The sequence below is a fragment of the Pseudomonas sp. EL_65y_Pfl2_R96 genome, assembly GCF_963970905.1.
In the GTDB taxonomy this organism is placed as follows: Bacteria; Pseudomonadota; Gammaproteobacteria; order Pseudomonadales; family Pseudomonadaceae; genus Aquipseudomonas.
This window is the reverse complement of record NZ_CAXAQH010000017.1, coordinates 1-114,862: the sequence shown is the minus strand read 5'-3', so window position 1 is coordinate 114,862 and position 114,862 is coordinate 1. Positions and strand designations below refer to the sequence as shown.

The following is a 114,862-nucleotide window of genomic DNA, read 5'->3' as shown; positions in this document are numbered from 1 at the left end:
TGGACGCTCTGCGTCCGCTGCTGGGACGCGGAGCGTCCCGGGCTGCATTCCCACGCAGAGCGTGGGAACGATCAATGACACGCCACTCCCACCAGGAAAATCAGCGTTGTTTCAATCGGTCGATCACCACCGCCAGCAACAGGATCGAACCGCGAATCACGTACTGATAAAACGTATCGATGTTCTTCAGGTTCATCGCATTCTCGATGATCGCCAGAATCAGCACCCCGGCAATCACATGCCGAATCATCCCGATCCCACCACTCAGCGATACCCCACCCAGCACGCAAGCGGAGATCACCGTCAGCTCGAAACCCTGGCCAATCATCGGCTGACCGGACGTCATCCGCGACGCCAGAATCACCCCGGCCAACGCACCGATCACACCGTGCACGGCGAAGATGATGATCTTGGTCCGGTCAACATTGACCCCGGCCAGCAACGCCGCTTCCTGGTTGCCGCCGATGGCCATGGTGTTGCGCCCGTAGGTGGTGTAATTCAGCAACCAACCGAAAAACAGGAAGCAGACGATGGTGATCAGAATCGGCACCGGCACCCCAAACAACTGGCCGTTACCGAACACGAAAAACTGCTCCTGGGACACGCCCACCGCTTTGCCATTAGCAAAAATGTAAGCCAGGCCACGAACGATCTGCATCGTCGCCAGCGTGGTGATCAACGCATTGACCCGTAGCTTGGCGATCACGATCCCGTTGATCAGCCCGACAATCAGCCCCATCACCAGCGCAGCGCTCACGCCAAGGAACACGCTGTCGGTGTCACGCATCACCACCGCCGCGACCACGCCGGCGCAAGCAATCACCGAGCCCACCGACAAGTCGAAATGCCCGGACGCCAGGCAATACAACATGGTGCACGCGGCAATCCCGGTGGTGGAAATCGCCAGGCCCAGGCCACGCATGTTCAGCGGCGAAAGGAAGTTATCGATCAGCAAGGTGCAGAGCACGAAGATCCCGATGGCCGCCAGCAGCATCACCCAATCATCGAGAAAGCGCCGCAAGTCCAGAGGTTTGCGCGGGGTTGGCAGAGCGTTGTTTTGGATGGTCATAGTCACCTCTCAGTTCGCCACGTCGGTAGCGCGTTGGCGTGGCAACGCCAATTGCAGCAGGTTGGATTCATTGGCTTGTTCGCGGGTCAGTTCGCCGCGCATGGCGCCTTCGCAAAGCACCAGGATGCGGTCGGAAATGCCCATGACTTCCATCAGGTCGCTGGACACCACAATCACCGCGATGCCGCTGGCGGCCAGGTTATGGATGATCTGGTAGATCTCCGCTTTTGCGCCGATGTCGATGCCCCGGGTCGGCTCGTCGAGCAGCAGGACTTTCATCGGCATCGACAGCCAGCGACCGAGAATCGCCTTCTGCTGATTGCCACCAGACAGGTACATGATTTTCTGCGCCGCGTTGGGCGTCTTCACCTTCAGCGCCTTGATCTGCTTGTCGGCGTTGCCCTTTTCCCACAACCCACGTAACAGGCAACCGAAGGTGGAATGAGCGCCGCGTGCGCTGATATTGATGTTCTCGGCGACGCTGGCGAGCGGCAGGATGCCCTCCTTCTTGCGGTCCTCGGGGCACAGCAGAATCCCCGCCGCGATGGCATCGCGTGGTGAGTGCAATTTCAGTTCATGACCGCGCAGTTCCAGGCGCCCCGCCGTGTTGCGCGTAAGCCCGCTGAGCATCCGGAACAGCTCGGTGCGCCCGGCCCCGACCAGGCCAAACAGCCCGAGGATTTCACCCTTGTGCACCTCGAAACTCACCGGCTCACGCAAGCCCGGCCCCAGTAAACCGTCGACCTTGAGCGCCACCGCGCCACGGGGACGACTGCGGTAATCGTAGATGTCCTGAATGTCGCGACCGACCATGCACGTCACCAACTGGTCATGGCTCAGCGCGCTCATGTCCTCGAAGGTGCGCACGAAGCGGCCGTCCTTGAATACCGTCACCGCGTTGCAGATGCGGAACACTTCTTCCATGCGATGAGAGACGTAAAGCACCACTTTGCCTTCGTCCCGCAGGCGACCGATGATCGCCATCAAGCGATCGATCTCCCGCGCCGACAGGCTGCTGGTGGGTTCGTCGAACGCGATCACATGCGCGCCACGGGACAGTGCCTTGGCGATTTCCACCAGTTGCCGCTGGCCGAGGGACAAGCGCCCGACCTTCTCTTGCGGATCGATTTCATCGGCCAGGCCTTTGAGGCAGGCCAGCGCTTGCTGACGCAAAGCGCCGCGATTGATCAGGCCGAAACTCGCCGGCAAATGGCCGAGAAACAGGTTCTCGGCCACGGTCATTTCCGGCACCAGGTGCAGCTCCTGATGAATCACCGCGACCCCGCTGCCAATGCTGTCGGCAGTGGACTTGAAGACCCTCGTCTGCTCGCCGATCCGCAGGTCACCACTGCTCGGCGTGTAAGCACCGCCAAGGATTTTCAGCAACGTCGATTTACCGGCGCCGTTCTCACCCATCAAGGCGTGAACCTGCCCCGGATGGGCGACGAAGCTGATGCCGTCCAGCGCCTTCACCCCGGGAAAGGTTTTGCCGATCCCGTTGAAGCGCAAGCTGCCGCCAACGCTGTGTCCGTGTGTCTGTACTTGTGCGTGCATAACCCACCTCTTCACACCGATCAGGCAGCCCCGTTGCCAGGGCCACCGATGAAATCAACCGACCCTCAATTCCACAGGCCGATCTTTTCCAGTTCCTGCTTGAAGTTGTCACGCGTGATCAGTGTCACGTCGTCCATGGCGGTGTATTTAGGCGGTTCTTTGCCGGTGGTGACCCACTCATGCATCATGCTGGCGGTGTTGTAGCCCTCGATGTGCGGGCTCGGCAGCATCGAGCCGAAGAAGCCGCTGTTGGCTTTTTTCAATTCGCCGATGGCATCGGTGCCGTTGATGCCGATGCCAATCACGTTGGCGGCGGCAAAACCGGCGCTTTCGGTGGCGCGCACGCCACCCAGCACGGTGTTGTCGTTCATGCCGCCGATGATCAGGTTTTTCGCCGCGCCCGGCAGTTTCACCAGCGCCGAGTTGGTGGCGTCCATGCTGCCCGGTACGTCGAGGGTTTTGAGGGCCGAGAACAGGATGTGGTCTTTCGGCATCCCGGCGTCTTCCAGGGCTTTAACCGAACCGTCGGTGCGTTTCTTGCCGGTGTCGAGTTCGTTGAAGGTGTTGATCACCGCATAGGTTTCTTTCCAGTCCCAGCCGCGTTTTTTCGCTTCGGCAGCCATGGCGGCGCCCTGCTTCTGGCCGACTTCGAAGGCGGCCATGCCGAGGTACGGCACATCTTCCATGAACTTGCCGCCGGCATCGACAAAGCGGTCATCGACGGCGATCACTTTCAAACCGTTGAGCTTGGCCTTGGCCATGATCGCAGGCCCCAGGGATACGTCCGGCGGGCAGATCACGAAGCCCTTGGCGCCGTTGGCCGCCAGGCTGTCGATGGCCGAGAGGGTTTTCTCGCCGTCAGGCACGGCGATCTTGATGACGGTGAAGCCCTTGTCTTTGCCGGCCTTTTCGGCGAAAGCCCATTCGGTCTGGAACCAGGGCTCTTCGGCTTGCTTGACCAGAAAACCGATCTTCACTTCCTCGGCCGCCAGCAACGTACTGCTCAGGCTGACCGCGGTGACCGCCAAAGCGGCACAGCACAGGGAACGGATCCCACGACGACGTTTCATAAGCTGACTCCTTGTTATTTTTTTTGAGCGTTATTTGAAAGCCAATACAGCGGTCGAAGCATGCAGCCAATAGTCATATCGTATGATGATTGAATTTCAGACGTAGTTTCGCGCCTGAAACCCGCGTTATTCAGTCGTGGTACATCACCGAACGCCCACCATCGATGGTGATGCACGAGGCGTTGATGAACGGTGCTTCATCGCTGGCCAGAAACACAGCCGTCATCGCCACTTCAATCGGCTGGCCGATGCGTCGTGGTGGATGTAGGTCGAAGGCGCGCTGACGTTCGGCATGGGGGTCGGCAAAACCGTTCCAGTAATCGACGTTCAGTTGGGTTTCGATGTAGCCCGGCGCGATGGCGTTAACGCGAATGCCCTTGGGTGCGTATTCGATGCCCAAGGCACGGGTCAGCCCGAGCAAGCCATGCTTGGCCACCGGATAAGGGAAGCAACCTGGAATAATGTGGGTGGAATGGGTCGAGGCGATGTTGATGATGCTGCCGATGCCCTGCTCGATCATTTGCGGCAGCACAGCTTTGCAGCCATACCAGGCGCCGTCCAGGTCGATGGCGAAGCAGCGACGCCAGTCTTCCTCGGTCATTTGCAGCGGATCGCGGAACACATTGACCCCGGCGCAGTTGACCAGCACGTCGATCCGGCCATGAAGCTCAATGGCCAGTTTGGCCATGGCGTGCAGGTCTTGCTGGCGCGAGACGTCGGCCTTGATCGCCACGACATCCGCACCTTGTTCGCGCCAGTGCGCCGCGACTTTTTCGACTTTTTCGGCCTGGATATCGCTGATGATCAGCCTGGCCTGCTGGGAGGCGAAGGTCGCGACAATCGCTTCGCCAATGCCCTGAGCCGCGCCGGTCAGCAGCACGACCTTGTTTTTCAGGCGCTCACCCTTGGGCGGTTCGGGTACCGGTGGCAAGGAAAGAGGTTCAGCCATGGATCAACACTCCTGTTTGAAGGCACGACGAAAACCGGACATCTGTCGATGTCCGGTCAAAAGGCTTTTGAGAATAGGCAGACAGACGTGAAAACGCCCGGGCGTCGAGGCGGCCTGAAGCGCTGACTCCGTAAGGGAGTGCGGTGGAATATCGCTGCATCACTTCACCTGTTTTGTTTTTTTAAGTGTGAGTGCGTGTAACTGATGGAGCCGACTATAAACCCGGCTGCCGAACAATCTCAATATATAATTTTACATCCCATATTTAGGGATTTAACCGGCGAATCGCTGACAGCGTTTTCCAGGCACATCGACTCGAACCGACAGCAACGCGCCATCCAGCGGGTGGTTGAGCGGGCTCGCAGCACTGGTGATGTACAGGGTTTTGAAGTCTTCGCCACCGAACACGCAACTGGTGGGACGGCTGACCGGCAGTTCGATCACCCGATCAACATGCCCGTCCGGGCTCAGCCTGAGCAGACAACTGCCATCCCAACGGGCATTCCATATATAGCCCTCGGCATCCATCGCGGAACCGTCGGGGCCACCACGTTCATGGGGGCCAAACCAGACATGGGCGGTGTCGAGGTTGCCGTCGGTATGGATGAAATGCCGGTAAAGCGTGCTGTCGAGACTGTCGGCGAAATACAGGGTTGTGCCGTCGTCGCTCCACAGCAATGTATTAGGGATGCCCAACCCTCGAAGCAGCGGCGTGACCCGGGCATCGCGGTCAATGCGAAACAGGCCACCGGAGCGGCGCACGATGGGTAGATCCTCGCCCTGTTCACCGATGTTGTTTTGCATGGTGCCCAGCCAGAGCTGGCCCTGGGCATCACAGCGGGCTTCGTTGGCGCGATTGCCGGGTTGCGGATCGGCCACGCAGAGCAAGGTCAGCCGAGGTTCCAGGCCAGGGGAATCCAGGTCCAACCGGTAAACCCCGCTGCTCAATGTCACCAGGGCATCGCCGCTTTCGCAGGGGATGAACGCGGACACGTGCTCCGGCATCTGCCAGATTTCCACATTGGCGCCGATCAGCCTCAGCGCTTGTTTACCCGCGATGTCTACCCAATACAGCGCCTGGGTCGGTGCATCCCAGAACGGGCCTTCGCCGAGTCGCGCACGGTGTCCGGTAACCGCTGTCCACGTCATGAAGCCTCCTTTTTGCTTTGTGTGGGAGCGAGCCTGCTCGCGATGACTGAGTCACATTCGGCATAGATGTCGACTGAACAACCGCTTTCGCGAGCAGGCTCGCTCCCACAAGGGGTTCTTTATTGTTAGCTGGCCTTCTTGTCGGCCATGACTTGGGGGTAGAAGCGCTTGATGGCCAGGTCCGCGTTATCGATCAGAGTCATGCAAGCCCACACACCCCGCGCGGCATCCCGGGCGGCGATGGCGTTGGCCATGTCTTTGTGAATCGGCAACGTTCGACGCAGTTCATCCGGGTCGGCGGCAGAGACTTCGAAAGACACTGCCAGCAGTGCGCCGAGGGCCGGGACCATTTGTTCGATGAATTGATTGTGGCTGGCGGCGAGGATGCATTCGTGGAAGAACTGGTCGGCGCGGTTGTAATCGATGCCGCTGTCCACGGCTCGTTCCAGCGCGTTGTAGGCCTGGAGTACGGCCTGAACCTGCTCGACGGTCGCACGTTCGCAGGCCCAGCGCACCGCCATGGGTTCGATGGTGCGACGCAGGTCGAGCAGGTCGTCGACAAAATTTTCCGGCAATCCGCTACGCGACAGCCAGCCGACGACTTGCGGGTCGAAAAGGTTCCAGCGCCGCACCGGCAACACCCGCGTACCGACCTTCGGCCCGACTTCGAGCATGCCTTTGGCCACCAGGGTTTTGATGGCTTCACGGATAACCGTACGGCTGACCCCGAGCTGCTCGCCCAGGTCGGCTTCAACCTTGATGGTTTCGCCGGGCTTCACCTGGCCAGCGGCAATCCAGCACCCCAGCCAATCAACCGTCGACGCATGGAAGCTGCTGGACATGGGTACCTCATCGCCCCGGTGACAAAAAACGAAACGACACAAAAGCCGTTCGCGATGGATGTCACGCTAATCATCATATGATTGGCTGTCAATTGGATTTTCAGGGGGCCCGCCGACAGGGGCGTGACTGTTCGTCCGAATACCGCCTGAGCGCTTTGAACCTACCCGTTTTGTAAACTACGGTAAGCCCGCAACAGATCAAGCAGTCAGCAGTCTCTGTTTCACTAAATTCCGCTATCGATAGGTATGAACATGGACATGGATGCGTCTACGAAATACCCCATTGTGTTGGTTCACGGTCTTTTCGGCTTCGATAGAATCGCCGGTTATCCCTACTTCTTCGAAATCGAGGAAGTCCTGGAACGCGCGGGCGCTCAGGTGTTTGCCGTGAATATTCCAACCGTCAACGGCAATGAAGAACGCGGTGAAAAACTGCTCGAACACGTCAACCGAATTTTGCGCGAAACGGGAGCCGCCAAGGTCAATCTGATCGGTCATAGCCAAGGCCCGCTGGCCGCGCGCTACGTAGCGGCCCTGCACCCGGAAAAGGTCGCGTCGGTCACCTCGGTCAGCTGCCCCAATCACGGCTCCGAGATTGCCGACCAACTGCACAAAGCGCTGACACCCGGAGAGTTGCCCGAAGCGTTTGTACTGGCCCTGCTAAGCGCCGTCGGCACCTTCATTTCGTTGATCAGCGGCCACCCGGAAAACCCCGTGGATCCTCAAGCAGCTTTCGAATCGCTGACCAGCGCAGGCTTGGCCGCCTTCAACCGCAAGTACCCGCAAGGGGTGCCGAAGGTTTGGGGTGGTGAAGGCAACGAAATTGAAAACGGCGTGTATTACTACTCCTGGAGCGGGATCGTGCAGAACTTTCAAAGCCTGCAGCTACTCGACCCAACCCATTTGAACTGTAAAGTGCTGTCGCAGTTATTTTATAAAGAGAAGCACGCCAACGATGGGCTGGTTGGCCGCTACAGCTCGCACCTGGGGAAAGTGATTCGCTCGGATTACCCGATGGACCACTTTGACGCCGTCAATCAGATGGCCGGGATCACCAGCTGGAATGTGAGCCCGGTCAGGCTCTACCTTGAACATGCCGCCCGGCTCAAGAGCAAGGGTTTGTAAGCCCATAAAAAACGGCCCGTTGAAATAACGGGCCGTTTTTCACAGCACAGACGCTCAGCGCCTTACGGCTCAAGCCCGACAGGGAAGAATTCACCACCGCTCCAGACACCTAGCCAACGCTGCCCGTCGATTTCCCGGGTCACCGCCAGCTCCACCAGTTGGTAGAACACATTACGGTGAATCAGTGCTTCAAGGTTGGTGCGTACATGCACGTACGGCGCGGGCTCCTGAGTCACCGGATCGATCACTACCCGCATGGGGTGCTCAGCGCCGACATCGGCCGTTTCGTCGACGTTGGTGGTAAAGCGCAAGACCTGGCCCTCGCCCTCGCCTTCAACCTCCACGGCAATCGCCACGAACGGCGCGTCGTCGACCTTGATGCCCACCTTTTCGACCGGGGTAATCAGAAAGTAATCATCGCCGTCACGGCGAATGATGGTGGAGAACAGCTTGACCATCGGCTTGCGCCCGATCGGCGTGCCCAGGTAATACCAGGTGCCGTCGCGGGCGATGCGCATGTCGATGTCGCCGCAGAAGTCGGGGTTCCACAAGTGGACCGGCGGCAAGCCTTTGGTTTTGGGGATTTGCCCCAACAAGTCGTTGGCTTTTTGCGGGCCACTCATGGCGTTCTCCTTTGAATTACTGGTCGCGGAGCCCCAACAGGCTACGAGCGTATTGCTCCAGCGGGGGGCCCAGCAGGTCTTCTGGCCTGTTGTCGTAGAACGTCAGTAAACCGCCACGACTCTTGATACGTGCAGTATCGATCAAATACTGGGTGCTGGTCTCGATCAACATGATCTGAATTACGCCACTGTCGATTCCGAAGCGATCCGCGCGCTCCTGGTCTATCAAATCGTCTGAGTTGCCGATGCGGTCGTCGGCCTTGGCAAAACGCGTATAGAGCAGATAGTGAGCACCGGCGGCACGGGCTTCACCCATGGCAGCGTCGAGGCCTTCCGGCACGCGGGCGCGGCGAACCATCGGGAAATATTCGATAAAGCCGTTGAAGGCTTCTTCGGCCACCACGTTAGGTCGCGGGTAGGCACTGCCCGGCGGTGCAAAAGAACCCTGAGCGATGTAGATGAACGAGTCGGGCTGAATGCGGAAGTTATTCACGCGACGGCTGTCGCTGTGGTCCAGCAGCCCCACGTCGCTCATGTGGTAGCGAGTCTCTTCGGCCATATCGCTGACATTCATGCAGCCACCAAGCGCCAAAACGGCCAGCAGCAAAACCAGGCTACGCATCCTACCCTCCAGAAGCCGGTGACGGAAAACCGGCGAATGGCCATTGGATGCAGCTTCCGCGCCAGCTCAGACCATGTGCATTTTCAGGCTGAGAATACAGACCTGTGGCGAGGGAGCTTGCTCCCGCTCGGCTGCGTAGCAGTCGTAAGTTCCAAGGAATACGATGCGCTTGATAATTTCAGGGCCGCTTCGCGCCCCAGCGGGAGCAAGCTCCCTCGCCACAGCAAGCTCCCCTCACCACAGGGCCCGATCAGCCGCCGATGATTTTCATGACGGTCGCGCCACCGGAGAACGCCACTTCCTGCTTGTCCCCCAGCGCTTTGACCAGCAGTCGCTGCAACGCCGGCAATGCCTGATGACGGGGCTTGTCCAACAGGTCGCCGACGTAGTGGCGATTGCTCGACGAAAGGCAGCCATGCAGCCAGCCAGTGGACGACAAGCGTAGACGCGAGCAGGTGCGACAGAACGGAACGCTTTCGTTGGCAATCACGCCGAAGTGGCCCAGCCCCGGAATCTCGTAACGCACTGCCGTGGCATCGACCGGCGCATCGGCCTGAAGGTACTCGTAGCGCTCGCCGATCAGGCTCAGCAACTGCTGAAGGCTGACGAACTGTTGCAGGAAAGAGTTGGAATCGCTGGCCAGGTGGCCCATGCGCATCAACTCGATGAAGCGCAACTCGTAACCGCGCTCCAGGCAATAGTCGAGCAACGGCATCACCTGATCGAGGTTCTGCCCACGCAGCGGCACCATATTGACTTTGATCTTCATGCCGGCCGCCGCAGCCTGGTCCATACCGTCGAGGACGGTCGCCAGATCACCGCCCCGCGCAATGCTGCGGAAAGCACCGGCATCCAGGGTATCGAGGGAAACGTTGATGCGCCGAATACCGGCATCCACCAGCAGCGGCAGCTTCTTCGCCAACAACTGGCCATTGGTGGTCAAGCTGATGTCCGCCAGGCCCATTTGCCCGACAGCGGTCATGAAGGCTTCGAGTTTGGGGCTGACCAGTGGCTCGCCACCGGTTATGCGCAAGCGCTCGATCCCCGCCGCTTCGATCAGATAGGCCACGCCGCGTGCCATCGCCTCGGCCGACAACTCATCCTGCGCAGCCACCAGCCGCTTGCCGTTGGGCACGCAGTAGGTACAAGCGTAGTTGCAGGCGGAGGTCAGACTGATCCGCAAATTGCGAAAACGCCTGCCTTGACGGTCAACGATCATGGATCACTCCGGCGAAAGAAGATTCGAACGCGCAAAACTTGACTCACAAATCAAGTTTTAGCAAGCCCTATGCCTGAGTATATTCCTGCGGTACTGCGCCATGTAGCTAAATCATGGCGCAATAAGGCAACTGAATGGTTCAGCTGCTTGGCGTGTCGGTATCGCGTTTGCGCTTGTTGCCCATGCGCACGCCGATGTCCATCAGGAACTGGAAGAAACCTTCCTGATCTTCCAGCACATTGCTCCAGAACGGCGAGTGGTACAGCGCCACGGCGCCGTGTACCAGCGCCCAGGCCGCGCAGTAATGGAAATAAGGCGGCACGTCTTCGAGCTTGCCTTCGCTGATCCGGCCCTTGATCAGCAGGGTCAGGCGTTCAAAGTTCGAGGCGCGGATCTTGTGCAGTTCCTCGACCATCTCCGGCACCTGATTACCCTTGACCACCTTCTCTTCCAGGCGATCGAACAACCGATAGCGTTGCGGATCGCGCATGCGAAATTCGAAGTAGGCCCGGGACAGGGCTTCCTTGTCCTTATCGACATCGGCGGAATGCAACAGCTCGTTCAAATCGCGCTCGTAATCAAGCATCAGGCGCAGATAGATCTCCGCCTTGGATTTGAAGTGCTTGTAGATCGTGCCTTTGCCGATACCTACGGCATCAGCAATCATCTCGACGGTGACACTGTCTTCACCTTGTTCGAGGAACAGCTTGAGCGCGGTATCGAGAATTTCTTGCTCGCGGCGACGAAACTCACGGACCTTACGAGGTTCTTTATGCATAAGAAAAGGTCTGTAGGGGTCAAAATTCGAAGCCGCGTATTATGCCTAACTTGCGCAAAAATGCACGGATCATCCGACCATATATGTGTTTCTTGATGAATTCGCGCAGCCTCGCCGGTTGATGAGAACTCAACCGAAGCGCCCGTATTCCAAATTTGTTTAAAAACCCGACCAGCTAAACTGGACTCGGCGCGATACTGATCAATACTTCAACTGTCGGCGAGACATCTCCCCCAAGTGTCGCGCCGATGAAGGTACCAAAGGACCGCGTACCTTTCGTTTTACTCCTAATGGTCTTAACCCGGATTCACCCCCCAGAACCCGGGTTTTTTTTGCCTGCGATTCAAGGACCAAAGCCCGTAGGAGCTGCCGCAGGCTGCGATCTTTCCCAACGTTACGCCGATGTCCTGACATGCGCCAACGGAAATAACCGCTTGAAATTCTCGGTAGTCTGCTCGGCAAATCGCTCGTAGGACTCTCCTCGCAACATTGCCAGAAATTCCGCTACCTCACGCACGTATTGCGGCAGGTTCGGTTTGCCGCGATGAGGGATCGGCGCCAGGTAAGGTGAGTCGGTTTCTACCAGCAACCGGTCAGCCGGCACCCTGCTGGCCACATCACGCAGGGCATCGGCATTGCGAAAAGTGACAATACCGGACAAGGAAATGTAATACCCCATGTCCAGCGCAGCCTTGGCCATCTCCCAGTCTTCGGTGAAGCAATGCAGCACCCCCGCCTGAGGCAGTGCCGCCTCGCGTAACAGTTGAAGGGTGTCGGCCCGGGCGCCACGGGTATGGATGATCACCGGTTTTCCGGTCTGCCCGGCCGCTTGCAGGTGCAGACGGAACGATTCCTGCTGCAACTCTGCCGCTTCTGGCTCGTAGTGGTAATCCAGGCCGGTTTCACCGATCGCCACCACCCGCGGATGATTGAGTTCGCGCAACAGCCAGTCCAGCGCCGGAGCGGCACCCGGCTGTACATCGAGTGGATGCACACCGACCGAACAATCGACATCGTCATAACGTTCGGCCAGGGCTTTGACGTCGGCGGCGTTCTCGACGCTGACGCCAATGCACAGAAAGTGCCCTACCCCACGCTCGCGAGCCGCATCGAGCGCGGCATCCAGGGAGCCGTCGTGGGCGGTGAGGTCGAGGCGGTCAAGGTGGCAATGGGAATCTACGAGCATAAAAGGGCTGCAACTTACATCGTATGAGTGGGACGGTCGGACTTCAGGGCTCCGGCCAAATGGGTTTCGATTCGACTGCGCGCGGTGTTGTCGCCTTCGTTGAACTGCACGCCGACCCCGGCGGCCCGGTTGCCCTGGGCACCTTTCGGGGTGATCCAGGTCACCTTGCCGGCGACCGGGATCTTTTCCGGTTCGTCCATCAGGTGCAGCAACATGAAGACCTCATCGCCCAACTTGTAGCTCTTGTTGGTCGGGATAAACAGGCCGCCGTTCTTGATGAATGGCATGTAGGCCGCGTAGAGCACGGACCTGTCCTTGATGGTCAAGGACAAAATACCATTGCGCGGCCCTGGCCCCGGACTGACGGGTTCGTTCATGCTGACCTCCACTGTCTGATGATCGGAGTCTAGGTCACTTCTGGGTAGGCAAGGATACCCATTGCACCAACAGCGCCTCCAGCAACAGCGCCGGATTGAGGTTGGCTTTGCTCATGACTTTCTGGCGCTGGGCGAGAATCCAGTCCTGGATATTCAGGACTTTATCCTGAGCGGCTTTTTGCGCCAGGTATTGAATCACCTTGCGCATGTCCGCCAGCCCCAGCCCTGCTTCATCCTGAGTCAACTGATAACGCAGAATCAGGCTCGACCAGTCACAGAACCAGTCGAACAGCAGCAACATGGGAATGGTTTTCCACTCCTCGGCCAACTGGGTCGGCGATTGCTGTTGCTTGAGCAACTTCTTCACGCCCTCGACCACCAGCGCCCGCTGTTCACGCACGCCCTGTGCCTGCAATTTGACTGCGGCCAGTGGCGAACCGGCGGCGAGGGTCAGCAGTTCAATGCGTTCCTCTTCCGAGCAGTCCGGCAACGCCTTGGCCAGCCACGCCAGGCTCATGGCTTCGCTCGGCAATGGACAGGCCTGCTGCACGCAACGACTCTTGATGGTCGGCAGCAGACGGCTGGTCTGGTGGCTGACCAACAGCAGTACGGTGTCGCCGGACGGCTCTTCAAGGCTTTTGAGCAAGGCGTTGGCGGCGTTGATGTTCATCGACTCGACCGGCTCGATCAGCACCACTTTGCGACCGCCCATCTGCGAGGTCTGAACCACGAAGCTGACCAGATCGCGCACCTGATCGACCTTGATCGCCTTGTCCGCCTCTTCCGGCTCCAGAATGTAGTTGTCGGGGTGGCTGCCAGCCTTCAACAGCAGGCAGGACTTGCACTCGCCGCAAGCATCCTGGGCGGTCGGACGCTGGCACAACAAACTGGCCATCAAGCGCTCGGCCAGCGCACGCTTGCCGATCCCGGCCGGGCCATGCAGCAAATAGGCGTGGGCGTGCTGGGCACGGCCGGCCAATTGCTGCCAGAGACTGTCCTGCCACGGATAGGCTTCAGCCACGGGTCAACTCCAGCAGGCGTGGCAGCAAGGCATCCAGAGACTGCTGAACCTGCGCCAGCGGCTGAGCGGCATCCACCAAGACATAACGCGCAGGATCCGCTTTGGCGCGCTCGAGGAAGGCAGTGCGCACCGCATCAAAAAAACCTCGGCCTTCGAGCTCGAAGCGGTCCAGCCGACCGCGGGCGCTGGCGCGGGCCAACCCTACTTCTACCGGCAGATCGAAAATCAGCGTCAAGTCCGGGCGCAGATCACCCTGGACGAACGTTTCGAGGGTCGCAATGCGCTCCAGTGACAATCCACGACCACCGCCCTGATAAGCGTAGGTCGAATCGGTAAAGCGATCGCACAGGACCACCGCGCCACGGGTCAGCGCCGGACGGATCACCTCGGCCAGATGCTGGGCTCGCGCGGCGAACACCAACAGCAGCTCGGTGTCGGGGTTCATGACCTCATCGACCGGTGCCAACAGCACGTCACGGATCCGTTCGGCCAGAGGTGTGCCGCCGGGCTCCCGGGTCAACACCACCTCGATCCCGGCAGCGCGCAGACGCTCGGCCAGGTATTCGCGGTTGGTGCTCTTGCCGGCACCTTCCGGGCCTTCCAGGGTAACAAACAAGCCAGTCACAGGCAGTCCTTAGTCAGAGTCATTGCGGGCTTTGCGGCACGGGCGCATCCGCTTCGGGTGCTGGCGCAGGTTCTTGTGCAGGCTCTTCTACAGAGTCTTGCACGGGATCTTGCGGCGCTACGGGCGGCATGTCTTCAGGCGCCGTATCTGGTGAAGCCGCCGGGATAGGCGCCTGAGCGTCCTCCGTTTGCGGCGTAACAGTCGGCGCAGGGCTGGAACGGTAATCGGCACGTCGGTTGATCTGAAACTCGCGCACCGCATTATTGTGGGCGTCCAGATCATCGGAGAACACGTGGCTGCCATCACCGCGCGCGACAAAATACAGGCTGTTGCCGTCCGCCGGATTCAATGCCGCATGGATCGCTTCGCGGCCCACCATCGCGATGGGTGTGGGCGGCAGGCCAGCAATCATGTAAGTGTTATACGGCGTCGGCTCCTTGAGATGAGCGCGGGTCAACTTGCCGTTGTAACGATCACCCAGTCCATAAATCACAGTCGGATCGGTCTGCAACAGCATGCCCATCTCCATGCGCCGCACGAACACACCGGCAATCTGCCGACGCTCCTGCGGTACACCGGTTTCCTTTTCCACCAACGAGGCCATGATCAGTGCCTGATAGGGCTCGGTGTAGGGAACATCGGCAGCGCGCTGGTTCCATTCCTTGGCGAGGACCTCGTCGAGGCGGTCGTAGGCTTTCTTGAGCAGATCGACGTCGGTCATGCCCCGCACAAAACGATACGTGTCGGGGAAGAATCGCCCTTCGGGGAAAATCCCTCTGTGCCCGAGCTTGTCCATCACTTGGCTGTCGCTCAGCCCGTTGAGGGTCTGCTCGAGTTTTTCATCCTTGGCCAGGGCCGCGCGAACCTGATGGAAATTCCAGCCTTCGACCAACGTCAGGCTGTATTGCACCATTTCCCCGCGCTTCCACAGGTCGATCAGCCCGTTGACGGTCATGCCGGGAACCATGCGGTATTCGCCACTGTGCAGCGGTTGACCCGCCAGGTTGAAGCGCCAGTACACGCGCAGCCAGAAAGCGTCCTTGATGACGCCATCGGCTTCAAGTCGAATGAAAGTGCGGTTCGGTGTAGTGCCCCTGGGCACTTCCAGCAGCTCTCCCTGGGTGATGTTCAGCGGCTGTTCCAGCGCCGAATGAATTTTCCAGGCACTAGCGCCCGCCAACAGCCCCGCCAGAACCAGTCCGGTTTCCAGCAGCAGCAAGAATTTACGTCTCACGAATCAAGCATCCAGTAGCGCACGGGCAATGGTTTGGAGTTTACGGGTGAGCGGGCCAACCGGCCAGCTCAGCGCGGCATAGGCGCGCACCGGCCAAACGCCATACACGCTATTGCAGACAAAGACCTCATCAGCCCATTGCATCTGATCGAGGGTGATATCGGTGACTTGCGTGGGAATTCCCAATGACTCGGCTTGAAACAATAATTCTGCGCGCATCACGCCCGCCACGCCACAGCGTTTGAGATCAGCCGTAACCAGCACACCATCGCGCACCAGGAACAGATTGCTGAACACGCCTTCGATCACCCGCCCGGCCTGATCCAGCATCAAGCCTTCGGCATGCTCGGTATCCTGCCATTCGGAACGGGCGATGACCTGCTCCAGACGATTCAAATGCTTGAGACCGGCGAGCAATGGCTGTTTGGAAAGCCGTGTCGCACAAGGAAACAGACGAACGCCCTGCTTCGCATGAACCACCGGATAGGCAGCGGGAGGATTGCCTTGCAGAATGCGTCGAGCCTGAGCCGAGGGGTCGGGGGCGTAACCACGCAGGCCGTCGCCGCGGGTGAGGATGAGTTTGAGCACGCCCTCACCCAATGCGGCAGCATAGGCCAGCAGTTCCGCGCGGATCAGTTCACGATCGATGGTAATCGCCAGGCGCGAACAACCTTCGGCCAGACGCGACAGATGTCGATCCAGCAGCAACGGTTGCCCGCCCTTGACTAAGAGGGTCTCGAACAGACCATCGCCATAAGCCAGGCCGCGATCCTTCAGCGACAAAGCGTCAGCCGGTTGACCGTCGACCCAGCTGTCCATCAGTCAGCGAACCGACGGAACACCAGCGAACCGTTGGTACCACCAAACCCGAAGGAGTTGGACAGCACCACGTCGATATCCATGCCGCGCGCGGTGTGGGGTACGAAGTCGAGGTCGCAGCCTTCGTCCGGCTCATCGAGGTTGATGGTCGGCGGAGCTACCTGGCTGTTGATGGCCAGTACGCTGAAAATCGCCTCGACTGCGCCCGCCGCACCCAGCAAGTGACCGGTCATGGACTTGGTCGAACTGACTGCCAGCTTGTAGGCGTGATCGCCGAACACGGATTTGATCGCACAGGCTTCGGCGAGGTCACCGGCCGAGGTCGAGGTACCGTGAGCGTTGATGTACTGAACCTGATCGCTATTGATCTTCGCATCGCGCAAGGCATTGGTGATACAACGCGCAGCACCCGCGCCATCGGCCGGTGGCGAGGTCATGTGGTAGGCGTCGCCACTGGTGCCGAAACCGATCAGTTCGGCGTAGATGGTCGCGCCACGGGCCTTGGCGTGCTCCAGTTCTTCGAGAACCAGCGCGCCGGCACCGTCGGACAGCACGAAGCCATCACGGCCCTTGTCCCATGGACGGCTCGCACGGGTCGGCTCGTCGTTGCGGGTCGACAGTGCGCGGGAGGCACCAAAGCCGCCCATGCCCAGGCCGCAAGCCGCCATTTCGGCACCACCGGCAATCATCACGTCGGCTTCGTCGTACATGATATTGCGTGCCGCCATGCCGATGCAGTGCGTACCGGTGGTACACGCCGTGGCGATGGCGTAGTTAGGCCCCTGTGCACCCAGGTGGATGGACAGGAAACCGGAAATCATATTGATGATCGAGCCAGGCACGAAAAACGGAGAAATCCGTCGTGGGCCAGAATCATGCAGCGTGCGGCTGGTGTCTTCGATATTGGTCAGACCGCCGATACCCGAACCCATGGCCACGCCGATACGCTCGCGATTGGCGTCGGTCACTTCAAGACCTGCGTTACGCACAGCCTGAAAACCTGCAGCCAGACCGTATTGAATAAACAGGTCGAGCTTGCGAGCTTCCTTGACCGACAGGTATTCCTCGACATTGAAGCCCTTTACCGAGCCGCCAAAACGGGTGGAATAGGCAGAAAGGTCGGTGTGTTCGATCAGACCAATGCCACTGCGGCCAGCCAGAATACCCTGCCAGCTGCTCGGCACATCCGTGCCCAGTGGCGACAACATACCCATACCGGTGACTACGACGCGTCTACGCGACACAGCACTCTCCTTTTTTCAAATGACGACTTTGCATCAGGCCTAAAGAAAAAACCGCACGCCATGATGGCAGTGCGGTTTTTCCATGACAGCGAGCGACGACTAAAAACTATTACGCCTGGTGGCTGGTAACGTAGTCGATTGCTGCTTGTACAGTAGTGATCTTCTCAGCTTCTTCGTCAGGGATTTCGGTCTCGAATTCCTCTTCCAGAGCCATCACCAGCTCAACGGTGTCAAGGGAGTCGGCACCCAGGTCTTCAACGAAGGAAGCAGTGTTGACCACTTCTTCTTCTTTAACGCCCAGTTGCTCAGCAACGATTTTCTTGACGCGCTCTTCGATGGTGCTCATACCTTGTTTTCACTCCTAATGGACAAATTCAGGCAGCTGGCCAGTGGGTAAGTGTATAGAAAGACTTTTCAGTTTTTCAACTGAAAGCTTCACTCCTCAAACCCCGCGGCCCTCTGCCTATAAATAGATTGCAGCTTTATAACGGATTTTAGACAGCTCGTATGACATTTTTTTGAAGCAATCCGTCACATTTAACTCATGTACATCCCGCCGTTCACCGGGATTGTAGCCCCAGTAACGTAAGCCGCACCGTCGGATGCAAGAAAAGCGACCACAGACGCGATCTCTTGAGCTTGCCCCAGACGACCCAGCGGAATCTGCGACTGCAAGGCTTCACGCTGCGCCTCGGGCAGTTCGCGGGTCATATCGGTGTCGATGAACCCTGGGGCCACCGAGTTTACCGTAATCGAACGCGAACCGACTTCACGCGCCAGTGCACGGCTGAAACCTTCCAGACCGGCCTTGGCGGCAGCGTAGTTTACTTGGCCTGCGTTGCCCATGGCACCCACAACCGAGCCAATACTGATAATTCGTCCCCAACGGGCTTTGGTCATACCGCGCAAGACGCCCTTGGACAGGCGGAACAGACTGTTCAGGTTGGTATCGACGACGTCATGCCATTCGTCATCTTTCATCCGCATCATCAGGTTATCGCGGGTGATGCCGGCATTATTGACCAGGATCGCCGGCGCACCGAATTGCTCCTGAATGCTCGCCAGTACGGCCGCCACGGACTCGTCGCTGGTGACATTGAGTTCCAGGCCAGTGCCCTGAATACCGTTTTCTTTCAGGGTAGCGGCGATACGCTCGGCACCCGAAGCGGAGGTCGCGGTGCCGACAACGATGGCACCCTGACGACCCAGCTCCAGGGCGATAGCCTGGCCGATACCACGACTGGCACCAGTGACCAGTGCAACTTTACCTTGCAGACTCATGCAAGCTTCTCCTTGTTCAGGCCAGCGCTGCACGGGCGGCAGCGAAAGCGTCTGGGGTATTGAGGTTAGAGGTCGACACGCCTTCGGCGCAACGCTTGTTCAGACCGGCAAGTACTTTGCCAGGGCCGCACTCGACCAGTTCGGTCGCACCCTTGGCAGCCAGCGCCTGGACCGACTCGACCCAGCGTACAGGCTTGTAGAGCTGTTCAAGCAAATCGCGCTTGAGGGTTTCCAGATCAGCCGGCACGTCAGCACTGACGTTCTGTACCACAGGGATCTGCGGCGCTTGCCAGTCGATCGCTGCGATCGACTCGGCGAACCGCTCGGCGGCCGGGCGCATCAGCTCGCAGTGGGACGGCACGCTGACCGGCAACGGCATGGCGCGCTTGGCACCACGAGCCTTGCAGCCTTCGATGGCGCGCTCGACCGCAGCCTTGGCACCGGCGATCACTACCTGACCCGGGGAGTTGAAGTTGACCGCGCTGACCACTTCGCCCTGCGCCGCTTCGGCACAGGCTGCCAGCACGTCAGCATCGTCCAGACCGAGGATCGCGGCCATGCCACCCTGCCCGGCCGGAACGGCTTCCTGCATCAATTGACCGCGACGCTCTACCAGTTTCACTGCGTCGCCCAGGCTCAGGCTGCCCGCAGCCACCAGGGCGCTGTACTCGCCCAGGCTGTGACCGGCAACGTAAGCCGGGCGCGCGCCGCCTTCAGCCAGCCACAGACGCCACAAGGCGATCGAGGCGGTCAGAATGGCCGGCTGGGTTTTATCGGTTTGATTGAGTTGCTCTTCCGGCCCTTGCTGGGTCAGTGCCCACAGGTCGTAACCCAGAGCATCGGAAGCTTCTTTGAATGTTTCGAGGACCACCGGATGTTGCGCGCCCAACTCGGCCAGCATGCCGAGGGACTGCGAACCCTGTCCTGGAAAGACGAATGCGAGGGAAGCAGACATGTAACAAGCCCCTAATGATCTTGTCGTCGGAAAATTGACGTCCCGCTTGAGGAACGCAAGAAACTGACAGTTGGATGGCCAATTGAACTGAGCGGTCACATTTAAGCATTGTCCGACGAAAACGCCTAAGGCAACAAATCCTCCAGGCGCCCATGAAGCCGTTCCGGCAAGTTTTCCTGGATCTCGATCAAGGCGCGCTGAATTGCACTCTGGAAGCCTTGAACCCCCGCCGAACCGTGACTTTTCACGACAATTCCCTGCAAACCGAGGAAACTTGCACCGTTGTGCCGCGCCGGTGCCAGCTCGGCCTGCAAGCGCTTCATCAACGGCAACGCCAAAGCACCAACCACTTTCGAGGCGAAATTTTTCTTGAACAAGGCCTCGATGCGCCCGGCAATCATGGTCGCCAGACCTTCGCTGGACTTGAGCAGTATATTGCCGACAAAGCCATCACACACCACCACATCCGCCTCGCCACGGTACAAACCGTCGCCTTCGACAAAACCGATGTAGTTGAGCCCGCGCGCGCCTTGCAGCAAGGTTGCCGCCAACTTGACCTGTTGATTGCCTTTGATGTCTTCGGTGCCGATATTCAGCAGCGCGACCCGCGGGCGAACGACGCCCAGGGTTTCTGCCGCGACCGACCCCATCACCGCAAACTGCAACAGATGCTCGGCACTGCAATCAACGTTGGCACCCAGATCGAGCAATTGGCAGTAACCTTTCTGCGTCGGTATGGCCGCGATCATCGCCGGCCTATCGATGCCCGGCAAGGTCTTGAGCACGAACCGTGACAACGCCATCAGCGCACCTGTATTGCCGGCACTGACGCAGGCCTGGACCTTGCCATCGCGCAGCAACTCCAGCGCCACGCGCATTGACGAGTCGGGCTTGCCACGCAAGGCCTGGGCTGGCTTTTCGTCCATGGTGATGACTTCGGACGCCGGCGCTATCGACAGGCGCGCGCGATCCACCGCCGAATGGCTGGCAATCAATTCTTCAAGAAGGGAGGGTTGACCGACAAGGGTCAGGTGCAGCGAGGGCGTAGCAGACAGACAAGCAAGGCTGGCCTGAACAATGCTGCGGGGACCGAAGTCCCCGCCCATTGCGTCAATCGCGATGATTTGAGCGGACAAGGATTACTCGTCAGCGCCCTTGTCGATCACTTTACGGCCACGGTATACGCCTTCTGGCGATACGTGGTGACGCAGGTGAACTTCACCGGTGGTTTTTTCTACAGACAGGGTGCTAGCCTCGAGAGCGTCGTGCGAACGACGCATGTCACGGGCAGAGCGGGATTTTTTGTTCTGCTGAACAGCCATAATTGATTAACTCCTAAACGTTTGGGTCACGCTTTAACTGCGCCAATACACTGAACGGGTTGGACCGCGTTACCTCGTCCTCGCTCGGTTCGGGCTCATCTGCTCCCGCCGGCTGCTGGCATTCTTCCGGATGATGAGCAGGCACAATGGGCAAGGCGAGCAGAAGCTCCTCCTCGATCAGTGACTGCAGATCCAAAGGATCTTCGCCCAGTTCCAGCACGTCATAACCTTTCGGCAACGACTGGGTATTCGCACCCTCCTTCACCACAGCATAACTGCATTCGCTATGGATCGGCAGGGTGACCAGCTCAAGACAACGCTGGCAAACCATTTTGACTTCGGTGTCGATAAAGCTGTGGATTACCACAGACTTACGTTCATCTCGTTCAAAAACGAATTTAGCCTGCACCGTACCGACATTGTCGGAAAGCGGGTCGCAGAGTCTCTCCAAATCGGCCAGCAGCATTTCACCTTGAAGGGTGGTGCCACGGTCAGCCAATTTGCGCGGGTCAACGTGAGGTGGAATCGGGTCATTCAACATAGGCGCAGCATTATAGGGATGCCCCCGGCCATGTCAAAGGAAATTCAGCCCTGTCCGTCACTTGGAAGCCTCGCTAGAATTCGCCCCTGCCCTTTGGAGATGCGCATGCTGCCTTTATTACTCGCTTCAAGCTCGGTTTATCGCCGGGAATTGCTGGCCCGCTTGCAGCTGCCGTTTACTTGCAGCTCGCCGGATATCGACGAAAGCCATCGCCCCGACGAGTCAGCCATCGAACTGGTAAAACGCCTCGCCGAAGAAAAAGCCCGCGCACTGGCAGCCAGCCATCCCGCCCATCTGATCATCGGCTCGGACCAGGTCGCAGTACTTGGCGAGCGGATCATCGGCAAACCTCACACCTTCGAAAAGGCCCGCGAACAGCTGCTGGCATCCAGTGGCGCCAGCGTGACCTTCCTGACCGGCCTGGCACTGCTCAACAGCCAGACAGGCGACTGCCAGGTCGATTGCGTACCCTTTACCGTGCACATGCGCGCGCTCGACCCGGCACGCATCGAACGCTACCTGCGCGCCGAACAGCCCTACGACTGCGCTGGCAGCTTCAAGGCCGAAGGTTTGGGGGTGAGCCTGTTTCAAAGCACCGAAGGCCCTGACGCCACGAGCCTGATCGGCCTGCCGCTGATTCGCCTGGTCGACATGTTGTTGGCCGAAGGCGTGCAGATTCCCTGAACCGTATCCGTGTAGCAGCTGGCGCTCGCACAAAAAACCGGCCACGAGGGCCGGTTTCGATATGCAGCCAAGCGATCAACGCAACGACGGCCCCTGGAAGCCCATCCACATCGCCAAATGCTCAGCCACGCTGGCACCGAGCTTTTTCGAGAAGCGATCAAACGGCGACTCCTCGATAGTAAAGTCCACCATCTCTTTCTCACCAATCACGTCACGCGCCACCGAACTGGCATTCCCCAGACCATCGATCAAGCCAAGCGGCAATGCCTGCTCACCCGACCAGACCAGCCCGGAGAACAACTCCGGATGCTCTTTGTCCTTGAGACGATCGCCACGCCCCTTCTTGACGCTACTGATGAACTGCTGATGAGTGGTATCGAGCACGCCCTGCCAGAATTCGGTTTCCGCAGGTTTCTGAGGCTGGAACGGATCGAGGAACGATTTGTGCTCACCGGAGGTGTAGGTACGACGCTCGACACCCAACTTCTCCATGGTGCCGACAAAACCGTAACCCGCCGCCGTCACACCAATGGAACCCACCAGACTCGCCTTGTCGGCGTAGATCTGATCCGCCGCGCTGGCGATGTAATAGGCACCGGAAGCCCCCAGATCCGAGATCACCGCGTAAACCTTGGTATCCGGATGCAGGCCGCGCAAACGACGGATCTCGTCGTAGACATAACCCGACTGCACCGGACTGCCGCCCGGGCTGTTGATCCGCAGGATCACACCCTTGACCTTCTTGTCCTCGAAGGCCGCACGCAGACTGCCGACGATATTGTCAGCACTGGCCGGCTCTTTCTCGGCAATCATGCCGGTTATATCGATCAGCGCCGTGTAACCAGAACCGCGAGTAGCGCTTTTTTCCACATCCATCAGCGGCGTGAACAAGAACAACGCAACCAACACATATGCAAAGGTCAGCAGCTTGAAGAAAATCCCCCAGCGACGGGACCGGCGATGCTCCTGCACACTGGCCAGCAGAGCCTTTTCCAGCAGCTTCCAGCTTTTCTCGTCACCGCTCTCTGCGCTCGCTTTGGCGGGCGCTTTCCATTCGTCGGTCATGACATTTACCCCAGCAAAAAACCGTTAAGCCCGCTGACTCAGCCAGGCATGCAATTCTGAAAAACGATCAATGGTCAGTCGCGGCTCGAACAGCTTCAACGCGTCAATCGATTGCGCGCCATAGCTGACCGCCACCGAATCCATGCCGGCATTGCGCGCCATCTGCAGATCGAAGGACGAATCCCCGACCATCAGCGCCTGCTCCGGGCGAACCTCGCAATGGGCGAGGATTTGCTCAAGCATCAACGGATGGGGCTTGCTGGCCGTTTCATCGGCCGCACGGGTGACATCAAAATAATCTTCCCAGCCATGGGCTTTCAGCACCCGGTCCAGCCCACGCCGTGCCTTGCCGGTGGCAACCGCCAGGTGATAGCCGTCAGCACGAAACGCTTCCATCGACTCGAGCACGCCCTCGAACAACGGCGAAGGAACAGCCTCCGCCGCAATGTAGTGTTCCGCATAATAATCACGGAACGCCATCAGCTCGCCATCGCCGATCTCGGGATACAAGGTGCGAATCGCTTCCGGCAATCCGAGTCCGATAATGCCTTTGACGGCAAAATCATCGCGCAACGGGAAGCCGGAGCGCTCGGACGCCACGTGCATTGCCTCGACAATCCGACCAATGGAGTCTGCGAGCGTACCGTCCCAATCGAAAATCAGCAGTTTGTAATCAGATGGGTGCACTCAATCGCTCCACGGTCCTGGCCCACATCTCGTCGACAGGGGCCTGCAATTTCAGCTCTCCGCCGTCCGGCAGCGGTACAGTCAGCATGTAGGCGTGCAGGAACAGGCGCTTGCCACCCAGATCGCGAATCTCCTTGCTGAAGCCCTCATCGCCGTACTTGGTATCACCGGCAATGCAATGCCCGGCATGTAGAGTATGGACGCGGATCTGGTGAGTCCGGCCGGTAATCGGCTTGGCCTCGACCATGGTGGCAAAGTCGCCGAAGCGGCGCAGGACCTTGAACACGGTCACGGACTCCTTCCCCTCCTCCTCGTCGACCTCGACCATGCGCTCGCCGGAGCGCAGATTACTCTTGCCCAGCGACGCACGGACCTGCTTGATCGAGGCCGCCCAGTTACCACGGACTAACGCCATATAGCGCTTATCGACGCCATCGCCGCGCAATGCCGTGTGCAAGTGGCGCAACATGCTGCGCTTCTTGGCGATCATCAACAGCCCGGACGTATCACGGTCGAGACGGTGAACCAGTTCGAGCTCCTTGCAATCGGGACGCAGCTGACGAAAGGCTTCGATCACCCCGTAAGTCAGGCCGCTACCACCATGAACCGCGATGCCGCAAGGCTTGTTGATCACGATCAGCGCCTTGTCTTCGTACACAATCGAAGCCTCGAGCCGCTGCAGCAACCCCTGGGCCAGCGGCACAGGCTCGTCGCGCTCAGGCACGCGAACCGGCGGCACGCGCACGATATCGCCCGCCTGCAGCTTGTATTCGGGCTTGATCCGACCTTTGTTCACCCGCACTTCGCCTTTGCGCAAAATGCGGTAAATCAAGGTCTTGGGCACGCCTTTGAGCCGAGCGAGAAGGAAATTATCAATACGTTGGCCGGCATATTCCGGCGAGACCTCAAGCAGTTGTACGCCTGGGGTCGAAGGGGCAGTAGTCGTCATGGCGCGGATGATAACAATTTTTTATGGAATTGAAGCACTTAATCATTGCTGCTATAGTCGCGAACGCCGCCAAAAGTGGCCTGGACAGCGGACTAACGGTCAAAAACCGGCCCTGACCAACGCAATTCACGAGGACGAGAGGCCGTCCTACGGGGCTTTCGCTACGTAACGGCAGAGTTTTCAGTTGTAACAAGCGCAGGTGACATAAGGCCTGAATCATGCCGCAAAGCAGAGTTTTCACTCGCCTTCCGAGCAAATATTCACGGCCAGTTCACAAAGTGCAGTCAGCTGCGAACGACCCCGAGCGAAGGCTTCGGAAACAACGCCTAAATTAGCCATGATGCGTGACCTCCCCTTTCGGAGCTCACGGTAAATGCCAACCCGCTGCGGATTCTGCGCGCGGCAGCACCCGAATTATCAGGGATACGTGTAGGGTGGAGATGCACAACCGCTGGACTGTGTAGCAATAGGCTTTATCAAGACGCTTCATCTCGTCCACAGCCGCCGGTTGATTCCTCCTCCTGACTGAGTGCTTAAGTAGCCACAGCAAGCAGGACGCGTACGTCGCGACACCGGCCCAATTGGCCGGGGTTCGCTAGACACTGGAGTGGCCAACCACTCCTGACGCACCTGACACCGACCGTGAGAAGTCGTGTGTGCCGAACGCCGTTTCCGGCAGCCCGGAAACCGACGGTACTACATGAAAAGAATGCTGATTAACGCAACTCAACCCGAAGAGTTGCGTGTTGCACTGGTAGATGGCCAGCGCCTCTACGACCTGGACATCGAATCCGGTGCACGCGAGCAGAAGAAGGCCAATATCTATAAAGGCCGGATTACTCGCATCGAACCAAGCCTCGAGGCTGCCTTTGTCGATTTCGGCTCTGAGCGCCACGGCTTCCTGCCCCTCAAAGAAATCTCCCGCGAATACTTCAAGAAAGCCCCCGAAGGCCGCGTCAACATCAAGGACGTCCTGAGCGAAGGCCAGGAAGTCATCGTTCAGGTCGAAAAAGAAGAACGTGGCAACAAGGGCGCCGCCCTGACCACCTTCATCAGCCTGGCCGGTCGTTACCTGGTGCTGATGCCGAACAACCCGCGTGCCGGCGGTATCTCCCGTCGCATCGAAGGTGAAGAGCGCAACGAACTGCGTGAAGCCCTGAACGGCCTGGTTGCCCCGGCCGACATGGGTCTGATCGTTCGCACTGCCGGCCTTGGCCGCAGCAGCGAAGAAATGCAGTGGGACCTCGACTACCTGCTGCAACTGTGGACCGCCATCAAAGAAGCTTCGCTGGATCGTTCCGCGCCATTCCTGATCTACCAGGAAAGCAACGTGATCATCCGCGCCATCCGCGATTACCTGCGCCAGGACATCGGCGAAGTGCTGATCGACAGCGTTGAAGCCCAGGACGAAGCCCTGACCTTCATTCGCCAGGTGATGCCGCAGTACGCCAGCAAGATCAAGCTGTACGAAGACAGCGTTCCGCTGTTCAACCGTTTCCAGATCGAAAGCCAGATCGAAACCGCCTTCCAGCGTGTCGTCGAACTGCCTTCCGGCGGCTCCATCGTCATCGATCCGACCGAAGCCCTGGTGTCCATCGACATCAACTCGGCGCGCGCCACCAAAGGCAGCGACATCGAAGAAACCGCCCTGCAGACCAACCTTGAAGCCGCCGAAGAAATCGCCCGTCAGTTGCGCCTGCGCGACATCGGCGGCCTGATCGTCATCGACTTCATCGACATGACCCCTGCCAAGAACCAGCGCGCCGTGGAAGAGAAAGTCCGCGAATGCCTGGAAGCCGACCGCGCTCGCGTGCAAGTCGGTCGCATCTCGCGCTTCGGCCTGCTGGAAATGTCCCGTCAGCGCCTGCGTCCATCGCTGGGCGAAAGCAGTGGCATCGTCTGCCCGCGTTGCAACGGCACCGGCATCATCCGTGACGTTGAATCGCTGTCGCTGGCGATTCTGCGCCTGATCGAAGAAGAAGCTCTGAAAGACCGTACCGCCGAAGTTCGCGCACAAGTGCCAATCCCGGTGGCTGCGTTCCTGCTCAACGAAAAACGCAACTCGATCACCAAGATCGAACTGCGCACCCGTGCCCGCATCGTCATTCTGCCGAACGATCACCTCGAAACGCCGCACTTCGAAGTTCAGCGTCTGCGCGATGACAGCCCGGAAGCCAGCATCAACCAGTCCAGCTACGAAATCGCTGCCGCCGCTGCCGAAGTCGAAGAAGTCCAGCCAGCCGCCGCGACCCGCACCCTGGTTCGCCAGGAAGCCGCGGTCAAGACCGCTCCGGCCCGCGCCAACGCTCCGGTTCCAACCGAAGTCGTCGCCGCTCCGGTGGCTGCACCGGCCGCCGCGCCTGAGCCAAGCCTGTTCAAAGGCCTGGTGAAGTCGCTGGTCAGCCTGTTCGCGACCAAGGAAGAGCCTGCCGCGCCGGTTGTGGTTGAAAAGCCAGTCACCGAACGCCCTGCTCGCAACGAAGAGCGTCGCAACGGTCGTCAGCAGAGCCGCAACCGTAACGGTCGCCGCGATGATGAACGCAAGCCTCGTGAGGAACGTGCACCGCGTGAAGAACGCGCACCACGTGAGCCGCGCGAAGCCCGCGAAGAAGCTCCGGCAGTCGCCCGCGAAGAACGCGCTCCACGTGAAGAGCGTGCACCACGCGCCCCTCGTGAAGAACGTGCACCGCGCGCCCCGCGTGAAGATCGCAAGCCTCGTGGCGAGCGTGAAGAACGCCCGGTTCGTGAACTGCGTGAGCCTCTGGATGCCGCTCCGGCCGCCGCTGCCAACGCTGAAGAGCGTCCGGCCCGTCAGCCACGCGAAGAACGCGCTCCACGCCCACCGCGTGAAGAACGTCAACCACGCACCGAGCAAGCCGCTGCCGCCGTTGCCGAAGAAGAGTTGCCAGCCAACGAAGAGCAACTGCAGGAAGACGGTCAGGAAGGCGCCGAAGGCGATCGTCCACGCCGCCGCTCCCGTGGCCAGCGTCGTCGCAGCAACCGTCGTGAACGTCAACGCGATGCCAATGGCAACGTGATCGAAGGTTCGGAAGAGTCCGAATCGGCTGAAAACGCCGAAGCGCCAAGCGCTGCCGATCTGGCCGCCGGCCTGGCGGTTACCGCTGCCGTTGCCAGCTCCGTGATCAGCGCGCCTGCCGAAGCACAAGCCAACGAGCAAGCCGAACGCGCTACTGCCGCCACACTGGAAACTGCTCCAGTTGAAGCGCCAGTGGTTGAAGCGACCACGCCAGTAGCCGTCACCGCCGCTCCGGAAATCGAAGTGGCACCGGTTCGTGAAGCACAGCCTGAAGTTGAAGCTGCCGCTGAACCGTCCGTCGTCGCTGAACCAGTGGCTGCTACCGAGCCTGTGGTTGAAGCGCCGGCTGAACCGGTGCGTGAAGCTCGCGAAGAACAAACCACGTTCAACTGGGTTGCCGAGCCACCTGTAGCGGTCGAAGCTCCAGCGCCAGTCGCTGAAGCTCCGGCTGCTGAAGCCATGGTCTCCGAGCCTGTGGCTGCTGCTGCCGAGCCTGCTCCAGCGGTTGTTGAAGCGCCGATTGTTGCCGAAGAGGCTGCACCGGTGGCTGAAGCCGCCCCTGTCAACGCTCTGACCCCAAGTGGCCGTGCGCCGAACGACCCGCGTGAAGTACGTCGTCGCAAGCGTGAAGCCGAGCGTCTGCAGAAAGAAGCCGAACTGGCTGCCGCTGCTGCTCCGGCCGCTGCCGAGCCAGCACCGGTTGTTGCTGAAGTCGTCGAGGCAGTCCCTGCCCCGGCCGCTGAAGTCGCTGCCGAACCGGCTGAATCCGTGATCGACGAAGCACCGCGCTCCGTTCAAGAAGCGGTAGAGCAACACGAGCAAGCCCAGGAAAAAGAGCACGAGCCTAAACCCCTCGTCTAATTCCATCGGCCACTAAAAAGCCCCGCCTGGTGATCCAGGCGGGGCTTTTTTTGCTTATAGAAATTGAAGCCTGTCGCTACCTGGCAACGGTTTATTGCCGAGGCGATTGCGTTCCTCGCTAAACACCCGCTTAAATATTTGTAAGCAAGTATTACGAAAGAGCTGTGCAACGTGCAGAATAGAGCGGTGCAGGTTTCAAAGTAGGTCCTGCCACGGCCCGAAAGCCTTCGGCCCGTTATGGAGCAAAGAGTGCGTGACTATGGAAATTGCTGAACTGGACGCTTTCAAAGCGATTGTTGACTACGGCAGCGTCACACAAGCAGCGATCAGGTTAAACCGCGCTCAATCCAGTATTTCCTTCCGCATCAAGACACTCGAATCACGGCTCGATACCAAGCTGTTCGAACGCTCCGGTCGCGGTATCACGATGACGGAGCCAGGCAAGGAGCTCTATGCCTATGCCTCACAAATCCTCGAACTGGTTGCTCGCGCTCAAGCCAGCCTGAGCCAGACAAAAACCGAAACACGGGTGCGTTTGGGTGTCATCGAAAACCTCACTATTACTCGCCAGAACCTGTTGCAAAGCATCGTTGCCAATCCCGACGGGCTGGCAGTGGATGTCAGCATTGGAAATACACAGTCGCTGCTCAAGGATCTTGAGGCCGGCAAGCTCGACGCAGTGATTGTCGGCGCAGGCTTTGCACCTTCGCATTATCGCCGGGTAACGCTGTTCAACGATCCGCTGGCCTTGATCTACAGCGCAGCACACCCCGCCATCCAGGACCTGAAAGCGTTCAGTGGCCAAGTGTTCCTGGTCAACAGCCGGCGCAGCGCTTCGCAACGTAATCTCGACGAACTATTCATGATGGGCAATATCACCCCGGAAAAAATCATCGAATGTGGCTCTTATCCGCTGTTGTTTTCTAATGTGATCAACGGCGTGGGCGTTGCCCTGGTGCCGTTGTCACTGGTCGATTCGTGCTGCCGCAGTGACCAGGTGCAAACATATTTCCTGAGTGGTTCATATGCCTCGCTGACCACCGAATTCGTGTTTTTCGATCACCCTGGCAAACCAGCCCCCAGAGCGCTTGCGCAATGGGTGCTGGACTTCGAAAAACCGGCCCGCTTACCGCTGACGGAAAGGTAACGGGCCGGGCCCCCGTCAGCAGTTACACGATTGCCGCACCACCTCGTCCTCGAAGAGGTTGGACAGTTGCAGTCCATCCTCCTGGCTGCTCGCCCGAATGACGTCACCGTGCTGCAACTCGAAGGCATCCTTGTCGGTGCTTAACGAGGCACCGAGCAAAACATAGTGAACCGTACCGGGCTCGCAAAGCTCTTCATGCTGGAACAACAGGGCTTCGAGTTCACGTTTGGCAAACATCAACTGATCCAGCCCTAATAGCGACTGTTTGTCCCACACGGTTTCACCACGCCGGACAATCGAACTCCTCACCACTGAGTAGCGCGGTGGTTCTGCGATCACCAGCTCGTGGCACAACGCGGTATTGCGCAACTTGGAGAGACCAGCCAGCCCGGGTTGAGTATGACGCAGCACCGGGTCAGAAAAGTCCACCGCCAAGGTGTAACCGATATAGCGGGGATTTCGGCAGTCGTCGATGAGGTACACACAGGCATACTCGATCTCGATTCCCGCGCCACTGGCATGACACGGTGACTTGATCGCCCGGGAAGCGGCCACCAACCCTTTGCCGTTACCTTTGTAGTACCAGTCCGGCGAGGACCTCTGGGGCATGGGCAGACCATTGACCGAGCGATGCGTGTAACCAAAACCGCTCACCATGCACACGGCATCCCGTGCGGGCCGCAGCGGCACGTTAAAGGTCATCAATGAAAGCGCTTCAAGCGGCACCGCTACCAAGGACAAATTGCTTTTGAATTGCTCCCAGGATTGCTTGCTACGCATGAATCGCACAGCCAACACCTGAGAACTTTCGGCATCTTCGACCTGCCAGACCGTAGCCGATGCCCCCTTGCCCTGCACAACCCCCACCCACCGCACACCGTGACGGTCGACCGAATCGATGATTCTGTCCATCAAGCCGCCTCCGTGCGCAGTACCACCGGTGCCCGCCTTTTAATGGAACAGAGGATCACCCCAAATACAATCAGCACCAGACTGACCAGGTGATAGGCGTGCAGTTGCACGTCGAGGAACACGATACTGAACAGCCCACCGGACAGTGGCACCAAGTGAGTGAAGATCTCACCACGGGTGGCACCGATTTCACCGATACCTTTGCTCCAGAACAAGTACGACAGCCAGGACGGGAAGATCACCAGATACGCCAGGCCCAGCCACGGTGCAGCGCCCTGCCCCAGGTTGAACGTCAGATCAGGGTGCAACACCCAAATACCCAGGCTGAACGGAATCAGGCACAGCGCCCCCACCACCGCGCAATACGTCACGAACGCATTGCCGGCGATGTTTTTTGGCTTCGTCCGCAAAAAGGAGCAATAGACAGCCCAACTGGAAGCCGAGGCCATGGTCCAGAAATCGCCTTTGTTGAAGCCTTCCAGGAAGCTCAAATCGGACAGATGCCCCATCGTCACCAGCCAGAACACACCCACCGTACTGATGACCACCCCAAGCATATTCGACCTGGAGATGAAATCACTGAAAACGAAACGGTTGAGGGCCAGTACCAGACACGGCGTGGCCGACAGGTAAATCGCCGCATTCAACGAACTGGTGTATTGCAAACCGATATATAAGGTCAGCGGAAATATAACTTGGCCACAGATCGCCAACATAACCAGGGTCAACCATGACTTACGTGCGGCCGGCAAACTGGCGATCACGGCTTTATAGTTAACCAGCAGTAGTAAAGCGCTGGTAATCAGCCATCGAAGTTGCGACAGCAGCACCGGATCAACGTCCACCACCATCAACTTGCCGACGACATAATTACCGCCCCAGAACACGGCAGCGAGTGAAAGTAATAAGTACGGCATTGACGCCTCCGTTAGATCTTCTTCATTAACATGAAAGAGGCTCCGTCGAACTCGACTTCCCCTTGCAGATGGAACAAGTCTTGATACACAGACAGTTGCGTCTGCAACACATCCGTAATGGGCACCAACAACAGTGCCTGCGTCGCCAGCACCCGGGCCAGTTCATTGACATAGACTCGGCAAGGCTCGGCCTCGACAGGCGAACTGTTGGCGACAATCAGTGAGTAACCCAATCGACGGCGATAGTGAAAGTCGCCGGCCGAGGCGAATGGCAACCTCGAAAAATCCAGATCGGCGCGCAACCTGAGCTGCTTATGGCCGTAGTCCTGAGCCCACTGCAAGTGATGGGCAAACGGCTGCCGGGAACTGGAAATGACATCCAGGCTGTGCTGGCCGAACGCTTGAAGCTGAGCGTTATCGGATGGGGCAATCAGCAATACGGACTTTTTGCCCGGCGTGTCGAGATACTCCGCCAGTGGTGCCGGCAATGTCGGCGTCTCGCGCTTCGGGCTGTCACGGTAGATCATCAACCAGTCCGAATTGATCGCGGCCCAATCGCTGACTTGCAGCGTCTGCTCGATCGACGGCTGGTAGGTTTCCATGAGGTGAGCCTTGAACGGCAGGTATTGCAGGATCTTTCCCTGATCGCCAACGATGGAATAATCGCCGACCCATGTATTGAGGAAGGAACGGATTCCGACGATGCTCGCCTTACCCAGGTAATCCGCGTTCCAGCCCACAATCGCTTCACGCCCGACCCACGCGTAATCGCACAGTCGCACCGGTGGCAGGCGCGTCATCGCGACAGTCCGCGAGCCGATGGAGAGCCGACCATACGGGTCATGGTCCTGACGCAGTAACTGACTTCCCGGCGATAGCCAGACACCATCGCCTATATCCACATCGCCGCCGGCATTGACCGCAGCGTTACGACCAAAACGCACATACTGTCCAATCTTGATCGAAGGCAAATCCTGCGCCGAGTGATCGAGCTGATGATCGGCATGGGGGTGGCTGAAATACGCACCGTTTTCAAAATGAGTGGGCGAAATCAGGTGTTCTCCGACCTGCTCCTTGATGAGCAGCGGTGAGCCACTGGTATTGACCGAAAAGTGCTTCGGGGACAAACCGAAGTCGTCACCCAGTTCTTTCAAACGTTCTCCAAAAGTGACCCCGAACTTGATCTCGTCGCGATGACAACTAATTGTTTGCGACGCTTTTCTAAGTTCTCGAAGTGTTTTGACATAACGCGGAACAGGTTGAAAAACATCTGCAGAACTTAATGCCCGCTCCAATGCCCCCAACTCCTGAATATCACTGTCCAGCTCCAAAGGACTGACACTGACCGACGCATCCATATAGTGCTTTATCATCTAGGCTCTTTTTCTAATGAGTACTGACCGGATGTTCACCCCAACTGTGAACACCACACACCACATGATCGTATGTCGGATAGAACCCGCTGAATAACGAGTTTTATATCTGGCACCCATCGATAAATACGAATGGGCGAAAGGAAGAGCCGATTATTCCGAGGAAAGTGCGAATGCAATCCCGCTGACAACCGTTATTGAAAAACCAGCGTCTCAGGCACATCCACATCCCATAACACCCCGGGATCCTCCACCGCCACCTCGACCACCCTCGCCTGTACGAATAGCGACTTGGCGCCTTGATCACCTGTCAACGCCATCAATTCCGGACCGAAGCTTCGCCCGAACCCCACTGGGTGCCCATACTGTCCCTCGTGCACCGGCACGCTGATGGCATCATCGGCAATATTCGCAACAACCTGCTCAATGCTGGACGGCAGGATAAACGGCATATCCCCCAGCATGATCAGCCAGCCATCGAGTTGCGAGCATGCCGCCACACCCGCCGCAATGCTGTCGCCCAGCCCCGTCGACTCGATCCGCACGATCTCGCAACCATAGGCCTGCGCCATGCGAATCACTTGCGGGCGCTCCGCCGTGGTCACCAGCACGCGTTTCTCAAGCGCGGCCGGCAGATTCACCAGCACCTGCTCGATCACCGAGTGCACGGTGACGCCGTCACGAGCGGTGCAATCCACCAGCAGCTTGTCCTTATCGTCACCCGCCACCTGTCGAAACCGACTGCCCTGCCCGGCGGCCATCACGATAACCCCGATGGAGTCGCTCATACGCTCTCCTGTAACGGCCTCTTCTGTTTCAGCCCGACGCCGTTCTTGATCGCCACAATTTCGGCCAGCAGCGACAAGGCGATTTCCGCCGGTGTATGGCTGCCGATGTGCAAACCGATCGGCCCGTGCAAGCGCTCGATGGCCTGTGGTGACAAACCTAGCTGAGCCAGGTTGTCCCGGCGCTTCTGGTTGTTGACCCGCGAGCCCAGCGCACCGACATAAAATGCCTTGGAGTCCAGCGCCGTGAGCAGCGCCATGTCATCCAGGCGCGGATCGTGGGTTAGCGCGACGATGGCGGTGCGTTCGTCAGTCTGGATGGTCAGCACCGCCTCGTCGGGCATGCCCGGGACGAAGCGACCGTGTTGCTCTTCCCAGCCGTAGACGAACTCGGTGCGCGGATCGCAGATCAGCACTTCGAAATCCAGCAGCCGCGCCATCTCGGCGACATACCGTGATAGCTGCCCCGCGCCGATCAGCAGCAACCGCCAACGCGGGCCGTAAATGGCACGCAGTGTGTTGCCGTCAAAACTCAGCACATCGCTCTTGTTCGCCGGCTGCAAGATCACTTCACCGGTCGCAATATCCAGCGAGCGAGCCACGATTTCATGCGCCTCGCAGCGCGCCAGCAATTGGGCGACCCACGCCGGATCGCCGACGCGCTCCTCGGTCAGGCGCAACGTGCCGCCGCACGGCAAACCAAACCGTGCAGCCTCCTCACGGGTGACGCCATAAGTAATCAACTGCACCGGCGGCCCATCGGCCGGGATACGGCCATCGTGCAGCCGGGCAATCAGGTCATCCTCGACACAGCCACCGGACACCGAACCAATCACCACGCCGTCTTCACGCAAGGCCAGCATGGCACCCGGTGCCCGGGGCGCGGTGCCCCAGGTCTGGACCACGCTGTACAACATCACCCGCTGACCGGCGCGGCGCCATTGCAGCACGCTGCGCAGGACGTTCAGATCGACGCTGTCCATCAGGCTTCAGCCTTTTGCCAGCCTTGCAACTGATAGCGCACCGGCAGGTTACGGATGCGCTTGCCGGTGGCAGCGAATATCGCGTTGCACAGCGCTGGCGCAATCGGCGGCACGCCCGGCTCACCGACTCCGCCCAACGGTACATTGCCCGGTGGCGTGACCAGGTGCACGGCGACTTCCTTCGGCGCCAGCGACATGCGCGCCACCTCGTACATGTGGAAGTTGTCCTGCTGAACCTTGCCCTCCTTGAAGCTGATTTCCCCCAGCACCGCGTTGCCCAGGCCCATGACGCAGGCGCCTTCGAACTGCGAGCGAATCCGCTCGGGATTGATCTGGGGGCCACAGTCCACGGCGATGTCGGCCTTGTGCACGATCAAGGTGCCATCGTCTTTGACTTCGACTTCGATCACCGCTGCCACATAAGTGACAAAGCTGTAATGCACCGCCAGGCCCAGGCCTCGCCCCTTGGGCAACTCACGCCCCCAACCGGCGGCTTTGGCAGCAGTTTCCAGCACGGTGCGCATCCGTGCGGTATCGATCGGATAACGCTCGGGAGATTCGCCGTAGTTCCATTCTTCACTCAAGGTGCGCGGATCGATCTGACGGTCCGGGCCAAGCAACTTGATCTGGTACTTGAGCGGATCCTGGCCAGCCTTGTGGGCCAGTTCATCGACAAAGCTCTGAATCGCAAAGCCGTGGGGAATGTTCGACACCGAACGATACCAGCCGACCCGCGTGTGGACCGCCGCTTCAGGGTTCTCCAGGCGCACGTTGGGGATCGCATACGCCATGTTGGTAAAGCCCATGCCCAGCTCGAAAGCCGCCTCATGGTTCATACCCGGCGCGAACAGCGCGGTGATGCTCGGCGCCACCGTGCGGTGCAGCCAGCCAGATGGCAGGCCGTCCTTGTTCAGGCTGGCCTTCAGGTATTCGGCAGACACGGTGTGGAAATACGAGTGGTGGATGTCGTCTTCACGGGTCCATTGCACCCGCACCGCCTTACCCGGGAACTCCTTGGCCAGGATCGCCGCCTCGATGATGAAGTCCGGCTTGGATTTTCGACCGAAACCGCCGCCGAGCAAGGTGACATTGAACGTGACGTTATCGAATGGAATGCCGAGGCGCTCGCCGATCCGTTCGCGGGTGACCTGCGGCGCCTGGCTTGGGGCCCAGGCTTCGCATACGCCGTCCTTGAAACGGGCGATGGCGACCATCGGCTCCATCGGCGATTGTGTCAGGTGCGGCAGGTAATAGGATGCTTCCAGAGTAGTGTCGGCAGCGCTCAAAGCCTGGTCAATGTTGCCGGTATTGCGCACCACTTTGCCAGGTTCAAGGGACGCCGCCTCAAGTTCCTTGCGGTAGGCGATCGAGTCGTAACTGACGTGAGGGCCGTCATCCCACTCGATTGTCAACGCTTCGCGGCCCTTGATCGCCGCCCAGGTATTGCTGGCCACCACGGCCACACCACCCAGGGGCTGAAACTCGGACGGCAGCGGACGACTTTCGACTTGCAGGACCTTGATCACCCCCGGGACTTTCATCGCGGCGCTGGCATCGAAGGATTTGACCTTGCCGCCATAGACCGCTGGACGCGCGATGGTGGCAAAGAGCATACCGTCGAAACGCACATCGGCGCCGTAGACCGCGCGACCATTGACGATGTCCGCACCGTCGATGGCCTTGGTGCCTTCTTTGCCGATGTAACGGAATTCCGAGGGCTGCTTGAGCCGCAGGCTATCACGGGCCGGCACCGCCAGCGCACTGGCAGCGGCGGCCAACGCGCCGTAGCCCAGTTCGCGACCGGTCGGTTGGTGAATGACTTTATGCAGTTGCGCGCGGCACTCGCTGACCGGCACTTTCCATTGCTCGGCAGCGGCTTGCTCAAGCATGGTCCGCGCGGCAGCACCACAACGGCGCATCGGTTCGTACCAGTGACGCATGCTGCGCGAACCGTCGGTATCCTGGTTGCCGAAGCGTACTTCGTCACCTGGTGCCTGTTGTACTTTCACCTGCGCCCAGTCGGCGTCCAGCTCATCGGCCACCACCATGGTCAAGCTGGTGCGCACGCCCTGGCCCATTTCCGAGCGGTTGCAAACCACGGTCACACTGCCATCGGCGGCGATGCTGACGTAAACCTTAGGATCATCGATCCAGCCGTTGGGCATGCCATCGGCGCCGAACTTCTTCTCTTTCTCGGCGGCAAACGCGTCCTGCCAGCCCCAACTGGCTGCCAGCACCAGCGCACCGGTGGCGCCCACACCTTTCAGGAAACCGCGGCGGCTGAGGTTGCTCAGTGCAAAATCATTCGGTAGCGGGTTCATGCCTTGGCCTCCTTCAGGTGAGTGGATGCCTGACGAATGGCGGTCTTGATCCGGTTGTAGGTGCCGCAACGGCAAATGTTGCCGACCATCGCCTCTTCAATCTGCTCGTCGCTGGGGTTCGGGTTGGTTTTCAGCAACGCGGTGGCCGACATGATCTGCCCGCCCTGGCAGTAACCGCACTGGGCCACGGCGCTGTCGAGCCAGGCCTGCTGGACGACTTTGCCAACCGGGTCGGCGTGCAGGTTGTCGATGGTGCTGACGTTCTGGCCGACTACCGAGCCGATTGGTGTGATGCAACTGCGCGCCGGCGCGCCGTCGATATGAATGGTGCAGGCACCGCACAGCCCCATGCCGCAGCCGAATTTGGTGCCGTTATAACCGGCCACGTCACGGATCGCCCAGAGCAGCGGCATGTCCTCGGTGACATCGAGTTGATGATCTTGACCATTGAGTTTCAGGGTAATCATGGGCACGCCCGCATAGTTATAGAGGTTATGGGGTCGAGCAATCTGCCGCTTGGGGTTGGCGGTTCACTACACGCAGATCGACTCAGGCTAACAGGCTCTCTTATGCGGACGGTGACGTCTGCACCGGGCCTTTGGTGGAGCAAATGCTTTCATCGTTAGGTCGCTAAGTTAACCCAGCATTAACAAAAAAGCCCTGCACAATGGACGTTGTGCAGGGCTTTGGAATCAACCTTGAAAGCGTAGCCTCAATACCGGTTGGGCTCCATTTCCAGGTCGACGTGGAAACGTTCTGAAATGTCTTTTTGAATATGCTGCGCCAGATTCAGCAATTGCAGGCCCGTTGCGGTGCCGTAGTTGACCAGCACCAGCGCCTGTAATTTATGCACGCCGGCATCACCGTCGCGAAAGCCTTTCCAGCCGGCCCGCTCGATCAGCCAGCCCGCTGCCAGTTTCATTTGCCCGTCGGGTTGCGCATACGCCACCAGATCCGGGTATTCACCCTTGAGTTGCGCCACGAGTGCAGCTGGCACCAACGGATTCTTGAAGAAGCTGCCGGCATTACCGAGCACCGCCGGGTCCGGGAGCTTTTCGTTGCGAATGCTGCAAATGGCCTGGCTGACATCGGTGGGCGTCGGGTGATCGATGCCCAGCGACGTCAGGCGCTGGCGAACCGGGCCGTATTCCAGATGCAGGTGCGCGGTGCGCGTGAGGGTGAAACGCACCCGCAGAATCACCCACCGCCCCGGTTCCTGTTTGAACAGACTGTCGCGGTAGGCGAAGTTGCACTCGGCCAGCGTGAAGTCCCGCAGCTCGCCGGTCTGGCGATCGAGGGCCGTCAGGCCGGCAAAAATATCCTTTATCTCGACGCCGTAAGCGCCGATGTTCTGCATCGGTGCGGCGCCCACGGTGCCGGGAATCAGGCTTAGGTTTTCCAGTCCCGACAACCCTTGCGCCAACGTGTGTTGTACAAACGGATGCCACGGCTCGCCCGCCTCGGCTTCGATCACCACCTGATTGCCGTCATCGCTCAGCAGGCGAATGCCCCGTGTGGCCATGCGCAGTACCAGTGCCTGGACATCAGCAGTCAGCAGCAAATTGCTGCCGCCACCGATCACCAGCACGGGGACCTCATGTTCCGCCCCATAGGCCAGAGCGTCACGCACGTCGGCGTCGCTATGAGCCTCGGCAAACAACCGCGCCTGAACGTCCACGCCAAAGCTGTTGAACGGCTTGAGCGAAACCTGGGGTTGTACCTGCAAACTCATAACCGTCCCTTCAATTCGATCACCAGTAGATCGCTGGCGCGCTCGATCAGGTCCAGTACCTGTTCGAAGCCTTGGTCGCCGTCGTAATAAGGATCCGGCACTTCATCGATTTGCGACTGATAGCGACGCAGGAACAAATCCAGCTCGGCCTTGCCCTTGGCTGGTTGCAAGGCCTTGAGGTGGCGCAGGTTACTGTTGTCCATCGCCAGAATCAGGTCGTAGGTGGCGAAGTCGGCGCGGGTCACTTGCTGAGCGCGCTGGGCGGACAGGTCGTAGCCACGCAGTTTCGCCGCGGCCTGGCTGCGCTTGTCCGGGGCCTTGCCGACGTGCCAGTCACCGGTGCCGGCAGAAGCCACTTCGACTTGCCCGGCCAGCCCCGCCTCATGCAGTTTGTGCCGCAATACGCCTTCGGCCGTGGGGGAACGGCAGATGTTGCCCAGGCAGACGAACAGAACCCGCATCAGGCCTCCAGCAGGCGACGAACGCGCTCGAGGTCTTCAATCGTATCGACACCGGTGGGTGGTGCGATCAGCGCGTCGGCGACGTGAATCCGCACGCCGTGCCAGAGCGCCCGCAGCTGTTCCAGAGATTCGGTGTTTTCCAGCCAGCACGGGCCCCAGGTGACGAAGTCCTGCAGGAAACCTGCGCGATAGGCGTAAATGCCGATGTGGCGGCGATACGGCACACCTTCCGGCATTTGCTCGCGGCTTTTGGCGAACGCGTCCCGAGCCCATGGCAAAGTGGCACGACTGAAGGTCAGTGCCAGGCCATTGAGGTCACTGACCACTTTGACCACGTTGGGGTTGAACAGGGTTTCCACGTCTTCGATCGTCTCGGCCAACGTGGCCATGCGCGCTTCGGTGTGGGCGGCCAGGTTGGCGGCGACCTGATCGATCACGCTCGGCGGAATCAACGGCTCGTCGCCCTGGACGTTGACCACAATGGCGTCCGGGGCCAGGCCCAGTTTCGCCGCGACTTCGGCCAGACGGTCAGTGCCGGAATTGTGGTCTTCGCGCGTCAGCACCACTTCGGCACCAAAACCTTTGCAGACCTCGACGATACGCGCATCGTCGGTAGCCACAACAATTCGCTGGGCGCTGCTTTTGCTCGCCTGTTCCCAGACGTGCTGGATCATCGGCTTGCCGGCGATCAGCAGCAGCGGTTTGCCCGGCAGGCGGGTGGAGGCAAAACGTGATGGGATGACAACGGTAAAGGCTGTAGTCATTTGTCCAGACGCTCGTCGGTGGTCAGGGTGCGCGCTTCAGTTTCGAGCATCACCGGGATGCCGTCGCGAATCGGGTACGCGAGACCGGCGCCCTTGCTGATCAGCTCGGTTTTGTCGGCGCTGAGCTTGAGCGGGCCTTTGCAGACCGGGCAAGCGAGGATATCGAGCAATTTGGTGTCCATGAACATTCCCTGGATAGAAACGGATTTAAGGCAAAAGACGAGCCGGCAACAGGCGCATCAGCTGCGTATCGAACCAGGCCACGAAGGCCGGCGATGGCACAGCATCGACCGCCAGGTACCACCAATCGGCGGCGGCGAAGGCACGGCACTTCACCGCGTCCTTTTCCGTCATCACCACTGGCAATGACGGTGTGAAATTCAAGGCCTGCACGCTGTACTCGGCGTGGTCGGCAAATGCATGGGGCACTGGCCGCCAGTGTAGCGTTTCGAGGGTCGTGAAGAAACGCTTGGGGTTGCCGATCCCGGCTACGGCATGCACGGCCTGGCCAGCAGGAAAGTGGTCGAGGGGACGCCGTTCGCCGCTGTGCAGATTGACCAGCGCCGTGGGTTGCAGCTGGAAGGCGAAGCCGTCTTCACGATCACTGACAGCGCCGTTGTACAGCACTGCGTCGACGCTTTGCAGGCGCTCGATCGGTTCGCGTAACGGCCCGGCCGGCAGGCAACGCTGGTTGCCCAGGCCTCGAGCGGCATCGATCAGCACCAGCTCCAGGTCCCGGGCCAGCCGGTAATGCTGCATGCCGTCGTCGGAGAGAATCAGGTCCAGCGGCTCACTCGCCAACAAGGCCTTGACCGCACGGCTGCGGTCCGGGTCGATCATCAGCGGCACGCCGGTGCGCTGGACGATCAACAGCGGCTCATCGCCCGCCACGTCCGCGCCTTGATCCGCCTCGACCCGCCACGGCAGTTGCGCAGGTTTGGCGCCATAGCCACGGCTGACCACGCCGACCCGCAGACCACTGCGCTGGCAATGCTGGATCATCCACAGAATCAGCGGCGTCTTGCCGGTGCCGCCCACCGTGATGTTGCCGACCACGATCAACGGCACCGGCGGTTGGTAGATCTCGCCCTCGCCGGCCAGGAAGCGATTGCGCTTGCCGGTGACCACACGCCGATACAGCCATTCAAGCGGCTGTAAAAGCTTCAAGGCCGGATGACCGGCATACCACGCGGCGAGCAATCGGTCGGACATGGCCATCAGGACGCTGGCGCCGCCTCGACAGTGGTCATGCGCAAATGGCTGAAACCGAGCTTGCCGGCAGCGTCCATGGCAGTGATGACGGACTGATGAGGGGTCTTGCCATCGGCGCTGATGGACAGCGGCAGGTTGGTGTCGCCGTTGGATTCTTTCTGTAGCGCTTCCATCAGGCTGGTCAGGTCGTTCTTCGGTAACAACTGGTTGTTGACCGAGAACACCCCCTCGGCGCTGATGGCGATATCCAGTTGCTTGAGCTGCTGGTCTTCGGCCGGGGAACCGCTGACCGCTTCCGGCAGGTCGACGCGCATTTGGGTTTCACGGGTGAAGGTGGTGGTCACGACGAAAAACAGCAGCAGGATAAACACCACGTCGATCAGCGACGCGAGGTTGATGTCTACCGTTTCCCGCGGTTTACGACGGAATTTCACGCTTTACCCTCGGCCAGATCCACGTCGCGGTCGCCCTGCACTACCTCGACCAGTTTGATCGCTTCCTGCTCCATGCCCACCACCAGCTCATCGATCCGGCGTTGCAGGAAGCGGTGGAAGAACACGGCCGGGATGCCGACCATCAGGCCAGCAGCGGTGGTGATCAGCGCTTTGGAAATACCACCGGCCAGAACCGCGGCGTTAGTGCCCATGCCCGTGCCCATGAACGCACTGAAAATATCGATCATGCCCAGTACCGTACCCAGCAAACCCAGCAACGGGGCCATGGCGGCAATGGTGCCGAGGGCATTGATGTAGCGTTCGAGTTCATGGATCACTCGCGCAGCGGCCTCTTCGATGCACTCTTTCATGATCTCGCGACCATGCCTGGAATTCGCCAGACCGGCGGCCAGGATCTCGCCCAGCGGGGAGTTGGCGCGCAGTTCCTTGAGTTTGTCTTTATTGAGTTGCTTGTCTTTGATCCAGACCCACACCTGCCCGAGCAAGTGCTCCGGGGTCACGCGGCTGGCACGCAGGGTCCACAGACGCTCGGCGACGATCGCCATGGCCGCGATGGAACTCAGAATGATCGGCAGCATCATCCAGCCGCCGGATTTGACCAATTCCCACACAGTGACAGTCCCCTCGAAAAAGTGCGCCACTCTAACATAGGGGGTGGACGCACCGAAGACCGCGATGTCGCATCCGGTCGGGCTTTAATAACGCGGGTTACTGGCTCAATGGTGGCCGATCGCGCCAGAAACGCCGTTCCTGAAGCATCGTCCACGGCGGTGCGAAGCGTCCCAGTTGTAGACGAATGGCACCCTGCACAGCGCTGTCGTAGATCGCCACACCGCGCTTTTGATAGCGCGCCACGACCGTGGGATGGGGATGGCCGAAAGAATTGCCGTTGCCACGGGAAATCAGCACCGCTTTGGGTTGCAAGGCGCTGAGCAATGCCGTCGACGACGAACTGCGACTGCCATGGTGCGGTGCCTGCAACCAATCCGTCGGCACCGCCATTGGACTGTCGAGCAGCGCCCGCTCGGCCGCGCTATCAATATCGCCGGTCAGCAGCAGCCGTTCGCCGTTGGCTTCGATCTGCAGCACGCAGGATTTCTGATTACTCTCGCTGGCTGACGGCCACTGCCAGAGTTGGAACTTCACGCCGTCCCAGGCCCATTGCTGACCGCTCTCGCAGCCCTCGGCGTGCAGTTCGTCTGGCAGGGCCAGGTGATCGCCACTCAGTACTTGCTTCACTGGTATTGCGTTGGCAATCGCTCGCGCACCGCCGGCATGATCGGCATCGGCATGGCTGATCAGCATCAGATCGAGGCCGTCCACGCCCAGTTTGCGCAATGATGGCAACACCACCCGCTCCCCCAGGTCGATATCGCCGAACCGTGGCCCGGCGTCATACAGCAGGGTGTGATCGCGAGTACGCACCAGGATGGCCAATCCCTGGCCGACATCCAGCTGCCAGACCTCGGCCATGCCTTCAGGCAACGTGTGCCGGGGCGGAAAAACCAGCAACAGCAGCATCGGCCAGCCCAACGGGCGCAACGGCACGCCTCTGGGCAGCAACAGAAGAAACGCCCCCAGCGTGCCGAGCGCCCATACCCACAACGGGACCGCCGCCGGCACCCACGCGGGTAATTGCCCAGCCACCAACACCAACCCTCTGAACAGAAGGTCGATCAGACCGCCGGCCAACCACAGCAACCCTTCGCCCACATAAGGAACAGGCAACAACAGCGTTCCGAGCAAGGCCGGCGGCAACACCACCAGACTGATCCAGGGCACCGCCAACAGGTTCGTCAGCGGCCCGCTGAGACTGATCGGCAACCCCAGCACCAACAGCAGCGGGCCCAGACCGATCGCGATCAGCCATTGGGCGCGGGTCCAGGTTTGCCACCAACGCCACGGCCCCAATCGTCCGCCAAAGGTGAAGATCAGTACCGCTACTGCCGCGAAGGACAACCAGAAACCCGGTTGCAGGCTCGCCAGCGGCTCCAGCAGCAAAACGCCGTCAAGCGCCAGCAACAGCGGCCACCATGCGCCGAGGTGACGAAACCGTAGCCGCCACAACAGCACCAGACCGATCATCAGGCAGGCCCGACGCACCGGCACCTCGAAGCCGGCCAGCAGCCCATAACCGAGCGCCGCCACGAACGCCAGCCCGCACGCCCATGGCAGCCACGGCAAGCCCTTGGGCCACGCACCATAACGAGCCAGCCCGACGATCAGCAGATACACCAACCCTGCCAGCAAACCAATGTGTTGCCCGGAAATCACCAGCAGATGCACGGTGCCGGTGTCTTGCAACACCTGCCAGTCTTCGCGGCTCAGCCCGGCGCCATCCCCCAGCACCAACGCCGTCAGCGCCCCCGTTCGCCCTTGGGCATCCACTGCTTGCAAGCGCTGACGGATGCCATCGCGCCAGGCCCATTGCGCCTCCCTCAGCCTCTGGCCGTCCTTGACGGTCCCGGTGGCGCCGATGCGTTGGGCCAGTAACCAGGCGTCATAATCGAACGCACGCGGGTTGAGCAACCCGGCAGGACGCTTCAATTTGACGGCCAGCCGCCAATGCTCGCCACTGTTGACGGGCGGCCCGCCATACCAGGCCAGACGCAGGTGCCGAGGCAGCTTGGTGCGACGGGACTGACTGTCCGTCAGCTCGAAACGCACCACGCCCTCGGCCTGCTGCGGCAAACCCGTCACACGGCCTTCGACCCAGCGAGTCTCGCCATCGAGATTCAGCGGCAGGCGATCATTCAGCGCCCACTGGGCGTTCGCGCAAGCCCAACTGAAACCGAACAACAAAAATGCCAGGGGAAAGGTGCGAAACGGCAGCAGCATCAATCCCACTACCGGCAACAACAGCCACAACCCTGCCGGCGGTAACGCCGGTAAAAAACGCAGGGCCAGCAAACCCAACGCCAGCGCCATCATCCCTGTGCGCATAAGCCCGTCCTTGAGAGTCCCCTCCCTAGGCTTAGCCGGCGCGCCGCACGTACGTCGTTAACAATTGTCACAAAATCTGAATGGGCGGTTCGTAGAATCCAGACATACTTGCCGCCTTAACCGACCGAGAAGCCTTATGCCCCGGCGCTTATTCAAACGTTACATGCCAGACCCGACCAGCATCAGGGAACACAAATCCTTACGCTTTCTCGGCACCCTGCTGCATGACCCGAACCTCTGGCACCTCAATCGCCATTCCGTGGCCCGGGCCATGGCGGTCGGACTGTTCGCGGCGTTCCTGCCCATCCCGCTGCAAATGCTGCTGGCGGCCACCCTCTCCATCGTGGTGCGCGGCAACATGCCGATTGCCGTCAGCCTGGTCTGGCTGACCAACCCGATCACCATGCCGGCGGTGTTCTTCTGCACATACCAGACTGGCGCCTGGCTGATGGACGTCCCCGCCAGGAGCCTGCCGGACGAACTGACCTGGGAATGGATCAGCGGCGAACTCTCGAGCCTGTGGCAACCGTTCTTGCTTGGCTCGGTGGTAACGGGGTTGGTGCTTGGGGCGCTGGCCTATTGCCTGGTGATGATGTATTGGCGCTGGTGGGTGAGTCGGCAGTGGAAGCGGCGTAAGCAAAGTCGAATGTGAGAAAGCAAAACGGCCTCCGCTTGGGAGGCCGTTTCTTTTTGCGGTGTTTATGCTGACGCCATCGCGAGCAGGCTCGCTCCCACACTGATTGGCGTTGCCCACCTATTTTGCGATCGACACAAAACCAATGTGGGAGCGAGCCTGCTCGCGAAGCAGGCGACGCGGTCGCTCCTAGGTACGCATCCCACGCCCACTCACCAGCAGCCGCGCACAACCGATGTACAGCACAACGGTCGCAATGAGCATGAAGGTGATCGCCACGCTGATCTTGATATCCGACACACCGAGGATGCCGTAACGGAAGGCGTTGACCATGTGCAGCACCGGGTTGGCCAGCGACACGGTCTGCCAGAACAGTGGCAGCAAACTGATCGAGTAGAACACCCCGCCCAGGTAGGTCAGCGGTGTCAGCACGAAGGTCGGGATGATCGAGATGTCATCGAAGTTGCGCGCAAATACCGCGTTGATGAAGCCCAGCAGCGAGAAGATCGTCGCCGTCAGCACCACCACCAGAACGGTCACGCCCAGATGATGCACCTGCAGCTTGGTGAAGAACAGCGACAGCAGGGTCACGATGATCCCGACCATCAACCCCCGCAGCACGCCGCCCAGGGTGTAGCCGATCAGAATCGTATGCGGCGACACCGGCGACACCATCAATTCTTCGATGGAGCGCTGGAACTTGCTGCCAAAGAAACTCGACACCACGTTGCCGTAGGAGTTGGTGATCACCGACATCATGATCAGCCCCGGCACGATGTACTCCATATAAGTGAAGCCACCCATGTCGCCGATCTGCCGACCGATCAGATTGCCGAAGATCACGAAGTACAGAACCATGGTGATGGCCGGCGGCAGCAGGGTCTGCGGCCAGATCCGGGTGAAGCGTTTGACCTCACGGTAAACGATGGTATTGAGGGCAACGAGGTTGGGTTGCAGCTCGGAACTCATACCGCCACCTTCGACAGATTTTTCTCCACCAGAGACACGAACAACTCCTCGAGGCGATTGGTTTTGTTACGCAGGCTCAACACTTCGATGTTCTGCTGCGCCAATTGGGTAAACAGCGCGGTAATGCCCATGGCCTTGTCGACCTGGACTTCCAGGGTATGGCTGTCGATCAGTTTGGCCGGGTAACCGAGCAACTGCGGCGCCACTTGCAACGTGTTCTTCAGATCCAGCAGGAAGGTTTCGACATGCAGTTGGCTGAGCAACTGCTTCATGCTGGTGTTCTCGACAATGGTGCCGTGGTCGATGATGCCGATATTGCGGCACAACTGCTCAGCCTCTTCCAGGTAGTGGGTGGTGAGGATGATGGTGATGCCCTTCTTGTTCAGTTCAGTGAGGAAGGTCCACATCGAGCGACGCAATTCGATGTCCACCCCCGCCGTCGGTTCATCGAGGATCAGCAGGCGCGGTTCGTGAACCAGCGCACGGGCGATCATCAGTCGGCGCTTCATGCCACCGGACAGGGAGCGCGACGGCACATCGCGCTTGTCCCACAGGCCCAGTTGGGTCAGGTACTGCTCGGCGCGTTCCTTGGCGATTTTCGCCGGGATGCCGTAGTAACCGGCCTGGGTCACGACAATGTCGAACGTCTTTTCGAACTGGTTGAAGTTGAATTCCTGGGGCACCACACCAATGCAGCGCTTGAGCGCCGCCGGTTCCTTGTCCAGGTCGTGACCAAAGATATTCACTGTTCCGCTGGTCTTGTTCACCAGGGTCGAGAGAATGCCGATGGTTGTGGATTTGCCGGCGCCGTTGGGGCCGAGCAAGGCGAAAAAGTCACCTTCGGCAACGTCCAGATCGATACCACTCAAGGCCTGGAAACCGTTGCCGTAGGTTTTGGTTAGCTGCCGGATGGACAGAGCGGAACTCATATCGGATTTACGCACCAAGAAGGGAGAAAGGAATAAATAAGAGCGGGCGGCGAGCAATGCAACCGCGGCGCATGAGCGCAATGGTGCTTGTCGCCGCCACACAAGTACAGTCAAGCGTGTCGATAGTGAGTATTAAGTCAACGCGGTCATGACGGCTTTGCGATAGGCCGAACGCTGTTTCAACCGCGCGTACCAGGCTTCGAGATGAGGCTGTGACGCGCGCTCGATCGGCATCTCGAACCAGGCATAAATGAAACTGCCCAAGGGAATGTCGCCCATGCCGATCTCATCGCCGGACAGGTACGGTTTAGCCGCCAGCGCTTGATCGGCCATCGACAGCAAGTTGTCACACTCCTTGATCGCGGCCTTGATGGCTGGCCAGTCCTGCTGGTCTTGCGGGGTGCGCAACACGCCCCAGAACACGGTGCGGAACGGCGCGGCAAAACTTGAAGTGGTCCAGTCCATCCACTTTTCGGCACAAGCACGGGCCTGCAGGTCCGTCGGATACCAGGCAGTGCCGCTGGCATGACGGGCCATCAGGTAACGCACGATCGTGTTGGATTCCCACAGCACGAAGCCGTCGTCTTCGATCACCGGCACGCGGCCGTTGGGATTCATCGCACGGTACTCAGGCGTGTCGACCACGCCAAAGGCACCGCCGGCATCGATGGCTTCATAGGCCAGGCCCAGTTCTTCGGCGGCCCACAACGGCTTTCTGACATTCGACGAGTTTTTCCGACCCCAGATCTTCAGCATGACCGCCTCTTTTTGAATAAATGCGCAGGCAGCATACGCCGGATCAGGCGCGACTCAAATCGCTCTGCATGTCACCCAGTTGCAGCGGCAATTGCTCGCCGAACAGATGCGGATAGCACTTTTCCAGGTGTTCGAAAAAGAACGCTTCAGGCACATCAGTGAACTGACCATGATCGACCAGGTATTCCATCAATTGCTCGCCATCACGGTTGTAGGGATGGAACACGCTGTCATTGATCCCGTCGAACTCCAGCGGCGCGACATTGAACAGTTCGCAGAGTTGTTGATTGAAGGCCGGCGTGGCTTTGATCCAGCGATCGTTCAGATACAACTCGGTGTAACCGTGCATGGCGAACACATCGCTCTTGAGCAGTTCGAGCAGGCGCGGCGTCGACAGGTGATTACGCACGTCCGCCAGACCGATACGCGCCGGGATCGCGCAATGCCGGGCGCAACCTGCCAGCAGCGTGGCTTTGGGCACGCAATAACTCTCCCCTGCCGCCAGCGCATAGCTGCCGCGCAAGGTCTCTGGATCACGGCTGAAGGTGTAGGGGTTGTAGCGCACGGCCTCGCGCACCGCGTAATAGAGATTGATCGCCTGTTCAAGCGGATCGCGCCGGGCGCCCCGGTGTTTTTCGGCGAACGCCACCACCGAGGGATGGTCACTGTCGATGAAGCGGCCGGGGCTCAGACATGCGTGCATGAGAACAACCTCCTGGGGGAAGCCACGAGTCTAGCGATGCCTTCAGCACAGAGATAACGACGTTTCGGCCAAATATCAGCGCTTGCCGCCCTGTTGACGGAAGCGTTCAACCGTCCGCATCGAAATAACTGACGAATTTCAGCCGTTGCTTCCTACAAGCTCAAACCGATCGCTCTGACCACCCACTTTTATAGATGCCGTCTAAGCTCTGAAAGTGGTTTGGCCCTTGGCTTGACGGAGAATTGAATATGCTGCTGTTGTGGATACTGGTTCTGCTGGTCGGGATTGCCTATCTGGCACATCGCCGCACCGCGCCTCTGCCCGCTTTGGGCATCATCGCTGTCTATCTGCTGGCGATGGGCATCTTCAGACATGCGAGCCATGCCCCCGTCTGGCTGCTGCTGATTTTCTGGGTGATGCTTGCGGCTGTGGCCGCCTTCCTGTTACTGCCGGACCTGCGCCGAAAACTCTTCACGGCGCCCATATTCAACTGGTTTCAAAAAAACCTGCCGCCCATGTCGCAAACCGAGCGTGAAGCCATTGAAGCCGGCACAGTCTGGTGGGATGGAGAGCTGTTCACCGGCCGTCCGGACTGGAACAAGCTGCTGGCCTATCCAAAAGCGCAACTGAGCGAAGAGGAACAGGCGTTCATCGATGGTCCGACCGAAGAGCTCTGCGCGATGGTCACCGATTGGCAGATCAGCCAGTTGATGGACCTGCCGCCCCAGGCCTGGGATCACATTAAACGGCATGGCTTTTTTGCCCTGATCATTCCCAAGGAATACGGCGGCAAGGGCTTCTCGGCTTATGCGCACTCCCAGATAGCGATGAAACTGGCGACCCGCAGCGGCGACCTGGCTTCCACCGTCATGGTGCCCAACTCCCTCGGCCCCGCGGAACTGCTGCTGCATTACGGCACCGACGAACAACGCAATCATTACCTGCCACGGCTGGCCCGTGGCGACGATATCCCCTGCTTTGCCCTGACCGGCCCGATGGCGGGTTCCAACGTCGGGGGGATGACCGACACCGGAGTGATCTGCAAAGGTGAATGGGAAGGCAAGGAAACCCTCGGCCTGCGCCTGAACTGGGAAAAACGCTACATCACCCTCGGTCCGGTGGCGACCTTGATCGGCCTGGCCTTCAAGGCCTATGACCCGGATCATCTATTGGGTGACAAAGTCGACCTGGGGATCAGTCTCGCACTGATTCCAACCCAGACCCCCGGTGTGGAAATCGGCCGCCGTCACCTGCCGCTGGGCGCCGCCTTCATGAACGGCCCGAACGCTGGCAAGGATGTGTTCATACCGCTGGAGTTCATCATCGGCGGTCAGGAGATGCTCGGCGAAGGCTGGATGATGCTGATGAACTGCCTGTCGGTCGGGCGTTCCATTTCGCTGCCTGCCATCGGTACCGCCGCGGGCAAGTTCAGCAGCCTGGTGACGGGCCAATATGCGCAGGTTCGCGAGCAATTCAACGCACCGCTGTCAGCCTTCGAAGGGATTCAGGAAGCACTGGCGCGGATCGGCGGCAGTACCTGGCTGATGGACAGCGCACGGATGCTCACCGCCAACGCGGTCGACCTCGGCGAAAAGCCGTCGGTGCCCTCGGCCATCATCAAATACCACCTCTCCGAACGCGGTCGCGAGTGCATCAGCCACGCCATGGATGTTCACGGTGGCAAGGCCATCATCATGGGCCCGAACAACTACCTGGCGCGTAGCTGGCAAGGTGCGCCCATTTCCGTCACGGTCGAAGGTGCGAACATCCTGACACGCAACCTGATGATCTTCGGCCAGGGCGCTATTCGCTGCCATCCGTTCGTGCTCAAGGAAATGGCCCTTGTCCACCGCGAAGACAAACAACAGGCGCTGATCGAATTCGACGCCCTGCTGCTCAAACACATTGGTTTTGCCGTGAGCAACGCCGCCAGCACCCTGGTGCTGAACCTTGGCCTTGGGCATTTCGAACACGTGCCCGGGGACAAGCTCAGCCAAGGCTACGTGCGTGCCCTCAACCGGCAGGCCGCGGCTTTTGCCATGCTTGCAGACCAGTGCATGATGCTGCTGGGCGGCGAACTGAAACGCCGCGAACGCTTGTCCGCACGTCTGGGCGATGTGCTCAGCTACCTGTATCTGGCCTCCGCGGCGCTCAAGCGTTATCACGATCTCGATTCGCCGGAGCATATGCGTCCGCTGTTCGCCTGGGCCATGGAAGAGAGCCTCGGCCAGTCCGAACGTGCGCTGGACGAACTGCTGACCAACTTCCCGAACAAGGTACTCGGCTGCCTGCTGCGGGTGATGGTGTTCCCGTTCGGTCGCTGGCACAGAGGCCCATCGGACAGACTGGCGGCCAAAGTCGCCGCAGTCCTCGGCCGCGCCAAGGGCGATCCAACCCTTGAGGAGTTATTGGCGGGCTGCTATCGCCCGCAATCGACAGAGGATCCGGTCGGCGCGCTGCAGCACGCCTGCGACTTGCTGAACGCCGCCAAGCCGCTACAGAAAAAACTCAATACGGCACTGAGAAGTCGTCAGGTCAAACCCACTGTCGGGGAGTCTGTCATCGATGCCGCGCTGGAGGCTGGCGTCTTGCAACCGGTTGAGGCCCAGACCTTGCGCGAGGCAGAAGTGGCGCGGCGCAAAGTGATCGATGTCGATGATTTCGACAAACAGGTGTTGGTGCTGGGCAAAGGCAAGGTCCGCTGATCCAGCGTACCCTGGTCTTCCACGGGGCTCTTTACCATGTGTAAAAGGGACGCAGGAGCTTTATACTCCTGCGCCCGTTTTGCTCTTGAGGACTTATCTCGTGTCCAATGTCGTTGCCGATCACCTCGTCTTGCTCGACCACCTGCGCAGCATCCTGGTCGCCGTGGGTGAGGCCGAACAGGTTCCCGAAGAAAGCCATGCCTTGTTCCTGGAGCGCTTCGACGAACTGCGTGCATTGCTGCCGGTCGACCCGATCGAAAGCCAATACCTAGGCCAGGACATTCTGTGCCAGGTCATCACCCGCTATCCGCAAATCGCTCATCTGGTTCCGCGCGACCTGCTGTGGTACTTCGCCGGTGACTGCCTGCATTACATGCCCGATGATGAAATCGACCTGTACCAGGCTCTGGAAGAACGTCGCTTCGAAGCCGAACAGAACGATGAACCGTTCGACTGGAATCAGGAAAAACAGCTGCTGGCGATGTCGAACCAGGACAGCAAGCACTGATCCCCGGTCAGTAACGCAAAAGGCCCGCATGGTTAATCATGCGGGCCTTTTTTGTGGCAATTGCCAAGTGATGGGGTGTTTGGGCTACCGTCTTCGCGAGCAAGCCCGCACACATTTGATCTTCAGTGGACACAGATTCTGTGTATGGCAGAAATCCACTGTGGGAGCGGGCTTGCTCGCGAAAGGGCTCTTCAGAGCAACCCATCACTCTCGGGCAACTCATACTCCACCGCGACCTTGCCCGAATCACTTGGCTTGCCCGGCTTGCTCAAGGTCGGCTCCTTCTCCAGGCATTCCACCAGATAGTCGATGAACACCCGCAACTTGGGTGGTAGATAGCGGGTTGGCGAATGCAGCAACCAGGCGCCTCCGTGATAGGAGGCCAGAAAGGTCCAGTCCGGCAGTACCTGCACGATCAGCCCTTGTTCCAGAGCATAACGGGCGGTGAAGTACGGCAGGCTGCCGATCCCGATGTGTTGCAATACCGCACCCAGTCGTACACCCGTGTGATTGGCGGCATAACGTCCGCGCACACCGACGGTCACGGCTTTGGTGCCTTTCTTGAATTTCCAGCGCGCATCGCTCGGGGTTTCCCCAAGATAGATGCAGCTATGGTTGAGCAAGTCGTGGGGATGAGTCGGTGTGCCGTGCTCGGCCAGATACTGCGGCGTTGCGCAGAGCAGATGATCGATGGTCAGTAACTGCCGCCCCACCAGTCCCGCGGGCGGGCGATCGGTAATGCGGATCGCCAGGTCGACGTTGTCATCGATCAAATCCACCTGGCGGTCCTCGAGCAACAACTCCACATCCACGTTGGGATAACGCCGCAGAAATTCCGGCATATGCGGATGAATCACGAACCGTCCGACAGCCTTGGGCACGCTGACGCGCACCAGCCCTTCCGCTTCCTGGGTGAACTGACCGCTGATTTCCATCACCGACTTCGCCGCGCTGACCATCTCCTGGCAACGCTTGAACACCTCTTCGCCACCATCGCTCAGACGCAGCTTGCGCGTGGTTCGTTGCAACAGACGCATGGCGAGTGCCTTCTCCAGGCGTGAAATGCTGCGACTGACCGCCGAGGGCGAAGAGCCTGACTGGCGAGCGGCTTCGGAGAAACTGCCGGTCTCGACAACCTTGACGAAAATCGCCATTTCACCGAGCAGCGGCAGGGGAAGATTTATGCTCACAGCGCAACAGTCCTTTGATGGTTGAACGGATTATCACGCAATTCCACGATTCATATAATAAAAATAGAAACTTTAATGAGGACATGGAATATGACGCTTCGCCTCTTTTTCCATAGTGATGACCTCAAGGCCAATGTGGAAGTTCTGGATTGCACCCCCCACGAGAACGAGTTCGCCGTGGTGCTGCGCGCCACACTGTTTCACCCCCAAGGCGGAGGGCAACCCTGTGATACCGGCTGGATCGGCGAAAGCCAGGTGCTGCGCGTGGTTCAGGATCCGGACCGGATCATCCATTTCGTCGATCACCCGGTAAGACTCGGCATGACCCAGATTCGGGTCGATCAGCAACGCCGTCAGTTCAATACGCGCATGCATTCGGCGGGGCACTTGATTGGTCACTTCGTCCAGGCCCTGGGCTGGATGCCGACCAAGGCCCATCACTGGCCGGATGAAGGACGTGTGCAGTTCAAGCCGGGCGAAAGTGCGCAGGACGTTGATGCCCAGACGATTCAGTACGGCATCAAGCAATGGATCGCCCATGACCTGCCGCGCCTGACGTCGTTGCGCGAAGGCGCCCGGGAAATCGGTTTCGGTGAATTGCCCGCCTACGGCTGTGGCGGCACCCATGTACGGAGCCTGAAGGATTTGGGCACCGTCACGATTGCTTCCCTTTCACAGAAAAAGGGAACGCTGTCAGTCCACTACCACGTGGATTGAGCATTTGGGCGATGTCGTCCCCGTCATCGCCTGACGCCGGGGGAGCCTGCGTTCGCGGGCTCTGTTGACTATCTGATAGATGGACCTAAGACATGATGCTTGACGTCAATCGTCTCGATGAGACGTGCATACAAAAACTGGCCAACGAAGAAGTCCTCGCCATCCGCGTCAAAGGCTTGCTGCCTCAGCCGCTGGCGATCCAGATCGGCGACAAGATTCTCGCCCCGGGCTTCGAGGGCTACATCAACGCACCGAGCATCGGTCGCATCGGCATGGCGTTTTATGAAGCGGAAAACCAGCCGCTGCTGATCGAGGACTATTTCGAGCGCGCCACCGGCAACATCGCCGAATTGCGCAGCCGTTGCGCGCCCTACTCCTCTCCTGTCGACACCCTGCGCTGCATGCTCGACGAGTCCTGGCCGGCAGGCGCGCACCTGGAAAACCTCTATGGCCGCAAGATGTATGTGGGGCTGTCCCGGGTCGTCAAACCCGGGGTGTGCTTCCTCGCCCATCACGACATTTTCGCCAAGGACGCCCCGGACAGCTTCCAGGCCAAAAGCCTGGAAGCGCAATTTGCCTGCAATGTTTACCTGAACATGCCAACCGAGGGGGGCGCGTTGCAGATGTGGGACCACGACATTACCCCGGACCAGTTCGACGAAATGCGCGGCGACAGTTACGGCATCGATCCGGCCCTGCTCGGCCCTCCGACCCTGGAGATTCGCCCTGAGCCGGGTGATTTCATCATGTTCAACTCACGCCGCATGCACTCGGTGACGCCGGGTGTGGACGATCCGCGATTGAGCCTTTCCTTCTTTGTCGGCTATCGCGGCAATGCTTCACCCCTTACTTTCTGGAGTTGAGATGTTTTCGAATTATCTGGGCGAGTTTCTGGCGCTGGCAACCATCCACTTCCTGGCCGTAGTCGCACCTGGACCGGACTTCGCCGTGACCATCCGCCAAAGCGTGCGTTTCGGCCGGTTGGTGGGTATCTGCACGGCTCTGGGCATCGGCGCGGGTATTTCCGTGCATGTGCTTTACACCTTGCTCGGCGTCGGCGCGTTGATGCACACCACGCCCTGGTTGTTGACGGCGGCCAAGGTCGTGGGGGGTGCCTACATCTTGTACCTCGGCGTAAGCCTGTTGCGCAGCAAACCCAAATCGGCGATTGAAGGCGATAAGGATGCAGAAGCGTCAACTGAACAGCAGTCCCTGTTCAAGGCCTTCAGCACAGGCTTTCTGACCAACGCCACCAACCCCAAGGCCACGCTGTTTTTTCTGGCCATTTTCACGACCATCATCAGCGCCTCGACACCGCTGCAGATTCAGGCGCTGTACGGGCTATGGATGTGTTTCGTGAACGCCTTGTGGTTCGTGATCGTGGCGCTGTTCTTTTCCAGCGCGCGGGTGCGATTGCTGTTCATGCGCATGGGGCACTGGTTCGAACGAACCATGGGGGTGATTCTGATCCTGTTCGCCGGTCGGTTGATTCTGTCGATGTAATACAAACGGCCCACACAGTCTGACTGGCGGGCCGTCGGTGTCATTTATTGCTCGATAGCCCAGACCTTCACCAAAGCGCCAGGGTATAGCTGACGATCAAGCGATTCTCATCCAGATCATTGCCAAAGTTCGAACGCACCGACGCATTGCGCCATTTGAAGCCCAGGCCTTTCAAGGTACCGTCCTGCACCACGTAAGCGATATCGGTGTCGCGCTCCCACTCCTTGCCTTCACCCGCAGCACTGCGTTGCACGTTATCGCCCGAGATGTAGCGGGTCATAAAGCTCAACCCCGGCACACCCAATGCGGCGAAGTTATAGTCATAGCGCGTTTGCCAGGAGCGTTCGTCAACGTTGGCGAAGTCCCCGATCTGCACGAAGTTGACCAGGTACGGATCGCTGCGGCCGATGTACGGAAACGGATCGTCGCCGCTCATGCGCTGGTAGCCGAAGCCTAGCGCATGACCGCCGAGGCTGTAGGTAAATAACGCACCGAAAGCCTGGTTATCGAGCGCACGAAAGTTGCCATCTTCGGTGCTGCGCGCATAGCGCACATCGCTCTTGAGTGACTGGCCAGAACCCAGATCCAGCAGGTGCACCAAACCCAGGTAGTTTGCTGGTAAATATTTTCCAGCTTGCCGTAGCGGTACTGCGCTGTCAGGTTCGGCAGGAACTGATAGTCAGCCCCGGCGAACTGGAACTTGTCGCTTTTCCCGCCGATACGGTTGGCGGTCATGTCCTGGTAGTCGGTGGAATCGACGAAGTTGATCTGCGTGAGTTGCCCGGCCGTCAGCTTCAATCGGTCAACTTCTTGAACATTGACCAGTGCCCCCTTGAACGTTCCGGGCAACAGGCGCGTGTCGTTGGCGTTCACCACCGGATCCTTGATCTGCAAAGTGCCGAGCTTCAGGGTGCTGTTGGACAAACGCACTTTGGCCGTCAGGCCCAACTCGCCATAGCGATCCTGAGAGCCGCCCGACAAATCCGGCGGCAACAGATTGGTGCCCGCCGTGCCGCCGCCGGAGTCCAGTTTAAAACCGGCCATGCCCAGCGCATCCAGACCAAACCCCAGCGTGCCAGCGGTATACCCGGACTCCATCCGCAACAGAAAACCCTGTGCCCATTCCTCGGCTTTGTCTCGCGAGCCGTCCTGGCGGAAATCGCGATTGAAGTAAAAGTTGCGTGCTTCCAGGCTGCCTTTACTGTCGGCAATGAAATCCGCCTGAGCGGCCGGTGCGCCGAGCAAACTCAAGCCGAGCAATGTGCCGATCGGGATGTATAACCGTTGGGTGGAAAACAAAAAGTTCATGCCATGCTCCTGTTTCGGACGCGAGCGAGCCCTCTCGGGGGCGTTGCGATCGCGACCGATGTTTGTTGTCGATTAGCAATGGATCAGCGACGTCTGAGCACAATTGCCCAGACGTGTCGGGGCTCAGGACTCGAGTTGTCGACCACGGGTTTCCGGCAGGCTTAACGCGGCCAGAATCACCACGCCGTAGGCACCGGCAGCGAAGATGCCGATCCCCGTACCCATCGGCAGCCTGTCGCTCAACAATCCAATGAACAACGGGAACAGCGCCGCGATGGAGCGCCCGGCGTTATAGCAAAAGCCCTGACCCGAACCGCGCATGCGGGTCGGAAACAACTCGGTCAGAAAAGCGCCCATACCGGCAAAAATGCCCGAGGCGAAAAAACCCAACGGAAAGCCCAGCCAGAGCATCCAGGTGTTGTCGATGGGCAGTTGGGTGTAGGCCAGAACGATCGCCATGGAGCCGACGGCAAACAGGATGAAGTTCTTCTTGCGGCCGATGGCATCGGTCAGCAATGCACTGGTCACATAGCCGATGTAGGAGCCGACGATCACCATCGCCAGATAGCCGCCAGTGCCGAGCACGCTCAGGCCGCGCTCGGTTTTCAGGTAAGTCGGCAACCACGTGGTGATCGCGTAATAACCACCCAGCGCGCCCGTGGTCAGCAACGAAGCGCGCAAGGTGGTACTGAGCATCCGAGGCGCGAAGATTTCGAAGAAGGACCAACGCGAATCCTTCTCCGGCTTGGCCTTGCGCTCAATGCAGGCCTGCTCGAAGGTGTCCGACTCCTTGACCAGTCGGCGAACCACCAATACAAACAGCGCTGGCACCAACCCGATCATGAACAACGCCCGCCAGGCCTCTTCCGGTGGCAGAAAACTGAATAACCCGGCATAGAGCAAGGCCGTAAGCCCCCACCCCAGCGCCCATCCGGCCTGCACCATGCCCACTGCCTTGCCGCGATCCTGGGAGCGAATCACCTCGCCGATCAGCACCGCACCCGCTGTCCATTCACCTCCGAATCCAAACCCCATCAAGGTCCGGGCCACCAGCAGTTGCTCGTAGTTCTGTGCCAGTCCGCAGAGGAAGGTGAAGAAGGCGAACCACAGCACCGTCAGTTGCAAGGTGCGCACCCGGCCGATGCGGTCGGACAGTATTCCGGCGATCCAGCCACCCGCCGCCGAGGCCAGCAGCGTGCAGGTGCCGATCATCCCGGCATCGCCCTTTGAGATGCCCCAAGTGGCGATGAGGGTAGGAATGACGAAACTCAGCATCTGGGTGTCCATGCCATCCAGGGCATAGCCGATCTTGCAACTCCAGAAGGTACGCTTTTCATTTTTCGACAGGGGGCCGTACCAACTGAACGGGCCGGTGCGGCCCGAACCTGAAAGCACGTGGTCAGTCATGGTCTTTTCCATGGGGGTTCCTGCGGCAGCAAGCGAAGATGACGGACACGCCTCATTATTTTTTTGTGAAGGCGTTGTCGTGGGGGGCAGACGCAGTGGCTGCGTCGTGGAGTGGATTCTTCGCGCCAAGGCCAAACGGCGTCAAACGGGAAAAAAACGAGGTTATACATAAGAAAATTTGATACCCCCGGCGACGAACTCTGGAGTAACAATTGCAGTGCGCCGACCATGGTTTTCTGTGGAAAACCGTGCCCCCTCTCCACGAGCGCCACGAGAACCGCCATGAACCTCAAATTCCTCGAAACCTTCGTCTGGGTCGCCCGCCTGCAAAGCTTCAGCCTCACCGCCGAGAAAATGTTCAGCACTCAGGCCGCTATCTCCAGCCGGATTGCCTCGCTGGAAGAAGAGTTGGGCCTGCGTTTGTTCGTGCGCGATTCGCGCGGGGTGTCGCTGACGCTCGAAGGTCTCAAGGTGCTCGACTACGCCGAGCAGATGCTTGAGGTCCAGAGAGCGTTGAAACACTCGCTGGACAACACCAATCCGCAACAGGGCCTGGTGCGCATCGGCGTGATGGATACGGTGATCCACACCTGGCTCAGCCCGTTGATGTCGACCTTGATGCAGACCTTCCCCGCCGTGGAAATCGAGATCACGGCCGACGCTGCACGCAATCTGTGCGAGCAACTGCAAAAGGGCTATCTGGACATCGTTTTCCAGACGGACCTGATCCGCCACGAAAGTGTGCGCAACCTCGAACTGGCGCACTATCCCATGCACTGGATTGCCGCCAGCAATTCGATCTATGCCCGCCCCTATGCCTCACTGGCCGACATGGCCAGTGAGCGCATCATCACCTTCGTTAAAAACTCCCGGCCGCATCAGGACGTACTCAACCTGCTGCACGCCCATGGCATCAGTACGCCACGGGTCAGTTGTGTCAACTCGGTGTCGGCCATGACCCGGCTGATTCGTGACGGCTTCGGTATTGGTGCCTTGCCGGCCGCGCTGGTGGCCAAGCCCTTGGCCAGCGGCGAGCTGATTCAGCTGGAACCGGGCACCCGCTTGCCGCAACTGGATGTCGTGGCTTCGTGGCGCACCGGAGTCGGTCTGGAATTGATCGAGAGCATCGTCGACATGAGCCGCCAAGTGGTCTCCCAATATGCGGCGGATGTCGGCCCGCTTCGAATGGTTCCGGCACCCGGTCTCAATGGCCGACAGTCTCTTGAATAACTTTTAGTTGTCCGGGGGTAACAACATTCCTTGTTGGACGCCAGCGCCTCGGTTTCTTAAAAAGAACCCACGAACCTGTGGAGATGCCGTGATGAATCAGTCAGCCCTGTCCTTTGAACAATTACAGCAGCGCGCCCCTCAGGCCCTGCGCCAACACATCGCCGCCGGACACTATCAGGGCCACACCAGCGGCCTGGCCCAGGGCCGGGTGCAAGCCAACATCGTGATTCTGCCCAACGATTGGGCGAATGAGTTCCTCCGGTATTGCACCCTCAATCGGCAGGCCTGCCCGTTGCTCGACGTTACCGAGCCTGGGGATCCGTTTTTTCGCAACCTCGGCACCGCCATCGATATTCGCCATGATGTGCCCCGATACAGGGTCTATCGCCTTGGGGAACTGAGTGAAGAACCGCTGGATATCGAGCATCTTTGGCAGGACGACCTGGTGGCCTTCGCCATCGGCTGCTCGTTTTCCTTCGAACAACCCCTGCTGGATGCCGGCATTGCCCTCAAGCACATCGATCTGGGGCGCAATGTCGCCATGTACCAGACGAACATAGACACCCGCCCTACCGCTCGCCTGAGCGGCAAACTGGTGGTGAGCATGCGGCCGATGAAAGCCGCCGCCGCGATTCAGGCGATTCAGATCACCGCACGCATGCCCAACGTCCACGGCGCCCCCGTGCACATCGGTGACCCATCGCTGATCGGCATCCACTCGCTGGACGCACCGGATTACGGTGATGCCGTGCCAGTCGAAGCCGACGAAATCCCGGTGTTCTGGGCCTGTGGCGTGACGCCTCAATCGGTAGTACAAGCCTCGCGCCCGCCCTTGTGCATCACTCATGCTCCGGGCTGCATGCTGGTAACGGATTTGTGGAATAGCGCTTTGTAAATGCGCGCAGGCTCAAGTTGAGCGGCCAACAGCGTCCCGTTCAACTACAGCTTCGACCTTTGCACGCGTCTCCTTTCAAGGAACGCCTTGATCCAGGTTGGTCTTGCTCCTGTGAATAAAGCGCCAACCCATCAACAGAGTGGCAACCGTCAACGCCGTGATCAACCCCAGCCATACACCCTGTGGCCCCCAGCCCAGGCCAAACCCCAAACTGACACCCAGCGGCAGCCCGATCCCCCAGTAGGAAAATATCGCCAGCATCATGGGCACGCGGGTATCTTGCAAACCGCGTAACGCCCCTGCCGAAAGCATCTGCAAACCATCGGGAAATTGCAGTGCGGCGGCGTACAAAAGCAGTGTCGAGGCCAACGCCGTCACGGCCAGGTCCCGACTGTAAAGACCGGCTATCGCTTCGTGTCCCAACAGTAGCGCCAAGGTCGACAACGTTTGAGTGAATGCGACCAGAACATACCCCGCCCATGCAGCTCGCCTTACTCCATGCCGATCACCACGACCCAAGGCATGACCGACACGCACGGTGGTTGCTTCCGCTACGGCAACCGGGATCATGAAACACAACTGCGCCACATTGATCGCTATCTGATGTGCAGCCAGGGAAGCCGCGCCCAGGCGCCCGATAAGCAAGGAGGTGACAATGAACAGGCTGCCCTGCATCAGAATCGAGATTCCGATCGGCAGCCCAACTCTCAGCAAATCGCCGATAGCGACCCGATTCGGCAGCTCGAAGCAAGCGAACAATTGCAAATGTGCCATGCGGGGCGTTCGCCAAAGATAGAGCGCAAAAACCAGCGCCTGCAGCCACATCATAATCGCCGAAGCGATACCCAGCCCCTGTGCACCGAGTTCTGGAAAGCCCAGCTTGCCGTTGGTCAAGACATAGCCCAACGGAGCCAGCACCAGCAGGCCACCAAACCCGAAGAGCATGGTAGGCCGCATCCAGTGCATGCCCTCGCATAGATAACGCATGCAAAAGAACACTGTCAGCGCCGGGCTGCCCCAGCGGACCGCATGCAAAAATGCCTGTGCCCCCGGAATGATCTCCTCTGCAATGCCCGCAACGCCAAGCAACGTCGGTACTACGCTGAGGAATACGAACATGATCAAGCCAAGTCCAAGCGCCAGCCAGATTGCCTGGCGAAATACGGGGCCGACCTGCTCGTATTGACCGGCCCCGTGCAAACGGGCCACGTAAGCAGTCAAGGCGATCAACGTGCCAATCGGCACCAGCATCGGCAACCACAACAACGCAGTGCCGACGGTGACCGCTGCCAGCGTATCGGTTCCATGTTGGCCGGCAATGATGTTATCCACGAAGGCAATCAATCCGGTCGACACATGCCCCATCACCAACGGCAGAACCAGAACAGCGGTGGAGCGGGTTTCCTGAACGAACGAACGTGGCGGCAAATCGTGAGACATCGGAGGGATATCCTTGGGATTAGAAAGATTTTCTGCAGATCCGGCGACTGCCAGAGTGCAGATCGGCAAGCCCATCTTTATCCCAAAAAATCTGCTCCCTGGCAGTCAGACATTTCTGTTTTTTACTATTTCGCTGTAGGAAATTTGTATCGATTGCAGCTATTCCCGAAGTGTCACAAGACGGGCAGCCTTGGAAACGTACGAACCGGCATACAGGCAGGAACGCCGCTCAATGACCGGCCATGTTGATGAGATATGCAGCATGAATTGCACAGAATTACTTGCAGCACTACACATAGCCCACTGTTTCATACAGCGTCCGGGCGTCATGCCAATGTTTACGTCGCCTCCCCCCGTTTTTTTCAGAAACAACCCCGTAGTTGACTGAAAGTTTTGTTTGAAGCATGGCGCTTTGCTTCGGTTGAACTACCTTTCAAGCAAGAAGAAGTCATAACAGTTTGAATTTCCACATTAGGTTCAGCGATCAGATAGCGGATTGGCAAAAGGAGTTACCTCACTATGGTCCTGACAAGCGTTTTCCGGCTCTGTGCGCAGATTGCCGGTTGCTTTTTAGGGGAGTCAGGTCGGCGAACAGTGCCGTCCTTAGCTGCTATTGCCGTCGAGGCGAGGCTATCGCTCTGCTCGGCAAGCCAGGCATCTGGATCACTAAAAACCGTTTTAGCGAAGGTCGCTCGCTGTGCAGTCAGGCCAGCGTATTGGACCCGCTTGTGCGTAGCACCAAAGAATGTTGCCGGGGCCATGAATCCATTGCTCTGGCGGGGTAGAGGGCCGATCCAGGCCCCGTGTAGTGATCCGAGGCAACTCAGTTAGCCTCAAAGATGGCCTATTCAGCGAGGATGCACTTAATGAGCTATCGTACCGTGCCCGCTTTCAAGCGAGTTATCCATGGCCTGTTCTGGATAGGCCTCAGCGTGGATGCGGCTCAGGCCGCGCCGGCAAATTGTTCGCAAATGGACAGTTTGCCGACAACGTTCGAGGTCGGTCAGGGGCTTCAGAATGAACTGCGCACCCCTGTTCCAGTGACGCAGCTGGCGGTGGGCGACCCGAAAATTGCCGACGTGCAACCCAGCGGCAACAACACCAACGCCTTCATACTCACCGGTCTGACACCGGGAGCCACCAGCCTGATGGTCTGGACCGCCTGTTCGAAAACGCCGCGCCAAAGCATGGTGTTCGTCAAGGGCCGGGCCACTGCGGCGCTGACCAGCGTGTCGACGGGGCCTTCCGAAGACCCGCTGCTGCCAAGCCAGGTGCAGACCGATATCCGCTTCGTTGAAGTCAGCCGGACCAAACTCAAGGAAGCCTCAGCGTCTATTTTCGGCACTCGCGGCAACTTCCTGTTCGGCTCGCCGAGAACCTTGCCCACCATCGGCGGCATTGTCACGCCGTCGGTACCGGTGGACAACGGCACGTTCAACCTCAATTTTGCGACGGGCAATACCCTGGTGGCGATCAACGCGCTGGAAGGCAGCGGTTTCGCCTATACCCTGGCGCGGCCAAGCCTGGTGGCGCTCAGCGGGCAGAGTGCGAGCTTCCTGGCCGGCGGTGAAGTACCGATTCCGGTGCCCAGTTCAGGCAGCGATAACGTGTCCATCGAGTACAAGGAATTCGGTATCCGCCTGACCCTGACGCCGACCATCGTCGGGAAAAACCGTATCGCGCTGAAGGTGGCGCCGGAAGTCAGTGAACTGGACTTCACCAACGCGGTGAGCATCGCCGGCACCATAGTCCCGGCGCTGACCATACGCCGTACCGACACCAGCATCTCCCTGGCCGACGGCGAAAGCTTCGTCATCAGCGGCCTGATCAGCACCCGCAACAATTCCCAGGTGAACAAGTTTCCAGGGCTGGGCGATATCCCGATTCTGGGCGCGTTCTTCCGTGATAACTCCATCAACCGTGAAGAGCGCGAACTGCTGATGATCGTCACCCCGCATCTGGTCCAGCCCTTGGCTGCCAACGCACAACTACCGTCATTGCCTGGCGAGCAGCTGCGTAATTACGACCCGAACTTCTACCGTATGTTCTTCCTCGAAAATGGCGATTTCGACAGTCGCACCGGGCTCTCGCAATGAGCCGGAGCCAGACTCTGAACCGGGCTTTCGCCCTCACTCTTAACGGTGACCTTGAGCGCTTGCCGGGCCAGCTTTATTGCCATTGGCCAGGCGTTCAAGGTGTTGTAGCCAGAGGACACTCGATGAAAGCAGTCATTGCAATAGCAACAACATTAATGCTCGCAGGTTGTGCCACCAATGGCCTGTCTTCGCGACCGGTTAGCTGTGCCAAGCCCGCTTCGGAGCAAGAATTGGCCCTGAACCTGGCCGACAACATGGCCAACGAGGGCCGTTTGTATGCCAGCCTGGCGAATCTGGAAGGGTTGCCCGATGACCTGGTCCAGGTTCGCCTGCGCAAGGCTCGGGTGCTGCGTTTGATGGGGCGTAACGATGCGGGGCCGTTGTATCAAAGCTTGCTCGGCACCTGTCTGGCCGCTGAAGGGGAACATGGCCTGGGCCAGTTGGCTGCGGCCAAAAATGATAACGCCACCGCGGCCACTCACCTTGAGCGAGCGGTGAAGATGTCCCCCACCGACGACAAGATGCGCAATGACCTGGGGGTCGTCTACCTCAATCAGCGACGGATCCCTGAGGCACGCTTCGAGTTCATGACGGCCATGGAGCTCAAGCAGGCGGATTCACTGGCAGCACTCAATATGGTGACGCTGCTGATCTATCAGGATAACTGGAAGGCGGCTGCCGAACTCGCGAACCGCGCCAGCTTGAGCCCCCAACAAGTCGCAGAGGCTCAAAACCGCGCGGAAAAACTCAAGGCCTCTGCCAAAAAAGCGGTGGCTTCGGAGGGGAATCGCAAGACTGAGGCAGTCGTCGATGCCTCAGCCGGCGCTGCGATCAAGTAGAACGTACGAGGAGTCGAGATGAATACCAAAAGGCTGTTGATTGTGTGCATGGCTTGCCTGTCCACCAGTGCCTGGGCTATTGAGCCGGGTCCCTCCTCGGCGCCGCAAAAAGGCACCGAACAGTGGATGCAGCTACAGATTCGTGGTGTGGTTGCCTCCCCTATACTGCAAACCGCTTCGGCCACCGAACGTGACCTGGCCATGCAGCGTTGGCTGAACAGCTTCCTACACCCGATTCCAGAGTTTTTTGATCAGGATGTAGGCGGCGACGCCACCAGCAGCAGCAACTAAGATACGTCAATGGGTGATCAGCCTCTGGCGTAGTCCAGAGTGGCCTGGCTAATAAGCCAGGCTTAATCATGCGTGCAGAAAAATACAAATCAGTACGAGGTGAAGCAGGCGATGGGAGTAAATGACCCTCCGCTCGCCTGCTCCACCTCGTACTGATGCAGTACAGCCATCCCGTTCAATAGCAAATCATGCCTGCTCACTTCCCGAACGTCTTGAGTACTCCGATCATGGCGGGGCCTATGGCTATCAAAAAGAAGCTCGGCCACAGACAGAAAATCAGCGGGAATATAAGTTTGGTACCAATTTTCGCCCCCGCCTCTTCGGCGGCCTGCGTACGCCGGTCACGGAACTCATCGGCATAGATGCGCAGAGTATCGGCCACGCTGGTACCAAAGCGGATGCTCTGCGCCAACAGACTGACTAACCCTTGGACGTCATCCAGACCGGTGCGCACAGCCAGTTGTTTGAGCGCTTCGGTACTGGAAATACCCGCACGGATTTGCGCATTGACCAGGGCCAGCTCTTCAGCCAGTTCAACCTGACTGACCGACATCTCTTCAGCCACCCGCTCGATCGTAAGGGGCAAGGCCAGGCCCGACTCCACGCAGACCACCATCAGGTCCAGGGCATCCGGAAAGGCCGCACGCAGTCTGCCCTGTCTAGCCTGCTTGCGTTTTCCAACATACAGCGCGGGTGCCAGCCAACCGACAGCAGCAGCCGCTAACACTAGCAACAACCCCGTAATCAGAGAAAGTTTGGGGATTATCGGCAACACCAATAGCGCAAGGCCTACCAATATCAATGGCAGCAGCAAACGCACCGCCCAGTACATTTGAACAGCCGATTGTGAGCGATAACCAGCGTGCGTCAACAGGGTTTGGGTGGCAGACGTTTGAGCCCCATCAGTCGAGCCAAAGCGTTGGCCGACCCGTTCCAGCAATAATTGCAGATTACCCGGTACGTCCTGCCCGGCTGTACTCCCTGAATGACCGCGTTTGATCAGCGCCAGACGACGCTGTACGGGGTCCTGCAGCCCCAACAGCAGTAGCACCACGGTAACGATCGCGAGCACTGCACTCAGACTCATCGCACCGACAAACAACAGGCGCGCCATCTCCTCATTGCCTGTCACTCGATTGAACAACCCCAGCAAATAGTCCATGACCTGCACCTCCACATGGTGAATAAGGCTTAAACCTGTATCCGGATGATTTTGCGAATCCAGAAAATCCCGATCAACATGGAACCAAAAGCCCCGAATATAAGCTTATGGCCGATCGGGTCATTGAGCAGCAGCGGCAAATAGTTAGGGCTGGTGAACACGATCACTGCCGCCAGCACGAAGGGAATGGCCACCAGTATCCAGGCCGACATCCGCCCTTCGGCCGACAGGGTCTTGACCTTGCGCTGGAAGCGAAAGCGCCCGCGGATCAGGCGACTCAGACGCTCCAGCACTTCGGTCAGATTACCGCCGGTCTCGCGATGAATAAGGATCGAGGTCACCAGCATCATCACCGTCATGCTCGGCATCCTCTCCAGCAGGCCGAGCATGGCCCGACGCACATCGTTGCCATAGTTGATATCGGCAAAGGTCAGGCCGAACTCATGGGCAACTGGCCCTTTGTGTTCCTCGGCGACCAGGCGCAGGGTTTCATTGAACGGGTGCCCGGCGCGCAGGGCACGGCACATGGCATCCAGTGCATCCGGCAGGCCTTCCTCAAACTCGGCGAAACGTTTGCCACGGTCACGAGAAATTTTCAGCAGGGGTACCCAGAACACTACGAAGCCCACCAGCAGCGCCATCCACCAGACCGACGAAATCATCCAGATCGAGATGCCCGCACAGGCACCCAGGAACAGCCCGAGCACTATCACCCGATAGGCACGATATTCATGGCCAGCCTGCTCGATCATCTGTGTCAGGTTCGCCATAAAGGGCAACTGCTCGAGCATGGCCTCCAATGGCGACAAGCGCGTCAGGTATTTCTGCCGCAACACCGTCTGCATGTTGGGCAAATTGTTGGCTTTCTCCAGCACATGCAAGCGGCCGCGAATGCGCTTGCGCATCTTGCCGGCCTCGCCGAACACCGGCACCACCACGCCCTGGGACAGGAGGAATACGGCAATGAACACCATGCCGAGGAACATCAGAATGAATTCACTGGGAATGTGGTTCATGGCTGCCGTGCCTCCATCCATTCAGGCCTGAACATATTAAGCGGCAATTCGATGCCGCGTTTGGCCAGTACATCGCGGAAGGCCGGGATCATGCCGCTGGGACGATAATCACCGAGCACCTCGCCGTTTTCGCCCATACCTTGGCGCGCAAAGGAGAAAATTTCGGTCATGGTGATGATCTCGCCTTCCATGCCGTTGATTTCCTGCACGCTGACCAGCCGGCGCTTGCCGTCCTCCTGACGTTCCAGCTGGATCACCACATCAATGGCCGAAGCGATCTGCTGCCGCATGGCCTTGATCGGGAAGGTTGCCCCGGTCATCGACACCATGTTCTCGATTCGCCCCAACGCATCGCGTGCGGTGTTGGCGTGGATGGTGGTCAACGAGCCATCGTGGCCGGTGTTCATGGCGGTCAGCATGTCCAGCGCCTCGGCGCCGCGCACTTCGCCGATCACAATGCGGTCCGGGCGCATCCGCAGGCTGTTGCGCACCAACTCCCGCTGACTCACCTCGCCACGCCCCTCGATATTCGAAGGCCGGGTTTCCAGACGTACTACATGAGGTTGCTGCAGTTGCAGTTCGGCCGAGTCTTCGATGGTGACGATCCGCTCGTTTTGCGGAATGAAACTGGACAGCACATTGAGCATGGTGGTCTTGCCGCTGCCGGTACCGCCGGAAATCAGCACGTTCAAGCGCCCCCGGACAATCGCCTTGAGCAGCAGGGCAATGGCCGGGGTTAACGTCCCCACCTGGATCAGGCTGTCGGTATTGAGCAGGTCCACCGCAAAGCGGCGAATCGACATGCTCGGGCCGTCGATGGCCAGCGGCGGGATAATCGCGTTGACCCGCGAACCGTCCTTGAGCCGCGCGTCCACCAATGGTGAGGACTCGTCGATACGCCGACCCAGGCTGGACACGATGCGGTCGATGATGTTGAGCAAATGCTGATCATCGCGAAAGCGCACATCGGTACGTTGCAGCTTGCCGAAGCGCTCGACATAAACCGAGGCATGGCCGTTGACCAGAATGTCGGACACGCTGTGATCGGCCAGCAACGGTTCCAGGGGACCCAAGCCAAGTACTTCGTCAGTGATCTGCTTGATGATCAACTGGCGGCTGGTAGTACTCACCGGCGCCGAATGCTCATCGAGCAGGCGCTGGCAAATATCGCGAATCTGCCGCGCGGCCTCGGCCTGTTCAAGGGAGTCCAGCAAGGACAGGTCCATGACCTTGAGCAACTGCTGGTAGATCTTTTCCCGCCATTCGGCCTCCACCGGGGTGACCTGGCTTCTGGTTTCGTAAAGAACGTCCGGTACCGCACGTTCCCACGCCATTATTTCCTCTGCCGGGTCCAGCAGGTCGTCGCCCAACTGGGCAGTCGACGATGAGGCGGGTTTACCGGACTGTTTGCGCAAGCGGTTACGAAAGTCGCTGATCATGGGTCATCCCCCGAAAAAACGGTTGAAGGCGCGTTTGAGTAAGCCTTTGTTCCCGGCCACCTGTTGACCGACCAGGTCCTCGGTCATGTCGCGCAGTGCGGCAGTGATCGCTGCCCTCGGCGCATGCAGCCCCAACGGCACGCCAGTGTTCTGACTCTGGCTGACCAGGTTGAAGTCGTTGGGTAATTTCGACAGATTGGTGCAACGCAGTGCCTCACCGATATCTTTGAGGCTGATCGCTCCCGCCTTGTCATAGCGGTTGACCACAATCTGCAATTGATCCCCGCGCACGCCCAGGTCATCGCGAAGAATCCGCACCAGGGCGCTGGCATCGCGCAGATGGCTGACGCTCTGTTGCACCACCACGTACACCCGATCCACCTGTTCCAGCACGGAGCCGGTGAGGTGGTCGATTTGCCGCGGCAGGTCGATCACCACCCAGTCATAACTGGCGCGGGCCAACTTCAACAGGGCGTCAAGTTGTTCGGGTTGGGCATCCTGCGGCAGACACAGCTCACCGGCCCGACCACCCAGCACATGCAAGGTGGGGCTGAAGTGACTGCAAAAACCGCGTAGCGCGACACTGTCCATGCCGTCGATCTGGTGCAACACCTCCAGATGGCTGTGCGACTGCGCCACATCCAGATAATGCGTCACGCTGCCAAATTGCAGGTCCATGTCCAGCAACAGGGTACTGCCGCCCTTGGCACTGAGCTGCTGGGCCAGGTTGCAGGCCACCAGGGTTCCGCCGGAGCCGCCCTTGGCGCTCATCACGGCGATCAATTTGCCTTCTGCTCCGCTGCCGATCCGAACCTCCATGACCAGCCGATTCAAGGCGGCGACCAGTTCTGTCTCGGCAATGGGTTCGGGCAATACGTCACGGGCGCCGGCCTGCATCGCCATTCTCATGCCTTCCTGATCGCTCAGCAGGCCGCAGACCAACATCGGCGGACGCTCATGGGCTGGGTGCAGCAACAGCGCCGCCAACTCCTCACGCCACAGGTGGCTGACGCGTAACAGCAACAGATCGGGCATGCGGTCCAGACCGTAGAGCGGGTCGACATGCCCGTTACTCACCAGGCGAGTGCTCACCTCCAGGCAAGGCATGCGTTGGCAGACGCTCTGCAGATCGCGCAAAGAGGTGGCATCACGGCTGCTGATCAGCAACCGGAGCCCGGCTTTGCCAGTCGAACTGGACACCGGCGTTTCCTTCATATTCAGCATGGTGTGATCTCCCCGGAATCGGAATGACGCCCGAGGCTTTCGCGTGGCAAGGTTGCCCTGAATGTGGGCAGGGTAATGGGCACGCCAATCCCGGGAATAAACAGATTGAAAACGAAGTTTTGCAGACTCAACCGGACGTAGCGGATGGCACGAAAGCCGTTGACCCCACTCGTGTCGGAGGGGTTGGCCACCTGAGCACCGTTTACGTCCAGATAGGTCAACGTCAAGTTGGTGGTGGCCAGATTGCTGATGATCTGGCTCGTACCGGCGTCGGTCGCGGCATTGAAGATCGCACGCCGCAACACCACCGGATCGCTGATATTGCATACAGACGCCAGGCGCGCACCACGGCGCACGGCTTCATCCAGCGCATTGATCGTGAAGTACAGGCGACCCACTTCCAACGCGCCGAACAACAGCGTGAACATCAGTACGCCAATGATGGCGAACTCCACCACATAGGTGCCGCGCATGCGTTTGCGATTCATCACAGTGCCCTCATAACAGTAGTGGCGACCAGCGGAATGCTCAGCGCGATCGGATTACCGAAAAAGCCGGGGAGCGATCCGGCGCAATTTCCACCGCCAATCACTGGGCAGAACGTATAAGTGATGGTGACCCGCACATGGTCGGTGCCTACGGCGGCAACGACCACGTTGTTGGCCGTCAGTCCTGACAACACCGCAGCTCCGCTCTGGCTGGGCACACCGTAGACCGCAACGTTTTTCGTCTGGGTCTGCAGCGTATTGCTCAGGGAGATGGCGCCGAGCGTCGAGTCCCAGGCCTGGCTGGCGACGAAACGGTCGGCATCACGACTGGCCTGTAGCAGGACGTTGTACTGATAGAGCATGCGGCCGAACTCACCGAAGGCCAGCAACAGCAACAGCAACACCGGCAGGGCGAGGGTGAACTCCACCATGGCCAGGCCTTGCTGGCGCCGCGGATGTTTAAACGTGTGAAGTCTCATGACGCCTCCTATGAGTCAGTGCTCGGAGTGCCGCTGCCGTTGAGATAGGTTTTGTAGAGCTGAATGATCTGCGGGCCGACATCGCTCGTCGGATTAGGACCGGGCACGTTGTCGCCTTCGCACTCTTTCACGAACTGGCCGAAGATCTGCGCTTCCGTGCCGCCATTACTCATTGGTTGCACCACGAAATAGCAACCAAAACCCAGGACGGGGACCGAGGTGGTACCGCCCTGTTTACCGGTGCAGTTGCCCACCACGATTTTCAGCATCCGGCGCTCGAACACCCCACCGCTCTGGCAACCACTGCCGCCTGCCACACACGCGGCAGTGCTCGCACGCCAGTCGTTGTAGTCAAGTATCGCGTTGCTGCCCGCGGTGAGATTGCCGTTGCTCGATGTGACGGGCTGCCCCTTGTACTTCGTTGGCGGGGTAACTGAGGCGTCGTAAGTGATCGCGGGGGTGCTGGACGTGGTCACCAGGTCTGGCGGATAGTCCGAGGCACTGACCGGGCCGTTGTAGATGCCGAAGCGCGTATTCAGGCCTTGAGAGGTAGGGCCGACCTTGTTGCCAGGGGCGGTCTGCACGTTGTCTCCCACATTGCGGCAGACCGAGCCGCCTCCGGCCAGGTCATCCCTGACCGTACTGCCGCCCGAGCCAAAATCGAGCAACTGGAAGTTGCCAGGGCCAATGGGAGAGGAATTGCCGGCAGCCGTCTTCAATACCTGCAAATCACCAAACTGAAAACCCCAGAACATGCCGGCGGCCGGGTCGTATTTAGTCGGGTCGCCGCAGACCATTAAAGGTGCAAGATCACAGGGGCTGGTAGGGCTCGGGCCTGCGGTGGCGATCGCCGACACCGCTTTGTTCCCCAGGCCGCTAGTGCCGAAGGTCTGAACGAAGTTCCAGAAAAATCCCGTCAGGCTATAGGTTGGTACCGATACCCGAACGTATTTGGCATTCGCCGGCCCAGGATAGGCGAACGGGCCATAGACGCTGCTTGCCAGTTCCACCACCGCAAATGTGCCTGCGTTGCCACCGATAGCCGTGGCCAATTCGCTATTACCCGTGGCATTGGCATTTTGCGTCAGCGTATTGAGTGCGGCAGTGCGTGTTACGCTGGCAATGTTGACACCACCTTCCACCTGAAGCAGGGTTTTGGCACCACTCAGAGCGGCGGCGTCTACAGCGTTTTGCAGGCGGGTCTTGTTCAACAACATGTGACTCACGTCGAGCGCCAAACCCGCCATCACTAAAATCGCCGCCAACGCGATTACCATCAACACGCTCACCGATCCTTCCTGGCGCCTTGGCGTCGCAGTGAACGGCTGCCGAATACGAAGATTCATCATCAAGCCCTCATTTGCCGATACTGATCCGGATCGGCTCCGCCAATATCTTGGTGCCCAGGCACCCTTACCGTCGTGTCAACGTTTGACTACACTGGTTTGGGTCCCGCGGATAATGGTGACAACCCCACCAACCTCGCCATTGCCGCGGCGCACCACGCGTTTTGGCGCTGGGGCAGCAGCCAACGCCATGACCGGTGCGGCAGGCGCAACGGGCGCGATTTTTTTCTCGGCGTTCAGCGGATTGCGCAGGGTCAGTTGCAATTTCCCTTCCGTTTGCGCCGTGACCAGGGTTTCAGCCTCTGCGGTCGTCATCTCCAGCGTCACTGCGCGCACCACCACCGGCTGGGTCTTGTCGGTACCTGCGGTCTGGTCCACTGCCAACACCCGCAAGTTCTCGAGGATGGTCTTGGACACGGCGTTGTTGCCTGTGCCATCTGTGCGTTTGGTTGCCAGTACATCGACCCGGTTACCCGGTAACAGGAACCCGCCCACGCCGACTACATCGTCCACGCGTACCGATATGGCACGTTTGTCTGTCGCAATCAAAGAAGCCAGGGTACTGCCCCCCAAATGCTCACTCAGACGCGCGCCGCGCATGATGTCGCCCTTCAGGATGTCGAACGTTGCGATCTTGCCCACTGCCTTCTCGCTGGAGTCGAAAGCATCGTCCGGTATCGTGTCTATGGGCATGCGCATAGTCGTGACTTGTTGAGCCTCGACCATCTGCCCGAATGGAATCTCGACCGTGGCGACTACCACGCTTCGAAGGTGATCATCCGGGCTGGCATTGAGCCGGGCGCTCAGCCAGGAGTCGGCCATCCATGCAGCACCAAGGCCCATGACCAGGGAAACGCCTACCAGGGTAAGAGTACGAGAGCTCATGTCAGTATCTCCGTATCAAAGAAAGTCGAGCTGGACGAAGTAGTTGTGCCAGGCCCATTCCAACTCTTGCGGTGACAGTGGTCCGGAACCACCCATATAACGCTGGCGATCGAGCGCCATGTTCAGGAGATCGCGGGGATGGCAAGGCACCAGGGGCATGCCTTCACTTGCATAAAGCCTTTGCAGCACATAACGCAGTAGCAGCGGGTCAAAAGGAATGCCCTGGCGCTCGCTTTCCTGACGCCAGATCTTTTCGTACTCCTCAGGCTTCAGGTAACCGAACTGCAGCTTGTAGCCAATCCGGCGGAGGAAGGCCTCATCGGCCAGTTCCAGGGGGTTGAGGTTGGTGGAGAACACCAGAATCAGATCGAACGGCAGCTCGCAATGCCGACCACCGCCCAGATTAAGGAAGTCGCGCTTCTCTTCCATCGGTACGATCCAGCGGTTCAACAGCTCGGCGGGTGCCATGCGCTGGCGTCCCATGTCGTCGATGATGAACAGGCCATTGCTGGCCTTGAGCTGCAAGGCGGCCTGGTACTGACGGGTGAAGGGGTCATAGCGAACGTCCAGCTGTTCCATGCTCAGCTCGCCACCCGTAATAACGATCGGGCGTTTGCAGCACAGCAGTCGACGGTCGATCCCTTCGTTGAGCATCAGGTTGTTCTGTTGACTGCTTTCATCGAGCCGCTGATGTACCTGCGGATCGTAGATCTCGATCACCGATTCGTTGATGACGATGGCATGAGGTACCCAGATGGCCTCGGCGAACAGACGAATCAGCCGACTGCTGACATACGTCTTGCCGGTACCCGCAGGGCCATAAATCATGATTGCCCGTCCGGAGTTCAGCGCCACGCCCAACTGATCGAGCATCCCTTCGGCAAGTACCACGCCAGCAAGGGCGTTGTGCATATCGTTGGAGTTGATGCGACCATGGTGAATGGTCTGGATTTTGATCAAGGAACGGTAAGAACTCACCGGGAAGGGTGCCGCGCCGATGTAGCCACTGCGCGACAAGGCATCTCGGGCGGCACTGCGACCGCGCTCGGTCAGGCCATAACGCAACATCTGCCCACTCGTCGTTTGCGGCCCCATCTGGCCCAGCACTTCGACACGACCATCCTTGCGCAAGAACGCCAGGACTTCTTCAAGTACAGCGCCGGTCAGTGCCAGGCGCTCCACCAGCCGCGGCATGTCCAGCACGCCGGCGTCATACAAATGCTTGCACACCAACTCACCGAGAAAACTGTCTGACAGACCAGTTTCGCGAATACTGCACGGCTGAGGAGCCAGTCGTTGCACCGCTTCTCGATCACTGGGGTAGGCATCACTATCGACGATGACGTGCATGACTAACCTCCAAATCCACCGGCAACGAGTTGCCAGTAGACGCTGTTCAACGTCCCGAGCAGGATCGCAACCGTATAAGGAAAGGGCTTACCGGCCACCTCGTCCGAGCTCGGGGCCATATAGGACCGCGCCCGAAGCATCAACCGATAACGTCCCAGGGTCTGCAATAATTGACCGCGCATCAGCACGATCAGGAAACCGCACAAGCCTCCCCATAGCAGACTGAAGAACACAGCCCACAAGGCGTAATGGGGGGGTAGGAAACTGCCAACCATGGCCATCAGCTTGACGTCGCCTGCCGCCATGCCACCCAGGGCATACATAGGCATGAACAGCGCAAAACCGATCAGGAGGCCCATCAGGCCATCCCCCATCCCGTTGATCCCACCTGAATAAGTCTGGCCGGCCAATCCCAAGGCCAGACCTACCAGGATCAGCAGGTTGGGAATGCGGTGGCGACGCAAGTCGCTCACCACCGCCACGCCCAGCAGTCCTATCAGCACAACGGTCGCAACCAGCTGTTCCATGGACATTGCGTATCTCCCTAACAGAGTTGTTGTTATTAGCAAGAACCAGGAACAATGGCGTTACAAATAGCCCTGATTCTGGTATCCACAACCCCGCCGAGAAGCGTGAACGCCCCGACAACAGCTACCGTGATCAACCCACCTGCCACCGCGTACTCCACAATGGTCAGGCCGTCTTCGTCTTTGGCGAACTTCACTACCGAAGCCTTGATTGTTTGCATGATCATTTTGCCCACCTCACTCGAATGTTGTTTTTTCGGAGGCAGTGCGTTCTGCTCTGCCTGGATGCAACACTAGTCAGGGGCAAGGCATAGGCGTTAGGAAGATTTTGCACATCACTAGGACTTTTTTGCGGGGGTGCCAAATACGGGTCATTGGCCTTTGAAGAGATATAAAGAGGGGTAAAACGAGGGGTGGCAGGCAAAGGAGATTGCTATTGATTCACAAGCGACGAGCGGTTGACGCCGCATGTGCCAAACCACGTCAACAAACAGTTGTCCTAGACCGACTTCAGGCAACACATAGAGCAAATAGAACTAACTTTCGACTTTCTTATCAGTATTTAGTCTGCAAAGTGATAGCACCTTAGCAATACTACTCAGCGAAGAGGGGCACGAAGAACCGCAGAGTAGAGACATGACGTCCAATTTGACCAGAAGGCCATCGCTACTGTGGTTCGATCTGACTCACGATCGTTCCACGAAGGAACTCATCGCGCAGTTCGAGGGTACCTGCGACTGCAAATTGACGAAAAACTCCGTGTTGCCCCACGGGGAACAGGCAGACATGATCTGCATCCACTTCGATCGCCCCGACACAGCGGGCTTGAGGTTGTTGCTGGAGATCAAACGCACCACTCCCACCATCCCGATCACCATGTTCACCGTGCAGCACTCCGAAGAATTGGCGGTCTGGGCCATGCGTTCCAGTGTCTGGGAATACATGGTGCTTCCGCTCTCAGGCACTGAGAGAAAGCGTTACCTGACGGCAGTGGTGCAGCTGTGCGAGTTGCGCCGAAACATCAACGGCCAAGGCCAGACATCGCTGATCGATCACTCTCCGACCCTGCCGGACAGCATCCGCCTGACCTCGGGGCACCAAAAACACCAGGCGCTGAGCAATATCATGCTGTACATCGATCAGCACTTTCGGGACAGCATCGATCAGAGGGATTTGGCCAAGCGCTGCGGCATGACGACCTTTCGCTTCAGCCGCCTGTTCAAGGAAGCCAATGGCGTTGGTTTCACCGATTACATCCTGGACAAGCGCATGAACTTCGCCAAGCAACTGCTCGACAACAGCCAAATGCCGATTACCAGTATCGGCTATGAGGCCGGTTTCAAGGATCCTTCCTACTTCGCTCGCGCCTTCAAACAGTTCGTCAACTGCACGCCCAGCGAATACCGTTTGACCTGCCAACTCAGAGCGGTAGCCGCGCAACCGGCGATGGAGGATACAACCGCTGACGTGCTCGAGAGCCTGGTGCAGAGCCTTGGGAATTGAGGCAGTTTTTTACGCGCATAAAAAAACGCCGCTCAAATGAGCGGCGTTTTTTGAATTTGGAGCGGGAAACGAGACTCGAACTCGCGACCCCGACCTTGGCAAGGTCGTGCTCTACCAACTGAGCTATTCCCGCAAATGGCGTCCCCTAGGGGACTCGAACCCCTGTTACCGCCGTGAAAGGGCGGTGTCCTAGGCCACTAGACGAAGGGGACACGCTGCCCGGAACACATGGTGTGTGTTTCGGTGCCCAGATCCGCATCCGAAGATTTGGTTCTGGTTTCACTCAGCTTTGCCCGAAAGCAACGCTGTTTAAAATTGGAGCGGGAAACGAGACTCGAACTCGCGACCCCGACCTTGGCAAGGTCGTGCTCTACCAACTGAGCTATTCCCGCATTGGCGTCCCCTAGGGGACTCGAACCCCTGTTACCGCCGTGAAAGGGCGGTGTCCTAGGCCACTAGACGAAGGGGACACACGTACAACATTCACTCCCTACCGCGTTTCGCTGTGTGCTTTACGCTGTAAGTGGCGCGCATTCTATGGATGGATTGAGGGGTCGTCAACCCCCAGATATAAATTTATTTAAATCAATGACTTCGCCCTGCTTTCGGCAGAGATTCAGGCTTTTCCGTCGCCTGACCTTTGGCGCCTATATTCTGGCATCCGCCGAGACGCTATAGTCCATGCCGAGATGATGGCAATGTGCACATCGCACGCTATTTACTTATAGATGCGGCATTGCGGCCGATATAAGCAGAGCTGTAGCCGTTTCACTCGTCGAGCGGCCCTATGCGCCCAAATGCCAAGCCACTACACTCGACTCGCACGCGAACCCTATAAAGAGGTCTTACCGGTGACACCACTCATGATCACCCTGCTAGTCGTAGCCGGGATCGCACTATTGATCGCCATTGGCTACATGAACCATGTGGTGGAAAACAACAAGCTGGAAAAGGCCCGCACCAAGGTTGAACTCAACGACCGCTTGCGTCGCTGCGGCGAAATCACCGAGACCTTCCCCGGTCAGTTCATGACACCCGCGCTCAAGCTGCTATTGACCCGCCTGGAACTGAACGTCTGCCAGCGCCTGTTCAACCTGGAAAAGTCCAGCGCCACGCTAAAGGCACGGATTGCCGAACTGAGTACCTTGGCCGCCCAGGGCGAATCGATCCCGGTCAACAACCCGCCGGCACCGATCCAGACCGAAGCCAAAGCCAAAGACGTGCGCTTCCTGCTCGAAGCCCTGCATGGCCAGATCACCCGCGCCGCACAGGACGGTTTCCTGCCGCCCAACGAAGCCAAGCGCTGGATCCGCGAAGTGCGCCACATCCTGGTCCTGCTGCACATCGAATTCTTCAACAACCTCGGCCAGCATGCCCTGCAACAGAATCAGCCAGGCCAGGCCCGCCTGGCCTTCGAACGCGGCGCGCAATACCTGCGCAAACAACCGGAGCCTCAGGTTTACAGCGAACAACTCGAATACCTGGAAAAACTCCTGGCCCGCGCCAACGCCCAGGTCATGGACAAGATCGCGCCGGTTGAAGGCGAGGTGAACCAACTGACTGAAGGCCTCAAAGACGTTGAAGCTGATGCCGACTGGAAGAAGAAAGTGATCTACGACTGATCATGCAAATGCTGAAAAGCCGCCGGGTCAGGTTTATGTCTGTCAGTTAAGGAACGAAACCTGTGGGAGCGGGCTTGCTCGCTCCCACATGGATTGCGTTTAACTGACTGGCATCAACCGGATCAGGTGGCTTTTTTTTGCGTTGGGATTGATGGACGGGCGAGTACATCCAGCCGCCAGGATCAATAAGATCACAGCCTTCGGCAGTTTCTACAGCCTGAAATGCCCCACCATCCCCTTCAACTCAACCCCCAACTGCGCCAGCTCATTACTGGAAGCCGCATTCCCCTGCATCGCCAACGAAGACTGATCCGCGCTGGCCCGAATACTGGTGACACTGCGATTGATCTCCTCGGCCACCGAACTCTGCTCCTCGGCCGCCGCCGCAATCTGCTGGTTCATCTGCTGAATCAACGACACCGCCGCCGCAATGCTCCCCAACGCACTCTCGGTCTGCAACGCATCGCTCACCGCCATCTTCACCAACTCGCCACTGCTCTGAATCTGCTGCACCGACGACTGCGCCGCCGAGCGCAAGGCGCTGACCAGCCGTTCGATTTCCTCTGTCGATTGCTGAGTTCGCTTGGCCAGTGCCCTGACCTCATCCGCCACCACCGCAAAGCCCCTGCCCTGCTCACCGGCCCGCGCCGCCTCGATGGCCGCATTGAGCGCCAACAGGTTGGTCTGCTCGGCCACGCTTTTGATCACGCTGAGCACCGTGCCGATGTTCTGGATTTCCGCACTGAGGCTTTCGATGCTGGAGCTGGCCGACGTCGCCGAATCCGCCAGCTGTTCGATCCGCGCCATGCTCTGACGCACCACCTGCTGACCGCTTTCCACCTTGCCGTCGGCGGTCTGCGCCGCCTGGGCGGCCTCCTCCGCGTTGCGTGCAACGTCATGCACCGTGGCCGTCATCTGGTTCATCGCGGTGGCGACCTGCTCGGTTTCTTCCTTCTGGCTGCTGACTTCAAGGTTGGTCTGCTCGGTGACCGCCGACAGCGATTGAGCAGAGCTTGCCAGCTGTTCGATACCCGCCTGCAAACCACTGACGATGCTGCTCAGGCCCGCGCCCATTTGCTGCATGGCTTGCATCAACTGGCCGATCTCGTCCCGACGGGTCACTTCAATCGTCGCGCTCAAATCGCCCGCGGCGATCTGCTGAGCGACCCGGATCACACTGCGCAGCGGTGCGACGATCAACCGGGTAATCACCCACGCGGCAATCAGCCCGACCAGCAAGGCCAGTGCCGAAGAGCCAATGATCAACAGCGAGTTCTTTTTCAGCTCTGCCTGCATCGACCGGTCTTCGGCAACGTAGGCCTGATCCACCCGCTCCACCACATGGGCGGCGCGCTGGTGGAGTTGTTCGGAGACGGTCTTTTCCTGCGCCAACAGGCCGGTGTACTCGGCGAGTTTTTCACTGAAACTGGCAATGTGCCCGGACACTTCATTGAGGACCGTCTGGTAACCCTCATCCTTGACCGTGGTTTTCAGCTGCTCGGCCTGGGTCAACGCCTGGTCGGCCTGCTCGATCTTGCCCTGCCCGGCGCTGTCGTCGCCCTTGCGGCTCTGGTCCAGGCGTACCCGCGCTTCGTTCATGGCCTGCAACATCAGCCGCGAGACCTGGCTGACCTGATTCGCCTGTTCGATGAATTGCCCGCCGTCCTTGCCCTCGGACTCCTTCAAGGCATAGGCGCCATCGTCGGCAAGCCCGGCCTGCAGCACATCCAGATTATTGGCCACGCTGGACACCGACCAACTGGCCATTTCCAGCGCCAGGTCCTTGGCCTGGCTCAGCGAGACGAACTCGTCAAAAGCCTTGCGATAGGCTCCCAGAGACTGTTCGACGTCATTCATGACCGGCACGTTGGCGGAGGACTGAGCCTGGAGCTCGGTCGCCAGAGCGATCAGCGCGTCCACCCCCGCGTGCAGGGCATCCGCGGTTTTCGGGTCACCGCGCAAGGCGTAGTCCTGCTCCAGCAAGCGCACCTTGAGCAAACCGCTGTTGAGCGACGACATCTGCTTGAGCCCGTCGAAGCGATGACTGATGGTTTGCAGGGACCATACGCCAATGGCCGCCACCAGGGCGGTCAACAGCAGCACCAGTACAAACCCGACACCCAGTTTTTTCGCCATACCGAGGTTGGTAAAACGTCCTTGCACGGCCGAAATCATTGCACTTAGTCCCCTGCCATTGTCTGTTGATGCAGATTCGCAATGGGCTTGTGCCAACACAAGTCTCTGGCGTCGGAATAATGGCAAAAAGCTACGCCCGCGTCGTTTTCAGAATGTTTGAGGTCGATCCCGAGCGGTGGCCTGAAAAAATGCCCGGGCGCGAGGATCACAAGCATAGGCAACGTTGATGCGCTGCCAGTCATGGGTTTCACCGGTGGGGCTGAATGCCGTCGGGCAAGACAGCAGGACACCGAAACGCCGCGCCTGTGTCCGCACCTGAGTGTGATCGGACTTGCGCGATCGCGCCCAGATGAACAGGCCACCCACAGGTTTGCCGAAGACCTCCCAGCCCGCGTCCTCGAGCACTTGCAAGGCCGCCTCTCTGTCGGTACTCAAACGCTGGCGCTGGCGCTGCACCAGTTTGCGATAGGCGCCGCTGGCCAACAGACGCGCCAGCACCGATTCGCAAAACCGTGAAGCGCCCATGCTGCTGATCATCTTGACCTTGGCCAGACGCGATATGACATCGGCACCCGCCACGACAAAGCCGACCCGCAACGAACTGCTGAGGGTTTTGGAGTAGCTGCCGACATAGATCACGTTGTCATCGATGTCCAATGCCGCGAGACGCGTACCGGGGCCGCTGTGCAAATCGGCATAGACATCGTCTTCGATCACCAGCACGCCATGTTTTCTGGCCAGTTGCAGAACCTGCTGAGCCACGCCCAAGGTCAAACAGCTGCCGGTGGGGTTGTGATAAAAGCTGTTGATGAACAAGCCACGGGGTTTGTACTTCAACAACAGTGTCTGGAGTGCTTCGGTGTCGGGTCCGTGAGGCGTTCGTGGCACCTCGATCATGCTGACCCCGTGCAGCCTGAGCAGATCGAACAGCATCGAATAACCGGGGCTCTCTACCACCACACAATCGCCTGGGTTAAACAAAGTGCGCACGATCAGGTCGAGCCCATGAGTGGCTCCCGCCGTGGTCAGGATTCGACTTTCGTCCACCGCGATATTCAGCTGTTTCAACCGTTTGAGGATCTGCTGACGCAGGGCAAGCAGGCCCAGTGGCGTGCTGTAGTTGAACAGTCCGGCCATGTCGGTGCGGCTGACCTGGCGCATGGCATAGCTCAGGTCGTCAGTTTCGCGCCAGCTTTCGGGTAAGCCGCCGCAGCCCAGCTTCAGTTCGCCCACGTGGCCGCTCTGATTCTCCTCAGCCCCCTCGAACCAGGGAAAATCCCGTTGCCCCTGATCAGCCAGCGCCGTTGTCGCGACAAAGAAACCCGCCCCATTGCGCGTCGCCAGCACCCCTTGCGCCACCAGCCGTTCGCAAGCCTCGACGACACTGGATTGGCTAAGCAGATTGATCCGCGCGATTTGCCGAACGGACGGCAAACGCGTCCCCGGCGGCACCTCGTCACAACGGAGCCAGTCGGCCAACGCGTCGACGATTTGCTGCACGACCGGCACCAATGCCTGTCGATCGATTCTCAACTCCATGAGCAAGCAAACTCCTGTCTGTTTTGCGGGAAACAGTTAATCACAGGAGTGCTCGAGGGGATGTGCGACAAAACCGCCAAAACCGTCGGTTCTAACCATTTGAAACACATTGCCCGGCGTCTTCAGGGAACCGATGCCCCTGTGGCGAGGGAGCTTGCTCGCGCTTGAGTGCGCAGCACTCATAGAACTTTGGGGCTGCTGCGCAGCCCAGCACGAGCAAGCTCGCTCGCCACAAAGGTAGATATGCCTGAAGAGGCAGGGTCCCGGCATCGCGACCTAAAACATTAAAACGCGGTAACACCCCCATCCACCGCCAGCGAATGACCGGTGGTGAACGCCGCGCCGTCGCTGCACAGGTACAGCACCGCGCTGGCAATTTCTTCGACCTTGCCGATGCGCCCGACCGGGTGCATGGCATTGGCGAATTCGCCTTTCTTCGGGTCCGCCTCATAGGCACGACGGAACATGTCGGTGTCGATCACCGCCGGGCACACCGCATTCACACGAATCTTTTTCTTGGCGTATTCAATGGCCGCCGACTTGGTCAGGCCGATCACCGCGTGTTTCGAGGCGGCGTAGATGCTCATCTTGGGCGCAGCCCCCAGGCCGGCGACCGAAGCGGTGTTGACGATCGCGCCACCGCCCTGGGCCAGCAGCAACGGCAACTGATACTTCATGCACAACCAGACGCCTTTGACGTTGACACCCATGATCGCGTCGAACTCATCGACCGTACCCTCGGCCAGTTTGCCTTTCTCAATTTCGATGCCGGCATTGTTGAAGGCATAATCGAGACGGCCGTAGGTATTCACCACCTCGTCCATCAGATTTTTTACATCGCTTTCCACAGTGACGTTGCAGCGCACGAAGGTCGCTTCACCGCCAGCGGTGCGAATCAGCGCCACAGTGCCTTCACCTCCGGCTGCGTCCAGATCGGCCACCACCACGTTCAAACCTTCGGCGGCAAACGCCAAAGCGGTCGCGCGGCCAATACCATTGGCCGCGCCCGTCACAACGGCGACCTGGCCGGAAAACGTCATGCTCATTGTTATGTCCTCGAAGGCAAGAATGCGGGGGATCGCGTGTGCCCAGTCTAGTCACAGGGGCGTGTCGCACGGCAGCACTATCAAAAGGCCGGTTGGGCCCCCATGAGTCGCAGTGATAGAACGGGCGACCTGACTATCACTGCACTGGATCGATGTGCATTCGCAGCGTCAGCCAACCTTGCGACATCGCCCATGAAGGTCTATCAACAAGACTTCATTCATCTTGAGTGCCTGTCATGACTACCCAGACCAATCGCCAGTTCCTGCTCGCCAAACGTCCCGTGGGAGCGGCTACCCGTGAGACATTCACCTATCAAGAAGTACCGGTCGGCGAACCGGCGGCGGGTCAGATCCTGGTCAAGAACGAATACCTGTCCCTGGACCCGGCCATGCGTGGCTGGATGAACGAGGGCAAGTCCTACATCCCGCCAGTCGGCATTGGCGAAGTCATGCGTGCATTGGGTGTCGGCAAAGTCATCGCCTCGAACAATCCGGGCTTTGCAGTGGGTGACTACGTCAACGGTGCCTTGGGTGTGCAGGATTACTTCCTCGGCGAGCCACGAGGTTTCTACAAGGTCGATCCGAAACTGGCACCGCTGCCGCGCTATTTATCCGCGCTCGGCATGACCGGGATGACTGCCTACTTCGCCCTGCTCGATGTCGGTGCGCCAAAGGCCGGCGACACCGTCGTGCTGTCGGGCGCGGCTGGCGCGGTGGGCAGCATTGCCGGGCAGATTGCCAAGATCAAAGGTTGCCGGGTGATCGGCATTGCCGGCGGCGCGGACAAGTGCAAGTTCCTGGTCGATGAACTGGGTTTTGACGGTGCCATCGACTACAAAAACGAAGACGTACACGCCGGCCTCAAGCGTGAGTGCCCGAAAGGCGTCGACGTGTATTTCGATAACGTCGGCGGCGATATTCTCGATGCCGTGCTGAGCCGTCTGAACCTGAAGGCGCGGGTAGTGATTTGCGGCGCCATCAGCCAGTACAACAACAAGGAAGCGGTCAAAGGCCCGGCCAACTACCTGGCGTTGCTGGTCAACCGCGCGCGGATGGAAGGTTTCGTGGTGATGGATTACGCCGCGCAGTTCGCCGCTGCCGGGCAGGAAATGGCCGGCTGGATGGCCAAGGGGCAGCTCAAGAGCAAGGAAGACATCGTCGAAGGGCTGGAAACCTTCCCGGAGACGCTGATGAAGTTGTTCAGCGGCGAAAATTTCGGGAAGTTGGTGTTGAAGGTTTAACCCGATATCTGAAAAAACCACAAAACCCTGTGGGAGCGGGCTTGCCCGCGATAGGGGCGTGTCAGTCAACATTAATGTTTCTGATTCACCGCTATCGCGGGCAAGCCCGCTCCCACAGGTTTAGTGGCGTTTAAGCGAGCTCTGCGACGACGGCGGCCAACGCCTTCGCCGGATCCGCCGCCTGGCTGATCGGACGACCGATCACCAGGTAGTCGGAACCGGCATCCAGCGCCTGACGCGGGGTCAGGATGCGGCGCTGATCGTCCTGGGCACTGCCCGCCGGGCGAATCCCCGGGGTCACCAGTTGCAGCGACGGGTGAGCGGCTTTCAAGGCCTGGGCTTCGAGGGCCGAGCAGACCAGACCGTCCATCCCGGCTTTTTCTGCCAGCGCGGCCAGGCGCAGCACCTGCTCCTGCGGCTCGATGTCCAGGCCGATACCCGCCAGATCCTCACGTTCCATGCTGGTCAGCACGGTCACGCCGATCAACAGCGGTTTCGGGCCGGTGCGCTGATCGAGCACCTCGCGGCACGCAGCCATCATGCGAAGGCCGCCGGAGCAGTGCACGTTGACCATCCACACGCCCATTTCCGCGGCGGCCTTGACGGCCATGGCGGTGGTGTTCGGGATGTCGTGGAACTTGAGGTCCAGGAACACTTCGAAACCCTTGTCGCGCAAGGTGCCGACGATTTCCGAAGCGCAACTGGTGAACAGTTCTTTACCGACTTTGACCCGGCACAGCTTCGGGTCCAGTTGATCGGCCAGCTTCAGTGCGGCGTCACGGGAGGGGAAATCCAGGGCGACGATAATAGGCGTCTGGCAGGCGGACATGAGTGGGCTCTCAGGCAAGTCGAAATCGGCGCGCATTGTAGCGGAACCAGCGACGCTGCGGGACCCGATGATCGGTAAATCGTCGAGTCGGCTCAGCCAAGACTAGTCCTTTCACCAATTGTGTCGAGCCCGATACATACACGACACGCCCACAACACCCTTCAACGCTACCCTCGGCAGCCGCAACAGGTCCTACAGCACTTCCCGCCTCACGGCCGGACGCCTATGCTGAAGCCACAACCTCGCAGCCTATCTTTGTGGTTGGCAGCCTACCTGGCAGATGAACGCACGCATGCACAACTCCCCAGCACCTCTGAACGACGATCAAAAAGCGCCGCCCGATGATAAACGCTGGAGCATTCGCGCCCTGATCGTCGACGATGACGTCCCGATCCGCGAGCTGATGATCGATTACCTGGCCCGGTTCAATATCCACGCCAGCGGCGTCACCGATGGCGCCGCCATGCGTCAGGCGCTGCAAGCCGAGCATTACGACGTGGTGGTGCTCGACCTGATGCTGCCCGGCGAAGACGGTTTGTCGCTGTGCCGCTGGCTGCGCGCCGAATCGGACATCCCGATCCTGATGCTCACCGCCCGCTGCGAACCCACCGACCGGATCATCGGCCTGGAACTGGGTGCCGACGACTACATGGCCAAGCCATTCGAACCGCGGGAACTGGTCGCGCGGATTCAGACCATTCTGCGTCGGGTGCGCGACGACCGCACCGAACAGCGTGCGAACATTCGCTTCGACACCTGGCGGCTGAACAGTGTGCTGCGCCAGTTGATCGCCGCTGATGGCCTGGTGGTGCCGCTGTCCAACGCCGAATTCCGCTTGCTCTGGGTGTTCATCGAACGTCCGCGCCGGGTGCTCAGCCGCGAACAGCTGTTGGACGCCGCTCGTGGTCGCTCGATCGAAGCGTTTGATCGCAGCATCGATTTGCTGGTGTCGCGCCTGCGCCAGAAACTCGGTGACGACCCGAAAGCCCCACAGCTGATCAAGACCGTTCGCGGCGAGGGTTATCTGTTCGACGCACGAGACATCGGCTGATGCGTGCGCGCTTCGATACGCTGTTCGGCCGCCTGTTTGGCGTGCTGCTGCTGGCGATCGTACTGGCGCATTTGTTAGCGTTTTTATGGTTCAAACATTATGGGCCACCCCCTCCGCCTCCCCCACCGCCGTCGGAGTTTTCCGAGCGCTTCGACGGACAACGCCCGCCAATGGCCCCACGCTTCGACAACCGGCCGCCACGGCCATGGTTCGGCGGGCCACTCGTGCCGCTGACCTTTCAGCTTGTCTCGCTGATCATCGCGGCCTGGTACGGCGCCAAGCTGTTGACCCGCCCGATTCAGCGCCTGAGCGACGCCGCCGAACGCCTGAGTGAAAATCTCGACAGTCCGCCCCTGGATGAGTCCGGTCCACGGGAAGCGCGCCAAGCGGCGCACACCTTCAACCTGATGCAGAAACGCATTCTGGAACAGATGCAGCAGCGCTCGCGAATGCTCGGCGCAGTGTCCCATGACCTGCGCACGCCGCTGTCGCGGCTCAAACTGCGGCTGGAACAGATCGACGACGACAAGCTGCAAGGCCAGATGCGTCAGGACCTGGACGACATGATCGGCATGCTCGATTCCACCCTCACTTACCTGCACGAACAGCGCACCAGCGAAGCGCCACAATGGATGGACGTGCAAGCGCTGGTCGAATCCCTGAGCGAAAACGCTCAGGACCAGGGCGCCGACGTCCAGAGCAGCGGTCATTGCGCCCCGTTGCAGGTTCAGCCGATGGCCTTGCGCTCGTGCGTCAACAACCTGCTGGATAACGCTCTGCGTTATGCCGGGGACGCGCTGATTACGCTTGAGGACAGCCGCGAGGAGCTGGTGATCCGGGTCATCGACCATGGCCCGGGTATCGCGGCGGATAAACGTGAGGCGGTGTTCGAACCGTTCTTTCGTCTGGAAGGCTCGCGCAATCGCAACTCCGGCGGCGTCGGTCTGGGCATGACCATCGCCAGGGAAGCAGCGGAGCGTCTGGGAGGGCAATTGAGCCTGGAAGAAACCCCCGGCGGTGGTCTCACGGCGGTCATCCGCCTGCCGCGCCTCTGAGCCACAACGACTCCCACAGGATTTGATGCCGGCCCGATATTTGTGTGTGTACCAATCGGTACAAATCCCATATACCCACGATAACTTGCCCCTTGAGGCTGCATAGGCCGGTGCACCCACCGGTTTCCCATTCCAAGGAGTGAGCACAATGATCGGTAGTGTCAGCAACTACACGAGCTATACCAGTACCAGCAGCACCACCTCCACCAACAGCGCTCGCAGCCAGCAATTCCAGAAAGAACTGCTCGCCAAACTCGACAGCAACAGTAACGGCGCGGTGGACCAGGACGAGCTCAAGAGCGCCCTGTCACAGAAATCCGACGACGGTCCGCTGGTCACCCTGAGCAAGAACTTCAGTGACCTGGACAGCGACGAAAGCGGCAGCCTGAGCAGCGAGGAAATGGCCGCGATGGCCCCTCCACCACCGCCGCCGGGCGATCAGGCACCGAACACCGAACTGGCCGATGCGCTGATCAGCGCCCTAGACTCAGACAGTGACGGCGCCATCAGCAGCGATGAACTGAGCAGCGGTCTGACCAACGCCGGCAGTACGGCCGACAGCGCGGAAATCTTCTCGGCCCTGGACAAGAACGAAGACGGTACCGTCAGCCAGGACGAACTCGCCGCCAGCCTGACCCCTCCGCCGCCGCCACCTCAACAGGTGTCCAGCGAAGAACTGTTCAGCCAACTCGATGCCGACAGCGATGGCAGTGTCACGACCACGGAACTGAGCAGCGCCCTGGCCAGCGACAGCACCTCATCGACCAACACCGACACCAGCGCCGCGCTGCTCAAAGCGCTCGATAGCGACAGCAGCGATGGCGTCAGCAGCGATGAACTGAAAGCCGCCTTGCAAGCCGGCCGTGAGCAAAGCACCGACAGCTCCACCGACCCGTTCAACGTGACCGAAGCCCTGAACAAAATGATCGCCAACCTGAGCAAGCAGTACTCGCTCGACAACGTGGCGACCGTGGGCAAACACCTGAACGTCGCGACCTGAGTCAGGCGTTCAGTCTGACAGACCGTGTCGTCCGTTTCGCGGGCAAGCCCGCTCCCACCGTTGATCGGCGTTGATCACACTGTTAGTGACCAACCCAAAACCAGTGTGGGAGCGGGCTTGCCCGCGAAGAGCCCGCAAACCCCAACAAAAAACCTCAGGGCCGGCGATCTTCAACCCGAGCCTGGCTCTTGCTCCAATCGGTCAGCAGGCTGTAAGCCACGGCCAGCAACGTCGGACCAATGAACAACCCGATAAACCCAAACGCAATCAACCCGCCAAACACCCCGAGCAACACAATCACCAACGGCAAATTCCCGCCCCGACTGATCAGGTACGGCTTAAGCACGTTGTCGACCCCGCTGATAATGAATGTCCCCCAAATCCCGAGGAACACCGCCATGCCGTACTCGCCCTTCCAGGCCAACCAGGCCGTGGCCGGAATCCACACCAGCGGCGGTCCCATCGGAATCAGGCTCAGCAAAAACGTCACAATCCCCAGCACCAACGCCCCAGGCACGCCGGCAATCAGGAAGCCGATCAACGCCAGCACCGCCTGAGCCGCCGCTGTACCGATCACCCCATTGACCACCCGCTGCACGGTACCCGCCACCAGGTCGATGTAATACCCGGCGCGCTCACCAATCAGCCGCTCCAGCAACCCATGGACAAACACCGCCAGACGCGGCCCGTCCCGGTAGAAAAAGAACACGAAAACAATACTCAGCGTCAGCTCTAGAATCCCGCCGCCAATCTGCGCACTGCGCGCCAGCAACCAGTTACCGACCTGCCCCAGATAAGGCTTGATCGCCAGCATCATCGCCGCGCCTTGCTGATCGATGCTGTTCCAGATCCCCACCAACCGCTCGCCGACCAGGGGAATACCGCCCAGCCAGACCGGTGCTTCAGGCAGACCATCGACTTGCACATCCTTGATGAACGCCGTGGCATCGCGCACGTGATCCGCCAGATTGAACCCCAGCCATACCAGCGGTGCCGCCACCAATATCATCCAGCCGAGCGTCAGCAATAGCGCCGCCAGGGATTCACGACCATTGAGCCAACGGGTCAACAGACGCATCAGCGGCCAACTGGCAAACGCCAGCACCGCGCCCCAGAACAGCGCCGACCAGAATGGCGCCATCACCCATAAACTCGCGCCAAACAGCACCAGGAGCAGGATCTGCACCAACAGCCGATCATTATTGAGCATGTAAGATCCTGAAAAAAGTCAGCCGAAAAAGTCAGTCAGCAAAGCGTAGGCGAACGCGCAGAACGCGTTCGCCGAATGAGCTTATCGCAACAATTCGAAGTGCAGGCCAGAGCCTTCGACGCTGCCGGTTTCCATCCGCGCCGTGCGCACGCCCTGGCCGATCAGCGCCTGGCGCCAGGCTTCGGCATTGGGCCCCGAAACGCCGACCCGCAACGTGGTGTCCAGGTTCAGGCCCCGGGAAATCAAACGCAGCCAGGTGTCGTCAGGGTCACCGCCGAGTTTGGGGAAATCGAGTTTCCCGGTGCTTTTGAGCTGGCGCAGCAACGTGGCGGACGTCGGCAACAAATTACCCAGCGGCGCGGCGGCGTCGAACTGCTCGACGTGCAGATAGGCCCTGCGATTACCGCGAGTGATGCTGTAAAGCGCCACCAGTGTGTTGTCTTGAGGGGCCGCCAGACGCAGCAGCAAATAAGCCTGTTCATTATCGGCGCCATACAGCTTGGCGTTGCCGAAGACTTCATTGGCCCACAGGCTGCTTTCGCCACAATCCCGGGCCTGGCACCAGAACAACAGTTCGGCGCCCTGCTTCTGCAAGGCTTCGCGGGCGGCGGTGAAGGCCTCAGTGGAGGCATGCTCCGGTGGCAATTCGTAGGTGACCGAGGTGGTTTGCCCCCGTGCGGTGACCTGGCCGTCGAAGCGCAACTGACCGCTGATCTTGCGGATCGAACCCAGCGGGTAAATCCGCTCGAGCTCAACCGTCGGGCGATAGTCGACGATCTGTGCATCGGTCATGCGCGGCACGATCGGCAGATCCTGACTGCCCGGGATATCAGCGGCCAATAACCAGGGACTGAAAGTGCATAGTGCCAGCAGAGTGAGTGAACGCATGGATAGGCTCATCGGATCAACATGGCCTGGGCACCTTTGATGATGCTGGCATCATCGATGCGCTCGGGCACCAGCAAACCACGCTGCACCGCAGGGCGCGCCTCCATGGTGGCTATCCAGCGTTGCAAGGCCGGCAAGCCGTCCACCGAGACACCGGACCAGTCGTGGCCACGGACCCACGGAAAGGTCGCGATGTCGGCAATGCTGTACTCTCCCGCCAGAAACTCCACGGCTTGCAGACGCGTGTCGAGCACTTCATACAAGCGCCGGGTTTCATGTTGATAACGGTCGATGGCACCCTGGAGTTTTTCCGGGAAATAGCGGAAAAACACGTTGGCCTGGCCCTGCATCGGACCGATGCCGCCCATCTGGAACATCAGCCACTGCAACACTACCGAGCGCCCTTTCGGGTCCTGGGGCAGCAGCTTGCCGGTCATCTCGGCGAGGTAAATCAGAATTGCGCCGGATTCGAACACAGCGAAATCGCCATGGGCGCGGTCGACAATCGCCGGAATCCGGCCATTGGGATTGATCTTGAGGAAGTCCTCGGACTTCTGTTCCTTTTTGTCGAAACTCAAGGCATGCACCGTATAGGGCAGGCCGAGTTCCTCGAGCACGATAGAGACCTTGTGGCCATTCGGGGTCGCTGCGGTGTACAGATCTATCATGGTTGTCTCCCATTTCAACCCGCCCAGCCTCGACAGTTGCCCGGCGCAAGTCAAGGAACGGCGAAGAACTGATTGAAACAGTCTGCGACAAGGTCGGCACCGGGTTCGTCATTCAGGTGCAAATGATGGCCGCCAGGCAACTGTTCACGGCTAAAGGGTAGACGCTCCAGCAACTCGGGGTGTTTGGCGAGCATGCCGTCAGCCGCGACCACCAGCTGTGCAGGACAACTGACGCGCTGGACGAAAGCCATCGCCTGTTCAGTGGTCAGACGTAACGGCGATGGAAGGGTCAGGCGGTTGTCGGTGCGCCAGGTGTAACCGCCCGGCACCGGCATCAAGCCGCGCTGAGCCAGCAATTCGGCGGCTTCGCGACTGACCGCCACCAAGCCTTTCATGCGCGCTTCGACGGCCCGGTCGAGGGTGTTGTAGACCGGTTTGCGCTTTTCCCGCAGATCCAGCTGCGCTTGCAGGGCCATGCCCATGCGCTCGGCGGCATTTTCGCCTTTGTCTGTAGGAGGAATGATGCCGTCGATCAACGCCAAGTGAGTCACCCGCTCCGGCAACGACCCGGCCAGCACCAGCGAGACGATCGCCCCCAGGGAATGCCCCAGCAGCGCAAAACGCGGCCATCCCAACTGCTCGGCCACTTGCAACACGTCGTGGGCGTAGTCCCACAGCGCATAACCGGCGCCGTTCGGCCGATGCCCCGAGTGACCGTGCCCGGCCATGTCCAGCGCGACGATGCGCAAGCCCTTGAGCTTCGGCGCCAGCCGGGCAAAGCTGTTGGCGTTGTCCAGCCAGCCGTGCAAGGCGATCACCGGCAAGCCGTCCTCGGGCCCGAACAGGTGCGCCGCCAACTCGATATGCGGCAGGCTCAGGCGAACTTCTTCAACGACGCTGCTCATGCGCACTCCTGTTGGCGGCGACCTTCCCAGCGACTGAACAGATTTTTCAGCAGCATGGCCGTGTCCTGTGGACGTTCGAGAGGAAACATGTGGCCGCCGGGCAGGGTCAAGGACTCGCCCAAAGGCATGCGCCCGACAGAACGGGCGTGATGGCGCATCACCACGCGGCTCTTGTGCCCGCGAACCACCGCCAGTGGCACTTTCAGCTGCCGCGCACTGCCGGGGCTGGTATGGGGCACGCCACGGTAGATGCTGATTTCCGTGGCCGGGTCGAACCGCAGACGCAGCTTGTCGCCGACCTTTTGCAAACCATGTTGAAGATAGGCCTCGAAGCATTCCGGATCGAAGCCGCGAAACAGGGTTTTACCAGCGAAATACAGGCGGGCCGCCTCCAGATCGGCGAACTCTTCCCGCCGTCCCAGGGTACGACCGGCCGGGGTCAGGCGATCGATGAAACCGAAGCGTTTGGCGGCACGGATCACCCATTGATCGGCGCGGGTCAGCACCGGCGAATCGAGCATGACCACGCCGCGATACAACTCTGGGCAACGCAACGCGGCATGCAGGTGCAGCACGCCGCCGAAGGAGTGGCCAACGCCCCAGACCGGCCCGGGTTGCTGCTTGAGGTGATGAATCAGCTCATCCACCAGATTGTTCCAGTTGTCGTCCGCCGGAAAACGCGGGTCATGGGCGTGCTGCTCCAAATGCGCCACTTGGTACTCCGGCGCCAGCGCGGCAAACAACTTGCCGTACGTGGCCGAAGGGAAACCGTTGGCGTGAGCGAAAAACACCTGTTGCGACATACCGGCGATCCATGTGCAAAAAACAGAGGGTGATTGTCCGTAAGACCGTGTCCTACAGCAATGACCGTAACTGACAGGAATGATGACAGCGTCGTTTCGTCGATGAAAAACAATCCTGGCATTCGTCGAACACCTCACTTACCTGTCATTTCTGACAGTTGATACTTCAGGAGCAACTACGAATAACTATGCCCGATTCGAAGCTCTTTCAGGAGACTGCTCCCATGCACACAAAAACCCCGACAGTCTCCGTGAAAGATCCTCGAGGGCTCAACGTCGCCACTGTGTCCTACTACCGTGACACGCCCGGCAAGACAGCAGAGCCTCGGATTTACCGTCAATCCTATAATGCCACAGGTCGCCCGACGATCAGCCGCGACCCTCGTCTGTTCAAGCTGCTTGAGGCCGAGCCAGACGCCCGGCCAAACCTGACGACAGTTTTCAGCCTCACGGGTACGCCCCTCTACAGTGACAGCGTGGATGCGGGAAGCCGGCTGACCCTGACCGGTGTAGCCGGTCAAAACCTCATCGGCTGGGACAGTCTGCTCACTCAGGTTCGAACCGAATACGACCTGTTGCTGCGCCCGGTCAAAACCGTCGAACAGGCTCACGGCACATCCGCAAGAAACCGCTCGGTTTACACCTATGGGGGCAACACTCCGGAATCTGCCTCGCGCAATCAATGCGGCCAATTGATCCGCCATGACGACAGCGCCGGCACTGTGCACTTCACTGACTTCGCGCTGACGGGCGGAGTCAGCGCGCAGACTCGACATTTTCTCAAAGAGCTGGGCGAACCGGACTGGCCCATTGATGAAGCCGAAAGAAACCGGTTGAGCGAGCCCGGCAGCGGCGCGACCACCCGCACCCTCTACAATGCTCTGGGGCTCATGGTCAGCCAGGAAGATGCACAAGGCAACGTCCAATATTCAGATCTGAACATCGCCGGCCAGCTCGGTCAGGTTCGCTTGAAGCTCGCCGGGCAATCGCAAGACAAATCGCTACTGAGCGGCATCCACTACAACACCTTTGGCAACATCGAGCGCCAGACCGCCGGCAATGGCGTGATCAGCGAAGCCCGATACGACCCACAGGACGGCCGATTGCAGGAACTCCAGGCCGGACTTCCCGACCGGCCACCGCTTCAACACCTGGTGTACGGCTATGATCGGGCCGGCAATATCCTCAGCATCAAAGATGCGGCTCGGCGCACCCGTTTTTTTCGCAACCAGAAGATCGAACCGACCAACACTTTCACCTACAACAGTTTGTATCAACTGATAGAGGCAAACGGCTGGCAGCGGGTCAATAGCCAGAACGGCCCTCAGGAGCCGGTCTTTGTTTCCCCTCCCGACCCGGGGCAGCTGGAAAATTACCGCCAGACCTATACCTACGATTGTGCCGGCAACCTCACGACACTGGTTCACAACGCTGCCAGCCACAGCTGGACACAGCAGACGGCGATTTCGAAATACAGCAATCGGGGACTGGCGCAAAAGGCTGACGGCGGGCTACCCGACGAGAGTGAAATCACCGCCGGATTCGATGCCAACGGCAACAAAAGGGAGTTGATGGCGGGCCAGAATCTGACCTGGAGCCTGAACAACCGTCTGCGGCAGGTCGATCAAGTGGTGCGCGAGAACTCACCCAATGACAGCGAAATCTACCTTTACGACGAGTCTGGTCAGCGCAAGCGCAAAATTCGCGTCACTCAAGGCGGTTCATCAACGCGAACGCATGAAGTGCGCTATTTGCCAGGGCTGGAAATCCGTACATCTCCCGAAGAAGTTCTACATGTCATTTCGGTCCAGGCCGGACGCTGCGCGGTACAGGTTCTGCATTGGGAGCCAGGCAGTGGCAACGCCGATCAGTATCGTTACAGCCTGAGCAATCATTTGGGCTCCAGTACATTGGAACTCGGTCAACACGCCGAACTGATCAGCGAGGAAATGTACTACCCCTACGGTGGCACTTCATGGTGGGCCGGCCCGGACAAAGTACAGGCCAGCTATAAGACCCGGCGATACTCAGGCCAGGAACGTGATGCCACCGGACTGTATTACTACGGACAACGTTACTACGCCCACTGGTGGGGGCGCTGGCTCAACCCCGACCCGGCAGGCACTGCCGATGGCTGGAATCTGTTTGCCATGGTGCACGGCAATCCGGTCAGGTTTGTCGATGTTCAGGGCCTGGCTGGGCTCGACACCGCCATGGCGGCCGGTGCGACGGCGGCCCGAGAACTTGCAAGCGCCTTGATCGCCGCCACCGTGCAATATGCAATGACCACGCTGATGTCGCCCATGAACGTGGCAGTGACTGCTGCCGGCGCCACAGCGGGCGCGATTTCAGGCGGCATCAGCGGGTATGCGAGCGCTAACTGGGCTCAATCCGGAGTTTCCGTCGACGATCCCTCCAGCTGGGGGCCTCTCATGGCGAAAGTCGGCGGCGCTGCCCTTGGTGCAGCTCTGGGGGCTGCGCCTTCCTTGCTCGGAACCCTCAATCCAAAAGGCAATACAGCTGCTGCCGCTCAGATCGGCGGAGCTTTCGGGACGGTGTTTCGCGAACTGTCATCCCAATACTTTGCAAATGCCGGCCCGAGCAATCCCTCTGTCGGCCGTGCAGACTTCGTAACCGGACTGGCCAGTATGGGCGCCGTGGGCACCGCCGGAGCAGCAGTGGGGTATGGTGGCGCGACGCTGTTCGGGAATGAAAGCGTGGGTAAAGCCCTACAGTCGACCCTGGTCGGTGCTACTGCGACGGCAGTCGGTGCGGCCGGTGCCTCTGCCGTGAGGGGATTGCGTGGAACGCCAACCAAGCCGTCCAAAGGCAGTGGGCCGACATTCGACCCGAACAAAGCCATCGTCGGATTCAGCAGCCGGCATTTCTTTTCCTCCCTGGGACAGTTAGCCAATCTGGCCGTCGCACAGATTCCTGGATACAGCGCATTGGACGCAAACACTCAAGCTGCGATGACGCGGGCGGTCGGCAATGCCATCGGCGACTTGCGATCGACCTTCGTGACCACCGCGACACCCGGCTTGAGTGCAGAACTGGGGCAAACGTCCTGGGATCTGGAAATGAACACGGTCGGCGCCGGTATCACCCGAGAGAACGTGCCAGTTTCAAGCAATGCGACCGATGACCCGGCAGCCACCGAAATTTTCTACGTCACCAGCGAGACGACGCGCAGGCAGCGCAGCTATTCACGATCCAATCTGCCCCATCAGATGACACACATGTGAACGCAGCGGCTGTATCGCTATCAACGAGACGGCGGTTGTTCCCCCAACGGAACAACCGCCATGGTCAGCCGCGATACGCAACTGGCCTTGCCCTCATCGCTGCTCAAACGGATATCCCAGACATGGGTGGTGCGACCAATGTGAATCGCCTTGGCCACTGCCGTCACTCGCCCGCTGCGCAGCCCGCGCAAATGGTTGGCGTTGATTTCCAGGCCTACGCAATAAAACTTGCTGGCGTCGATGCACAGATAACTGGCCATCGAGCCGACGGTTTCGGCCAGCACCACCGAAGCACCACCATGCAACAAGCCATAAGGCTGGTGCGTGCGATGGTCGATGACCATGCTCGCGGTCAGGGACTCGTCATCGAAGGCTTCGAAGCGAATATCCAGCACTTCGCCGATGGTATTTTTCTGAATTGCGTTCAACCGCTCGACGTTGGGAATGGTGCGCCACAGACTCATCGTTGCGTTCCTTTGTGGGTGTTGTTCGTCGCTCAATCCTGCCACAGCACCGCTTCGCTACGCTCGCTCCATTCTTCGAACCGCGCGCCGTAAGCGGCTTCGATCATGTTGCGCTTGATCTTCAGGGTCGGCGTCAGGAAGCCGTTCTCCACCGCCCAACTGTCCTTGACTACCACCAGTCGGTGCAAGCGCTCATGCTTATCAAGGGCGCCGTTAACCTCCTCCAACAGCTTTTCCAGGCTTGAATGCAGGCCCGCCCTCGTCGCTGCGCTGGCGTCCCGCTGACCGACCGTCGACAACACGCACAACCCCAGCGGTGCGCTCAGGCCATCGCCGACCACACACACTTGTTCGATCCGCGAGTGCACCGCCAGACGATTCTCGATCGGTACCGGGGCGACGTACTTGCCTTTGCTGGTTTTGAAGATTTCCTTCAGGCGCCCGGTCAGGCGCAGGTTGCCTTCGGCATCTTCCTCGCCCTGGTCACCGGTGCGCAGGAAGCCATCTTCGGTGAGCCCCTAGCCACAGCCGCTCCCACATTAGCCCGGTTTCTTCAGGGTCTACGGGTGTTTGATGCCGTTGAGCTTCATCGCCCCGACCAGCAGTTCGTCGCCCTCGAGCTCCGCCAGCCCGGCTGTGCCGACTTTCTCCGGGGCCTGCACATGACCATGCTGCAAATAGCCCAGCAGATTGCCGACCAGCGGGTTATGGCTGACCAGCAGCGCGTGATCCACGGACACCAACTGCTCCGCCACCGCTTGCGGATAGTTGTCGGGCTTGAGCCAGTCGACCGTGCGAATCTCCGGCGCGAAATTCAGCGCCGTACGCACAATTTCTGCCGTCTCCTGCGCTCGATGATAAGGGCTGGCATAAATGGCAGTGAGCGGCTGGCCGATCAATTCGGCTGCGGCACGCAACACCTCTTCACGACCGTGGGCGGTCAGTGCCCGCTCGGAGTCCGGGCGAGTACCATGAGGTTCGGCTTCACCATGACGCAATACCCAGAGTTTCATAGTTTCGGTTCCTCATCTCGGGCCGGATGCGGTGTCGGCGCCACAACGTGCGGGGCTTCACCTTCCGGTGTACGCGGCGCTGGCCAGTCGGCGAACGGCCAGGGCTTCTGGTCGCTGTGAAAGCTGCCGAAACGACCGATCTGTGCCAGAAACTGGCTCAGGCTGTCGCCGAAATTCATCAGGCTGGCGCTCGGCGCGCCATATATCAAACGATAGATCAGCTGCACCAGCACCACTGCGCCGAGGATCAATTGCGCCACTTGCCAGACCAGCACATAGACAATCATCCACAGCACCCGCAGCAGGATGGATTCGTACTTGGCTTCTACTTTTGGATCGTTCATGTCTGTCTCGCTCCCTGCTCGTCTCGGTTAAGTGCTCAGTTGAAACCACTGGTGGAAATAAAGTCCACGTCGGTTTTCGGTTCACCACGCATCAACAACCCAATCACCTGATCAAGCGTGCGCCCTTCGAACAGAATCGCGTGCAATCCGGCGACCAGCGGCATATACACACCTACTTCCTGCGCCTTGGCCTTGAGCACCTTGAGGGTGTTCACGCCTTCGGCGACTTCGCCCAGACGCGTCACCGCGTCCTCCAGGCTCAAGCCCTGGCCGAGGGCAAACCCGACCTGATAATTGCGGCTTTTCGGCGACGAGCAGGTGACGATCAAATCGCCGACGCCCGCCAGGCCCAGGAAAGTCATCGGATTCGCGCCCTGGTTCACCGCGAACCGGGTCATTTCCGCCAGAGCCCGGGTGATCAGCATGCTCTTGGTGTTTTCACCCATCCCCAATGCCACCGCCATGCCGGCGATGATTGCGTAGACGTTTTTCAGCGCCCCGCCCAGCTCCACGCCGAAGCGGTCGGCGCTGGCATACACGCGAAAGGTGCGGCCATGCAACGCAGCCTGGACCCGCTGGCAAAGCTCTTCGTCTTCGCTGGCGACCACCGTGGCGGTCAGCGCGTGTTCGGCCACTTCACGGGCCAGGTTCGGCCCGGACAGCACGCCAATGCGCGCTTGCGGGGCGATGTCTTCAAGGATTTGGCTCATCAGCTTGAACGTGTGGGCTTCGATGCCTTTGGTCAGGCTCACCAGCAGCTTTCCGCTCAAAAGCTGGGCGTGGGGTGCCAGCACCGAACGCAGCGCGCTGGACGGCAGCGCGACGAAGCACAGGTCACAGGCCTCCAGGGTGGCTTGCAGGTCCGTGACCGCCTCCACCGCCGCAAGAATCTTGATGCCTTTGAGGTAACGCGGGTTCTCGCGATCGACCCGAATGGCCTCCGCCTGCTCGGGGTCACGCATCCACAGTCGGACCTGATGCCCGTTCTCGGCCAGCAGATTAGCCACGGCGGTACCAAAACTTCCGCCTCCCAGGACCGCAATTGGGCGCTGTTCAGTCATATGCAATCCGTTAATCCATACCAGTGGCGATGCCGGCATTATACGGAGCGGCCCAGTGGCGGCCAGCCCCTGCATCAAATACCGGCACTTGTAGGAAGAAGACCAACAAAACCGAGGAAAATGCCCGCAACGTGACTGGAAAAGTCGTTGTGCTCGGTTAACATGCGCGCCAACTAATCGCTATCAAGGCTGTGCCGTGTCTTTTGGCTCTCCCTCCTCTCGCTCGCCGCTGGTTCTGGCGCTGATGTTCAGCTCGCCATTGCTGGCCGACGACCTGTTCCTCGACAACGATCCGTTGCCGCAAGTGCTGACGGCAACGCGCTTGAAACAGTCGCCGGCCGCGGTGCCGGGCAGCATGACGGTGATCGACAGCGAACTGATCACCGCCAGTGGCGCGCGGGACATCAGCGAGTTGCTGCGGCTGGTGCCGGGGATGATGGTCGGCAATATCAGCGGCAATCAGGCGGCGGTGAACTACCACGGCACCAACGCCAGTGAAGCCCGGCGCATGCAAGTGCTGATCGACGGCCGCTCGGTGTACCGCGCAGGCCTGGCCACGGTGGACTGGAGCGATATTCCGGTGGCCATGGAAGACATCGAGCGCATCGAGGTTTTTCGTGGCCCGAACACCGTCAGCTACGGCGCCAACGCGCTGATGGCAGTGGTCAATATCATCACCCGCAAGCCGGCCGACAGCCACGGCACGCGGCTGAAAGTCACCCGTGGCCAGCGCGGTATCAACGACTTCTACGCCAGCCAGGGCAAGGGCTGGGGCAGCGGCGACTTGCGTCTGTCGCTGTCCGGCCAGCAAGATGATGGCTTCGACTCGAACCGCACCGGCGCCGATTACCGCGACAGCCGCCGCTTGAACCGCTTCAGCCTTGCCGTCAGCCAGACGCTCAACGAAAACCAGAGCGTCGATTGGCAACTGAATGCCAAGGACGGGACCAACCAGCGGCCGTATACCTACCGCCCGGTATTCTCAGGGATTACCGCCGCCGGGAATAATTCCGACGTCATCGCCAAGGACTACGCCGGCTCGCTGCGCTGGAACCTGGACATCAATCCCGATCACAGCCTTTATATTCAAGGCTCGGCGCAGCACTGGGATCGTCAGCAGACCTGGCGTGCCTGCGATGCCGAGGTCTCGTTCAGCCCGGAACTGACCGAACTCTGGCAACTCAATCCGAACTACGCCGAACGCCTGGCGCGCAACATGGAGCGCTACACCGGTTCCGGCGCACCGGCAGGGACTGCGGCTGAACGTGCGCTGGGCAATCAGGTACTGAGGCAATGGCAAAACGGCGCCCGGCAAACCCTCTGCGGCGACATTGACCAGAGCGCCCGGGAATCACGCTACGACCTCGAACTGCAAGACACGCTCAGCCTGTCCGACAGTCTGCGGCTGGTCAGCGGCATGAACTATCGTTACGACCGGGCAGATTCCGAGACCTACTTCAATGGCACGCTCGACGACACCACCTGGCGAGCGTTCGGCCAACTCGAGTGGCGCGCCACCGAGCACTGGTTGCTGCAAGGCGGTGCGATGTTCGAAGACACGCAGTTGACCGGTAGCTCGCTGACCCCACGGGTGGCGGTCAATTACCTGATCAACCCGCGTCACGGTTTGCGCGCGGTGTATTCGGAAGCCATCCGCTCACCAGACATGTTCGAGAACAACGTCAACTGGAGCTACCAGGTGACCAACCTGCAGCCAAGTACCTACGGCCAGACCAGCGCCCGCTATTTCGTCAGGACCCGTGGCCCGGGCGACCTCGAACAGGAACGCATGCGCTCCCGGGAGCTGGGCTACAACGGCTACTTCGCAGAGTGGGGGCTGACGGTCGATGTAAAGCTGTTCTACGACGAAATCAACGGCATGATCAGCGAACCGCTGCGCAACAATCAGTACATTGCCAGCAACTCGAACAGTTCCAGATACTCCGGGGCTGAAACCCAGCTGGACTGGCGCTTCAGCAGCGCTGACCGTCTGCGCCTGACCTATGCCTACGTCGATGCCGAGGCGAGCAATCCGTTGGATGCACAACAGACGGCGCGCAACAGCGGCTCCGCCGGTTGGCTGCGTAACTGGGGCCACGGCTGGAACAGCGCGCTCTTCTACTATGGCGCCGACGCCCTCAACGGTTACCGCTTCGAACGGGTCGATACCCGCATCGCCAAACGCATTGGCCTGGGCAAGGCCAATCTGGAGCTGGCCGGGATCCTCCAGCAACGCCTCGACAATCAGCCCACCACTTTCGTCGACAACAACTACGACGAGCGCCGGGTGCTCTACTTCAGCGCGGAGCTGGAGTTTTAAGATGCTGCATCGCCGGTCACGGAAGACGCCAACCCTTGGCCGCCTGCTGGCCGGGTTGTGCCTGGTGTTTGCCGGACTGCTGTGCTGCCTGCCGGCACGGGCCGCCGATATTTTGCTGACCGGCGCCGAAGACAGCCCCGGCGTGCAATCTTTCGTCCAGGCCCTGAGCGAGTTGCGCCCCACCGACAGCGTGCGTTTCCAGCCTGTCGCCAGCCTTCCGGCGCCCGGCCAACTGCCCGCTGGCACCCGTTTGATTCTGCTCGACCTGCCAAGCCTCGAGTGGCGCCTGCAAGACGCCCAGGGTCCCGCGACGCTGGTGCTGCGCATCAGCCGCCTGCAAGCCCGACAACGCCTGGGCAATGACCTGCCCCCGCATCTGAGCCTGCTCTGGAGTGATCCGCCACTGGATCGACAATTGCGTCTGACCCGACTCCTTCTGCCTGAAGTCCGACGGGTCGGTGTGCTTTTCGACGGCCACAGTGAGTTCCTGTTGAAGGAACTGCATCAGGCCGCCCTGCCCCTGGGCCTTGAAGTGGTCACCGAGCGTTGGGACAACACCAATGACAGCCGCCCCTTGCAGGCGTTGCTGAAAAACAGTGACGTGCTGCTGGGCCTGGACGACCCTAATCTGTATAACCCGAAAACCGTGAAAAACCTGCTGCTCAGCAGCTATGCCCGGCAACTGGCGCTGATCGGTCCCAACGCCGCCTTCGTCAGGGCCGGCAGCCTCGCCAGCACCTACAGCGACCAGAGCGATTGGCTGAAGATTCTCGACGAACTGCTCGACCGCCCCTCAAACACCTGGCCGCGCACCCTTTATCCGCAGCACTTCAAGGTCTTGAGCAACCCGCAAGTGGCTCGTTCATTAAGTATTGAACCGATGGACGAAGCCTCTGTCGCAACAAGGCTGGCCGAAGGAGAACACCGCCCATGACCTTCCGTCGCGGTTGGGACATCAATACCCGCACCCAGATCATCAGCCTCGGCCCGGCGCTGCTGCTGACGTTGCTGCTGATCAGTTTCTTCACCTTCGTGCGAATCCAGGACCTGCGCCAGGAGCTCAACCACACCGGTCAGCTGATCGCCAACCAACTGGCGCCGGCCACTGAATACGGAGTGATTTCGGGCAACAACGAGGTGCTCGAAAGCTTGCTCAAAGCCACTCTGGCCACGCCCAATGTGCGCTTTCTGGAAGTACAGGACAGCGCCAACCGGACTCTGGTGTACGTCGAACAACCGTCGCAAACCCACAACCGCGCGCACCAGGTCGAAGTGTTCCAGGCGCCGGTGCGGCTGCAACGCATCGCGCTCAACAACGATTTTTTCCAGAACAGCCGTACCGTCCCCACAGCGCCAGGTGAGGATTATCTGGGCCGGGTGATCGTCGGTCTGTCCAACGACGCCTTCAATCAGCGCCAACAAGAAATCCTGTTCAAGGCCGGGATCCTGGCCTTGTTTGCCCTGTTGTTTACCTTTCTGCTGGCTCGGCGCCTGGCCGGCAGCCTGTCGCAACCGATCCACGACATCGGCAATGCGGTCAAGGCGATCCAGGAAGGCGACTACAAAACACCCCTGCCGATTGTCGACGACACCGAACTGGGCGCCCTGTCGCAACACATCAACAACCTTGCCCAAGGCCTTGAACAAGCCAGCCGCGAACAGCATCAGGCCATGGCGCAACTGATCCAGACGCGCGAGGAAGCGGAAAAGGCCAACAACGCCAAATCCGATTTCCTGGCGATGATGAGCCATGAACTGCGCACGCCGATGAATGGCGTGCTGGGGATGCTGCAACTGTTGGAAACCACCGAAATGACCGAGGAGCAGATCGAGTACGCCGCGCTGGCCTCGGAATCCACTGAACACCTGCTCAAAGTCATCAACGACATTCTGGATTTCTCGCGCATCGAGCGCTCGGAACTGGAGCTGGAGCACATTGCGTTCAACCTCGCGGACCTGATCGGCAGTTGCGCTCAGTCGTTCCAGCACAGCGCGGTGCAACGCGGGCTTGACCTGCAACTGCGGATCCCCGAAGACATGCGTGCGCTGCAGGTTCAGGGCGATCCGACGCGGATCCGGCAGATCCTGGTCAATCTGGTCGGCAATGCGCTGAAGTTCACCGAACGGGGTCGCGTCACGATCGAACCGCAGTGGCAATCCCTGGACCACGAACTGCTGTGGTTCACCTGCACCGTGCGCGACAGCGGGATCGGCATCCCGGCCGACAGCCTGGAATTGATGTTCAACGCGTTCCAGCAGGCCGACAGCTCCATTTCAAGACGTTACGGTGGCACCGGGCTGGGGCTGCCGATTGCCCGCACCCTGGCAGAACGAATGGGCGGCACCTTGCGCGCTCAGAGTGAAGAAGGCGTTGGCTCGGTGTTCACCCTGGAAATCCCCCTGGCGATCTACGAACAGTCGTTGCCAGTGCTGACGCCGCGAGTACACACCGGCAATGGTCACGGCGAAGGTCGCAATGTGCTGCTGGTGGAGGACAATCCGGTCAACCGCACCGTCGTCGAAGCAATGTTGCGCAGTCTGGGCTTTACTGTCAGCGTCGCCACCGATGGTGCACAAGCGGTGCGCAGTGCCGAGAGCCTGATTTTCGAAGCGATTCTGATGGACTGCCGACTGCCGGTCGTCGATGGCTATGAGGCTACCCGACAGATCCGTCAACTGCCCGGCTGCGCTGACTTGCCGATCATCGCCCTGACGGCCAACGCCTTGCAGGGCGACCGCGAAGCCTGTCTGTCGGCGGGAATGAACGATTACCTGGCCAAGCCCTTTAAACGCACTGATCTGCAGCAAATTCTGCAGCGATGGGTGCAGTAGTGCAGGCCTTTCGGCTATCTGCGACTGGCGTGAACGACGAAAGTGCGGCAGTCTTAGGCACCCGAACAGGCCCGAAAAGGGGCTTGAATAATAATTTCAGTGCACAAGTGTACATTCATGTCCTTGGTGCTGTGACTTTCACCACAACGCAATAGTCTATGAGTAGGCTGCTGACTCGAGGCATGAACGCTTCGATCGGCCGGGAAGATTCGCCCCACCCTGCCGCATGGGACTATTGAGGAGCTCGCATGACCAAACAAAACGCCTTTACTCGGGAAGACCTGCTGCGCTGCAGTCGCGGTGAGCTGTTCGGCCCAGGTAACGCGCAACTGCCCGCCCCCAACATGCTGATGGTCGATCGCATCACCCTGATCAGCGAAGAAGGTGGCAAGTACGGCAAAGGTGAATTGGTCGCCGAGCTGGATATCACTCCGGACCTGTGGTTCTTCGCCTGCCATTTCGAAGGTGATCCGGTGATGCCGGGCTGCCTGGGCCTTGACGCCATGTGGCAACTGGTCGGTTTCTTCCTCGGCTGGCAAGGTCTGCCGGGCCGCGGTCGCGCCCTGGGTTCGGGCGAAGTGAAATTCTTTGGCCAGGTACTGCCGACCGCCAAGAAAGTCACCTATAACATTCATATCAAGCGCGTCCTCAAAGGCAAGCTGAACCTGGCCATCGCCGATGGTTCCGTGACCGTCGACGGCCGCGAAATCTATACCGCCGAAGGCCTTCGGGTCGGCGTTTTCACCTCCACTGACAACTTCTAAGGGTTATCCGCATGCGCCGCGTCGTTATCACTGGTCTGGGCATCGTTTCGTGCCTGGGCAATGACAAAGAGACCGTCTCCGCTAACCTGCGTGCAAGCCGCCCTGGCATCCGGTTCAACCCGGAATATGCCGAAATGGGTCTGCGTAGCCAGGTTTCCGGCTCCATTGACCTTCCCCTCGAAGAACTGATCGATCGCAAGATCTATCGCTTCGTCGGCCACGCGGCGGCTTACGCCTACCTGGCCATGAAAGATGCCATCGCAGACTCCGGTCTGACCGAAGAGCAGGTTTCCAACGTGCGTACCGGCCTGATCGCCGGTTCCGGTGGCGCGTCGACCTTGAACCAGATGGAAGCGCTGGACATCCTGCGCGAGAAAGGCGTCAAACGCGTAGGCCCGTACCGCGTCACGCGGACCATGGGCAGCACCGTTTCGGCCTGCCTGGCCACGCCATTCAAGATCAAGGGCGTGAACTACTCGATCTCCTCCGCGTGCGCCACCAGTGCTCACTGCATCGGTAACGCTGTGGAGCAGATCCAGTTGGGCAAACAGGACATCGTCTTCGCCGGCGGCGGTGAAGAAGAACACTGGAGCCAGTCGTTCCTGTTCGACGCCATGGGCGCCCTGTCCAGCCAGTACAACGAAACCCCGGAAAAAGCTTCCCGTGCCTACGACGCCAAGCGTGACGGTTTCGTCATCGCCGGCGGTGGCGGCATGGTCGTGGTCGAAGAGCTGGAACACGCTCTGGCCCGCGGCGCGAAGATCTACGCGGAAATCGTTGGCTACGGCGCGACCTCCGACGGCTACGACATGGTCGCCCCAAGCGGTGAAGGCGCCATCCGTTGCATGCAGATGGCCATGGCCACCGTTGATACCCCGATCGACTACCTGAACACCCACGGCACTTCGACTCCGGTCGGCGACGTGATGGAAATGAAAGGTGTGCGTGAAGTGTTCGGCGACAAGGCCCCGGCCATCAGCTCCACCAAGAGCCTGTCGGGTCACTCCCTCGGCGCCGCTGGTGTTCACGAAGCGATCTACTGCCTGCTGATGATGGAAGGCAACTTCATGGCCGGTTCCGCCAACATCGACGAACTGGACCCGGAAGTGGCAGACATGCCAATCCTGACCAAGACTCGCGAAAACGCCACCATCAACACCGTGATGAGCAACAGCTTCGGCTTCGGTGGCACCAACGCCACGCTGGTGCTGAAGCGTTGGGCAGGTAAGTAATACCTCGCCGTTTCGCTGCACACAAAAACGCCCCGACTGGTTCGGGGCGTTTTTTTTGCCTGAATAAAGCAGCCAGTTAAGGCGCAAGCCCGCGCCCACAAGGATTGTGGTGTTCAATCCATCAGGCTCGAACCGCGGTTTTCTTCCTCGCGAACATGAAACATTTGTCATGGAACTCAACGGCCTGCGATCGAATGTCGCGCATTTCGCGGCCTCCAGGACTTTCTCCGATTTTGCAAAAGTCCGTTACCGAATTCAGTCGTTTACTTAGCCAGCTAACCAAACTTATAACAAAGCCCTGCACACGCCTTGCTGCAGATAACAGAGATTGGAGCTAGCAGATGACTGTAAAAGTAACTGAACGCGACGATTCACACATGTCCCACGAAGGCATCGCCGCCGGTATCCGCATCTGGGATGTACATCAACAAGACCTGCTGGTCGGGATGTTCCACTCCGAGACCGAAGCCCACCAATACAAGGCCGAACTGGAAACACTGGAGCAGCAGCGCGAAGCGCGTTCTGCATAATGACCGCATTGAAAACGACAAACCCCGCCATGAGCGGGGTTTGTCGTTGTTGCAGTCTCTAACGGCTTACCACATCAGATCATCAGGGATCTGATAGGCCGCATACGGATCGTCTTCGACGCTGACTTCTTCTGTCTTCACATTCAGCTGCACGATGCGCTGTGGATCGCGCTCCTGAATCTTCAGGGCCGCCTCACGAGGGATCACTTCGTAACCGCCGGCGTGATGCACGATCGCCAGCGAACCGTTGCTGAGCTTGTTGCGCATCAGGGTGTTGACGGAGATGCGTTTGACCTTCTTGTCGTCGACGAAGTTGTAGTAGTCCTCGGTGGTCAGCTTCGGCAGGCGCGTTACTTCGATCAATTGCTTGACCTGGGCGGCACGAGCCTTCTGCTCGGCCTTCTCCTGCTGCTGACGGTTGAGTTCCTGGTCACGCTTGACCTTCTCGGCCATGGCTTCCTGAGCCGCACGCTGCTGGGAGTCATCGAGTTCGATCTGGCCTTTGTGGGCCAAACGTTGTTGTTTCTGTTTTTCTTTGCCGACCTGTTTGGCCTGCTTTTGGTTGACCAGCCCTGCTTTGAGCAACTGGTCGCGAAGGGAAAGGCTCATGGTACTTACTCACTTAGGCAACAGCTCAGCCGCAGCTGGGCAAATTCTTTTCCTGACGTTTGGCTTCGCCCCATAAGGCGTCCAACTCTTCGAGGGTGCAATCTTCTATGGGACGGTGGGTGTCGCGCAATGCCTGTTCGATAAATCGGAAGCGCCTTTCAAATTTTGAGTTCGCGCCGCGCAGCGCGGTTTCCGGATCGACCTTGAGGTGTCGCGCCAGATTGACCACGGAAAACAGCAGGTCGCCGACTTCATCGGCAATCGCTGCCGAGTCATTGTCGGCCATGGCTTCGAGCACTTCATCGAGCTCTTCGCGAACCTTGTCGAGCACCGGCAAGGCGTCCGGCCAGTCGAAACCGACCTGCCCCGCGCGCTTTTGCAGTTTTGCCGAACGGGACAGTGCCGGCAGCGCCGCGGGTACGTCATCGAGCAAGGACAACTGCTGCGGCGCCGAAGACTTCTCGGCGCGCTCTTCAGCCTTGATCTCTTCCCAACGTTGCTTGACCTGCTCTTCATTCAGACGCGGGACGTCCAGCGGCGCGTACAGATCACCGGTAGGGAACACGTGAGGATGACGGCGGATCAACTTGCGCGTGATGCTGTCGACCACGCCAGCGAACTCGAAGCGCCCTTCTTCCCGGGCCAGTTGGCTGTAATAAACCACCTGGAACAACAAGTCGCCCAATTCTCCCTGCAAGTGATCGAAATCGCCGCGCTCGATGGCGTCGGCGACTTCGTAGGCTTCTTCCAGGGTATGTGGAACGATGGTGGCGTAGGTTTGCTTGATGTCCCACGGGCAACCGTATTGCGGGTCGCGCAGGCGGTTCATCAGGTGCAGCAGGTCTTCAAGTGAATACATCAATCTCTCTCACGGCAAAATCCCTAGTGGGAGCGAGCCTGCTCGCTCCCACAGTGGATCGGCGCTGAACATGCGATCAAGGCGTGCGGTTACGGCGGGTTTCGATGATGTTCGGCAACTGGGAAATCCGCCCCAGCAACCGCCCCAATGCATCCAGCCCCGGAATCTCGATGGTCAGGGACATCAGCGCCGTGTTGTCCTCTTTGTTCGAGCGGGTGTTGACCGCCAGCACGTTGATCCGCTCGTTGAGCAGCACTTGCGACACGTCGCGCAGCAGGCCGGAACGGTCGTAGGCACGGATGATGATGTCCACCGGATAGGTGAGCACCGGCACCGGGCCCCAGCTGACCTGGATGATCCGCTCCGGCTCGCGCCCGGCCAGTTGCAGCACCGAGGCGCAGTCCTGACGGTGAATGCTCACGCCACGGCCCTGGGTGATGTAACCGACGATGGCGTCCCCCGGCAACGGCTGGCAGCAACCGGCCATTTGGGTCATCAGGTTGCCGACACCCTGGATCTGGATATCGCCGCGCTTGCCCGGTTTGTAGCCGGTGGCTTTGCGCGGGATCAGCTCCAGCTGTTCGTTGCCGCGTTCCGGCTCGACCAGTTGCTGCGCCAGATTCACCAGTTGTGCCAGACGCAAATCGCCGGCACCCAACGCGGCAAACATGTCCTCGGCGGTCTTCATGTTGGCCTTTTCGGCCAGCTTGTCGAAATCCACCTGCGGCAGGCCGAGGCGATTGAGTTCGCGCTCGAGCAAGGTTTTACCGGCCGCGACGTTCTGATCACGGGCCTGCAACTTGAACCAGTGAACGATCTTCGCCCGCGCCCGCGATGTGGTGACGTAACCCAGGTTCGGGTTCAGCCAGTCGCGGCTCGGGGTGCCGTGCTTGCTGGTGATGATCTCGACCTGTTCACCGGTTTGCAGGCTGTAGTTGAGCGGCACGATCCGCCCGTTGATCTTGGCGCCGCGGCAGTTGTGACCGATTTCGGTGTGCACGCGATAGGCGAAGTCCAGCGGTGTCGCACCCTTCGGCAAGTCGATGGCGTGACCGTCGGGAGTGAAGATATAAACCCGGTCCGGCTCGATATCGACCCGCAGCTGTTCGGCAAGGCCGCCGATATCGCCCAGCTCTTCGTGCCACTCGAGGACCTGACGCAGCCAGGAGATTTTCTCTTCGTAGTGGTTCGAGCCGGACTTGACGTCGGTGCCCTTGTATTTCCAGTGCGCGCAAACCCCCAACTCGGCTTCTTCGTGCATGGCGTGGGTGCGGATCTGCACTTCCAGCACCTTGCCTTCAGGGCCGATCACCGCGGTGTGCAGCGAGCGGTAGCCGTTCTCTTTCGGGTTGGCGATGTAGTCGTCGAACTCTTTCGGGATGTGCCGCCACAGGGTGTGGACGATGCCGAGCGCGGTGTAGCAATCACGCATTTCCGGCACCAGCACACGAACGGCGCGCACGTCGTAGATCTGGCTGAACTCCAGACCCTTGCGCTGCATTTTGCGCCAGATCGAATAGATGTGTTTGGCCCGGCCACTGATGTCGGCATCGACGCCGGTGGCCTGCAACTCGTTCTTGAGCTGGCTCATCACGTCGGCAATGAAGCGCTCGCGATCCAGCCGCCGCTCGTGGAGCAACTTGGCGATCTGCTTGTACTGGTCGGGCTCGAGGTAACGGAAGGACAAGTCCTCCAGCTCCCACTTGATATGACCGATACCGAGGCGGTGGGCCAGCGGCGCGTAAATGTCGAAGACTTCACGGGCGACGCGGTTGCGCTTCTCGTCGTCGGCGGTTTTCACTGCGCGGATCGCGCAGGTGCGTTCGGCCAGTTTGATCAGCGCGACGCGCACGTCGTCAACCATGGCCACGAGCATTTTGCGCAGGTTTTCGACCTGACCCTGAGTGCCCATCACCATGGATTTACGCGGGCTCAGGCTGTCGCTGATCGCCGCCATGCGTTGCACGCCGTCGATGAGTTTGGCCACCACCGGACCGAAGCGCTGGCTGACTGCCGGCAATTGGATCTGGCCTTCACGCACGCCACGGTACAAGACCGCCGCGACCAACGAATCCTGATCGAGTTTGAGGTCGGCGAGAATCTCGGCGATCTCAAGGCCCGTGCGGAAACTCGAGGTCCCTTCGGACCACAGATTCTTCGCCGCATTGGCTTGTTGTTCGGCCTCGCGAGCGAACTCGCAGGCTTCTTTCAAGGCTTCGCGATCCAGTGCCGCATCGACACTGACCGCGTGATCGAGCCAAGCCTCGAGATTGATACTGCCGTCAGTGTTGATCGGCTGGTGTGCTCTCACCTGTACCATCTTGCTTTACCTTCCCTACGACGCAGATTCAATGCGTCAAATCGCTGACCTTCGCTGCCCGTGTGTACTCGCGGGGCTAAGACGAATGCGCTTTGCACGAGCGGGTCAGTCGGACCAGACGAGCCATCCTAGCTCGCTTCAAATAACGCCATGGCCTCGACATGTGCCGTCTGAGGAAACATATCGAGAATCCCGGCACGTTTTAACCGGTAGCCCTGCTTGATCAATTCGACCGTGTCGCGCGCCAGCGTTGCAGGGTTGCACGACACATACACCAATCGTTCGGCACCCAGGGATGCAAGCTTGCGCACCACCTCGAAAGCACCGTCACGCGGTGGGTCCAAGAGTACCGCACAAAAGCCTTCGCTGGCCCATTCGGCATCAGCCAAAGGCTGGGATAAATCGGCCTGAAAAAACTTCGCATTATGCAAATTGTTGTTGGCAGCGTTCGCGGCCGCCCGCTCGACCATGGCCTGCACACCCTCGACCGCCACCACTTCGCGCACGGCTTTGGCCAGCGGCAAGGCAAAGTTGCCCAGCCCACAGAACAGGTCCAGAACCCGCTCATCGGATTTCGGCGCCAACCACTCCAGCGCCTGGGCCACCATCGCTTCGTTGACCCCGGCGTTGACCTGAATGAAATCTCCCGGCCGATACGCCAGGTTCAGGTCCCACTGTTCAAGGCGGTAGCCCAGCGACTGATCGGCCTCGACCGGTTGCGGCTCGCCTTCCCCATGCAGCCACAATTGGGCTTCATGGAAGGCGCAGAAATCCTTGAGGATCGTCATGTCGGCTTCGGACAACGGCACCATGTGCCGCAGCAATACCGCCAATGACGAACCGCTGAACAACTCCACGTGCCCCAGTGCCTGAGGTTTGCTCAAGCGCCGGAGCATCTCCGGCAAGCGGGTCATGATCGGTTGCAAGGGCTGTACCAGCACCGGGCATTCGTTGATGGCGACAATGTCCTGACTGCCGGCGGCGCGGAAGCCGACTTCCAGTTTTTTCGCTTTCATGTCCCAACGCACCGCCACTCGGGCGCGACGACGGTAGCCGAATTCCGGACCGCTCAACGGCGCTGCCCACTCATCAGGTTCGACACCGGCAACCCGCGACAATTGCTCGGCGAGCATGCGCTGTTTCAGGGCGAGCTGTTCGTTGTGGGGCAAATGCTGCACGCTGCAACCGCCGCAGCGAGCAGCATGAGCGCACGGTGCCGGGCGGCGCAATTCACTGGCCTGGAACACGCGTTCGGTGCGCGCCTCGACCACTTTGCCATGGGCACCCAAGACCCGCGCCTCGACGTCTTCACCGGCCAATGCGCCGATGACGAACCAGGTGCGACCTTCGAAAAACGCGATACCGCGACCGTCACTGGCCAGCCGCTCGATGGTCAAGCGCTGCTTTTTGCCGGTCGGGACTTGCGGGGCCTTGCTGCCGCCCGTGGGCTGGAAGCGCAGGCCTCTCTCTTGCCTGGCCATCAGTTGGGCGCGTCGAAAATGCCGGTCGACAGGTAACGGTCGCCACGGTCGCAGATGATCGCGACGATCACCGCGTTTTCAACTTCTTTGGACAGGCGCAGCATCGCCGCCACGGCACCGCCCGAAGACACGCCACAGAAGATACCTTCTTCGCGCGCCAGACGACGGGTCACGTCTTCGGCTTCGCTCTGCGCCATGTCGACGATCCGGTCCACGCGATCGGCCTGATAAATCTTCGGCAGGTATTCCTGCGGCCAGCGACGGATGCCCGGAATCGCCGAGCCTTCCATCGGCTGCAGCCCGATGATCTGCACGTTGTCGTTCTGTTCTTTCAGGTAACGCGAGACACCCATGATGGTGCCGGTGGTGCCCATCGAGCTGACGAAATGCGTGATGGTGCCTTGGGTCTGACGCCAGATTTCCGGACCGGTGGTGGTGTAGTGCGCCTCGGGGTTGTCACCGTTGGCGAACTGATCCAGCACCTTGCCACGGCCTTCGGCTTCCATTCGCTGGGCGAGGTCGCGAGCGCCTTCCATGCCTTCTTCCTGGCTGACCAGAATCAGCTCGGCGCCATAGGCTGTCATCGCGGCTTTGCGCTCGGCGCTGGAGTTGTCCGGCATGATCAGGATCATCTTGTAACCCTTGATCGCGGCGGCCATGGCCAGGGCGATCCCGGTGTTGCCCGAGGTCGCTTCGATCAGCGTATCGCCAGCGTGGATCTGCCCGCGCAATTCGGCGCGGGTGATCATCGACAGCGCCGGACGGTCCTTGACCGAACCCGCCGGGTTATTCCCTTCGAGCTTGAGCAAAAGGGTGTTGCTGGTGGCGCCAGGCAGGCGCTGCAAACGGACCAGCGGAGTGTTGCCGACGCAATCGGCGATGGTTGGGTACTGCAAGGTCATGGCGTATTCGCAATCCAGACTGCGGGGGCGCCTATCATACCGGCAAACGTGCGCAGGCCATATCACGCAAAGTAAGGGGCTTATTGCTTATGGGAATAAGGGTGGGATTTGTGGTGGATGGGAGGGCCTCTTCGCGAGCAGGCCCGCTCTCACCCTCAGTCTAATTCCTGCGCAAGACACAAGCGGGCTTGCTCGCCAAAACGGTCTGACAGGCTCCACCCTCATCAGCCACTAGACGCATATTCAGCCGCAACCCTGCCCCGCTGTTCTCAGCCCACAGACGCCCGCCCTGGCGCTGCACCGCATTCCTCGCGATGCTCAAACCCAGCCCGAATCCACCGTCCCCCGGCCGCGAACCGTCGAGCCGGATGAACGGCGAGAAGATCCGTTCAAGCGCCTCGTCAGCCACCCCACCGCCCTCGTCCTCCAGCCAAAGGTGCCAGAAGTCGCCATCGCGCCGACCGCCGAGCCTCACAACACTGTCCTTCGGTGAATGACGAATGGCATTGCGCAGAATGTTTTCCAGCGCCTGAGCCAGGGTATTGAGATGACCCCGCACCCAGCAGGACTCATCCACCGCACAGTGCAATTGACTCGCCGGCCAGCCACTTTCATAGCAGGCGTTTTCCGTGAGCATGTCCCACAACGCCTGGACCTGGATCGCTTCGTCAGGCAACGGCGCGCGCTCGGTGTCGAGCCACGCCAGTTGCAGGGTGTCCTCGACCAGACGCTGCATGCCGTCGACTTCGCGGCCAATGCGTTCGCGCAATTGACCCAGCTCCTGCTCGCTCTCGCTGGCCACCCGCAGCCGGCTCAGCGGCGTGCGCATTTCGTGGGACAGGTCGCGCAGCAATTGCTGTTGCAGCACAACCGTGCTTTGCAGGCGCTCAGCCATGTGATCGAAGGCCCTGCCCAGTTCGCCCAACTCATCCGGGCGATTGGTGGTGCGGCTCGACAAGCGCACAGTCAGCTGGTCAGCGCGCCAGGTATTGGCCTGTTCGCGCAGGCTGTTCAGCGGGACCACCAGCAATCGATACAGCCCCACGCACACCAGCAGCGTGAGCAACCCGGGAATCACCCCATTGGTGATCACCCGCCAGAACACCCGGTAGCGCCCGGGCATGAAACGCTGAGGCAGTTCGATCACCAGACTGCCGGCGGCCGGGTCGTTGGGGAATGGGATTTTCAGCCAGGGCAGGCCGTTGTTACGACGACTCACCGGCCAGTCCAGGCCGCGCAAAAAGGTCAGTCGCTGAACTTCCTTTTCCGTCAGCGGATAACTGCTCAGGGATTGCAAGTCGCCGCCGATGACACCGACCCACGTCGTCTCGTGATGGCCGACACGACGCAACCAGGCATCGACGCCCATACTCTGCCGTTCACTCCACGCTTGCTCCGCCTCGGCGGCGTAGCGCATCAGGCTGCCCCGGGCCTCGTCGGACAGGAACAGGTTCTGCTTTTCCATGTAGCGGCCCCAGGACCAGCTCAACCAGATCATCAGCAGACAGAACGCCACCAACAAACAAGCCAGCTTCCAGAACAGTGAATGCCTGCCCGGTACGTCAGACCATTTCATCGGCCGCACTCAATACATACCCCTTGCCCCAAACGGTACGCACTTCGCGCTCGGTGTAGCCGATGGCCTTGAGTTTGCGGCGGATCTGGCTGATGTGCATGTCGAGGCTGCGATCATGGGCGGCGTAACCGCGTTGCAGGACTTGCTGATAAAGGAAGGCTTTGCTCAGCACTTCATCGCCGTTGCGATTGAGCGTTTCCAGCAATCGGTACTCGCTGCGGGTCAGGCCGGCGGCGTGTTCGCCGAAGGACACCTCGCAGAGTTCGTCGTCGAAACGCAGGCTGCCCACCGAAGGCGCAACCGGTGCGGGCACCGGTCGGCGATCGAGCGCCACACGCCGCAGGATCGCTTCGATGCGCACCCGCAACTCGGCGATGCTGAAGGGTTTGGGCAAGTAATCGTCGGCCCCGAGGCGAAAGCCACTGATGCGATCCGCCTCGGCCCCCAGCGCCGACATCAGCACCACCGGCGTGGAGTGGCTCTGGCGCAATTGGGTCAGCACCGCCAGGCCATCGAGCCCCGGCAGCAGGATATCCATCAGCACCACATCGAAGGCTTGTTGGCGCGCAATGGCCAGACCTTCCCGCCCGTTCTGGCACCAGGTCACCTGAAAACCGCAGCGCCCCAGATGCTCATGAACATAAGCACCGAGCACCAGATCGTCTTCGATGGAGAGAATTCGGGGATGGCCAACAGAGATGGGAGTCATAAGTATCTGCAAATAATTCTCAGTTGCCGATTATTCAAGATTGCCTCGCCAGGGGCAACTCAAGGTTTGGGGGGGGGGGGGGGGGGGGGGGGGGGGGGGGGGGGGGGGGGGGGGGGGGGGGGGGGGGGGGGGGGGGGGGGGGGGGGGGGGGGCGGGGGGGGGGGGGGGGGGGGCGG

The 114,862-nt window shown here is 59.7% G+C and carries 107 protein-coding genes, 4 tRNA genes and 3 pseudogenes; 28 read left to right on the top strand and 86 right to left on the bottom strand.

All coding sequences use genetic code 11. The features are described from left to right. Window positions 1-100: 100 nt before the first annotated feature. The 6 genes from araH to AACY49_RS18135 form a co-directional block, all read right to left on the bottom strand. Complete coding sequence (gene araH, locus AACY49_RS18160) at window positions 101-1,069, bottom strand: L-arabinose ABC transporter permease AraH (protein WP_258699636.1); 969 nt, start codon at window positions 1,067-1,069, stop codon at window positions 101-103. Between the two features lie 9 nt (window positions 1,070-1,078). Continuing rightward, window positions 1,079-2,623, bottom strand: a complete 1,545-nt coding sequence (gene araG, locus AACY49_RS18155; RefSeq protein WP_339525488.1) for an L-arabinose ABC transporter ATP-binding protein AraG — start codon at window positions 2,621-2,623, stop codon at window positions 1,079-1,081. Window positions 2,624-2,688: 65 nt separating this feature from the next. After that, window positions 2,689-3,693, bottom strand: coding sequence for a substrate-binding domain-containing protein (locus AACY49_RS18150; protein WP_258699634.1), 1,005 nt, complete (start codon window positions 3,691-3,693; stop codon window positions 2,689-2,691). Window positions 3,694-3,823: 130 nt separating this feature from the next. Further along, entirely contained in the window at window positions 3,824-4,642 is an 819-nt protein-coding gene (locus AACY49_RS18145) for an SDR family oxidoreductase (protein ID WP_258699633.1), read from the bottom strand. Window positions 4,643-4,915: 273 nt separating this feature from the next. Continuing rightward, the gene (locus AACY49_RS18140; protein ID WP_339525485.1) at window positions 4,916-5,791 is read right to left on the bottom strand and encodes an SMP-30/gluconolactonase/LRE family protein; all 876 of its coding nucleotides are present in this window, start codon (window positions 5,789-5,791) and stop codon (window positions 4,916-4,918) included. A gap of 125 nt (window positions 5,792-5,916) precedes the next feature. Next, the gene (locus tag AACY49_RS18135) at window positions 5,917-6,633 is read right to left on the bottom strand and encodes a FadR/GntR family transcriptional regulator (protein WP_258699631.1); all 717 of its coding nucleotides are present in this window, start codon (window positions 6,631-6,633) and stop codon (window positions 5,917-5,919) included. Window positions 6,634-6,885: 252 nt separating this feature from the next. Between AACY49_RS18135 and AACY49_RS18130 the strand changes: the two genes are divergently transcribed. After that, complete coding sequence (locus AACY49_RS18130) at window positions 6,886-7,758, top strand: esterase/lipase family protein (RefSeq protein ID WP_339525483.1); 873 nt, start codon at window positions 6,886-6,888, stop codon at window positions 7,756-7,758. A gap of 62 nt (window positions 7,759-7,820) precedes the next feature. On the opposite strand, the gene AACY49_RS18125 is transcribed toward AACY49_RS18130, so the two are convergent. The 17 genes from AACY49_RS18125 to AACY49_RS18045 form a co-directional block, all read right to left on the bottom strand. Beyond that, entirely contained in the window at window positions 7,821-8,381 is a 561-nt protein-coding gene (locus AACY49_RS18125; RefSeq protein WP_339525481.1) for a DUF1285 domain-containing protein, read from the bottom strand. 16 nt (window positions 8,382-8,397) lie between these two features. Then, window positions 8,398-9,003, bottom strand: a complete 606-nt coding sequence (locus AACY49_RS18120) for a DUF4823 domain-containing protein (protein WP_258699629.1) — start codon at window positions 9,001-9,003, stop codon at window positions 8,398-8,400. Window positions 9,004-9,253: 250 nt separating this feature from the next. Next, window positions 9,254-10,222: a GTP 3',8-cyclase MoaA gene (locus tag AACY49_RS18115; protein WP_339525478.1), complete on the bottom strand. Its 969-nt coding sequence runs from the start codon at window positions 10,220-10,222 to the stop codon at window positions 9,254-9,256. A gap of 139 nt (window positions 10,223-10,361) precedes the next feature. Continuing rightward, entirely contained in the window at window positions 10,362-11,000 is a 639-nt protein-coding gene (locus AACY49_RS18110; RefSeq protein WP_007942012.1) for a TetR/AcrR family transcriptional regulator, read from the bottom strand. Between the two features lie 394 nt (window positions 11,001-11,394). Continuing rightward, on the bottom strand, window positions 11,395-12,186 hold the full coding sequence (locus AACY49_RS18105) for a TatD family hydrolase (RefSeq protein WP_258699627.1): 792 nt from the start codon (window positions 12,184-12,186) through the stop codon (window positions 11,395-11,397). A 14-nt stretch (window positions 12,187-12,200) separates the two neighbouring features. Next, window positions 12,201-12,563, bottom strand: coding sequence for a PilZ domain-containing protein (locus tag AACY49_RS18100; protein ID WP_258699626.1), 363 nt, complete (start codon window positions 12,561-12,563; stop codon window positions 12,201-12,203). 34 nt (window positions 12,564-12,597) lie between these two features. Continuing rightward, on the bottom strand, window positions 12,598-13,584 hold the full coding sequence (locus AACY49_RS18095) for a DNA polymerase III subunit delta' (RefSeq protein WP_258699625.1): 987 nt from the start codon (window positions 13,582-13,584) through the stop codon (window positions 12,598-12,600). Then, window positions 13,577-14,209, bottom strand: coding sequence for a dTMP kinase (gene tmk, locus AACY49_RS18090; protein WP_339525477.1), 633 nt, complete (start codon window positions 14,207-14,209; stop codon window positions 13,577-13,579). Before tmk ends, AACY49_RS18095 begins: the two co-directional genes overlap by 8 nt. A 19-nt stretch (window positions 14,210-14,228) precedes the next feature. Next, complete coding sequence (gene mltG, locus AACY49_RS18085) at window positions 14,229-15,443, bottom strand: endolytic transglycosylase MltG (RefSeq protein ID WP_258699623.1); 1,215 nt, start codon at window positions 15,441-15,443, stop codon at window positions 14,229-14,231. Window positions 15,444-15,446: 3 nt separating this feature from the next. Next, a complete protein-coding gene (gene pabC / locus AACY49_RS18080; protein WP_339525476.1) occupies window positions 15,447-16,262 on the bottom strand; it encodes an aminodeoxychorismate lyase in 816 nt (271 codons plus the stop codon). Beyond that, window positions 16,262-17,506, bottom strand: a complete 1,245-nt coding sequence (gene fabF, locus AACY49_RS18075) for a beta-ketoacyl-ACP synthase II (RefSeq protein WP_007904000.1) — start codon at window positions 17,504-17,506, stop codon at window positions 16,262-16,264. The genes pabC and fabF overlap by 1 nt, the downstream gene beginning before the upstream one ends. Window positions 17,507-17,615: 109 nt before the next feature. After that, window positions 17,616-17,852: an acyl carrier protein gene (gene acpP, locus AACY49_RS18070; protein ID WP_003175607.1), complete on the bottom strand. Its 237-nt coding sequence runs from the start codon at window positions 17,850-17,852 to the stop codon at window positions 17,616-17,618. 191 nt (window positions 17,853-18,043) lie between these two features. Then, on the bottom strand, window positions 18,044-18,787 hold the full coding sequence (gene fabG, locus AACY49_RS18065) for a 3-oxoacyl-ACP reductase FabG (RefSeq protein WP_150717479.1): 744 nt from the start codon (window positions 18,785-18,787) through the stop codon (window positions 18,044-18,046). Between the two features lie 16 nt (window positions 18,788-18,803). After that, window positions 18,804-19,742 (bottom strand): ACP S-malonyltransferase, encoded by a 939-nt coding sequence (gene fabD / locus AACY49_RS18060; protein WP_258699620.1) that lies wholly within the window; start codon window positions 19,740-19,742, stop codon window positions 18,804-18,806. A gap of 125 nt (window positions 19,743-19,867) precedes the next feature. Further along, entirely contained in the window at window positions 19,868-20,878 is a 1,011-nt protein-coding gene (gene plsX / locus AACY49_RS18055) for a phosphate acyltransferase PlsX (protein ID WP_339525469.1), read from the bottom strand. Window positions 20,879-20,881: 3 nt separating this feature from the next. Next, the gene (rpmF, locus tag AACY49_RS18050; protein WP_003179396.1) at window positions 20,882-21,064 is read right to left on the bottom strand and encodes a 50S ribosomal protein L32; all 183 of its coding nucleotides are present in this window, start codon (window positions 21,062-21,064) and stop codon (window positions 20,882-20,884) included. A 13-nt stretch (window positions 21,065-21,077) separates the two neighbouring features. Further along, complete coding sequence (locus AACY49_RS18045) at window positions 21,078-21,605, bottom strand: YceD family protein (protein ID WP_007942001.1); 528 nt, start codon at window positions 21,603-21,605, stop codon at window positions 21,078-21,080. A 105-nt stretch (window positions 21,606-21,710) separates the two neighbouring features. Here AACY49_RS18045 and AACY49_RS18040 point away from each other — a divergent pair, with 105 nt between their 5' ends. Then, window positions 21,711-22,289 (top strand): Maf family protein, encoded by a 579-nt coding sequence (locus AACY49_RS18040; RefSeq protein ID WP_320393702.1) that lies wholly within the window; start codon window positions 21,711-21,713, stop codon window positions 22,287-22,289. Window positions 22,290-22,364: 75 nt separating this feature from the next. Here the strand turns inward: AACY49_RS18040 and AACY49_RS18035 are convergent, their stop codons facing one another. Genes AACY49_RS18035 through rluC form a run of 3 tightly spaced genes read right to left on the bottom strand, consistent with a single transcriptional unit; the run spans window position 22,365 to window position 24,990 of the window. Then, window positions 22,365-23,354 carry a S49 family peptidase gene (locus AACY49_RS18035; protein ID WP_320393701.1) on the bottom strand — a complete coding sequence of 330 codons (990 nt, stop codon included), beginning with the start codon at window positions 23,352-23,354 and terminating at the stop codon, window positions 22,365-22,367. Between the two features lie 24 nt (window positions 23,355-23,378). Next, complete coding sequence (locus tag AACY49_RS18030) at window positions 23,379-24,041, bottom strand: HAD-IA family hydrolase (RefSeq protein ID WP_258699616.1); 663 nt, start codon at window positions 24,039-24,041, stop codon at window positions 23,379-23,381. Then, window positions 24,028-24,990 carry a 23S rRNA pseudouridine(955/2504/2580) synthase RluC gene (gene rluC / locus AACY49_RS18025; RefSeq protein ID WP_258699615.1) on the bottom strand — a complete coding sequence of 321 codons (963 nt, stop codon included), beginning with the start codon at window positions 24,988-24,990 and terminating at the stop codon, window positions 24,028-24,030. Before rluC ends, AACY49_RS18030 begins: the two co-directional genes overlap by 14 nt. 700 nt (window positions 24,991-25,690) lie before the next feature. Here rluC and rne point away from each other — a divergent pair. Together rne and AACY49_RS18015 are read left to right on the top strand one after the other, a co-directional pair. Beyond that, a complete protein-coding gene (gene rne / locus AACY49_RS18020; RefSeq protein WP_339525465.1) occupies window positions 25,691-28,888 on the top strand; it encodes a ribonuclease E in 3,198 nt (1,065 codons plus the stop codon). 106 nt (window positions 28,889-28,994) lie between these two features. Then, window positions 28,995-30,035, top strand: a complete 1,041-nt coding sequence (locus AACY49_RS18015; protein WP_339525463.1) for a LysR family transcriptional regulator — start codon at window positions 28,995-28,997, stop codon at window positions 30,033-30,035. Between the two features lie 15 nt (window positions 30,036-30,050). Here AACY49_RS18015 and AACY49_RS18010 read toward each other — a convergent pair whose 3' ends face one another. From AACY49_RS18010 to AACY49_RS17940, 15 genes are all read right to left on the bottom strand, one after another. After that, complete coding sequence (locus AACY49_RS18010) at window positions 30,051-30,947, bottom strand: hypothetical protein (RefSeq protein ID WP_258699612.1); 897 nt, start codon at window positions 30,945-30,947, stop codon at window positions 30,051-30,053. After that, entirely contained in the window at window positions 30,947-31,864 is a 918-nt protein-coding gene (locus AACY49_RS18005) for a DMT family transporter (protein WP_258699611.1), read from the bottom strand. Before AACY49_RS18005 ends, AACY49_RS18010 begins: the two co-directional genes overlap by 1 nt. Before the next feature lie 11 nt (window positions 31,865-31,875). After that, entirely contained in the window at window positions 31,876-33,018 is a 1,143-nt protein-coding gene (locus tag AACY49_RS18000; RefSeq protein ID WP_339525460.1) for an acyltransferase, read from the bottom strand. A gap of 413 nt (window positions 33,019-33,431) precedes the next feature. Then, on the bottom strand, window positions 33,432-34,025 hold the full coding sequence (locus AACY49_RS17995) for a nucleotidyltransferase family protein (RefSeq protein ID WP_339525458.1): 594 nt from the start codon (window positions 34,023-34,025) through the stop codon (window positions 33,432-33,434). Further along, window positions 34,022-35,005: an XdhC family protein gene (locus AACY49_RS17990; RefSeq protein ID WP_339525457.1), complete on the bottom strand. Its 984-nt coding sequence runs from the start codon at window positions 35,003-35,005 to the stop codon at window positions 34,022-34,024. Before AACY49_RS17990 ends, AACY49_RS17995 begins: the two co-directional genes overlap by 4 nt. Then, on the bottom strand, window positions 35,005-37,326 hold the full coding sequence (locus AACY49_RS17985) for a xanthine dehydrogenase family protein molybdopterin-binding subunit (protein ID WP_339525455.1): 2,322 nt from the start codon (window positions 37,324-37,326) through the stop codon (window positions 35,005-35,007). Before AACY49_RS17985 ends, AACY49_RS17990 begins: the two co-directional genes overlap by 1 nt. After that, complete coding sequence (locus tag AACY49_RS17980) at window positions 37,323-37,793, bottom strand: (2Fe-2S)-binding protein (RefSeq protein WP_007941956.1); 471 nt, start codon at window positions 37,791-37,793, stop codon at window positions 37,323-37,325. The genes AACY49_RS17985 and AACY49_RS17980 overlap by 4 nt, the downstream gene beginning before the upstream one ends. A gap of 245 nt (window positions 37,794-38,038) precedes the next feature. After that, window positions 38,039-39,058, bottom strand: a complete 1,020-nt coding sequence (murB, locus tag AACY49_RS17975) for a UDP-N-acetylmuramate dehydrogenase (protein ID WP_339525453.1) — start codon at window positions 39,056-39,058, stop codon at window positions 38,039-38,041. Beyond that, window positions 39,055-39,519: a low molecular weight protein-tyrosine-phosphatase gene (locus tag AACY49_RS17970; protein WP_258699605.1), complete on the bottom strand. Its 465-nt coding sequence runs from the start codon at window positions 39,517-39,519 to the stop codon at window positions 39,055-39,057. Before AACY49_RS17970 ends, murB begins: the two co-directional genes overlap by 4 nt. After that, on the bottom strand, window positions 39,519-40,283 hold the full coding sequence (gene kdsB / locus AACY49_RS17965) for a 3-deoxy-manno-octulosonate cytidylyltransferase (RefSeq protein ID WP_258699604.1): 765 nt from the start codon (window positions 40,281-40,283) through the stop codon (window positions 39,519-39,521). Before kdsB ends, AACY49_RS17970 begins: the two co-directional genes overlap by 1 nt. Next, entirely contained in the window at window positions 40,280-40,465 is a 186-nt protein-coding gene (locus AACY49_RS17960) for a Trm112 family protein (protein ID WP_007945752.1), read from the bottom strand. Before AACY49_RS17960 ends, kdsB begins: the two co-directional genes overlap by 4 nt. Window positions 40,466-40,490: 25 nt before the next feature. Continuing rightward, complete coding sequence (gene lpxK / locus AACY49_RS17955; RefSeq protein WP_339525450.1) at window positions 40,491-41,501, bottom strand: tetraacyldisaccharide 4'-kinase; 1,011 nt, start codon at window positions 41,499-41,501, stop codon at window positions 40,491-40,493. Continuing rightward, window positions 41,501-41,929, bottom strand: coding sequence for an ExbD/TolR family protein (locus AACY49_RS17950; protein ID WP_258699602.1), 429 nt, complete (start codon window positions 41,927-41,929; stop codon window positions 41,501-41,503). Before AACY49_RS17950 ends, lpxK begins: the two co-directional genes overlap by 1 nt. Further along, a complete protein-coding gene (locus AACY49_RS17945) occupies window positions 41,926-42,561 on the bottom strand; it encodes a MotA/TolQ/ExbB proton channel family protein (protein ID WP_258699601.1) in 636 nt (211 codons plus the stop codon). Before AACY49_RS17945 ends, AACY49_RS17950 begins: the two co-directional genes overlap by 4 nt. 97 nt (window positions 42,562-42,658) lie before the next feature. Further along, window positions 42,659-44,893, bottom strand: coding sequence for a DNA internalization-related competence protein ComEC/Rec2 (locus tag AACY49_RS17940; RefSeq protein WP_339525447.1), 2,235 nt, complete (start codon window positions 44,891-44,893; stop codon window positions 42,659-42,661). Between the two features lie 136 nt (window positions 44,894-45,029). Between AACY49_RS17940 and AACY49_RS17935 the strand changes: the two genes are divergently transcribed. Continuing rightward, window positions 45,030-45,545, top strand: a complete 516-nt coding sequence (locus tag AACY49_RS17935; RefSeq protein ID WP_258699599.1) for a DUF2062 domain-containing protein — start codon at window positions 45,030-45,032, stop codon at window positions 45,543-45,545. A gap of 171 nt (window positions 45,546-45,716) precedes the next feature. Here AACY49_RS17935 and AACY49_RS17930 read toward each other — a convergent pair whose 3' ends face one another. The 4 genes from AACY49_RS17930 to AACY49_RS17915 form a co-directional block, all read right to left on the bottom strand. After that, complete coding sequence (locus AACY49_RS17930) at window positions 45,717-46,496, bottom strand: ABC transporter permease (protein WP_258699598.1); 780 nt, start codon at window positions 46,494-46,496, stop codon at window positions 45,717-45,719. Further along, window positions 46,493-47,425, bottom strand: coding sequence for an ABC transporter ATP-binding protein (locus AACY49_RS17925; RefSeq protein WP_095634883.1), 933 nt, complete (start codon window positions 47,423-47,425; stop codon window positions 46,493-46,495). The genes AACY49_RS17930 and AACY49_RS17925 overlap by 4 nt, the downstream gene beginning before the upstream one ends. Window positions 47,426-47,557: 132 nt before the next feature. Further along, on the bottom strand, window positions 47,558-48,181 hold the full coding sequence (locus AACY49_RS17920; protein WP_258699597.1) for a glutathione S-transferase family protein: 624 nt from the start codon (window positions 48,179-48,181) through the stop codon (window positions 47,558-47,560). 43 nt (window positions 48,182-48,224) lie between these two features. Beyond that, window positions 48,225-48,884 carry a transglutaminase-like domain-containing protein gene (locus tag AACY49_RS17915; protein ID WP_258699596.1) on the bottom strand — a complete coding sequence of 220 codons (660 nt, stop codon included), beginning with the start codon at window positions 48,882-48,884 and terminating at the stop codon, window positions 48,225-48,227. A 248-nt stretch (window positions 48,885-49,132) separates the two neighbouring features. Between AACY49_RS17915 and AACY49_RS17910 the strand changes: the two genes are divergently transcribed. Next, window positions 49,133-51,589: an acyl-CoA dehydrogenase gene (locus AACY49_RS17910; RefSeq protein WP_339525440.1), complete on the top strand. Its 2,457-nt coding sequence runs from the start codon at window positions 49,133-49,135 to the stop codon at window positions 51,587-51,589. A 100-nt stretch (window positions 51,590-51,689) separates the two neighbouring features. Continuing rightward, window positions 51,690-52,097: a PA2817 family protein gene (locus AACY49_RS17905; protein WP_007905217.1), complete on the top strand. Its 408-nt coding sequence runs from the start codon at window positions 51,690-51,692 to the stop codon at window positions 52,095-52,097. Between the two features lie 191 nt (window positions 52,098-52,288). Here the strand turns inward: AACY49_RS17905 and AACY49_RS17900 are convergent, their stop codons facing one another. Further along, the gene (locus AACY49_RS17900; RefSeq protein WP_339525438.1) at window positions 52,289-53,287 is read right to left on the bottom strand and encodes a LysR family transcriptional regulator; all 999 of its coding nucleotides are present in this window, start codon (window positions 53,285-53,287) and stop codon (window positions 52,289-52,291) included. A gap of 90 nt (window positions 53,288-53,377) precedes the next feature. On the opposite strand from AACY49_RS17900, the gene AACY49_RS17895 reads away from it, so the two are divergent. The 3 genes from AACY49_RS17895 to AACY49_RS17885 all read left to right on the top strand — a co-directional run bounded on the left by AACY49_RS17895 (window position 53,378) and on the right by AACY49_RS17885 (window position 55,507). Next, window positions 53,378-54,004 (top strand): alanyl-tRNA editing protein, encoded by a 627-nt coding sequence (locus AACY49_RS17895; RefSeq protein ID WP_258699592.1) that lies wholly within the window; start codon window positions 53,378-53,380, stop codon window positions 54,002-54,004. A gap of 92 nt (window positions 54,005-54,096) precedes the next feature. Next, window positions 54,097-54,867, top strand: a complete 771-nt coding sequence (locus AACY49_RS17890) for a 2OG-Fe(II) oxygenase (protein WP_258699591.1) — start codon at window positions 54,097-54,099, stop codon at window positions 54,865-54,867. Window position 54,868: 1 nt separating this feature from the next. Then, entirely contained in the window at window positions 54,869-55,507 is a 639-nt protein-coding gene (locus tag AACY49_RS17885) for a LysE family translocator (protein ID WP_258699590.1), read from the top strand. A gap of 67 nt (window positions 55,508-55,574) precedes the next feature. Here AACY49_RS17885 and AACY49_RS17880 read toward each other — a convergent pair. Further along, window positions 55,575-56,815, bottom strand: a pseudogene (locus AACY49_RS17880) (OprD family porin). Window positions 56,816-56,938: 123 nt separating this feature from the next. Then, window positions 56,939-58,222 (bottom strand): MFS transporter, encoded by a 1,284-nt coding sequence (locus AACY49_RS17875; RefSeq protein WP_339525436.1) that lies wholly within the window; start codon window positions 58,220-58,222, stop codon window positions 56,939-56,941. Window positions 58,223-58,504: 282 nt separating this feature from the next. On the opposite strand from AACY49_RS17875, the gene AACY49_RS17870 reads away from it, so the two are divergent. Beyond that, window positions 58,505-59,452, top strand: coding sequence for a LysR family transcriptional regulator (locus AACY49_RS17870; RefSeq protein WP_339525434.1), 948 nt, complete (start codon window positions 58,505-58,507; stop codon window positions 59,450-59,452). 91 nt (window positions 59,453-59,543) lie between these two features. Then, window positions 59,544-60,347 carry a putative hydro-lyase gene (locus AACY49_RS17865; protein WP_339525432.1) on the top strand — a complete coding sequence of 268 codons (804 nt, stop codon included), beginning with the start codon at window positions 59,544-59,546 and terminating at the stop codon, window positions 60,345-60,347. Window positions 60,348-60,422: 75 nt separating this feature from the next. On the opposite strand, the gene AACY49_RS17860 is transcribed toward AACY49_RS17865, so the two are convergent. Then, on the bottom strand, window positions 60,423-61,787 hold the full coding sequence (locus AACY49_RS17860) for an MATE family efflux transporter (protein ID WP_339525430.1): 1,365 nt from the start codon (window positions 61,785-61,787) through the stop codon (window positions 60,423-60,425). Window positions 61,788-62,653: 866 nt separating this feature from the next. On the opposite strand from AACY49_RS17860, the gene AACY49_RS17855 reads away from it, so the two are divergent. From AACY49_RS17855 to AACY49_RS17845, 3 genes are all read left to right on the top strand, one after another. Continuing rightward, entirely contained in the window at window positions 62,654-63,883 is a 1,230-nt protein-coding gene (locus AACY49_RS17855) for a type II and III secretion system protein family protein (protein ID WP_339525429.1), read from the top strand. Window positions 63,884-64,005: 122 nt separating this feature from the next. Continuing rightward, window positions 64,006-64,722: a tetratricopeptide repeat protein gene (locus AACY49_RS17850; protein ID WP_339525428.1), complete on the top strand. Its 717-nt coding sequence runs from the start codon at window positions 64,006-64,008 to the stop codon at window positions 64,720-64,722. A gap of 18 nt (window positions 64,723-64,740) precedes the next feature. Beyond that, window positions 64,741-65,013, top strand: a complete 273-nt coding sequence (locus tag AACY49_RS17845) for a DUF3613 domain-containing protein (RefSeq protein WP_339525426.1) — start codon at window positions 64,741-64,743, stop codon at window positions 65,011-65,013. Window positions 65,014-65,209: 196 nt separating this feature from the next. Here the strand turns inward: AACY49_RS17845 and AACY49_RS17840 are convergent, their stop codons facing one another. The 11 genes from AACY49_RS17840 to AACY49_RS17790 form a co-directional block, all read right to left on the bottom strand. Continuing rightward, window positions 65,210-66,175: a type II secretion system F family protein gene (locus AACY49_RS17840; protein ID WP_258699581.1), complete on the bottom strand. Its 966-nt coding sequence runs from the start codon at window positions 66,173-66,175 to the stop codon at window positions 65,210-65,212. 29 nt (window positions 66,176-66,204) lie between these two features. Next, entirely contained in the window at window positions 66,205-67,191 is a 987-nt protein-coding gene (locus tag AACY49_RS17835; RefSeq protein WP_339525424.1) for a type II secretion system F family protein, read from the bottom strand. After that, entirely contained in the window at window positions 67,188-68,630 is a 1,443-nt protein-coding gene (locus AACY49_RS17830; RefSeq protein WP_339525423.1) for a CpaF family protein, read from the bottom strand. The genes AACY49_RS17835 and AACY49_RS17830 overlap by 4 nt, the downstream gene beginning before the upstream one ends. A 3-nt stretch (window positions 68,631-68,633) precedes the next feature. Then, window positions 68,634-69,854: an AAA family ATPase gene (locus AACY49_RS17825; RefSeq protein ID WP_339525421.1), complete on the bottom strand. Its 1,221-nt coding sequence runs from the start codon at window positions 69,852-69,854 to the stop codon at window positions 68,634-68,636. Next, entirely contained in the window at window positions 69,848-70,342 is a 495-nt protein-coding gene (locus AACY49_RS17820) for a TadE/TadG family type IV pilus assembly protein (protein ID WP_339525419.1), read from the bottom strand. Before AACY49_RS17820 ends, AACY49_RS17825 begins: the two co-directional genes overlap by 7 nt. Further along, window positions 70,342-70,821, bottom strand: coding sequence for a TadE/TadG family type IV pilus assembly protein (locus AACY49_RS17815; RefSeq protein WP_339525417.1), 480 nt, complete (start codon window positions 70,819-70,821; stop codon window positions 70,342-70,344). Before AACY49_RS17815 ends, AACY49_RS17820 begins: the two co-directional genes overlap by 1 nt. A gap of 8 nt (window positions 70,822-70,829) precedes the next feature. Then, a complete protein-coding gene (locus tag AACY49_RS17810; RefSeq protein WP_258699575.1) occupies window positions 70,830-72,170 on the bottom strand; it encodes a Tad domain-containing protein in 1,341 nt (446 codons plus the stop codon). Between the two features lie 75 nt (window positions 72,171-72,245). Beyond that, window positions 72,246-73,052: a Flp pilus assembly protein CpaB gene (gene cpaB / locus AACY49_RS17805; protein ID WP_258699574.1), complete on the bottom strand. Its 807-nt coding sequence runs from the start codon at window positions 73,050-73,052 to the stop codon at window positions 72,246-72,248. A gap of 15 nt (window positions 73,053-73,067) precedes the next feature. Continuing rightward, window positions 73,068-74,402 (bottom strand): AAA family ATPase, encoded by a 1,335-nt coding sequence (locus AACY49_RS17800; protein ID WP_339525413.1) that lies wholly within the window; start codon window positions 74,400-74,402, stop codon window positions 73,068-73,070. Between the two features lie 2 nt (window positions 74,403-74,404). Then, the gene (locus tag AACY49_RS17795) at window positions 74,405-74,935 is read right to left on the bottom strand and encodes an A24 family peptidase (protein WP_258699572.1); all 531 of its coding nucleotides are present in this window, start codon (window positions 74,933-74,935) and stop codon (window positions 74,405-74,407) included. A gap of 29 nt (window positions 74,936-74,964) precedes the next feature. Continuing rightward, complete coding sequence (locus tag AACY49_RS17790) at window positions 74,965-75,156, bottom strand: Flp family type IVb pilin (RefSeq protein WP_123723044.1); 192 nt, start codon at window positions 75,154-75,156, stop codon at window positions 74,965-74,967. Window positions 75,157-75,565: 409 nt separating this feature from the next. Between AACY49_RS17790 and AACY49_RS17785 the strand changes: the two genes are divergently transcribed. Beyond that, window positions 75,566-76,432, top strand: a complete 867-nt coding sequence (locus AACY49_RS17785) for an AraC family transcriptional regulator (RefSeq protein ID WP_258699571.1) — start codon at window positions 75,566-75,568, stop codon at window positions 76,430-76,432. A 57-nt stretch (window positions 76,433-76,489) separates the two neighbouring features. On the opposite strand, the gene AACY49_RS17780 is transcribed toward AACY49_RS17785, so the two are convergent. The 4 genes from AACY49_RS17780 to AACY49_RS17765 form a co-directional block, all read right to left on the bottom strand. Continuing rightward, window positions 76,490-76,565, bottom strand: a tRNA-Gly gene (locus tag AACY49_RS17780). 3 nt (window positions 76,566-76,568) lie between these two features. Then, window positions 76,569-76,644: transfer RNA gene (locus tag AACY49_RS17775), tRNA-Glu, on the bottom strand. Window positions 76,645-76,748: 104 nt separating this feature from the next. Next, a tRNA-Gly gene (locus tag AACY49_RS17770) sits at window positions 76,749-76,824 on the bottom strand. 2 nt (window positions 76,825-76,826) lie between these two features. Then, window positions 76,827-76,902: transfer RNA gene (locus AACY49_RS17765), tRNA-Glu, on the bottom strand. A gap of 393 nt (window positions 76,903-77,295) precedes the next feature. On the opposite strand from AACY49_RS17765, the gene AACY49_RS17760 reads away from it, so the two are divergent. Then, on the top strand, window positions 77,296-78,054 hold the full coding sequence (locus AACY49_RS17760; RefSeq protein WP_258699570.1) for a hypothetical protein: 759 nt from the start codon (window positions 77,296-77,298) through the stop codon (window positions 78,052-78,054). A 210-nt stretch (window positions 78,055-78,264) separates the two neighbouring features. Here AACY49_RS17760 and AACY49_RS31900 read toward each other — a convergent pair whose 3' ends face one another. The 4 genes and pseudogenes from AACY49_RS31900 to AACY49_RS17745 form a co-directional block, all read right to left on the bottom strand. After that, complete coding sequence (locus AACY49_RS31900; RefSeq protein WP_408980620.1) at window positions 78,265-78,969, bottom strand: methyl-accepting chemotaxis protein; 705 nt, start codon at window positions 78,967-78,969, stop codon at window positions 78,265-78,267. 204 nt (window positions 78,970-79,173) lie between these two features. Next, window positions 79,174-80,073, bottom strand: a pseudogene (locus AACY49_RS31895) (HAMP domain-containing protein); the annotation flags it as partial. 264 nt (window positions 80,074-80,337) lie between these two features. Then, on the bottom strand, window positions 80,338-81,729 hold the full coding sequence (locus AACY49_RS17750) for an aminotransferase-like domain-containing protein (RefSeq protein WP_339525405.1): 1,392 nt from the start codon (window positions 81,727-81,729) through the stop codon (window positions 80,338-80,340). Between the two features lie 284 nt (window positions 81,730-82,013). Further along, window positions 82,014-82,775 (bottom strand): SDR family oxidoreductase, encoded by a 762-nt coding sequence (locus AACY49_RS17745; protein ID WP_320393659.1) that lies wholly within the window; start codon window positions 82,773-82,775, stop codon window positions 82,014-82,016. Between the two features lie 236 nt (window positions 82,776-83,011). Between AACY49_RS17745 and AACY49_RS17740 the strand changes: the two genes are divergently transcribed. Next, window positions 83,012-84,016, top strand: a complete 1,005-nt coding sequence (locus AACY49_RS17740) for an NADP-dependent oxidoreductase (protein WP_339525403.1) — start codon at window positions 83,012-83,014, stop codon at window positions 84,014-84,016. Window positions 84,017-84,146: 130 nt separating this feature from the next. On the opposite strand, the gene pyrF is transcribed toward AACY49_RS17740, so the two are convergent. Beyond that, entirely contained in the window at window positions 84,147-84,845 is a 699-nt protein-coding gene (gene pyrF / locus AACY49_RS17735) for an orotidine-5'-phosphate decarboxylase (RefSeq protein ID WP_320393658.1), read from the bottom strand. A gap of 292 nt (window positions 84,846-85,137) precedes the next feature. Here pyrF and AACY49_RS17730 point away from each other — a divergent pair, with 292 nt between their 5' ends. The 3 genes from AACY49_RS17730 to xopAW all read left to right on the top strand — a co-directional run bounded on the left by AACY49_RS17730 (window position 85,138) and on the right by xopAW (window position 87,951). Next, entirely contained in the window at window positions 85,138-85,896 is a 759-nt protein-coding gene (locus AACY49_RS17730; RefSeq protein ID WP_339525401.1) for a response regulator, read from the top strand. After that, window positions 85,896-86,951 carry a sensor histidine kinase gene (locus AACY49_RS17725; RefSeq protein WP_258699565.1) on the top strand — a complete coding sequence of 352 codons (1,056 nt, stop codon included), beginning with the start codon at window positions 85,896-85,898 and terminating at the stop codon, window positions 86,949-86,951. The genes AACY49_RS17730 and AACY49_RS17725 overlap by 1 nt, the downstream gene beginning before the upstream one ends. Window positions 86,952-87,099: 148 nt before the next feature. Then, window positions 87,100-87,951 carry an EF-hand domain-containing protein gene (xopAW, locus tag AACY49_RS17720; protein WP_339525399.1) on the top strand — a complete coding sequence of 284 codons (852 nt, stop codon included), beginning with the start codon at window positions 87,100-87,102 and terminating at the stop codon, window positions 87,949-87,951. A gap of 154 nt (window positions 87,952-88,105) precedes the next feature. Here xopAW and AACY49_RS17715 read toward each other — a convergent pair whose 3' ends face one another. The 5 genes from AACY49_RS17715 to AACY49_RS17695 all read right to left on the bottom strand — a co-directional run bounded on the left by AACY49_RS17715 (window position 88,106) and on the right by AACY49_RS17695 (window position 92,425). After that, the gene (locus AACY49_RS17715; RefSeq protein ID WP_320393654.1) at window positions 88,106-89,161 is read right to left on the bottom strand and encodes an AI-2E family transporter; all 1,056 of its coding nucleotides are present in this window, start codon (window positions 89,159-89,161) and stop codon (window positions 88,106-88,108) included. Window positions 89,162-89,242: 81 nt separating this feature from the next. Next, on the bottom strand, window positions 89,243-90,049 hold the full coding sequence (locus tag AACY49_RS17710; RefSeq protein ID WP_258699562.1) for a DUF4892 domain-containing protein: 807 nt from the start codon (window positions 90,047-90,049) through the stop codon (window positions 89,243-89,245). A gap of 8 nt (window positions 90,050-90,057) precedes the next feature. Further along, window positions 90,058-90,717, bottom strand: a complete 660-nt coding sequence (locus tag AACY49_RS17705; protein WP_339525395.1) for a glutathione S-transferase family protein — start codon at window positions 90,715-90,717, stop codon at window positions 90,058-90,060. A gap of 50 nt (window positions 90,718-90,767) precedes the next feature. Continuing rightward, window positions 90,768-91,622: an alpha/beta hydrolase gene (locus AACY49_RS17700; RefSeq protein ID WP_339525393.1), complete on the bottom strand. Its 855-nt coding sequence runs from the start codon at window positions 91,620-91,622 to the stop codon at window positions 90,768-90,770. Continuing rightward, window positions 91,619-92,425, bottom strand: coding sequence for an alpha/beta fold hydrolase (locus AACY49_RS17695; protein WP_258699559.1), 807 nt, complete (start codon window positions 92,423-92,425; stop codon window positions 91,619-91,621). Before AACY49_RS17695 ends, AACY49_RS17700 begins: the two co-directional genes overlap by 4 nt. Before the next feature lie 224 nt (window positions 92,426-92,649). Here AACY49_RS17695 and AACY49_RS17690 point away from each other — a divergent pair, with 224 nt between their 5' ends. Continuing rightward, the gene (locus tag AACY49_RS17690) at window positions 92,650-95,670 is read left to right on the top strand and encodes an RHS repeat-associated core domain-containing protein (protein WP_339525391.1); all 3,021 of its coding nucleotides are present in this window, start codon (window positions 92,650-92,652) and stop codon (window positions 95,668-95,670) included. Window positions 95,671-95,690: 20 nt separating this feature from the next. Here AACY49_RS17690 and AACY49_RS17685 read toward each other — a convergent pair whose 3' ends face one another. The 5 genes and pseudogenes from AACY49_RS17685 to AACY49_RS17665 all read right to left on the bottom strand — a co-directional run bounded on the left by AACY49_RS17685 (window position 95,691) and on the right by AACY49_RS17665 (window position 98,552). Further along, a complete protein-coding gene (locus AACY49_RS17685; protein ID WP_320393649.1) occupies window positions 95,691-96,134 on the bottom strand; it encodes a hotdog fold thioesterase in 444 nt (147 codons plus the stop codon). Window positions 96,135-96,166: 32 nt separating this feature from the next. Then, a pseudogene (locus AACY49_RS17680) lies at window positions 96,167-96,649 on the bottom strand (AMP-binding protein); the annotation flags it as partial. A gap of 45 nt (window positions 96,650-96,694) precedes the next feature. Then, entirely contained in the window at window positions 96,695-97,147 is a 453-nt protein-coding gene (gene sixA / locus AACY49_RS17675; RefSeq protein WP_258699556.1) for a phosphohistidine phosphatase SixA, read from the bottom strand. Continuing rightward, window positions 97,144-97,491 carry a DUF4389 domain-containing protein gene (locus tag AACY49_RS17670; protein ID WP_258699555.1) on the bottom strand — a complete coding sequence of 116 codons (348 nt, stop codon included), beginning with the start codon at window positions 97,489-97,491 and terminating at the stop codon, window positions 97,144-97,146. The genes sixA and AACY49_RS17670 overlap by 4 nt, the downstream gene beginning before the upstream one ends. A 35-nt stretch (window positions 97,492-97,526) precedes the next feature. Further along, entirely contained in the window at window positions 97,527-98,552 is a 1,026-nt protein-coding gene (locus AACY49_RS17665) for an NAD(P)H-dependent glycerol-3-phosphate dehydrogenase (protein ID WP_258699554.1), read from the bottom strand. A 196-nt stretch (window positions 98,553-98,748) separates the two neighbouring features. Here AACY49_RS17665 and AACY49_RS17660 point away from each other — a divergent pair, with 196 nt between their 5' ends. The 6 genes from AACY49_RS17660 (at window position 98,749) to AACY49_RS17635 (ending at window position 106,230) form a co-directional block, all read left to right on the top strand. After that, entirely contained in the window at window positions 98,749-100,872 is a 2,124-nt protein-coding gene (locus AACY49_RS17660; RefSeq protein WP_339525386.1) for a TonB-dependent receptor plug domain-containing protein, read from the top strand. 1 nt (window position 100,873) lies between these two features. Beyond that, the gene (locus tag AACY49_RS17655) at window positions 100,874-101,806 is read left to right on the top strand and encodes an ABC transporter substrate-binding protein (RefSeq protein WP_258699552.1); all 933 of its coding nucleotides are present in this window, start codon (window positions 100,874-100,876) and stop codon (window positions 101,804-101,806) included. Then, the gene (locus AACY49_RS17650; protein WP_339525383.1) at window positions 101,803-103,704 is read left to right on the top strand and encodes an ATP-binding protein; all 1,902 of its coding nucleotides are present in this window, start codon (window positions 101,803-101,805) and stop codon (window positions 103,702-103,704) included. Before AACY49_RS17655 ends, AACY49_RS17650 begins: the two co-directional genes overlap by 4 nt. Before the next feature lie 248 nt (window positions 103,705-103,952). Then, window positions 103,953-104,468: a 3-hydroxyacyl-[acyl-carrier-protein] dehydratase FabA gene (fabA, locus tag AACY49_RS17645; RefSeq protein ID WP_003179264.1), complete on the top strand. Its 516-nt coding sequence runs from the start codon at window positions 103,953-103,955 to the stop codon at window positions 104,466-104,468. Between the two features lie 11 nt (window positions 104,469-104,479). Continuing rightward, window positions 104,480-105,700 (top strand): beta-ketoacyl-ACP synthase I, encoded by a 1,221-nt coding sequence (fabB, locus tag AACY49_RS17640; protein ID WP_339525381.1) that lies wholly within the window; start codon window positions 104,480-104,482, stop codon window positions 105,698-105,700. 341 nt (window positions 105,701-106,041) lie between these two features. Next, window positions 106,042-106,230 carry a hypothetical protein gene (locus AACY49_RS17635; RefSeq protein ID WP_030130084.1) on the top strand — a complete coding sequence of 63 codons (189 nt, stop codon included), beginning with the start codon at window positions 106,042-106,044 and terminating at the stop codon, window positions 106,228-106,230. A gap of 66 nt (window positions 106,231-106,296) precedes the next feature. On the opposite strand, the gene AACY49_RS17630 is transcribed toward AACY49_RS17635, so the two are convergent. The 7 genes from AACY49_RS17630 to AACY49_RS17600 all read right to left on the bottom strand — a co-directional run bounded on the left by AACY49_RS17630 (window position 106,297) and on the right by AACY49_RS17600 (window position 114,686). Continuing rightward, a complete protein-coding gene (locus tag AACY49_RS17630) occupies window positions 106,297-106,839 on the bottom strand; it encodes a DUF2058 domain-containing protein (protein ID WP_258699549.1) in 543 nt (180 codons plus the stop codon). A 25-nt stretch (window positions 106,840-106,864) separates the two neighbouring features. Beyond that, window positions 106,865-107,698: a nucleoside triphosphate pyrophosphohydrolase gene (gene mazG, locus AACY49_RS17625; RefSeq protein ID WP_258699548.1), complete on the bottom strand. Its 834-nt coding sequence runs from the start codon at window positions 107,696-107,698 to the stop codon at window positions 106,865-106,867. Window positions 107,699-107,774: 76 nt separating this feature from the next. After that, window positions 107,775-110,018: a GTP diphosphokinase gene (gene relA, locus AACY49_RS17620; RefSeq protein WP_258699547.1), complete on the bottom strand. Its 2,244-nt coding sequence runs from the start codon at window positions 110,016-110,018 to the stop codon at window positions 107,775-107,777. 128 nt (window positions 110,019-110,146) lie between these two features. Then, the gene (gene rlmD / locus AACY49_RS17615) at window positions 110,147-111,499 is read right to left on the bottom strand and encodes a 23S rRNA (uracil(1939)-C(5))-methyltransferase RlmD (protein ID WP_258699546.1); all 1,353 of its coding nucleotides are present in this window, start codon (window positions 111,497-111,499) and stop codon (window positions 110,147-110,149) included. Next, complete coding sequence (gene cysM, locus AACY49_RS17610) at window positions 111,499-112,401, bottom strand: cysteine synthase CysM (RefSeq protein ID WP_258699545.1); 903 nt, start codon at window positions 112,399-112,401, stop codon at window positions 111,499-111,501. The genes rlmD and cysM overlap by 1 nt, the downstream gene beginning before the upstream one ends. A 160-nt stretch (window positions 112,402-112,561) precedes the next feature. Next, the gene (locus AACY49_RS17605) at window positions 112,562-113,977 is read right to left on the bottom strand and encodes a sensor histidine kinase (protein ID WP_339525376.1); all 1,416 of its coding nucleotides are present in this window, start codon (window positions 113,975-113,977) and stop codon (window positions 112,562-112,564) included. Beyond that, window positions 113,964-114,686, bottom strand: coding sequence for a response regulator transcription factor (locus tag AACY49_RS17600; protein WP_258699543.1), 723 nt, complete (start codon window positions 114,684-114,686; stop codon window positions 113,964-113,966). Before AACY49_RS17600 ends, AACY49_RS17605 begins: the two co-directional genes overlap by 14 nt. Window positions 114,687-114,862 lie beyond the last annotated feature (176 nt).

Bases quoted from the DNA above. Each gene is read 5' to 3' on its own strand.
- xopAW (WP_339525399.1), top strand. From the start codon at position 87,100: ATGATCGGTAGTGTCAGCAACTACACGAGCTATACCAGTACCAGCAGC.
- fabA (WP_003179264.1), top strand. From the start codon at position 103,953: ATGACCAAACAAAACGCCTTTACTCGGGAAGACCTGCTGCGCTGCAGT.
- AACY49_RS17700 (WP_339525393.1), bottom strand. From the start codon at position 91,622: ATGAGCAGCGTCGTTGAAGAAGTTCGCCTGAGCCTGCCGCATATCGAG.
- AACY49_RS17650 (WP_339525383.1), top strand. From the start codon at position 101,803: ATGACCTTCCGTCGCGGTTGGGACATCAATACCCGCACCCAGATCATC.
- AACY49_RS17980 (WP_007941956.1), bottom strand. From the start codon at position 37,793: ATGATTACCCTGAAACTCAATGGTCAAGATCATCAACTCGATGTCACC.
- AACY49_RS17710 (WP_258699562.1), bottom strand. From the start codon at position 90,049: ATGCGTTCACTCACTCTGCTGGCACTATGCACTTTCAGTCCCTGGTTA.
- AACY49_RS17935 (WP_258699599.1), top strand. From the start codon at position 45,030: ATGCCCCGGCGCTTATTCAAACGTTACATGCCAGACCCGACCAGCATC.
- AACY49_RS17960 (WP_007945752.1), bottom strand. From the start codon at position 40,465: ATGGACACCAAATTGCTCGATATCCTCGCTTGCCCGGTCTGCAAAGGC.
- AACY49_RS17600 (WP_258699543.1), bottom strand. From the start codon at position 114,686: ATGACTCCCATCTCTGTTGGCCATCCCCGAATTCTCTCCATCGAAGAC.
- relA (WP_258699547.1), bottom strand. From the start codon at position 110,018: ATGGTACAGGTGAGAGCACACCAGCCGATCAACACTGACGGCAGTATC.
- AACY49_RS17810 (WP_258699575.1), bottom strand. From the start codon at position 72,170: ATGATGAATCTTCGTATTCGGCAGCCGTTCACTGCGACGCCAAGGCGC.
- AACY49_RS17875 (WP_339525436.1), bottom strand. From the start codon at position 58,222: ATGACTGACCACGTGCTTTCAGGTTCGGGCCGCACCGGCCCGTTCAGT.
- AACY49_RS17855 (WP_339525429.1), top strand. From the start codon at position 62,654: ATGAGCTATCGTACCGTGCCCGCTTTCAAGCGAGTTATCCATGGCCTG.
- fabG (WP_150717479.1), bottom strand. From the start codon at position 18,787: ATGAGTCTGCAAGGTAAAGTTGCACTGGTCACTGGTGCCAGTCGTGGT.
- AACY49_RS18110 (WP_007942012.1), bottom strand. From the start codon at position 11,000: ATGCATAAAGAACCTCGTAAGGTCCGTGAGTTTCGTCGCCGCGAGCAA.
- AACY49_RS17870 (WP_339525434.1), top strand. From the start codon at position 58,505: ATGAACCTCAAATTCCTCGAAACCTTCGTCTGGGTCGCCCGCCTGCAA.
- AACY49_RS17915 (WP_258699596.1), bottom strand. From the start codon at position 48,884: ATGCACGCATGTCTGAGCCCCGGCCGCTTCATCGACAGTGACCATCCC.
- AACY49_RS17930 (WP_258699598.1), bottom strand. From the start codon at position 46,496: ATGAGTTCCGAGCTGCAACCCAACCTCGTTGCCCTCAATACCATCGTT.
- AACY49_RS17725 (WP_258699565.1), top strand. From the start codon at position 85,896: ATGCGTGCGCGCTTCGATACGCTGTTCGGCCGCCTGTTTGGCGTGCTG.
- AACY49_RS17760 (WP_258699570.1), top strand. From the start codon at position 77,296: ATGATCACCCTGCTAGTCGTAGCCGGGATCGCACTATTGATCGCCATT.
- AACY49_RS17630 (WP_258699549.1), bottom strand. From the start codon at position 106,839: ATGAGCCTTTCCCTTCGCGACCAGTTGCTCAAAGCAGGGCTGGTCAAC.
- AACY49_RS17940 (WP_339525447.1), bottom strand. From the start codon at position 44,893: ATGCGCACAGGGATGATGGCGCTGGCGTTGGGTTTGCTGGCCCTGCGT.
- AACY49_RS17895 (WP_258699592.1), top strand. From the start codon at position 53,378: ATGACGCTTCGCCTCTTTTTCCATAGTGATGACCTCAAGGCCAATGTG.
- AACY49_RS17835 (WP_339525424.1), bottom strand. From the start codon at position 67,191: ATGAACCACATTCCCAGTGAATTCATTCTGATGTTCCTCGGCATGGTG.
- AACY49_RS17825 (WP_339525421.1), bottom strand. From the start codon at position 69,854: ATGCTGAATATGAAGGAAACGCCGGTGTCCAGTTCGACTGGCAAAGCC.
- AACY49_RS17970 (WP_258699605.1), bottom strand. From the start codon at position 39,519: ATGCGGGTTCTGTTCGTCTGCCTGGGCAACATCTGCCGTTCCCCCACG.
- fabD (WP_258699620.1), bottom strand. From the start codon at position 19,742: ATGTCTGCTTCCCTCGCATTCGTCTTTCCAGGACAGGGTTCGCAGTCC.
- AACY49_RS17715 (WP_320393654.1), bottom strand. From the start codon at position 89,161: ATGCTCAATAATGATCGGCTGTTGGTGCAGATCCTGCTCCTGGTGCTG.
- AACY49_RS18105 (WP_258699627.1), bottom strand. From the start codon at position 12,186: ATGCTCGTAGATTCCCATTGCCACCTTGACCGCCTCGACCTCACCGCC.
- AACY49_RS17690 (WP_339525391.1), top strand. From the start codon at position 92,650: ATGCACACAAAAACCCCGACAGTCTCCGTGAAAGATCCTCGAGGGCTC.
- rluC (WP_258699615.1), bottom strand. From the start codon at position 24,990: ATGACGACTACTGCCCCTTCGACCCCAGGCGTACAACTGCTTGAGGTC.
- AACY49_RS18115 (WP_339525478.1), bottom strand. From the start codon at position 10,222: ATGATCGTTGACCGTCAAGGCAGGCGTTTTCGCAATTTGCGGATCAGT.
- araG (WP_339525488.1), bottom strand. From the start codon at position 2,623: ATGCACGCACAAGTACAGACACACGGACACAGCGTTGGCGGCAGCTTG.
- pabC (WP_339525476.1), bottom strand. From the start codon at position 16,262: ATGGACAGCTGGGTCGACGGTCAACCGGCTGACGCTTTGTCGCTGAAG.
- AACY49_RS17910 (WP_339525440.1), top strand. From the start codon at position 49,133: ATGCTGCTGTTGTGGATACTGGTTCTGCTGGTCGGGATTGCCTATCTG.
- AACY49_RS17850 (WP_339525428.1), top strand. From the start codon at position 64,006: ATGAAAGCAGTCATTGCAATAGCAACAACATTAATGCTCGCAGGTTGT.
- AACY49_RS17815 (WP_339525417.1), bottom strand. From the start codon at position 70,821: ATGAGACTTCACACGTTTAAACATCCGCGGCGCCAGCAAGGCCTGGCC.
- AACY49_RS18040 (WP_320393702.1), top strand. From the start codon at position 21,711: ATGCTGCCTTTATTACTCGCTTCAAGCTCGGTTTATCGCCGGGAATTG.
- AACY49_RS17800 (WP_339525413.1), bottom strand. From the start codon at position 74,402: ATGCACGTCATCGTCGATAGTGATGCCTACCCCAGTGATCGAGAAGCG.
- lpxK (WP_339525450.1), bottom strand. From the start codon at position 41,501: ATGGCCATGTCCGACCGATTGCTCGCCGCGTGGTATGCCGGTCATCCG.
- AACY49_RS17795 (WP_258699572.1), bottom strand. From the start codon at position 74,935: ATGTCCATGGAACAGCTGGTTGCGACCGTTGTGCTGATAGGACTGCTG.
- rpmF (WP_003179396.1), bottom strand. From the start codon at position 21,064: ATGGCTGTTCAGCAGAACAAAAAATCCCGCTCTGCCCGTGACATGCGT.
- AACY49_RS18140 (WP_339525485.1), bottom strand. From the start codon at position 5,791: ATGACGTGGACAGCGGTTACCGGACACCGTGCGCGACTCGGCGAAGGC.
- AACY49_RS17920 (WP_258699597.1), bottom strand. From the start codon at position 48,181: ATGCTGAAGATCTGGGGTCGGAAAAACTCGTCGAATGTCAGAAAGCCG.
- AACY49_RS31900 (WP_408980620.1), bottom strand. From the start codon at position 78,969: ATGACGGCCACGGTGCATGACGTTGCACGCAACGCGGAGGAGGCCGCC.
- mazG (WP_258699548.1), bottom strand. From the start codon at position 107,698: ATGTATTCACTTGAAGACCTGCTGCACCTGATGAACCGCCTGCGCGAC.
- AACY49_RS18010 (WP_258699612.1), bottom strand. From the start codon at position 30,947: ATGGACAGAATCATCGATTCGGTCGACCGTCACGGTGTGCGGTGGGTG.
- AACY49_RS17670 (WP_258699555.1), bottom strand. From the start codon at position 97,491: ATGAACGATCCAAAAGTAGAAGCCAAGTACGAATCCATCCTGCTGCGG.
- AACY49_RS17890 (WP_258699591.1), top strand. From the start codon at position 54,097: ATGATGCTTGACGTCAATCGTCTCGATGAGACGTGCATACAAAAACTG.
- AACY49_RS17685 (WP_320393649.1), bottom strand. From the start codon at position 96,134: ATGAGTCTGTGGCGCACCATTCCCAACGTCGAGCGGTTGAACGCAATT.
- AACY49_RS17750 (WP_339525405.1), bottom strand. From the start codon at position 81,729: ATGGAGTTGAGAATCGATCGACAGGCATTGGTGCCGGTCGTGCAGCAA.
- kdsB (WP_258699604.1), bottom strand. From the start codon at position 40,283: ATGACTACAGCCTTTACCGTTGTCATCCCATCACGTTTTGCCTCCACC.
- AACY49_RS17925 (WP_095634883.1), bottom strand. From the start codon at position 47,425: ATGAGTTCCGCTCTGTCCATCCGGCAGCTAACCAAAACCTACGGCAAC.
- AACY49_RS17745 (WP_320393659.1), bottom strand. From the start codon at position 82,775: ATGAGCATGACGTTTTCCGGCCAGGTCGCCGTTGTGACGGGCGCGGCC.
- AACY49_RS17885 (WP_258699590.1), top strand. From the start codon at position 54,869: ATGTTTTCGAATTATCTGGGCGAGTTTCTGGCGCTGGCAACCATCCAC.
- AACY49_RS17830 (WP_339525423.1), bottom strand. From the start codon at position 68,630: ATGATCAGCGACTTTCGTAACCGCTTGCGCAAACAGTCCGGTAAACCC.
- AACY49_RS17845 (WP_339525426.1), top strand. From the start codon at position 64,741: ATGAATACCAAAAGGCTGTTGATTGTGTGCATGGCTTGCCTGTCCACC.
- rne (WP_339525465.1), top strand. From the start codon at position 25,691: ATGAAAAGAATGCTGATTAACGCAACTCAACCCGAAGAGTTGCGTGTT.
- AACY49_RS17635 (WP_030130084.1), top strand. From the start codon at position 106,042: ATGACTGTAAAAGTAACTGAACGCGACGATTCACACATGTCCCACGAA.
- AACY49_RS18130 (WP_339525483.1), top strand. From the start codon at position 6,886: ATGGACATGGATGCGTCTACGAAATACCCCATTGTGTTGGTTCACGGT.
- cysM (WP_258699545.1), bottom strand. From the start codon at position 112,401: ATGACCTTGCAGTACCCAACCATCGCCGATTGCGTCGGCAACACTCCG.
- AACY49_RS18035 (WP_320393701.1), bottom strand. From the start codon at position 23,354: ATGACCGACGAATGGAAAGCGCCCGCCAAAGCGAGCGCAGAGAGCGGT.
- AACY49_RS17785 (WP_258699571.1), top strand. From the start codon at position 75,566: ATGACGTCCAATTTGACCAGAAGGCCATCGCTACTGTGGTTCGATCTG.
- sixA (WP_258699556.1), bottom strand. From the start codon at position 97,147: ATGAAACTCTGGGTATTGCGTCATGGTGAAGCCGAACCTCATGGTACT.
- AACY49_RS18045 (WP_007942001.1), bottom strand. From the start codon at position 21,605: ATGTTGAATGACCCGATTCCACCTCACGTTGACCCGCGCAAATTGGCT.
- AACY49_RS17985 (WP_339525455.1), bottom strand. From the start codon at position 37,326: ATGAACCCGCTACCGAATGATTTTGCACTGAGCAACCTCAGCCGCCGC.
- AACY49_RS17730 (WP_339525401.1), top strand. From the start codon at position 85,138: ATGCACAACTCCCCAGCACCTCTGAACGACGATCAAAAAGCGCCGCCC.
- pyrF (WP_320393658.1), bottom strand. From the start codon at position 84,845: ATGTCCGCCTGCCAGACGCCTATTATCGTCGCCCTGGATTTCCCCTCC.
- rlmD (WP_258699546.1), bottom strand. From the start codon at position 111,499: ATGGCCAGGCAAGAGAGAGGCCTGCGCTTCCAGCCCACGGGCGGCAGC.
- AACY49_RS17860 (WP_339525430.1), bottom strand. From the start codon at position 61,787: ATGTCTCACGATTTGCCGCCACGTTCGTTCGTTCAGGAAACCCGCTCC.
- AACY49_RS18150 (WP_258699634.1), bottom strand. From the start codon at position 3,693: ATGAAACGTCGTCGTGGGATCCGTTCCCTGTGCTGTGCCGCTTTGGCG.
- AACY49_RS18145 (WP_258699633.1), bottom strand. From the start codon at position 4,642: ATGGCTGAACCTCTTTCCTTGCCACCGGTACCCGAACCGCCCAAGGGT.
- AACY49_RS18005 (WP_258699611.1), bottom strand. From the start codon at position 31,864: ATGCCGTACTTATTACTTTCACTCGCTGCCGTGTTCTGGGGCGGTAAT.
- AACY49_RS17655 (WP_258699552.1), top strand. From the start codon at position 100,874: ATGCTGCATCGCCGGTCACGGAAGACGCCAACCCTTGGCCGCCTGCTG.
- acpP (WP_003175607.1), bottom strand. From the start codon at position 17,852: ATGAGCACCATCGAAGAGCGCGTCAAGAAAATCGTTGCTGAGCAACTG.
- AACY49_RS18125 (WP_339525481.1), bottom strand. From the start codon at position 8,381: ATGAGTGGCCCGCAAAAAGCCAACGACTTGTTGGGGCAAATCCCCAAA.
- AACY49_RS17705 (WP_339525395.1), bottom strand. From the start codon at position 90,717: ATGATAGATCTGTACACCGCAGCGACCCCGAATGGCCACAAGGTCTCT.
- fabB (WP_339525381.1), top strand. From the start codon at position 104,480: ATGCGCCGCGTCGTTATCACTGGTCTGGGCATCGTTTCGTGCCTGGGC.
- AACY49_RS17790 (WP_123723044.1), bottom strand. From the start codon at position 75,156: ATGATCATGCAAACAATCAAGGCTTCGGTAGTGAAGTTCGCCAAAGAC.
- AACY49_RS18135 (WP_258699631.1), bottom strand. From the start codon at position 6,633: ATGTCCAGCAGCTTCCATGCGTCGACGGTTGATTGGCTGGGGTGCTGG.
- AACY49_RS17840 (WP_258699581.1), bottom strand. From the start codon at position 66,175: ATGGACTATTTGCTGGGGTTGTTCAATCGAGTGACAGGCAATGAGGAG.
- murB (WP_339525453.1), bottom strand. From the start codon at position 39,058: ATGAGTTTGCAGGTACAACCCCAGGTTTCGCTCAAGCCGTTCAACAGC.
- araH (WP_258699636.1), bottom strand. From the start codon at position 1,069: ATGACCATCCAAAACAACGCTCTGCCAACCCCGCGCAAACCTCTGGAC.
- AACY49_RS17695 (WP_258699559.1), bottom strand. From the start codon at position 92,425: ATGTCGCAACAGGTGTTTTTCGCTCACGCCAACGGTTTCCCTTCGGCC.
- AACY49_RS17665 (WP_258699554.1), bottom strand. From the start codon at position 98,552: ATGACTGAACAGCGCCCAATTGCGGTCCTGGGAGGCGGAAGTTTTGGT.
- AACY49_RS17995 (WP_339525458.1), bottom strand. From the start codon at position 34,025: ATGAGCGACTCCATCGGGGTTATCGTGATGGCCGCCGGGCAGGGCAGT.
- AACY49_RS17740 (WP_339525403.1), top strand. From the start codon at position 83,012: ATGACTACCCAGACCAATCGCCAGTTCCTGCTCGCCAAACGTCCCGTG.
- AACY49_RS17865 (WP_339525432.1), top strand. From the start codon at position 59,544: ATGAATCAGTCAGCCCTGTCCTTTGAACAATTACAGCAGCGCGCCCCT.
- AACY49_RS18120 (WP_258699629.1), bottom strand. From the start codon at position 9,003: ATGCGTAGCCTGGTTTTGCTGCTGGCCGTTTTGGCGCTTGGTGGCTGC.
- AACY49_RS17605 (WP_339525376.1), bottom strand. From the start codon at position 113,977: ATGAAATGGTCTGACGTACCGGGCAGGCATTCACTGTTCTGGAAGCTG.
- AACY49_RS18100 (WP_258699626.1), bottom strand. From the start codon at position 12,563: ATGAACGAACCCGTCAGTCCGGGGCCAGGGCCGCGCAATGGTATTTTG.
- AACY49_RS17990 (WP_339525457.1), bottom strand. From the start codon at position 35,005: ATGGACAGCGTCGATCTGAACGTCCTGCGCAGCGTGCTGCAATGGCGC.
- AACY49_RS17820 (WP_339525419.1), bottom strand. From the start codon at position 70,342: ATGAATCGCAAACGCATGCGCGGCACCTATGTGGTGGAGTTCGCCATC.
- cpaB (WP_258699574.1), bottom strand. From the start codon at position 73,052: ATGAGCTCTCGTACTCTTACCCTGGTAGGCGTTTCCCTGGTCATGGGC.